The organism is Microbacterium sp. Leaf203 (assembly GCF_001421275.1).
GTDB lineage: Bacteria > Actinomycetota > Actinomycetes > Actinomycetales > Microbacteriaceae > Microbacterium > Microbacterium testaceum_A.
This window is the reverse complement of record NZ_LMKF01000022.1, coordinates 842,262-957,604: the sequence shown is the minus strand read 5'-3', so window position 1 is coordinate 957,604 and position 115,343 is coordinate 842,262. Positions and strand designations below refer to the sequence as shown.

Below are 115,343 nucleotides of genomic sequence, written 5' to 3'. Positions count from 1 at the left end.
ACCCGGGTGACGCGTGTCTCGACGGGCTCGGGGACCGGGCGCCCGTTCGTCCTCATCGCCGGTATCGGCGTCGCGTCGACCTACTTCGAGTTCCTCGCACCGCTGCTCGCCGAGAAGGGCGAGGTCTACGCCCTCGATCTCCCGGGTTTCGGCGGGGTCCCGGCATCCGGGGAATCCCCCACCGCCGCGTACTTCGCCGACCAGGTCGAGGGAGTGCTCGACCACTACGGTCTCGAGAATCCGGTACTCATCGGACACTCGATGGGGACGCAGGTGGTCACCGAGGTGCTGGCGCGGCGTCCCGACCTCTCGCACGCGGTGCTGGTGAGCCCCGTCGTCGACGAAGCGGAGTCCACCGCGATCATCCAGGGCGTGCGATTCGTCCAGTCGACGGTGCGGGAGTCGCTGCACATCGCCCTCCTGGCGGTCTCGGCATACCTCCTGTGCGGTTTCCTCTACTTCTTCGAAGCCCTGCCCCATATGTTGCGCTACCGCATCTCCGACCGCATCGGTGAGGGCCGGGCGACTCTGCTGCTCATCCGCGGCGAGTTCGATCGCCCCTCACCGCGCCGCCTGCACTCCCGCCTCGTCGCCCGCGCGCATCGCGCACGCCGGTGGGAGATCGAGGGAGCCGCGCACTGCGTCGTGAACAGCCACGCCGTGGGGGTGGCGCGTCTCGCCCTCCGGCACGCCGACGACGAGCTCCCCCCGAAAGGACGGATGTCGGCGGCCGAGGCCGCCGTGCCGCCCGCCGCGCACTCCGACCTGCGAATGGTGCTCGGCGCCATGTTGAGTCGTCTGGCGGAATGGATCAGCGCGGCCCGCCACGACGAGGACGGCGTCGAGCGGGCGAAAGCGCGTCATGCCCGCGTGCTGTGGGACGCCTACCGTCCGGGCCGCTGAGACGGCGCTAACCCGGGGAGTCCCCCGGGGCAACCCCCGCGACGACGGCGAGGCCGACGCGGAGCATGGAAGGGTGTCGACTCGCCCGCGCACCACCCGCTCATGACCGTTCCCTCCTCCCTCGACCCGCGCCGATGGTGGTCCGACGCTGTCACCGCCGATCGCCTGCTGCTCGCCGCCAAGACGGCCGCTGCCGCCGCTCTGGCGTGGTACCTCGCCCCTCTCGTGCCCTTCGCGCAGAGCGAGTACTCGTACTACGCCCCGCTCGGGGTGCTCGTGAGCATGTATCCGACGGTCGCGCGTTCCGCGTCGAGCGGCGCGCAGGCCGTGATCGGTCTCGCGCTCGGCATCGGGTTGGGACTGGGCAGCCTCGCCGTCGTGGGCACGGGTCTGCCCCGTATCGTCGCCGTCGCCCTCGTCATCTTGATCGGAGTACTGCTCGCGGGCGTGCGGGCCCTGGGCGTCGGGCGGGACTGGGTGGCGATCGCCGGTCTCTTCGTCCTGCTGCTCGGCGGCGCCGATCCCGACGGATACTCGGTGTCGTATCTGGTGACGATGGCTTTCGGTGTCGTGGTCGGCGTCGTGGTCAACCTCGTCGTGGTCCCGCCGCTGCGCGTCAAGAAGGCCGACGACCGGCTGAGCCGGCTGCGGGACGCGCTCGGCGAGGTCCTCCGTGCCATGTCGTCGTCGCTCGCGGGACGCTCCTTCGACCCCGAGGCCGCGGACCGGGCCGCCGCCGACCTCGAGGGGACCCTCGTCGAGGTGCGGGAGGAGGTCGATCTCGCCGACGAGAGTCGCCGATACAACCCGCGCGGGCGACGGTTGAAGACGCCGCGCGACCTGGGTCGGCGACGACTCGACGCCTTGACGGGCACGGCCGACGCGACCCGCGAGCTCGCAGCCGCTCTGGCGCGGCTCACCGCGGGCCCCGACGTCGACACCCGCCTGCCCGGCGACGCGCGACGCCTCCTCGCCGATGCGATCGAGACGGTGTCCCGCCTGGTCACCACGCCGCCCGAGCCGCAGGCGACCGCCGGCGAGCTGCGCGCGGCGGAGACCGCCCTGACCCGCTACACCGAGAGCCTGCGCTCCCTCGACGCGCAGGACGAACCGCTCGACGCGTGGGAGGCCGCCGTGAGTCTGCGCCGCGTCATCGCGGCGTGCGGACCGTTCTCGGATCCGGATGCCGACACCGCGGCGCGGTGACGTCCATCTCCGTCCGGATCAGCCCACGCGTCCGGTCACCGCATCCAGCGCGCGGTCGAGGGCGACGGCTGTCGCACGGCGCGCAGCCGCGGGGACCGCGGCGAGGAACCCGCCGACGAAGGTGTCCCCCAGACCGATCGTGGTGGGCTGCGCGGTGTCGACGACGTAGGCCGCAATCCCGACCGCTCCGCTGCGCTGCCGCGCGGCTTCGACGACCGCCGCACCGCCCGCATGACGGGGCGACCGGGCGGTGACCTCGAGATCGGCGGCGGTACAGGAGTCGCCGAGCCGGTAGCGCGTCGCCGCGGTGCGCACGGCGCTCTCGAGTCCCGCCGCGTGCCGGGCCGCCGAGGGGCCGACCGCGATCGCCCAGAAGGTCGTGTGCACGACTAGCGTCCGCGCCGGAATGAGCGCGTGCACCTCGACGAGGGCGGCGACGACATCGTCGGGCGAGAGCAGGTCGACGGGTCGCCCCAGGTACTCCTGCAGCTCGTCCTCGTTCATGCCGTACACGTCGATGCGCTCGAGGAGCCGCGCGCGCACCCGGGCGGCGAGCTCGCGGTGGTAGAAGCCCGCGTCCTCGTAATAGACGAGAGCATCGGCGGGCAGGCGTCTCATCGCCGAGACGAGATCGTCGAGCCGGGCCTCGAGCAGGTCGGCGTCCTGCATCGTGTTGAACCCCGAGACGAGGAACGCCGCAGCCCCCTCGAGGGCGTCGCCCAGATCGGGGGCGATGGCCATCTCGCGGTTGGGGGCGTCGTTGGCGAAGATCAGGCGGTTCGACGCCTGCGCCGTCACCGCCCCGTCGACGAGGCGCACCGTGGTGCCCGCGGGATACTGCACGATGAGGTGCGGATCGAGGGTGTCTCGCGTGGCCGACGAGACGATGCTCATCGAGGCCGGAAGCAGGCGCCGCACGGTGTCGTCGATGCTCACGAGGTGCTGCACGGTGGGCACGCCGATGCGATCGAGGGCGATGCCCGCCCGCACCCCGGTCCCGCCGAGGGTGATGGTCTTGTCGAAGTGCGCCGCGAAGGTCTCGACGATCTCCGATGACAGCACGAAGCGCTCGCCTCCCCCGCCCGTGGCGAGGAAGGCGAGCACCGTGACGACGAGCGCGCGCTCGTCGATGATCGGCGTCGTGGTGGTCAACTCGTCGAGACGGATGCCGTGCTGCGCAGCCAGGGCCGTGAGCACCTCGGCATCCCACCGGATCTCGTAGTCGACGGTGCCGCCGAGTCCGAGGACGAGGTCTTCCGCCATGTCGTCGATCACCGTCCGATCAGTAGAGGTCGGCCTTGCCGGCGGCGCCGAACAGGTCGATCTTCTCAGCGGCCGTGACCTTCATCGCCGCGATGCACTCGGGCTGGATGGCGTTGGGCTCGCGCAGACGACGATCGGTGCCGAGCACCTCGCGCATGCGGTCGTGGTACGCCACCTTGATGTCGCTCGAGATGTTGATCTTGTTGATGCCGAGCGACACCGCGCGGGCGAGCTCGGCGTCGGGGTTGCTCGAGCCGCCGTGCAGCACGAGCGGGATGCCGACGGCCGCCTTGATCTGCTCGAGCAGGTCGTGGCGCAGCTCGGGGTTCTTCTCGGCCGGGTAGAGCCCGTGCGAGGTGCCGATGGCGATGGCGAGGCTGTCGACCCCGGTCTGCTCGACGAAGCGCACCGCGTCGTCGACGTTGGTGTAGATGATCTCGGCCGCGCCCGACTCTCCGTAGCTGTCGTTCGCGCCGATGGTTCCGAGCTCCCCCTCGACCTGCACGCCGACGGCGTGGGCGGCCTCGACGACCTTGCGGGTGAGCGCCACGTTCTGCTCGAACGGCTCGAGCGAGGCGTCGATCATGACCGAGGTGAAGCCGGCCTTGATCGCGGTGATGATCTGCTCGTACGTTCCGCCGTGGTCCCAGTGGATGGCCACGGGCACGCTCGAGCGGTGCGCGCGGGCGTGCATCGCCGGGATCAGGTCGGTGGTGATGTGCGAGACCTCGTCGGGGTGGATGGCGATGATGACCGGAGCGTTCTTCTCCTCGCTGATGTCCATGATCCCGGTGAACATCGCCCAGTCGCTGATGTTGAAGGCCGGGATGGCGAAGCTGTGGGCGTTGGCGACGTCGAGGATGGACTTGCCGGTGTAAAGCACGGATGACTCCTTGTTCGGGGTTGGGTAGGCGGCGGTCAGCTCTTCACCGAGCCGGCCGTGAGGCCGCTGATGAAGAAGCGTTGGAAGAAGAGGAAGAGCACCAGCACCGGGATCGAGCCGAGGATGCTCATCGCCATGATCTGGTTCCACTCGTAGGAGTGCTGGCCCATGAGCAACTGGATGCCGATGGGCACCGTGCGCATGTCGATGGTGCGCGTGAGGGTCAGGGCGAAGAGGAACTCGTTCCACGCGATCATGAACGTGTAGATGCCCACCGAGACGATGCCCGGGATCGAGATCGGCACGAGCACGCGCCACAGGGCCGTGAAGGAGCCGGCGCCGTCGACGCGCACCGCCTCGTCGAGCTCCTTCGGGAGGGTGTTGAAGTACCCGGTCATCATGATGATCGCGTAGGGCAGCGTGAACACCATGTACGTGAAGATCAGGCCCGGATAGGTGTTGTAGAGGCCGAGCCCGACCATCAGGCCGAAGTACGGGATGAGCAGCGTGATGGGCGGGACCGCCTGGACGCTGACGATGATGACGTTGACGATCCGCTTGCCGCGGAACTCGAAGCGGCTGAACGCGTAGGCGGCCTGGATCGCGACCAGCAGCGTCAGGATCGTCACCGCCCCCGCCACGACGTAGCTGTTGATGAAGAACCGCACCGTCTCGGGGTTGGTGAAGATCGAGATGTAGGCGTCGAACGAGAACGTGTCGGTGATCAGCCGCGGCGGCAGCTCGAAGATCTGCGTGTTCGACTTGAACGAGCTCGACAGCATCCACAGCACGGGACCTGCGGCGAACACCGCGCCGATGAGCAGGCCGACGAGCACGCCGGCTTGGGCGAAGCGACGGCGCGTGGCCGTGCGGGTGGCGCGCGGGCGCGCGGGGGTGGTCAGGGCCATGGTCAGTCCCTCGCCTTCTGGTGGCGGACGTAGAGCACCGCGACGATCATCGACATCGCCAGGACCAGCACCGCCGACGTGGAGGCCATCGAGAAGTCGTACTTCGCGAACGCGAGCTTGTAGGTGAAAGTGCTGAGCATCTCGGTGACGTCGATCGGACCGCCGCCCGTGGTCAGCCAGATGAGCGCGAACTGCTGGGAGGTCCAGATCAGGTCGAGCAGCACGAGGCTGACGATGATCGGGCGCAGCTGCGGAACGGTGACGTTCCAGAACCGTTGGACGGGGCTGGCGCCGTCGACGGTGGCGGCCTCGTACAGATCGCTCGGAATGCCCTGGAGACCCGCGAGCAGGCTCACCATGAAGAAGGGGTAGCCGGCCCAGATGTTGATGAAGGTGACGGTGCCGAGAGCGAGCTGCGGCGAGGCGAGCCACTCGATGTTCGTGTTCAGCAGGAAGTTGACGATGCCGTTGGGGGCGAGCAGCATGCGCCACAGCACCGCGATCACGGCCACCGTGAACAGCCACGGCAGGACGTAGAGGCCGCGGAAGATCGCCCGGGGGACGGCGCCGATCAGTCGGCTGTTCAGCAGCAGGGCGAACGACAGCCCGAGCACGAGGTGCGCGGCGACGCTCGTGAGGGTGAAGAAGAGGGTGTTGCCGGTGGCCTTCCAGAAGCCCGGGTCGGTGAGGATCGCGACGTAGTTGTCGACCCCCACCAGGTCGGGGCTCTTGTTCAGGATCACGTTGTCCTGGAAGGAGTACCCGATCACCATGACGATCGGGACGATCATCAGGACGAAGAGAAGGATGAGGGTCGGCGAGAGGAAGACGTATGCCTCGCCGGCCTTGCGGAGCTGCCGGGTGCGGCGCGAGGCGGGCCGTCCGGTGACGATCAGCTCGGTATCGGGGGGTGTGAGGGTGCGCATGGTCATGAGGTGCGGCTTTCGCTGAGCGGGATGCCGCACCGCGAGCGGTGGCGGTGCGGCATCCCGGTTCGGGGTCGGATCAGAACTCCGACGTCCATTCGTCCTGCGTCTTCTTGAGGGCGTCGCCCATCGACTCCTGGCCGTCGAGCGCCGACTGGAACTCCGTGCCGAACTGGCGCATCAGTTCCTCTGCGACGGGCAGACCGGTGAACTCGTTCGCCGGGTAGCCCTTCTTGTAGATGTCGAAGGCGGTCTTGAACAACGCGTCGTCTTCGACGAAGGTCGGCACGCTCTCGGTGTTGCCCGGGAAGGCCTTAGCCATGGTCGACAGCTCGCTGTTGACGTCCTTGCCCATCAGGAACTGCACCAGCTTGAAAGCGGCGTCCTTGTGCTCGGAGTTCTCGGCGACGCCAATGCCCCACGAGGCGTAGGGGATCCCGCGCTCGCCGGTGAACCCGTCCTTGGCGGGGATCGCCGAGATCGAGAAGGTGAGATCCGGGTTGGACTGACGGATGAGGTTGATGTGCGCGAGCGAGTCGATCATCATGCCGACGCGACCGTTGGTGAACTCCTCGACCTTGTCCTGCTCCTTCATCGTGAAGGAACCCGGGGCGATGACCTTGTCATCCCACATCTGCTGGATGAAGTCGGTGGCCGAGGACACGTCACTGTTGGTCAGGTCGGGCTGGCCGTCCTTGAGCATCGAGCCGCCCGAGGCCCAGACCCACGACATGACGTCGTTCTGCACGCCGTTGGGGGCTTCGAGCGACAACGGGAGCACCCAGCCCGACACGTCGCCGCCGAGGGCCGTGATCTTCTTGGCCGCGTCGGCGAACTCGGTCCGCGTCGACGGCGGCGCCGACACTCCGGCCTGGGCGAGCAGGCCGTCGTTCGTGAACATGGGGTAGACGAAATTGACCACCGGGATCATGTACGTGCTGCCGTCGACCTTGATCTGGCTGGCGAGCTGGCTCTCGTCGTAGCCGGAGTCGCTCATGAGCTTCGAGAGGTCGGCGATGACGCCCTGCTTGGCGAAGTCGCTGACCCATGCGCCGTCGAGGCCGACGACGTCGGGCATCGTGCCCGATGCCGCCCCGGCGAACAGCTGTTCCTTGGTCGAGGCGTAGGGTCCGCTCACCAAGTCGACCTTGATGCCCGGGTTCTCTTTTTCGAACTGATCCATGAGCCCGCGGAACTGTCCGTCTCCCAGCTCGGGCTCCCACCACTGGGCGAACTCGATCGTGACGTTCCCGTCGGAGGACGTGCCCGAGCTGTTCGACGAGCACCCCGCCATCGCCAGGAGGGTCGTGGCCGCTGCTGCGACACCGACGAGCTTGATGGCGTTCCGACGCCGGCGCCCGCTGTTGTCCATCGTTTCTCCTCGTTGAGATCTGCCGCATTTCGCGCCGTTCTGCGCGTTCTTGCGTCTTTCAGCACGAGTATGCGCTTCGTTGCCGGGTCTCGCAAGAGTTCGATGCACATTCGTGATTATTCGAGCGCATAGCGGCGCGGCTGGCAGCAAAAAGCGCGGAACCCGTGCCGTTCTTTGCGGCTTTTCCACAAAATCTGAGGACGGGCGAACGCCGCTGTGCTAGAGATGACGGCATGGACGCATCCACAGCCACGGTCAAGCGGCGCCTCCCGGCCGGGCGCAAGGCCGAGCTCGCGGCGTACGTCGCCGAATCAGGTCAGGTGACCGTCGTCGACCTCGCCTCGCACTTCGGCGTCTCGATCGACACCGTCCGCCGCGACCTCGACCAGCTCGATCGCGAGGGGATCGTCGTCCGCACCCACGGCGGCGCCGTGAGCGCGATGTCGGTACCCGGTCGCGATCGCGGACTCGACGTGCGGCTGCAGATGCAGATCTCCGAGAAGGAGCGCATCGCCGCCCTGGCCGCCGACCTCGTCGAAGACGGATCGGTGCTGATGCTCAACGCCGGGACCACGACGCTCGCGGTCGCCCGTGCCCTGCGCAACCACCGCAACCTGACGATCGCGACGAACAACCTGCGCATCCCCGCCGAGATCTCGCCCAGCGTCTTCCGCGATCTCTACATCTTCGGCGGCGCCGTCCGCACCATCACCCAGGCGACCACGGGGCCGGTGACCCTGGCGATGAACTCTCACACACCCGAAGTCGATATCCGCTGCGACTACGCGCTCATCGCCGTCGGCGCCGTCGACGGATCGGGCTTCTCGACGAGCAACCTCGGCGACGCCACCATGATGAGCGAGATGATCCAGCGTGCGGATCGCACCGCCATCCTCGCCGACTCCTCGAAGCTCGACCGCCGCCTCTTCGCGCAGGTCGCCCCGCTCGAGAAAGCCGACTACCTCATCACCGACGCCGAGCCCTCACCCGAGCTGGCGGCCGCCCTCGCCGACGCCGGAGTGACCGTCCTGACCCCCTGATCAGGACGCGTGCAGGGGTTACGCGAAGGAGCTCGTCGGACCCCGACGCGGTCTGCGCGGCGTTCACCTCGCAACAGGGGGCGAGGCCGCACCCGGCCTCGCCCCCTCCCGTCAGGCGACCACGCGCTCCGGCGCGGGTGCCTCGTCGTCGAACTCCACCTCGGGCGGGCGGCGGCGGAACCCACGGGTCAGCACCGCGAGCCACACGATGCCCACGCCGATCCACACGAGACCGACCGTGAGCGCCAGCGCCGACAGGCTGAACCACAACCAGGCGGTGAGCGCGAAGCCGAGGGCGGGCAGCACGCCGAAGCGCAGCACGGCCGCTGCTCCCCGACGACGCTCGTCGACGAGGAAGTGCTTGATCACCGACAGGTTGACGAGCGAGAACGCGGCGAGGGCCCCGAAGCTGATGAGGGATGCCACCGTGTTCAGGTCGGCGAAGAGCGCGGCCAGCGAGACCACGCCGACGAAGATCGCCGCACCGATCGGCGTCTGATAGCGCCGGCTCAGTCGGGCGAAGAAGCGCGGCAGCACGCCGTCGCGCCCCATCGCGAAGAGGATGCGCGAGACGCTCGCCTGCGAGGCGAGGGCCGCCGCGATGCACCCGGCGATGTACGCGACGAGGAAGAAGACCTCGAGCCAGCGCCCGGCGGCGACCTCCATGATCTGGTTGGCCGCGGCATCCGGATTCTCGATGTCGGCCACGTTCGGGATCACCAGAGTGGACACGTAGGCGATCACGGTGAAGATGAGTCCGCCGATGACCGTGGTGAGGATGATCGCGCGGGGCACGGTGCGCTCGGCGTCGCGGGCCTCTTCGGAGAGGGTCGAGATCGCGTCGAAACCGAGGAACGACAGGGCGAGCATCGCGGCTCCCGCGAGCAGGCCCGGGAAGGTGAGGCCCGCGTCGTAGAGCGGCTGCAGCAGCGAGACGCCGGGGTTCTGCGCGACGTGCAGCACGGCGCACAGGACGAAGACGGCCGCGAACACCAGCTGCAGGCCGACCAGGACGAGGTTGGCGTTCCGCACGACCGTGATGCCGACGATGTTGAGACCCGTGATGAGCAGCACACCGGCGAGGGCGAACACCCACGGCGGGATGCCGGGGAACTGCGCGTTGAGGTAGATGCCCATCAGCACGTAGTTGATGAGCGGGAGCAGCAGGTAGTCGATCATGAGCGACCAGCCGGTGAGGAAGCCGACGGTGCCGCCGAACGCGCGCCGGGCGTACGTGTAGGCGCTGCCCGCGCGCGGGAACGCCTTGACGAGGGCGGCGTAGCTGAACGCGGTGAACAGCATCGCCACGAGGGTGACGAGGTAGGCCGTCGGCACGTGACCGCCGGTCGTGACGGCGACGAGGCCGTAGGTGGTGAACACGGTGAGGGGCACCATGTACGCCAAGCCGAAGACGACGAGGGAGGGGACTCCCATGACTCGCCGCAGCGAGGTGTCGGATGAGGACATGCGGTTTCCTGTTCGGGGTCGGAAAGAGCGGTTCAGAAGGTGCGGATGCCACGCCGCCAGGTGCCCCGGATTCGGGCATCGGCGATGCGGTCGGCGGGGCCGCGGCGCACGTCGCGGTCGAGCCAGACGAGGTCGGCGCGCATGCCGGGACGCAGAGTCCCGCGGGTGGCGTGATCGCCGGCCTGGTGGGCCACGCCGCTCGTGGCGGCGTCGATGGCTTCGGAGACGGTGAGACGTTCGTCGGGCTGCCAGCCCCCGGCCGGCTGACCGTCGGGGTCTTGACGAGTGACGGCGGTGCGCAGGCCGAGCAGCACGTCGGGTGAGGTGACGGGCCAGTCGCTGCCGAAACTGAGACGGGCTCCCGCGGCGCGTGCCGCGCGCATGCGGTACTGCCGCTCGCGGTGAAGACCGAGGCGCGGCAGCGTCAACTCGGTCATGACCGCGTCGGCCATCGCCCACTGCGGTTGGAAGCAGAACGTCACGTCGAGGTCGGCGAGCCGCGGCAGGTCGACGGGGTCGATCACCTGCGCGTGCGCGATGGTGAACCGCCGACCGCGGCGCAAGCTCTCGCGGATCCCCTCGGCGGCGTCGAGCGCGGCGCGGACGGCCGCGTCGCCGATCGCGTGCAGGTGCACATCGAAACCGGCGGCGTCGCACGCGGCGACCGCGTCGACGAGCTGATCGGGATCCCAGTTGGGAAGTCCCCGTGTTCGAGCGTCGTGGTAGCACTCGAGCAGGTGGGCCGTACGGTTCTCGACGATGCCGTCGACGAAGAACTTCACCGTGCGGCAGGTGAGCCCGGGCTCGCCCCGGACGATCGCCGCGACCCGAACGAGCTCGTCGAGATGGTCGGGCCACCGTGCCGGATCGGCCCGCAGGGCCAGATCGACGTCGACCCGTAGGCGACCGGACCGCGCCGCGGCGATCCAGGCCGGAACGTCGTGCGTCTCGGTCCACGCTTCCTGCACCCACGCGATTCCGTGCGCGGCGAGGACCTCGGTGGCCGCGGCGAGCGCCTCGACGTCGTCGCGCATCGACGGGCGGGGGGCGCGGTTGAGGACCAGGTCGATCGCCGGACGCTCGACGAGGGTTCCCGACGGGGATCCGTCGGCTCGACGCACGAGTCGTCCGAGCTCGGGGTCGGGAGTGTCGGCATCCACTCCCGCTTCTCGCAGCGCGGCGGTGTTCACCCAGGCGGTGTGGTAATCCCACGCGTGCAGCACGACCGGGCGGTCGGGAACGGCCGCGTCGAGCCAGCGCGCGTCGAACATCCCGCCGGGGGCGACGGTGGCGTCGTAGCTTCCGCCGATGAGCCAGGGGGCGTCGCTGCGTGCGCCCCACGCGCGGACGCGCTCGACGATCTCGTCGACGCTGCCGGCGTCGCGCAGGGCGGGGCCGGTGCGCTCTCGACCGGCGAGCAGCGGGTGCGCGTGACCATCGCCGAAAGCGGGCAGCAGCAGCCCGCCCTCGAGGTCGATGTGCTCGGCGTCGTCGGGCAGCGGATGCCGAGCCTCGGCCACCGCACCGTCGACGACGACGAGTCGATCGACGTCGGCTTCGTGCCCGTCGATTCGAATCGTTCCGCCCGTGAAGACGATCGCCATGGAGACTCCCTCGTGTCCTGCGCTGCGAGAAACATACAGCGTAGGTTTAAAGAACGCTACGGCTTCACCGTCATCGGCCGGACGACTTTCGTCAGGTCGTCACCGAGGTCTTACACGCCCGAAACACGCACCATCGCGTAGCGTGGGCAGACCCGACCGAAAGGCTCCGCCGTGGCCCGGCCGTCCCAGCCCAAGCTCTCGCGCGAGGCGATCGCCCGCGCCGCCCTCGCCCTCGTCGACCGCGACGGGACCGACGGCGCGAGCATCCGCCGGGTCGCCGACCGCCTCAAGGTGCACCCGACCTCGCTCTACAACCACGTCCCCAACCTCGCCGCGCTCATCGAGGACGTGCGAGCGCTGGTCTCCTCGCGCATCGACTCGTCGTTCCTGCGGGAGCGCGAATGGGAGGAGGGGCTGGCGCTGTGGGCCCGGTCGTACCGCGACGCCTTCCGCCGGCATCCGAAGACGATCCCCCTGCTCATGTCGCACAGCTCGTCGACGCCGCTGCTGATGTCGCAGTACGAGGACTTCGCCATCGCCGCGGAGCGTGTGGGGTGGACGAGCGACGACATCCTGCCCCTGCTCACGGCGTTCGAATCGTTCATCCTCGGCAGCGTGCTCGACATGAGCGGCCCGTCGGTGATGTTCGATCCCACCGGGCAGGAGGCGGACGTGCCGCGCTTCGCCGCGGCCTACGCCACTCTCGAGCACCACGACCCGGCCGATCCGGTCGCCACGCGGGCATTCGAACTCGGCCTCTCGCTGCTGATCGCGGGAGCGCGCCCCCGCCCTGCCGCGTGAGCCCGACTCACATGCGCGCGTAGCGCGCGCGAGCGAAGCAGAACAGGCCGTACACGACGAGCCCGGCGCCCACGAGCCAGAGCACGATCTGACCGAAGGGCAGCCCCGCCAGCGAGCGCAGCGCCGCGTCGAGCCCGCCGGCCGCGTTCGGGTCGTGCGCGAACGCCGCGACCAGGAACAGGATCCCCGCGACGCCCACCGCGATGCCCTTGGCGATGTAGCCCACCATGCCGAAGGTCCGGATGCCGCGTCCCGCCGTCCCGCCGGGGCTCGAGATGTTCTTCATGAACGCCTTGGTGACGCCGCGGACGACGAAGGCGACACCGATGACGGCCACCGCCAAGCCGATGATCACGAGGAGCACGACTCCGGCGGGCGTCGCCATCAGCTGGGCGCTCAGGGTGCGCGTCTGCTCCCCCGAGTCGGAGCGGCCGCCCGAGACGACGGTGAAAGCGGTGACGGCGATCGCGCCGTAGGCGACGGCGGTCCCCACGTCCTTGGCGCGGTGCGCCCAGCGCTTCTTGGCGTCGGGGTCGCGCTCGGCGACGGCTTCGGCGACCTGCCAGACGGCGAGGGCGGCGAGGCCGATCACGATGACCCACAGCAGCAGCATCCCCGCGGGAGCCTGCGCGACCTGCCCCAGCGCCCCGCTCTGGTCGGCGCTCTCACCGCCGCTGCCGGTCGCGATCGAGATCGCGATCACCCCGATGAGCAGGTGCAGCAGGCCCAGCACCACGTAGCCGATGCGCGCCGCCACGCGGAACGCGGTGGAGTCCTGCGCTTTGTCGGCGGCGGCGGAAGCGGAGGCGGAGGCGGAAGTCATCCGGGCACGATAGCGCTCACGCGGCCGCGTCGACCACCCGTTGCGCGCGACGCACTCGCCACACTTCGACGAGAGCCCACACCAACGTCGACACGGCCACGCCCTCCAGGAACCCCGCGGTCACATCGGAGAGCCAGTGCGCGTGGAGGTACGTGCGACTCCACATCATCAGCAGCACCCACACCGCACCGGCCGCCCAGACCCACCCGCGGCGCAGGATGAGAGCCAGGGTGATCGCGATGGTGGTCGCCACGGCGGTGTGCCCCGAGGGGAACGAGGTCGCTTGGGTCTCGGCGAGAGAATCGGACGGTCGGGCGCGGGCGATCACGGACGCCAGCGGAGCGCCGATGAGCACGACGAGCGCGATCGCCCCCGCGACATTGAGGGCATCCCACGGCCGCTTGACCAGGAGGAAGACGATCGTGGTCGAGATGCCGATCACGATCATGCCGATCGTGCCGCCGACGGTGGCCGGGATCCACGCGACGATCACCGCCACGGGGTTCGCCAGCGCGGCCATCGCGTCGTCCCACCACTGGTCGAAGGCCAACGGAGCGCCGCCGTCGAGGTCCACGGCCACGCGCAGCGCCACGAACAGCACCGTCGCGACCAGGCCCACGATCAGGGCGACGGGGCGACGCGCGTCGACCCTCGGTCGATCGGGCAGGATCGCTGGTTGGTCGGTGGTGGCATCCATTCGGGAATCGTGTCAGGTCGGGACACTCGAACGGTAGCCATTGCCGACCGGGCCGAGAGCACTCCGCTGGACGCCCCGACCCGTCGACGGGTTCGCCCGTCAGGCCCCGCGTTCCTCGTTGATGGAGTTCGCCCCGTCGACGACGAGCAGCTGGCCCGTGATGTACGACGCCTCGCGGCTCGCGAGGAACGCCACGGCCGCGGCGACTTCGGTCGGGGTTCCCGATCGGCCGACCGGAGTGGCGGCTCCCATCGCGATCTCGTGCGCGCTCGACGACGACGTCGCGATCCATCCGGGCGCCACCGCGTTGACGGTGATGCCCGCCGCCGCGACATCGACGGCCGCGCCACGGGTCAGCCCGAGCATGCCGGCTTTGGCCGCGTGGTAGGCGACATCGCCGGTGTAGGCCATGACGGGACCCGAGATGGATGCAACGTTGACCACGCGACCGTATCCGGCGGCCCGCATGCCGGGCACGACCGCCCGGGTCATGCGCAGAGCCGTGGTGAGGTTGCGGTCCAGGGACATGGCCCACTGGTCGAGGGTGATGTCGTCGATCGCAGCCGGCGAATCGGCCGTCGACACCGAGGTCATGCCGGCGTTGTTGACGAGGACGGTCGGTTCGCCGAACGCCTGACGCGCCGCATCGAGGACCACCTCCACTCCGCGCGGATCCGTCAGGTCGGCCGCGGCGCCGCGGGCGTCGACCCCGGCGCCGCGCAGCTCGGCCACGCGCTCCTGGATGCGGTCGGTGGTGGACGTCACGATCACCCGCATGCCGACGCGCCCGAGGGCGAGCGCGGTCGCCGCGCCGATCCCCTCGGCGCTTCCGGCCCCGGTCACGATGGCGATGTCTGTCGGTTCGGGCATGGCGCTTCTGCCTCCGGGTGAGGGCGAGGCGGTCCGACGAGAGGGCGGCCTCGCGACATCTTTTCACGAATATAGTGAATGCGGTTCACTATCTCGCGTGCGGCTCAGTGGGGCCGCGCCGAGGCGATGAGCATGTCGAGCCCCCGCTCGAAGGCCCGGGTGGCCACGGGGTCGTCGGGGTCTTCGTCGGCCAGGGTCGCGAAGGCGGCGGAGAAGCGCGGGAACGCCTCCTCCTGCCCCGTGGGGTCGAAGACGACGGAGGGACCCGACATGTCGAGGACGCTGCCGAGGATGAACGACTCGAAGGCGGTCAGCAGCGGGATCACGTCTCGCGGCGCCCAGCCGGCGGCCTCTGCCGCGGCCGCGAAGTCCTCGTACTGCGAAAGGAGCACGGGCGCGGACGCGCGTTCCGTCATCAGCAGGGGCACCACGCGCGCGTGCCGCGCGAAGGCCCGCCGATACGAACGACCCCAGGCCCGCAGCGCCTCCTCCCAGGGAAGTTCCCGCAGCGGCTTCGAGTCGATGTGCGCCGAGACGAGCGCGCGGACGTCTTCGACCATGGCCGCACGGTTGGGGACGTGGTTGTACAGCGAGGCGGGATTGACACCGAGGCGCGCGGCGACACGGCGGACGCTGGCGCCGTCGGGGCCGTGTCGGTCGACGAGCGCGAGGGCCGTCCGCGCGATGAGGTCACGGCTCAGCAGTGGCGTATGCGGTCTGGCGATGACGGCCTCCCCCTTCGGTGCGAGCCGTGGGTCCACGGTCTCACGAACTCACTCTCGCACACCTAAAACAAACGGTGTATGTTTACCGTCATGACCACCGAGGCCCTCACCGTCGTCGACGCCGACATCGACCGCCTGCGTGCAGCACTCGAAGCCGGCGAGCTCACCAGCGTCGAGCTCGTGGCCCGCTACCTCAACCGCATCGCGGCGTACGACCGCGCCGGCATCCGGCTCAACAGCGTGCCCGTGCTCGACCCCCGCGCGTTCGCCGCGGCCCGCGCCTCCGACCTGCGTCGCGCACAGGGGCGCACGCTCGGCCCCCTCGACGGCATCCCCTTCACCGCAAAGGACAGCTACCGCGTCGAGGGCCTGCCCGTGGCATCCGGGTCTCCGGCCTTCCGCCACCTGATCGCCGGCGACGACGCCTTCGCCGTCGAGCGCCTGCGCGCAGCGGGCGCCGTATTCCTGGGGCTCACCAACATGCCGCCCATGGCGGCCGGCGGCATGCAGCGCGGGGTGTACGGCCGGGCCGAGTCCCCCTACAACGGCGACTACCTGGCATCCGCCTTCGGCTCGGGCTCGTCCAACGGATCGGGCACCGCCACCGCGGCGAGCTTCTGCGCGTTCGGGCTCGGCGAAGAGACGTGGTCGTCGGGCCGCGCCCCCGCCTCGCACAACGCCCTCGTGGCCTACACGCCCTCGCGCGGGGTGATCTCGGTACGCGGCAACTGGCCACTCGTCCCGACGATGGACGTCGTCGTCCCCCACACGCGGTCGGTCGGCGACCTGCAGCACGTACTCGACGCGGTCGTCGCCGACGACGCCGAGACCGAGGGCGACCTCTGGCGCACGCAGCCGTTCATCGACCTCCCGCGCCCGTCCGAGGTGCGTCCCGCATCGTTCGCCGCGCTCGAGCCGCTGCCGCTCGCGGGGCTGCGCCTCGCCGTACCGCGCATCTACGTCAACGGCGACCCCGACAACGCCTCGCCCATCGTCACGCGCGACAGCGTGATCGCGCTCTGGAACGACCTGCGCGCCGACCTCGAGGCCGCCGGCGCCGAGGTCGTCGAGACGGACTTCCCCGCGGTCGACCGCTACGAGAAGCTGCACGCGGGCGACGAGGACTTCCTCGACCGCGGGTTCGTCACGCGTGCCTTCCTCGACGACGAGGTCGGCGACCTGGCGGTCTGGGCGATGGACACCTTCCTGCGCACCAACGGCGACGCGAACCTGCCCCGCCTCGCCGACGCCGAGGCGGCCCTGATCTTCCCGCACCCGCCGGGTGCGCTCCCCGACCGCTACGGCATCTGGCACTACGACATCTCGTACGACATCGGCGAGTACGTCGCCCGCGCGCAGGAGGGGGAGCCCGACTGGCGCGACGTCGCCAGCCTCGAGCACGGCCTGCGCGGTCTCGAGCACACGCGCCGCGTCGACTTCGAAGAGTGGATGGATGCCGAGGGCCTCGACGCCGTGATCTTCCCCACGCAGTCCGACGTCGGTCCCGCCGACGCCGACGTGAACCCGGCCTCGGCCGACATCGCGTGGCGCAACGGCGTGTGGGTCTCCAACGGCAACCTTGTTCCCCGCCACCTCGGCATCCCCACCGTGACCGTGCCGATGGGGACGATGGCCGACACCGGGATGCCGGTGGGCCTGACGCTCGCGGGGCCCGCCTACAGCGACACGCGCCTCGTGCAGCTGGCCCAGGCGATCACCGCCCTCGGCGAGCGCCGCACGACGCCTCCGCGCACCCCCGCCCTGCCGGATGAGGCGGCCTTCGCCGAGCCCCGCCCCGCGGCCGAGGGCGAGCTGTCGGTCACCGTCGACGAGGTCTCGCGCGACGGCGAGCGCGTGACCGTCTCGGCCACCGTCAGCGGAGGCGTCGCGGTCGATCACGCCCTCTTCGTCGACGGCGTGCGCGTTCCCGCGCGACTCGAGAACGGCCGGGTCACCGCCGAGGTCGCCCCCGCGCCATCCGGCGAGCCCGTGAGCGAGTGGATCGCCCCCTACGGCCCGCTGGTCGTCATCGTCGTGCGCGATGCCGCGGGTGCCGTCGCGGGCGCCGTCGCCACGGCATCCGACTCTCCCCTGTGACACCCGAATCACCCGAGGAACACACCGTGACCGAGACCGCTCCGACCCCCGTCTTCGACTACTTCAGCCAGGTCGACCTGCCCACCCCGACGCTCTCCGACGACGAGGTGCAGCGTCTGTTCGCCGACACGTTCGGCGTCGAGATCGACGTGCAGGCGCTCGGCAGCCAGCAGGACCAGAACTTCCGCGTCTTCGCCCGGGGCTCCACCGAGCCCCTCGGAGTGCTCAAGCTCAGCAACCCCGTCTTCAGCGAGGCCGAGATCGAGATGCAGGATGCCGCGGCGGCTCTCGTCGCCGAGCGGAGCCCCCACGTGCGCATCCCGCGCATCGTCGAGGGGCCGCGCGGCGCGATGTCGACGTGGTGGGAGTCGAGCCAGGGCCGCATCCACGCGCGCGTGATCGAGAACATCGCCGGGCGCACGCTCATGGGCTCGGGCTACCTCTCCCCCGCCGTCGTCGAGGGGATGGGCGCCCTGTCGGGGGCGGTGAGCCTGTCGCTCGCCGACTTCACCCACCCCGCGAGCGGCCGGGTGCTGCAATGGGACCTTCGCCACGCCGGGCGCGTCATCGACACCCTGCTCCCCCTCGAACCGGATGCCGAGGTGCGAGACGTCGTGCAGCGCGCCGCCGACGCCGCCCGCGCGGCCCTCGCCCCCGTGCAGGACGCGCTGCCCGTGCAGGCCGGACACTTCGACGTCACCGACGACAACGTGCTGCGCGCCCCCGGCGAGACGGTGCCCGACGCGGTCATCGACTTCGGCGACGTGTGCGCGTCGTGGCGCGTGGGCGAGATCGCCGTGACCGTGTCGTCGGTGCTGCACCACGACGGCGCGACCCCCGAGAGCGCCTTCCCCGCCATCGCTGCGTTCGACCGCCTCCGCGACCTGAGCGACGACGAGCTCACGGCGCTCTGGCCGCTCGTCATCCTCCGCGGCGCGGTGCTCGTGCTCAGCGGACGCGCGCAGGTGCGCCTCGACGACGAGAACGAATACGCTACCGTCGCGCTCGACCGCGAATTCCGGATCCTGGCGCAAGCGGCATCCGTTCCGATCCCCGTGATCACCGCCGCGACCCGGGCGGCGCTCGGGCGTTCTCGCGCCGAAGAGCCCGCGTGGACCGGCACCCCAGTGCTGTCGCTCGGCCGCCACGTCGAGCTCGACGCCTCGACGGAGTCACCGCTGAACGACGGGGGCGCCTGGCTCGACGCCGCCACCCTCGACGAGGCGGCCCTCGCCGCCCTCGACGCGGGCGCCGACGTCGTGACCGTACCCGCGTGGCGCGCGCGCCTGACCGGAACGACGGACCCGCTTCCCTCGACGCCCGAGACCGTGCCGCCCGACGTGCTGGTGTGGCTCGCCCGACCGGCCACCCTCGATCGGAGCGAGCGCGACGAGCACGGGTCGCAGATCGTGACGACGGATGCCGGGACCCTGACGATCGGCGGAGTGCCCGCCGACGCGGCATCCGGAACCCTTCCGGCGCGCACCCGTCTGTCGATGCGCCGCTCGCTCGACGGACTCGTCCCGCCGTCGCGGACCACCCGAGCCCTCGCCGACGCCTGGCGGGAGGTCGCCGGCGATCCCGGCGCCGCTCTCGGCCTGCCCTCCCCCACGACCGAGACCGACGACGTGCTCGAGCGTCGCCACGAGGTGCTCGCCGAGGTGCAGGAGCACTACTACGCGGCCCCTCCCCGCATCGAGCGCGGGTGGCGCGAACACCTGATCGACGTGAACGGCCGGGTCTACCTCGACATGGTCAACAACGTCGCCTCGGTCGGCCACGCGCACCCCCGAGTGGTCGAGGCCGGCTCCCGCCAGATGCACCTGCTGAACACGAACTCGCGCTTCCACTACCGCGCGATCGCCGACTTCGCCGACCGGATCGCGGCGACGCTCCCCGACGGCTTCGACACCGTGTTCTTCGTCAACTCCGGCTCCGAGGCCACCGACCTCGCGATCCGCCTCGCGATGGCGGCGACCGGTCGCCCCGACATCGTCGCGATGCGCGAGGCGTACCACGGATGGACCTACGCGAGCGATGCCGTCTCCACCTCGATCGCCGACAACCCCTTCGCCCTCGAGACGCGTCCCGACTGGGTGCACACCGTCGACGCGGCGAACTCCTATCGGGGGAAGCACCGGGGGGCGGATGCCGGGAAGTACGCGCCCGAAGCCGTCGCGGTCATCGACGAGCTCGCGGCATCCGGTCGCCCTCCGGCGGGGATGATCGCCGAGACCTACTTCGGCAACGCGGGCGGGGTCGCTCTGCCGGACGGCTACCTGACCGAGGTGTACGCCGCGATCCGCCGCCACGGCGGGCTCGCGATCGCCGACGAGGTGCAGGTCGGCTACGGCCGCCTCGGCGAGTGGTTCTGGGGCTTCCAGCAGCAGGAAGCCGTGCCCGACATCGTCGCGGTCGCCAAGTCCATCGGCGGCGGTCACCCGCTCGGCGCGGTGATCACGCGGCGCGAGATCGCCGACCGCTACCGCACGCAGGGGTACTTCTTCTCCTCCACCGGCGGGTCGCCCGTGTCGTCGGCGATCGGCATGGCCGTGCTCGACGTGATCGAACAGGAGGGCTTGCAAGAGAACGCGCGGATCGTCGGCGGCCACCTCAAGCGGCGTCTCGAAGAGCTCGGCGAGAAGCACGACCTCATCGGCACCGTGCACGGCTCGGGGCTGTACCTCGGGGTGGAGTTCGTCCGCGACCGCGAGACCCTCGAACCGGCGACCGCCGAGACCGCGGCGATCTGCGACCGCCTGCTCGAGCTCGGCGTGATCATGCAGCCCACCGGCGATTTCCAGAACGTCCTCAAGATCAAACCGCCCCTGGTGGTCACGCGGGCCTCGGTCGACGTCTTCGTCGACGCGCTCGACCGCGTCCTCACCACCGGCTACTGACCCGACCGACCCGAGAAGGAGCACGCCATGTGGCGCATGCCCGCTGAATCCGCCCCGCACGAGCGCACGTGGATGGCGTTCCCACGCGAGGGCATCACCCTCGGCGAGGGCGCGGAGTTCCGCGAACAGGGCTACCAGGCCTGGACCGACGTCGCGCACGCCGTGCGGGAGTTCGAGCCGGTCACGATGGTCGTCGACCCCACCGAGATGACCCGCGCTCGCCGCATGCTCTCTTCCGAGATCGAGATCGTCGAGGCCCCTCTCGACGAGTTCTGGATGCGCGACATGGGCCCCACCTTCGTCGTCGACCCCGACCGCCCGGGCATCCTCGGTGCGGTCGACTGGATCTTCAACGGCTGGGGCGCCCCCGACTGGGCCGAGTGGCAGAAGTCGGCGGGGATCGCCCGCATCGTCGCCGAACACCTGGGCGCCGAGCGCATCGATTCGCTGCTCGTCGCCGAGGGCGGCGGTCTGCACGTCGACGGCACCGGCACGGTGCTGCTCACCGAGACCGTGCAGCTCGACCCCCGCCGCAACCCCTTCGCCGACCGCGCCCGCGTCGAGGCCGAGATGGCCCGCACGATCGGAGCGACGGATGCCATCTGGCTCTCCCGCGGCCTGACCCGCGACTACGACGATCTCGGTACCAACGGGCACGTCGACATCGTGGCCACGTTCGCCTCGCCCGAGCACGTCCTCATCCACGAGCAGACGGATGCCACCCACCCCGACTTCGAGGTGTCACGTCTGGTGCGTCGCGAGCTCTCGGACGCGTTCGCCGCCCGCGGCCGCGAGGTGCGCATCACCGGCATCCCCGCCCCGACAGCGCTGCGCGACGACGAGGGCTGGCTCGACTGGAGCTACATCAACCACCTCGTCACCAACGACGGTGTCGTGCTGTGCGGCTTCGGCGACGAGATCGCCGACGCGCGCGCTCGAGAGGTCGTGGCCGATGCCTACCCGGGTCGCCGGGTGGTCACGGTCGACTCGCGCCCGATCTTCGACCGCGGCGGCGGCATCCACTGCATCACGCAGCAGCAGCCCGCCCTCGGCTGAGCCGGGGCGCCTTCGTCGTTCAGACGGCGGCTGCGACCGTGGCCAGGGCGTCGAGGTACATCTCGAGCTGCTTGGCGAACACCTCGCGGTAGTTCACCAGCGCCAGCTCCGCTTTCGCCGCCTCGGCGTGCGGATACTGCGAGGGGTCGGTGGGGGCGTAGACCTGGATCCACCCGTCCGCCACCTCCCGAGTGGCGCCGGCGGCCAGGCGCGCGCCGTACGCCGAGGCGGCGCCGAGCACGGTCTGCGCGTACACCTGGTATTGCACGACCGCCTCGCGTCCGTGCAGACCCGCAACCGCCATCGCGCGCAGGGTCCATTCGACGGCCCGCAGTCCGTTGATGCTGTTGGCCACCGTCAACAGGGTGAGGGCGGCGGCCGCGGGGTGCGCCTCGGCGGTGCGCCAGGCGCGCCACGCGAGATCCTCGAGGTCGGCGCGCCATTCGTCGGTGGGTTCGTAGCCCTCGAGCGAGATGCCGTCGAGATGGTCGGCCAGGGCTTCGAGCAGTTCGTCGCGGCTGGCGAAGTGCCGATAGACCGCCGTCGGGGACGACTTGAGCTCAGCCCCCAGCCGCGAGAACGTGAGCGCCGACTCGCCCTCGCCGTCCATCAGTCGAAGGGCCGCCTCGACGATCTCCACGCGACTGAGCGATCCGCGCTTGCGCCGGGTCCTCGCCTCTTCGGTCATGACGCCCCCGATCTCACCCCGGCGAGCGTCGATCGGCCCGACCGGGGTTAGTGAATGGTCATGATCATCTCAATCACTATGGAGTCAAGCAAGCGACACCACGGGAACGAGCCTACCGATCGACGCCGACCGCCGGCGACGTTCGAGGAGCGGCGGGCGGCGCCGGCGAGCCCGGTGTTACCGCCGTCGTCGGCGGATTTCACGAGTTAGTGAATGCTGTTGACTACAGCATCCACTATGAGGATACTCAGGACACGCGCAATGAAGCGCCGCCCACCCGCCTCGGAGGCCCTGATGAATCCCGCTCCATCGCTCCGCCCCTGCTTCACCGTCGTCGCCCGCCTCGGCCCCGCGCGCGAGCGTCGCGGCGGTGAGGCGTCGCGTGCAGTACATCCCGCAGGACCCGTTCTCGTCCCTCGACCCGCGACGCACGATCGGGCAGACCCTCGCCGAGGCGATCGATCCCGTCGGCGCACGCCAGCGGCGCCACCATGCGCGGATCGTCGAAGCCCTGGCATCCGTCGCTCTGGGAGAGGATGCCGTCGACCGCTACCCGCACGAGTTCTCGGGTGGTCAGCGCCAGCGCATCGCGATCGCGCGGGCTCTGGTCGTGGACCCCGACGTCATCGTCGCCGACGAGATCACCTCGGCCCTCGACGTGTCGACGCAGGCCGAGATCCTGCAGCTGCTCGAGAGACTGCAGCGCGAGCGGAACCTGACGATGCTCTTCATCTCGCACAACCTCGCCGTGGTGGAGGAGCTGTGCGACGAGGTGGTCGTACTGTTGCACGGGCGCATCGTCGAGCAGGGGGCGATCGCCGAGGTGTTCGCCGATCCGCGCGAGGCGTACACGCGGCGGCTGCTCGAGTCGGTGCCCGGCGGAGCGGCGTTCGATGTCACCGCCCCGGTCGTCACCGCGGCGGTGCGGACGGTGCCGGTCCGGGGACGCCGGCGATTGTTCGGGTGAGGCTCGGGGCCCTCAGTTCTTCGTCACCCCTCCGTGCCGCGCACCCCGCAACGGCGAGAAGGCGATGACGAGGGCTGCGAGGACGAAGAACCCGGCGCCCGCGCCGAGCGTCGCGGGCAGACCGATCACGGTCATCAACAGCCCCGCCAGGAGCGCTCCGACGAAGAACACCGTGCGGTTCACGGTGCGGATGGTGGAGTTCATCCGCCCCTGGATGCCATCGGGTGCGACGGACTGACGGTAGGAGATGTCGTTGGTGTCCTCGATCCCCATCGCCAGTCCGTATACGAACTGGGCGGCGGCGACGACGCCGAGGGTGACCCCGATACCGCTGTCGGGGCCGAGCGGCACGAGTGCGAGGGCGGCCCAGGGCAGCACGACCAGAACGCGGCCCAGCAGGATCGCGCGTCCCGCCCCGAGGCGGGCGCCGAGGCGCGGGGCGATGACCGCTCCCACGAAACCGCCCACTCCCCCGAGCGCGAGGGCCACCCCGTAGGCCCAGGGCGGCAGGGCGAGTTCTCGCAGCGCGAAGACGACGAACGCCGTCGCCACGATGCTGTTGCCGAGGAACCACACGTGGATCGACAGGGCGAGGGGCCGGAGCGTCGGATGCCGGTAGGTGTAGCGCATGCCCTGGGCGATCTCGTGCCCGACGTGTCGACCGGCGGCTCGCGGCGCGGCCCTCTTCTCGGACACGACGATGCGCGACTGCAGAAGGGCGGCGACGGCCGCGATGACGGCGTCGATCACGAACAGGATCGGCGCACCCACGATCGCGAGCAGCGCACCGCCGATCGCGGGCCCCGCCGTCTGGGCGACGGTCTGACTCTGGCCGAGTCGGGCGTTGGCCGCGGGAAGCGACGCCCGCGGCACGAGTCGCGGCAGGAGCGGTTGCGCCGCGGAGTCCCCGAACAGGGTGAGAACCCCGAGCGCCAGGGTGACCGCCGCGAGCGACCAGAAATCGAGCGCCCCCGTCACCACAAGGACGGGGACGATCGCGAGCACCACCGCCCGGCCGATCGTGGTCACCACCAGAGCCCGTTGTCGTCGCCAGCGATCCATCCACGCGCCGACGACCAAACCGAGGAACAGGTACGGAACGACGCTGAGGGCATTCAGGATGCCGACCTGCCCGGGCGTCGCGCCGATCACCGTCACGATCAGAACCTGGAAGGCGACCCCGGCGATCGTGGAACCGAAGGCACGCAGCGTGGTCGCGGTCCAGAAGAAGGCGAACGCCGGGTGGCGGAGGACCTCGCGCGGCGGCGCCGACGACGGCGAGTCCTCGTCCATGCGTCGAGCGTATCCAGGCCGGCGGCGGACCGCCCGACGGCAGGGTCACCCCGCGGCGTCAGTGCCCGTGTGGATGCGGAACTCGTCGACCGTCCCGCGGTGGCCGCAGCCGCCCCGGCCTTCGTGGCACTGGATGGGGTCGCCGTTCGAGAATCCGCTCCGCGGGTCGATGACGCGCGCGGGGAAGTGCTCCGCCGACGGTTGCCCCGCTGCGGCCGAATCCACGCCGTCGTCGAGCATGACGACGTTCAACGTGACTTGAATGACGAACGCCCGCTCGTGCGCGCATCGCGGGCAGCGGATCCCGGCGAGACGCCCGGTGTTGGAGCCTGCCTCCGCCGCCGCCGCGGGAACGACAGGAACGGGCGCGGGTCGGCGATGGACCGCGAGCTCGTCCGCGCAGTCGTACGTGAAGTGGGTGATCTGCCCGTCCGGATGCCGCTCAGTGAGACGACGGGTCCACGGGTTCTCCGCCTCGATCCCGATGATCTCGGAGTCGGTGCCGACCACGACATCCCCCGTCCGCAGATCGAACACGGGAAGGGTCAGCACCGGGTACGTCCGGTGCTCACGGGTGGTGGGGGCGGTCATGCGGCGGCTCCGATCGGAACGAGGGCGTGGACGTCGCGGGTCAGCGTCTTCACGCGCGCACCTCGTGCAAGCCCGGAAGAGTCCAGCCCTACTATCGGGTCACTGGAGCAGCTCCGTAACGAGCCGATGCGCTTGTTCCGAGGTGGGGTCGTCGGTGCGGCGGGGCGGGCGCCTTCGCGCAGGTATCGACGCGGCGACCGAGCCCCGTGTCCCGGCTCGCTACTAGCCCTGCTCAGCGCACGGCGGCGAGCACGAGCGGGTCGGAGCATCCTTTCGCGAAGCCGCGGATGCGCCGATCCATGTCGTACTGCAGGACGACGGCGCCGATCCGTTCGGCGAGCGGTGCCAGCCAGCGGGGGCGGCAGGCGAAGTTGTACCGCCAGACGGCGAGAGTGCTGCCGGGGTCGTCGGCGACGGGGGTGAACTTCCACCCGCCGGCGAGACGCTCGAAGAACCAGGACCCCTTCGTCATCTTCATGCCGACGTTCGACGGCGGGTTGTAGGAGACGTACTCACTCTCCATCCGGAAGCCGAAACGCTGCACGGTGTAGGTCCGCACACCCTTCGCCGGAGCGGTCGCACCATCGACGAAGTACTGGCGCCGGATGAACGGATCCCATCGCTTGCGGGTCTCGCCGGTGGTCTGCGACACGGCGAACGCGACGCTCACGTCGACCGGGACGACGCAGCGGGACTCGATGACGGGCATGAAGTCATCGTGTCAGAGCGACGCGCTCGACGCATCGCGAGGAGACAAGACGAAGGCCCCGAATCCGTGAGGATTCGGGGCCTTCGTGGTGGCGGTGACGGTGGGATTTGAACCCACGGTAGGGGTGAACCTACACAACATTTCGAGTGTTGCACCTTCGGCCGCTCGGACACGTCACCGCCGAATAGCTTACGACAGACTTGCGGATGCCGCGAATCGGCGCCTCGCGCCGGGCCCCGGCATCCGTTCATCCACCGTCGAACGACCCCACTGGTTGCCGCCCTCGCCCACTGCCAGGATCGAGCCATGAGCGTGATCGAGAACTCGAAACTGACGGTCGTGGGAGCAGGCAGCGTGGGCGCGAGTGTCGCGTACGCCGCTCTCATCCGCGGGTCCGCGCGACACGTCGCGCTCTACGACATCGCCGCCGAGAAGGTCGAGGCCGAGGTGCTCGACCTCGCGCACGGGACCCAGTTCACCGGGTCGAGCGACATCACCGGCGGCAGCGACGTCGCGGTCGCCGAGGGCTCGCACGTGGTCGTGATCACCGCGGGCGCAAAGCAGAATCCCGGCCAGACGCGCACCGAGCTGGCCGCCACCAACGCCGCGATCATCCGCGACATGATGCCGAAGCTCCTCGAGGTCGCCCCGAACGCGATCTACGTGATCGTCACGAATCCCTGCGACGTTCTCACGGTCCTCGCGCAAGAGGCGACGGGGCTGCCCAGCCGCCGCATCTTCGCCTCCGGCACGGTCCTCGACACCTCGCGTCTGCGCTGGAAGCTCGCCCAGCGCGCGGGGGTCGCCACCTCGAGCGTGCACGCGTGGATCGTCGGCGAGCACGGCGACACGGAGTTCCCACTGTGGTCGACCGCGACGATCGGCTCCGTGCCGATCACCGAGTTCGAGCTCCCCGGCGGCACGCGCTTCGACCGCGAACAGCTCGATGCCATCGCCGTCGACGTCCGCGACGCCGCGTACAAGGTCATCAAGGGCAAGGGCGCGACCAATTACGCGATCGGCCTGTCGAGTGCCCGCATCGTCGAGGCGATCCTGCGCGACGAGCACGCGATCCTCCCGGTCAGCACCGTCCTCGAGGACTTCCACGGCATCAGCGGCATGGCCCTGTCGGTCCCCTCGATCGTCAGCGCGAAGGGCGCCGTCCCCCTGACGGGCACCCCGTTCTCCGACCCGGAGCTGGCGCTTCTGCGCCGCTCCGCCGACGCGCTGACGACCGTCGCCGACTCGCTGCGCGGCTGATCCGCGTCGGTAGCATCGGCGTATGAGCNGCTCAAGCGACACGGGTTCCGCAAGAAGAGATACGTCTGGACGCGCGTCGGCGACGGTGTCGCACACACGGTCGACGTGCAGCGCAGCCACGGCAACACCGCCACCGGCGTGCGGTTCTACGTCAACGCGTCGGCATACGTGGCGGAGCTCGACCGCGCGATCGGACGCTCCGTCCCCGACGATCTCACCCGCGCGACAGCGCAGTACTCGACACGGTTCGAGGCCATCAGCGACTGGCCGAGCGATCGTGTCGACGTGGAGCGGGATGCCGATGCCCTCGGCACCGCGCTCCCGGCGGCGATCGAGCAGGTGGTGGCGCACCTCGACGCGATCACCGACGCGCCATCTCTCGCGCGCACTCTTCTCGACAACGGGTACGTCCTCGATGACGACCTCTTCGCCTGGTTCTGTGCGACCGGTCGCACCGACGACGCCCGCGCACAGTTCGTGGCGGCCCGCGACCGCTTCGGCGCCGAGGACCGGTGGCCCCGCCTCGCCGCACGGTTCGAAGAGGCAGCCCTGAAGTTCGGCACCCCTCTCCCCTGATCCCGGATGCCGTGCCCCGACGGATCGATGTCGGAGGCCCCGCGTAGCCTGGGCACATGGCATCCCGACGTCCCGCTACCGCCCCTGCTCCGTACCGGTGCACCGAGTGCGGATGGACGACGCTGAAGTGGGTCGGCCGCTGCGGCGAGTGCCAGTCCTGGGGCACGGTCGTGGAGGCCGCCGAGCAGACGGGGATCGTGCGCTCGATCGTCCCGGTGGCGCCGGGTGCCGCGCGAGCGGCGCGGCGCATCACCGAGATCGACACGCAAGACGCCCCGCGTCGCACGAGCGGAGTGGGAGAGTTCGACCGTGTGCTGGGCGGGGGCATCGTCCCCGGGGCGGCGATCCTGCTCAGCGGCGAGCCCGGCGTCGGCAAGTCGACGCTGCTGCTCGAGGTCGCGGCGAAGAGCGCGCACGCTGGTCGACGCGTGCTCTACGCGAGCGGCGAAGAGTCCGCCGCCCAGGTGCGCCTGCGCGCCGAGCGCACGGGCGCGCTCCACGACGAGTTGTTCCTGGCCTCCGAGACCGACCTGGCCACGATCCTCGGCCACGTCGACCAGGTCGAGCCCGGCCTGCTGATCGTCGACTCGGTGCAGACGATCTCCTCGGCCCACAGCGATGGAGCGGCGGGCCAGCCCGCGCAGGTGCGGGAGGTGGCATCCGCCCTCATCCGTGTCGCGAAGGAGCGCGGACTGCCGATCATCCTGGTCGGCCACGTGACCAAAGACGGTTCGATCGCAGGTCCCCGCATCCTCGAACACCTCGTCGACGTCGTCTGCCACTTCGAGGGCGACCGCCAGACGTCGCTGCGCTTCGTGCGTGCGCTCAAGAACCGCTTCGGACCGACGGACGAGGTCGGGTGCTTCGACATGACCGGCACCGGCATCGCCGAGGTCGCCGATCCGAGCGCGCTGTTCCTCGGTCACGGCGAACCCGAACCCGGCACGTGCGTCACCATCGCGATGGAGGGCCGGCGCGCTCTGCCCGTGGAAATTCAAGCCCTGGCCGTGCGCCAGACGGCTCCTAACCCGCGGCGCATCGTCAACGGCGTCGATTCCTCGCGCGTCGCGATGGTGCTCGCGGTGCTCGAGAGCCGCATGGGGCTCACGCTCTCCGACCGCGACGTCTACGTCTCCACCGTCGGCGGGGTGCGGTTGGTCGAACCCGCCGCCGACTTGGCGATCGCGATCGCCGTCGCCAACGCGGTGAAGAACCGCAAGGTCTCGAAGCGTCTCGCCGCCATCGGCGAACTCACCCTCACGGGCGAGATCCGTAACGTCACGCAGGCCGCCCAGCGCGCGTCCGAGGCCAAGCGCCTCGGGTACCACACGGTGCTCGACTCCTCGTCGCGCAAACTCGCGCAGGCGCTCAACGAGCTGCAGGTGCGCGGCATGCCGCGCGACGACAGCGAACCGGGGTTCTAACGGCGCGACCGGCGAGGGAGACGAACCTCAGGGATTCATCAACGGGTTCACGCGGGCGCGGACGGACGGGGCCGGCGGGGCGACTCGCCCTGCCCGGTCAGCGACCGGGAGGCGCCGACCGGCGACGGCGGTGCGGGGAGGTCATTCCCAGCACGGCGGGGATGACAAGTCCGGCGGCGCACACGGCACCGGCGATCAGGTACTCCATGGCTCCGAGTCTTACACGCGCCGCCCTCGCGCGCGAGTTCGCAGCGCCCGCTCTTGAACCGGCCCGCTGTTCAGGCGTCGAGGGCAGCGATCAGGTCGACGGGCGAAGCCTGGATTGGGTGCGGTCCCGCGATGTCGATGAACACGGTGGTGATGGCATCCTGATGCGTTCCGAGGAACGTGCGCAGCCACTGCGGTGACTGCAGGGCCACGTGCGGCGGCAGCGTCTCGGGCTTGTGCGCCGCGTCGCTGAAGAGCAACAGCGCCAGCTGGCCGGTATTCGGGTCGCGGTAGGTCCACACCTCGCCGACGCTGAGCGGGTTGTCGGCGTCGCCGGGGGTCATCAGCGGCACGACCGTCGGCCCGTGCCGCAGGGCGAAAGCGATCGCGGCCATGTCCTGCGTCTGCAGGGCGTCGACGAGCGCGGTGTTCCTGAAGTCCACGTCGAGCTTCTTCCCCTTGCGCTTCTTGCCTGCGGCCATCCTCCGAGCCTAATCGCGCGGGGCGCCGGGGCCGCATCGACGGTTCGGGCGGATCTCGCCGTTCGGGGCGCACGATCCTCGCCCCACAGCGCAGGACCCGCCCCGAACGCAGCCAGCGCGGCGCCAAGACCCCTGGTCCGCGCGGCCCCACGCGACCCCCTACGCCAGGAACCCCCGCAGCAACGCCTCGGATCCGGCGAGGTGGTCGCGCATCGCCGCGTGGGCGGCATCCGGTCTTCCGGCGAGGATCGCCGACACGATCGCCGCATGCTGCGAGGTCGAGTGTTCGATGTTGCGCGGCAGCAGCGGAAAGGTGTCGAGCCAGGCGTTCACCCGCGCGCGGTTGTCGGCCACGAGCGGAACGAGCGAGGGGATGCCGGCGAACTCCGCGATCGTGAGGTGCAGCAGGGTGTCGAGTCGGCGGTAGTCCTCCCCCTCGGCGAGCGCGGCCGCTTCGTGCCGCGCCCAGAGCACGTCGCGCTCCTCGGCCGACAGGGAGCGTCCCGCCGCAGCCCACGCCGCTCCGGGTTCGAGGACGCCGCGCAGGGCGATGACGTCCGACAGTTCGGCGGGTGAGACGACCGCCGGTTCCGACGGCCGCGGCACCGGGTCGACGACGAATGTGCCGCCGTAGCGACCGCGCCGGGTCTCGAGCCATCCGGCATCCGACAATTCCCGCAGAGCCTCGCGCACGGTGTCGCGGCTCACGCCGTACAGGGCGGCGAGTTCGCGTTCCGCGGGCAGCGACTCCCCCGGGGCGACGAGCCCGAGCCGAACGGTCTGCACGATGCGCGCGGTGGTGTCTTCGAGCGCGTTGCCGGTGCGCACGGGACGGTACACGGCCCGGCGCAGGTCGTCGAGCGGCGCGTCTGTCACCCTCTCAGCCTGTCACGTCACCGGTTCACAGGGGCGTGACGTACGCGTTGGTGATGCCCCCGTCGACCACGAAGGCCGTCGCGGTGATGAAGGACGCATCGTCGGATGCCAAGAAGGCCACGGCCGCGGCCATCTCTTCCGGCTCCGCGAACCGGCCCATCGGCACGTGCACGAGGCGGCGCTGCGCGCGCTCGGGGTCTTTCGCGAAGAGCTCCTGCAGGAGCGGGGTGTTGACGGGTCCCGGGCACAGCGCGTTGACGCGGATGCCCTGTCGCGCGAACTGCACGCCGAGCTCGCGGGTCATCGCGAGCACGCCGCCCTTCGATGCGGTGTACGAGATCTGCGAGGTCGCCGAGCCGAGCAGCGCGACGAACGAGGCGGTGTTGATGATCGACCCGCGACCGGCCGGCACCATGTGCCGCAGCGCCGCGCGCGAGCAGAGGTAGACGCTCTTCAGGTTGACGTCCTGCACCTTGTCCCACGCGGGGAGCTCGGTGGTCTCGATCGAGTCGTCGTCCGCGGGCGAGATGCCGGCGTTGTTGAAGGCGATGTCGACACTGCCGAGGTCGGCGGCGACGCCGTCGAAGAGGGCGTTCACGGAGTCCTCGTCGGCGACGTTCACCCGACGGAAGACACCGCCCACCTCGGCGGCGGCCGCCGTACCGGTGGTCTCGTCGAGGTCGGCGATCACGACGCGGGCGCCTTCGGCGGCGAAGCGGCGGGCGGTGGCGAGCCCGATGCCGCTGGCTCCTCCGGTGACGATGGCGACGCGGTCGCGCAGGCGCTGGGTGAGGTCGATGGTCATGGTGCGGTGGTTCCTTTCGAGCCGAACCTCGTCCCACTTATGGCTGGTTCAGAGCCTCTCGGGGAGCCATAAGTGGGACAAGGACCGTCATAAGTGGGACGAGGGGGTCGGGCGGCGGGCAGTCGGGAGAGGCGCGGTCACTCGGTCGCGTAGAAGACGTTCTTCGTCTCGGTGAAGTGCTCGGCGGCATCCGGTCCCAGTTCGCGGCCGAGACCCGAGGCCTTCATGCCGCCGAACGGGGTGGAGTACCGCACCGACGAGTGCGAGTTCACCGACAGCACCCCGCTGCGCACACCACGCGAGACACGGATGCCGCGACCCAGGTTCTCGGTCCAGATCGAGCCCGCGAGGCCGTACGCGGTGTCGTTCGCGAGGCGGATGGCATCCGCTTCATCGTCGAACGGCATGACCGCCAGGACGGGGCCGAACACCTCGTCGCGGGCGATCCGGTCGCCCGGCTGGGCGAGGACGACGGCGGGGGCGAACCAGAATCCGTCGCCCTCGGGAGCCGACCCGCGGAAGGCCACGTCGGCCCCGTCGAGGAATCCCTGGACGGAGGAGCGGTGGGATGCCGAGATCAGGGGCCCCATCTGGGTGTCCTCGTTCGTCGGGTCGCCGACCTTCCAGGCCGCGACCGCCGGTTCGAGCATCTCGAGGAAACGGTCGAAGACGCGACGCTCCACAAGGAGGCGGCTGCGCGCGCAGCAGTCCTGACCGGCGTTGTCGAACACCGAACCGGGGACGCCCGCGGCGGCCTTCTCGAGGTCGGCGTCGGCGAAGACGATGTTGGCGCTCTTGCCACCGAGCTCGAGGGTCACGGGTTTCAGCATGCGCGCGCACCCGGCGGCCACCTCGGTGCCCACCTCGGTCGACCCGGTGAAGACGACCTTGTGCACGTCGGGGTGCGAGACGAAGCGCTGACCCACGACCGATCCCGAGCCGACGACGACGGTGAAGAGCCCCTCCGGGAGCCCCGCCTCGAGCGCGAGCTCGCCGAGGCGGATCGCCGTCAGCGGCGTCAGTTCTGCGGGTTTGAGCACCACGGCGTTGCCCGCGGCGAGCGCGGGGGCGAAGCCCCACGCGGCGATCGTCATGGGGAAGTTCCACGGCACGATGATCCCGACCACGCCGTAGGGCTCGTGGGAGGTCACATCGAGTCCGCCGGCCACCGGGATCTGCGACCCGATCAGACGCTCGGGCGCACCGGCGTAGTAGTTGAGCACCTGGGCGACGTGCTGGGCCTCCCACCGGGCAGAGCCGATCGGGTGCCCGGAGTTCTTCACCTCGAGCGCGGCGAGCTCGTCGACGTGCGCCTCGACCACCCGGGCGAAGGCGCGCAGCGCGTCGGCTCGCGCGACGGGAGCCAGGGCCGCCCACGCGCGCTGCGCGCGGACGGCGCTCGCGACCGCCGCGTCCACGTGGTCGATCTCGGCGCGCTCGAGGGTCGTGATCGGCGATCCGGTCGAGGGGTCGATGACGGTGAAGGTGCTCATGCGGGAACTCCGTGGTGCTCGGGGGATTCAGGGACGCCGGGCCGGGACGCCCGGTATCGCGCCGCCGCGGCGACGAGTCCGAGGAAGAGCCGCCGGTCCTCGGCGTTCTCTTCCGGATGCCACTGCACGGCGACCAGGTAGTCGTCGCCGTCCACCTCGACGGCCTGCACGAGCCCGTCGTCGGTGCGCGCGGTGACGTGCAGGCCGTCGGCGACCCGGTCGACGCCCTGGTGGTGGTAGCTGTGGACGGTGAGCGCCCCGGCCCCGACAAGCCCGGCGAGCCGGGTGTCGGCATCCACTTCCACGACGTTCTCGGCGAAGACGCCGCCGCCGATGCGATACTTCTCGGTGCCGAGCGCCTCGGGCAGGTGCTGGTGCAGCGTGCCGCCCATCGCGACGTTGATCAGCTGTAGCCCCCGGCAGATCCCGAAGACCGGGATGCCGCGCTCCCGCGCCCCCGCCAGCAGCGCGATCTCCCACGCGTCGCGGTCGGCGCGAGCGGGGTCGGTCAGCGGGTGGCGTTCGGCACCGTACAGCTCGGGCTGCACGTCGAGGCCGCCGGTGAGGATGAGCCCGTCGAGCCCGTCGAGCACCGCGGCGGCCGCCTGCTCGGGCCGTGGCTGCGGCGGCAGCAGCACCGCGGTGGCGCCCGAGGCGGTCACAGCGTCGAAGTACTGCTGTGGGAGGAACGAGGCGCGCACGTCCCACACGCCCTGCTTCGCGCGCTCGAGGTAGGTGGTGAGCCCCACGACGGGGGTCCGTCTCGGATCAGAGGCGCTCGAAACCACGCACCCGCTCCCAATCGGTCACGGCGGCGTCGTAGGCCTCGACCTCGATGCGCGCCTGGTTCAGGTAGTGCTCCACGACCTCGTCGCCGAAGGCGGCGCGGGCGACCGTCGACTCCGAGAAGAGGCGCGCGGCCTCGCGCAGCGTCGTCGGCAGAGTGTCGACCCCGGCCGCGTAGGCGTTGCCGGTGAGGGGCGCCGGCAGCTCGAGCTCGTTCTCGATGCCGTGCAGGCCGCCCGCGATGATGGCCGAGATCGCGAGGTAGGGGTTCACGTCTCCCCCGGGCACGCGGTTCTCGACGCGCAGTGACGAACCATGACCGACCACGCGCAGGGCGCACGTGCGGTTGTCGACGCCCCAGGCCACCCCCGTCGGGGCGAACGAGCCCTTCGCGTAGCGCTTGTACGAGTTGATCGTGGGGGCGTAGAGCAGCGTGAACTCGCGCAGAGTCGACAGGATGCCGGCGATCCAGTGCCCCATGAGCGGGCTGAACCCGTGCTCGCCGTCACCCGCCATGACCGCCGCTCCGCCGTCGCCGCGAACGGAGAGGTGGATGTGGCAGCTGTTGCCCTCGCGCTCGTTGAACTTCGCCATGAACGTCAGCGACTTGCCGTGCCGGTCGGCGATCTCCTTGGCACCGTTCTTGTACAGGGTGTGATTGTCCGCGGTCTCGAGGGCCTCGGCGTAGCGGAAGGCGATCTCCTGCTGGCCGAAGTTGCACTCGCCCTTCACGCCCTCGCAGTACATGCCCGCTCCGTCCATGCCGAGGCGGATGTCGCGCAGCAGCGGCTCGAGCCGGGTGGTGGCGAGCAGGTTGTAGTCGACGTTGTAGTCGGTCGAGGGCGTGAGATTCGTGTATTCCTTCGCCCAGGCGTCGCGGAACGAGTCGTCGAAGACGATGAACTCGAGTTCCGTCCCGGCGTAGGCGGTGAGGCCGCGCTCCGCCAGGCGGGCACGCTGGGCGTTCAGGATGCCGCGGGGCGACTGACTGACATGCGCGCGGTCCTCCCACGCGAGGTCAGCGAAGACGAGAGCCGTCCCGGGCTGCCAGGGGATGCGGCGGAGCGTGTCGAGGTCGGGGACGAGCAGCATGTCGCCGTAGCCCTTCTCCCAGCTCGACATGGCGTACCCGTCGACGGTGTTGAGGTCGACGTCGACCGAGAGCAGGTAGTTGCAGGCCTCCGCGCCGTGGCCCCGTACCTCGTCGCGCCAGAATCGCGCGGCCACGCGCTTGCCGACGAGTCGACCCTGAGCGTCGGGGAAGGCCACGACGACGGTGTCGATCTCGCCCGCCTCGATCGCGGCATCCAATTCTTCGCTGCTGAGATTGCCCGCCATGGTCTCCCTCTCGCGGTGTCGACGCCCTCGCGTGCGGAGGACGTAACGAGGAACTTACACGGCAAAGGTAGACAGGTCGACCAATAGGAGGCCATGATTTCCCGCAAGGCGACCCCGAAGCCTGCCCGCATCCGTCTGGAGGTCCCATGTCCACCTCGAGCAACTCCCGTAAAAAGGTCGCCGGAGCCACCTATACGGCCACCGATGCCTCGTACTTCGAGAAACGCACCCTGAAACGCTCGGCCGGCGTCTGGGGCCTCTGGGGCCTCGCCGTCGCCGCGGTCATCTCGGGCGACTTCTCGGGCTGGAACTTCGGCATCGGCTTCGCCGGCTTCGGCGGCATGCTCATCGCCTTCGTCATCCTCGTGGTGATGTACTACGGGCTCACCTTTTCGATCGGCGAGATGGCGGCCGCCATGCCGCACACCGGTGGCGCCTACTCCTTCGCCCGATCGGCCATGGGGCCGTGGGGCGGCCTCGCGACCGGCCTCGCCGAGACGATCGAGTACGTCGCCACCACCGCGGTGGTGGTCTACTTCTCCGGCCAGTACGCCGACTCGGCCCTCGAGCTGCTGACGGGGGTGAGCCTGCCCGCTTTCGCCTGGTGGATCATCCTCTACGCGCTGTTCATCGCCCTCAACGCCGCGGGCGCGAACATCTCTTTCGGCTTCGCCATCGTGGTCTCGATCATCTCGATCGGCATCATCGTGATCTTCGGCGCGATGTCGCTCATGACGGGAGCCTTCGACGGGGGCTCACTGTGGAACATCGCCCCCACCGACGGCAACACCGAGTTCCTCCCCTTCGGCGTGGGATCGATCCTGCTGGCACTCCCCTTCGCGATGTGGTTCTTCCTCGGCATCGAGGAGCTCCCGCTCGCCGCCGAGGAGTCGCACGATCCCGCCCGCGACATCCCCCGCGCGGGGCTCTGGGCCCGCGGCACGCTCATCGTCACCGGTCTCATCGTGCTGTTCCTCAACACCGGAGTGCTCGGCGCCGACGCCACCGGCAGCTCGCTCGAGCCCCTCCTCGACGGTTTCCGCGCGATGGTCGGCGACCAGGCCGCGGCCCTCCTGTCGCTCCTCGCCCTCGTCGGGCTCCTGGCCTCGCTGATGGGCATCATGTTCGCCTACGGCCGCAACATGTACTCGCTCTCGCGCGCCGGGTACTACCCCCGCTGGCTCTCGCTCACCGGCGCGCGCAAGACCCCGTGGGTCGCCCTCGTCTTCGGCGCCGTGCTCGGCTTCGTCGCCCTCGTGGTGGTGCAGGCCGCGGGCGGCGACGCGAGCCCGGCCGGAGCGATCGTGCTCAACATCGCCGTGTGGGGCGCGGTGCTGGCGTACTTCCTGCAGATGGTGTCGTTCATCGTGCTCCGTCGGAAGTTCCCGAACGCCGTCCGCCCGTACAAGAGCCCGTGGGGGCTGTTCGGGGCGTACTCAGCGGCCATCATCGCCGCCGTGGTGTTCTTCGGCCTGCTGCTGAACCCCGCCTACCTGCTCGCGATCGTCGCGATCATCGTGGTCTACGCGGTGATCTTCGTGGCCTTCGCCGTCTACGGTCGTCACCGCCTCGTCCTCTCGCCCGAAGAGGAGTACGCCCTGTCCGGCGGGCTGCACGGCGACCCGCAGCAGGAGGGCTACGACGCCATGGAGGGCGAGGTGTTCGGCACGAAGCCCGGCTCCTGAGTCCGGGAACGACGAGGGGCGGATGCCACCGGCATCCGCCCCTCGTGATGTTCAGCGCAGGATGAACGACGCCGTCCCCGACGACGGGATGCCGCCGATCGAGACGCTCAGGTGATAGGTCGCTCCCCCGCCGGGGGCGTACGGCCGCTCCCCGCCGCAGGAGTTCACCGAGGAACGCGTACGGTCCCAGGTGAGCGGCGCGGAGCTCGTGACGACCTGGCCGGCGGCCAGCGTCACCTCCATGTCGCTCGGCTCGGCCTGGCAGTCCGTCGATCGCCACCACACGTCGGAGCCGCTCGTCACGGTGAACGACTGCGCGCTCGTACCGACGTTCATCGTGCACGGGGTCGCGCTGGTGTTGGTGAGCTTGATCGACAGCTGCGGATTCTCACCCTGCCCGTACTCGCTCTTGTCCGACAGCGCCGCCACGGTGATGTCGGACGCCGTGCATTCGACGGGCCCGGCGGGAGCGGTCGCCGTCGGCGACGCGGACGGAACGGCGGAGGGGGTCTCGGATGCCGCCGGCGCGGACGCGGACGCAGCGGCGGCAGGAGTGCTCGCAGCGGGAGCGGGGGGCGCCTCGGCGGTGGGGGCGGCACGCCACGGAGGAGCCGCCACGAGCCACACGACGAGGCCGATCACCAGCAGAGCCAGAAGCCCTGCGGCGAGACGACGACGACGGTAGACCGCCGGGGACTGCCTCCGCCTACGGGGGGCATCGGTCATACATCCAGGGTAGGCGGCGCGGCTGTGCGCTCGCGCCACGGCACGCTCAGGAGCGCGGGCTCACAGCTGCTTCAGCATCCGGGTGTTGCCCAGCGTGTTCGGCTTCACGTGCGCGAGATCGAGGAACTCGGCGACGCCCTCGTCGGGGCTGCGCACGAGCTGGGAGTACACGTCGGGATCGACGACCTGCTCGCCGATCTCGGAGAAGCCCCGGCGCGTGAAGAAGTCCACTTCGAAAGTCAGGCAGAACAGGCGCGAGACGCCGACCTCCCGCGCGCGCTCCTCAAGGGTCTCGACGATGGCCCGCCCGACGCCGTGGTGCAGCCAGTCATCGTGGACGATCAGGGTGCGGATCTCGCCCAGGTCCTCCCACATCACGTGCAGGGCCCCGCACCCGATGACCACGCCATCGGCCTCGGCGACGACGAACTGCTGCACCGATCCGTACAGCACGACCAGGTCCTTGCCCAGCAGGATGCGCTTCTGCACGTAGGGCTCGAGCAGTTCGTGGATGCGGCGGACGTCGGCGGTTCCGGCGGGGCGGACGACGAACGGCGCGGATGAGGTCATTCGACAAGCGTACGCCGCAACGACGAAGGGCCCGGATGCCGTGGCATCCGGGCCCTTCGTTCGCTATGCGATCAGTGGCCCGCGAGCGTGTCGGGGGTGGCGGCGATCTCGCCGGCCGTTCCGACACCGATCGCGACCTTCTCACCGCGCGGGCTGGTCTCGAACGAGAACTGGCCGTTCTCGACGCCGACCTTGACGTGGTCACCCGACTCGAGCTCGCCGTGCAGGATCTTCTCGCTGAGACGGTCCTCGACCTCGCGCTGCATGGCGCGGCGCAGGGGGCGCGCTCCGAGCGTCGGGTCGAACCCGATCTCGATGAGCTTGTCCTTCGCGTCGTCCGACAGTTCGACGGTCATGTCGCGATCCAGCAGGCGGTCGGCCAGACGCTTCACGAACAGGCCGACGATCTGACGGAGCTCGTCCTTGTTCAGCTGCGGGAAGACGATGACGTCGTCGACGCGATTGAGGAACTCGGGCTTGAAGTGACGCTTCAGCTCTTCGTCGACCTTGCCCTTCATCCGCTCGTACGAGGTCTGGGCGCTGCCCTCGACCTGGAAGCCGACGGGACCACCGGCGATCGCCGACGAACCGAGGTTCGTGGTCATGATGATGACCGTGTTCTTGAAGTCGATGACGCGACCCTGACCATCGGTCAGGCGACCCTCTTCGAGGATCTGCAGCAGCGAGTTGAAGATGTCGGGGTGGGCCTTCTCGATCTCGTCGAAGAGCACGACCGAGAACGGCTTGCGGCGCACCTTCTCGGTGAGCTGGCCGCCCTCTTCGAACCCGACGAATCCGGGAGGGGCACCGAACAGACGCGAGACGGTGTGCTTCTCACCGAACTCCGACATGTCGAGCGAGATCAGCGCGCCCTCGTCGTCGAAGAGGAACTCGGCGAGCGCCTTGGCGAGCTCGGTCTTTCCCACACCGGTCGGGCCGGCGAAGATGAACGAGCCCGAGGGACGCTTGGGGTCCTTGAGGCCCGCGCGCTGACGACGGATCGTGCGCGAGAGGGCCGCGATCGCCTCTTCCTGGCCGATGACCCGCTGGTGCAGGGCCTTCTCCATGAACATGAGGCGGCTGGACTCCTCCTCGGTGAGCTTGAACACCGGGATGCCGGTCGCCTGGGCGAGCACCTCGGCGATCAGACCCTCGTCGACGACCGCGTGGGAGGCGACGTCGCCCGAGCGCCACTGCTTCTCGAGGCGCAGACGCTCGGCGAGGAGCGACTTCTCCTCATCACGCAGGGCGGCGGCCTTCTCGAAGTCCTGCTCCTCGGAGGCCTGCTCCTTCTGCTCGCGGACCTTCGCGATCTTCTCGTCGAACTCGCGCAGCTCCGGCGGGCTCGACAGGATCGACAGGCGCAGGCGGGCGCCGGCCTCGTCGATCAGGTCGATGGCCTTGTCGGGCAGGAACCGGTCGCTGATGTAGCGGTCGGCGAGGTTCGCCGCGGCCACGATCGCGCCGTCGGTGATCTGCACCTTGTGGTGCGCCTCGTAGCGGTCGCGCAGGCCCTTCAGGATGTTGATCGCGTGGGGGAGGCTCGGCTCGGCCACCTGGATCGGCTGGAAGCGGCGCTCGAGAGCGGCGTCCTTCTCGAAGTGCTTGCGGTACTCGTCGAGCGTGGTGGCACCGATGGTCTGGAGCTCACCGCGGGCGAGGAGGGGCTTGAGGATCGACGCGGCGTCGATCGCACCCTCGGCGGCACCCGCACCCACGAGAGTGTGGATCTCGTCGATGAAGACGATGATGTCGCCGCGCGTGCGGATCTCTTTCGTGACCTTCTTCAGACGCTCTTCGAAGTCACCGCGGTAGCGGGATCCGGCGATGAGCGAACCGAGGTCGAGCGAGTAGACCTGCTTGTCCTTCAGCGTCTCGGGCACATCGCCCTTGACGATGGCCTGGGCGAGGCCCTCGACGACAGCGGTCTTGCCGACGCCGGGCTCGCCGATGAGGACGGGGTTGTTCTTCGAGCGGCGCGAAAGGATCTGCATCACGCGCTCGATCTCTTTCTCGCGCCCGATGACGGGGTCGAGCTTGTTGTCTCGCGCGGCTTGCGTGAGGTTGCGCCCGAACTGGTCGAGCACGGCCGATCCACCCTGGGCAGCGCCCTGGGTCTGCTCGCCGGCACCCGAGGCGACGCCCGCGGGCTCCTTGCCCTGGTAGCCCGAGAGCAACTGGATGACCTGCTGGCGGACCTTGTTGAGGTCGGCGCCGAGCTTGACGAGCACCTGGGCGGCAACGCCCTCACCCTCGCGGATGAGGCCGAGCAGGATGTGCTCGGTGCCGATGTAGTTGTGACCGAGCTGCAGCGCCTCGCGCAGAGACAGCTCGAGGACCTTCTTCGCACGCGGCGTGAAGGGGATGTGGCCGGTCGGCTGCTGCTGCCCCTGGCCGATGATGTCCTGCACCTGCTCGCGGACGGCATCGAGGGAGATGCCCAGCGACTCGAGCGCCTTGGCAGCCACGCCCTCACCCTCGTGGATGAGGCCCAGAAGGATGTGCTCGGTGCCGATGTAGTTGTGGTTCAGCATCTTCGCCTCTTCTTGGGCGAGCACCACCACACGACGAGCACGATCGGTGAATCTTTCGAACATCCTCAGTCCCTCCAAAAATGGGCTGACAGGCACGCCTCCGCGCGCCGTACATCGAGAGTAACCAGCGGCCGGATGCCAGAGCCCCGTGTTCGCCGTGGGCATACCGTCTGCGCGCTCGACCTTGCGGAACACATCGACAGTCGTTACCTTATCGACAACCGATAACAACGATCATCGATAAGGAGCGATCATGGCTTCCCCCCGACCTCCCCGCGTCCTCTCCCGCGGCGACACGATCGGCTTCGTGCTTTTCCTCATCGGAGGAGTGGCGATCGCCGTCGCCGCAGTGGTGCAGTCCGTCGTCGCCATCGCGCAGGTCCTACCCAACCGCGACATCACCCTTCTCGCGCCCTTCGTCGCCACCGAGGCGCAGGCGCCGCTCGGGCCCGACGGAGCACCGGTCGCCGTGCAGCTCGATTCCGCGTCGGTGACGGTGGCCTCACTTCAACCCGCGGCGCTCGGCGCGCTCGTCATCAGCCACGTGTTGGTCGCGGTCGCGATGGTGACGGTGGTGACCCTGCTCCTCATCCTGTGCTTCGGCATCCTGCGGGGGCGGATCTTCTCGCGTGCCCACACGGCGCTCGTCACGGCGGCGGGCCTCGTCGCCATCGCCGGCATGTACTTCGTTCCGTTCTTCCACAACATGGCCGTGAACGGCGCCCTGGCGCTGTTGTCCGACGGGACGTACGATCGCGCCGTCGTCGGAACGGTCGATCTCTTGTCCATCTTCGGCGTCGCCTTCGTCGTCGCGCTCGCGGGCACCGCCTTCGCGGTCGGTGACCGCCTGCAGCGCGACACCGAGGGTCTCGTATGACCCCGGCGGCGACGGATGACGGGCCCACCGGCATCCACTGTCGTCTCGACGAGCTTCTGGAAGCGCGCGGCATGACGCTGACCCGCCTGAGCGAACTCGTCGGAGTCTCGGTGGTCAACCTGTCGGTGCTGAAGAACGATCGTGCCCGGGCGATCCGCTATTCGACGCTGTCCGCGATCTGCCGCGTGCTCGAGTGCGAGGTGGGCGAGCTTCTCGTCGCCGAGCGCTGACCACGTTCGCCCCCCCCGCCCCACGAGCGGGGGTGCGGCCGTCAGCGGGAGCCGAGCACGGGGATGGGGTCGCCGGCGTCGACGTTCCCGCCGGTGAGGACGAGCGACACCGCGCCCGACCCGGCCTCTCGACCGATGTCGGCGAGAGTGACGCGGGGCGCGAGATCCATCGTGCAGACCTGGTCGGACGGCGGCGTCGCGAACTGGATCTCGACGTTCGGGCCGGCCGCGGTGACCGCCTCGACCGAGGGCACGCAGGTCGAGCTGCCGTACGTGATGATGGCGACCAGGGAGTCGTTCACCCAGCCCGCCGACGGGGTGAATTCCGCGGGGGCGGCGGGAACGGAGCCCAGCCCGGCGAGCATCACCTTGCCCCGGGCGACACCCGTCACCGTGAGGGCGAGGCCCGCACTCGGGTCGACGCCCGCGGGCACGTTCATGAGTGTCGCGCGCGGAGCCAGGTCGCGCGTGCAGTCCTGTCGTGGCGACTCGGCGAGGTCGACCGTCACCGTGGATCCGCTGACGGTCGGCTCGCCGCTCAGCACCGGCGGGCACGAAGAGCTGCCGGTGGTGACCAGGGCGATGGCACGGCCGCCGCTGACCCACGCGGCGCCGAGTTCGCTCGCGGGCGCGGAGGCGGTGGCATCCGGAGTCGGAGCCATCCCCTCGGGAGCCGGGGCACCGGTGGCGCAGCCGGTGAGGGCTCCAGCGGCGATGAGGGACGCGCCGATCATTCCGATGACGGCGAGACGGTGACGTGACATGCGGACCTCCGGGGGCGAGTTGAGCCCATGATGTCGGAGATACCTGGATGCCGGCGGCGAGGGCCGCGGCGCGTCACTGCAACGCGGAGGTGAGGCGCGCCAGGTTGTCGAGGATCGTCGAGCGCAGGGGCTGCCGACGCCACTCCTCGATCGTGAGCTGGCGGCTCAGGGTGCGGTACGCGCCCTCGACTTCGCGCATGTCGCGGACGAACTCTTCGCCGCGGACCAAGAGCGACACCTCGAGGTTCAGACCGAAGGAGCGCATGTCCATGTTGCTCGAGCCGATGACCGCGACCTCGTCGTCGATCGTGACGCTCTTGCTGTGCAGGATGTACGGCTTGCGGTACATCCAGATCGTGACGCCCGCGTGCAGGAGAGCCTCGTAATAGCTCCGCTGCGCGTGGTAGACCATCGCCTGGTCGCCCTCTTCCGAGACGAAGAGCTCGACGTGCACGCCGCGCTGGCAGGCGGTGGTGATCGCGAGCAGCAGAGCCTCGTCGGGCACGAAGTAGGGGCTGACGATGATGATGCGCTCTTTGGCCGCGAAGAGCAGGCCCAGGAAGAGCTTGAGGTTGTTCTGGAAATCGAAGCCGGGGCCGGAGGGCACCACCTGGCAGTCGAGGTCTCCCGGACCCGACGTCACGCTGAACAGATCGATCTCGTCACGCAGGGTCTCGTCGGTCTCGCTGTACCAGTCCGACAGGAAGACGGCGTTGATGCTCGCGACGACCGGGCCCTCGACGCGCACCATCAGATCGACCCAGTGCAGGCCGCGGCGGATGTTCTTGCGGAGGTTGTACGACGAGTCGGTGACGTTCTGCGATCCCATGTACGCCACGTCGCCGTCGATCACGAGCAGCTTGCGGTGGTTGCGGAGATCGGGTCGCTGGTAGCGCCCTCGCAGCGGCTGCACGGGGAGCATGAGGTGCCAGTGCGCCCCCATCGCGTCGAGCCGGCGCAGCGTCTGCTTGTAGAAGGGCTTTCCGCGGTTGGCCCAGTGGTCGAGGAGCACGCGGACCACGACGCCGCGCTCCGCGGCCTCTTCGAGGGCGCGGAAGAAGTTGTCCGTCGAGTCGTCGGACTGCAGGATGTAGAACTCGACGTGGATGTAGCGCTGAGCCCGACGGATCGCCTCGGCCATGGCATCCAGGCTCTGCTGGTAATCGGCGATGAGGGTCGCGGCGTTGTCTCCCGCGATCGGCATGGCACCGAGGTTGCGGTTGAGCTGCACGAGGGCGCGGAACCACTGCGGAGCGTTGGGCCGGAGTGTGCCGAACTCGAGCGACGCGCTCGTGTCGTGGATGTACTCGTTGATCGCGGCCTGCTTGCGCCGGCGCTTGCGGGGCAGCCGCGGATTGCCGATGAGCAGGAACAGGAAGACCCCGACGAAGGGGATGAAGTAGATCGCGAGCAACCACGCCATCGCCGCGGTCGGGCGACGGTTTCGCGGAACGATGATGATCGCGGCGATGCGCACGACCAGGTCGACGATGAAGAGCGTGATGACGAGCCAGCTCGCGTCGAACGTGGCGTTGATCACGGGTCCTCCTGGGCGGGTTGTGGACCCAGCGTAGCGACGGCCTCCGACAGAGGCCGTGCGATCGTCAGTTCGCGGGACCGTCGCCGGTGCGGACGACCGGCGGGAGGCCGCGCTTTGCGCGCTCCTCGGCCTCGATACGGGCGTAGGCCTTGCGCTCGGTCCGGTCCATCCGGATGACGTTGCGGAGGATGAAGAAGAACACCACGGACACCACGAGGGTCGGCAGGATCGCCCACAGCATCGCGGTCCAGGTTTCGTCCATGCTCCGAGAATACCCGCGCTGCCTGGGCGCGCGGTTCGCGCGGGCTCCTCCACAAGCAGTGGATATGCGGATTCATCCACCGTCGAGCTATTCCGCCCGGCGCGAGCCCCGCCCGCCCGGCCACTCTCGAGGCATGACACCCACCGTCGTCTCCGCCACCTCGTCCTCCGCGTTCCTCGCTCTCGTCCCGCATCTGCTCGAATGCACCCCGCGCGAGAGTCTCGTGCTCGTCCCGTTCGCCGAGTCGCGTTCCCTCGGCGCCATGCGCGTCGACCTCCCGGCCGCCGACGACGCCTCCGCGAACGAGAGCGTCGCCTCGACCGTGATCGGTATGGCCTGCAAGGTCGCCCGGACCGATGCCGTGGCGATCGTCGTCTATGCCGACGAGGTCCTCGCCGACCTTCCGGCGGCGCCCCACCGCGCGCTCGTCGATGCGGCGATGGGGCGAGCGGAGATCTGCGGCCTCCGCGTCGTCGACGCCCTCGTCGTCGGTTCGGACGGATGGGACAGCTACGTGTCCCCCTCGTCGTCGATGCCGCACCCGTTGAGCGACATCGCGGCGCACACGCTCGCGGAGCCGACCGGCCCGGTCGTCGACGACCAGTTCGCCGCCGCCGAGCTTCCGCCGCTCGACGCCGCCGTCTCTCGGCGGGTGATCACCGACCTCCGCGCGATCGAGCGCGTGCTCGGAGGCCCGCAGGAACGCCGTAAGCTTCCCCCGCTGAAGCGTGCGGCGACCGGAGATCCGGCCACCGTGGCGCTCGCGGATCCGCCGGTCCTGATCGAGGACGCCCTGGCAACGCCGCCCGAAGAACTCGACCCCGCGCAGCTCGCCGCCCTCGCCTTCTGCCTCGCCCGACCGTCGCTACGCGATGTCGCGTTGATGCAGTGGGTGGCGGATCTCGCCACGGGTGATGCGGTTCTGCAGGCGCAGACCGCTTTCCACCGTGGCAAGCCGTTCCCCGACGACCTCGCCCGGCCGATGTGGGGAGAAGGCGCCCTCCCCGACCCCGACCGCCTTCGACGAGCGCTCGAACTGTGCCGCCGAGTCGCGTCCGTCCTCCCCCGGGAGCGTCGCCCTGGCCCGCTGTCGGCGTGCGCGTGGCTCGCGTGGGCGACCGGTCGCTCCTCTCACGCCGTCCTGTACGCCGAGACGGCTCTCGAGATCGACCCCGACCACGGGCTCAGCGCCCTCATGCTCGACGTCATCGACGCCGGGCGCCTCCCGGAGTGGGTGTTCGAGCGGTCTACTTCACGAGCGGGAACAGGATCGTCTCGCGAATACCCAGGCCCGTGATGGCCATGAGCAGACGGTCGATTCCCATCCCCATGCCACCGGTGGGCGGCATCCCGTGCTCGAGCGCGCGCAGGAACTCCTCGTCGATCGGCATGGCCTCGACGTCTCCGCGCGCGGCGAGCTTCGCCTGCTCGGTGAAGCGGTGACGCTGGATCACGGGGTCGACCAGCTCGGAGTAGCCCGTGGCGAGCTCGAATCCGCGCACGTACAGATCCCACTTCTCGACGACGCCCGGGATCGAGCGATGCTCGCGCACGAGCGGGCTGGTGTCGACGGGGAAGTCCATGACGAAGGTGGGGCGGGTGAGACGGCCCTTCACGAAGTGCTCCCACAGCTCCTCGACCCACTTGCCGTGGGTCTCCTGGGGCGGGGCGTCGACTCCCTCTTCTGCTCCGAGCGCGCGGAGGTCCTCGACCGAGGTGTCGGGGGTGATGGACCGGCCGCAGGCGGCGGACAGAGAGTCGTACATCGAGATGCGGTCCCACTCGCCGCCGAGGTCGTACTCGGTGCCGTCCGCCCACGTGACCGTGGTCGACCCGGCCACCGCGACGGCGGCGTCCTGGATGAGGGTCTGCGTGAGGTCGGCGATGCCGTTGTAGTCGGTGTAGGCCTGGTAGGCCTCGAGCATCGCGAACTCGGGGCTGTGGGTGGTGTCCGCGCCCTCGTTGCGGAAGTTGCGGTTGATCTCGTAGACCCGGTCGATACCGCCGACCACGGCGCGCTTCAGGTACAGCTCGGGCGCGATGCGCAGGAAGAGCTCGGTGTCGAAGGCGTTCGAGTGCGTGGTGAAGGGGCGGGCGCTCGCGCCGCCGTGCTGCACCTGCAGCATCGGCGTCTCGACCTCGACGAAGTCGCGCTCGGTGAAGGTGCGGCGCAGGCTCGCGTTGACCTTCGCGCGGGCCAGCACGGTCTCGCGGGCGCGATCGCGCACGATGAGGTCGAGGAAGCGGCTGCGGACGCGACTCTCTTCGCTGAGCTCGGTGTGGAGGTTGGGGAGGGGCAGGACGGCCTTCGCCGCGATGGTCCACTCGGCGACCATGATCGACAGCTCGCCGCGGCGGCTCGAGATGACCTCACCTGAGACGAAGACGTGGTCGCCCAGGTCGACGAGCTCCTTCCACGCCTGGAGCGACTCCTCGCCGACGCTCGCGAGCGAGACCATGGCCTGGATGCGGCTTCCGTCGCCGGACTGCAGCGACGCGAAGCAGAGCTTGCCGGTGTTGCGGCTGAACACCACGCGCCCGGCGACCCCGGCCGTCTCACCGGTCTCGGCCCCGGCTTCGAGATCGCCGAAGCGCGCGCGCAGCTCGGGGATCGTCGTCGTGATGGGCACGGCCACCGGGTAGGGACCGCCGGCGGCGTCGGAGCGTTCCGCGAGCAGACGCTCGCGCTTGGCCAGGCGCACCGCCTTCTGTTCGAAGACCTCGTCTTCGGTCGGTTCGGCGGCGTCGTTCGCGGGCGCGTCGGTCATCAGGAAGGCTCCTCGGGGTCTCCCCCAGTCTATTCGTCGTCCTCGGCCGCCCCGGAGTCACCGGCCGCCCGAGGGCCCTCAGCGCAGCGAGATCTCGGCGTTGTCGATGAAGCGGTGACCGCCGACCGTGGCGGCGATGAGCGCGAACGCGCGCCCGCGGTGCCCGTCGTCGACCGGCAGGAACGTCTCGGGATCGACGACGCTCAGGTACTCCAGCGTGATGCGCTGCTCGCCCATCAACGCCGACTGCGCAGCGGCGATGCAGGCATCGACCCCCAGATCGGCGTTCGAGGCCGCCGCCTCGAGGGCTCGCGGAAGGGCCGCGGCGGCGCGGCGATCGGCATCGTCGAGCAGCGCGACGCGGCTCGACACGGGCAGCCCGTCGTCGGTGCGCACCGTCGGAACCGTCGCGACGTCGATGCCGAAGTCGAGGTCTCGCACCATGCGGCGCACGAGGAAGATGCGCTGCCGATCGCGCTCCCCGTAGACGGCAACGTCGGGTCGAACGAGGTGGAAGAGCTTCGCCTCGACGGTCAGCACCCCGTCGAAGTAGAAGGGGCGCACACGCCCCTCGTAGCGGAGACCCACATCGCCCGCCGAGACGCGGGTCGTCGCCGTTCCCGCCGGGAGGAACTCCGCCGCCGACGGCGCGAAGACGACGTCGACGCCCAGCTCACCGAGCACGCGCGCGTCGGACTCGGGCGACCGGGGATAGGCCCCGGTGTCGTCGGCGGAGCGGAAGCGCAGCGGGTTGACGAAGGTCGACACCACCACGACGTCCGCTCGTTCGCGCGCCTCGCGGATGAGGTCGACGTGGCCGTCGTGCAGAGCGCCGAGGGTGGACACGAGGGCGACGCGCGGGCCGGCGTCCGATCGATCTGCGCCTCGGATCTCGCCGAGTCGGGTGCGCAGATCCTCGAGGGAGCGGATCATCCGTCGATCGTAGCGGTGCCGTCGAGGTCGTCACGGCGCCCGCCCTCGACGAGCGCCTGGTCGACACTCGAACGCACGAGGGCCGAGAGGTATGCGCCGGGGTTGTCGATACCGATGCGCTCGAGCAGCGCCGACGACTGCCGGACGATCGAACGAGAGAACTCCGTGGCCGTCGCGATGGCTTCGGCGTACGTCGCCCGGTCGTCCTCGGCGACCACGAGAGGCTCGCACCCCAGCTCGACCGCGAGAGCCTGGGCGATGGGGAGGACAGGGGCCGGTGCGGTCACGGCGGCATACGACTGGGCCAATTGGCGCAGGTCGATCGACGACACCCCTGTGAAGGCCATCGCGGGGTGGATGGCGAGCGGGATGGCGCCGCTCCTCGCGGCGGGATCCAGGACGCGCGATCCGTACGCGGCGTCGGTGTGCAGCACCAGCTGGCCGGGCTGCCACGCTCCGACCTCGGCGAGGCCCGAGACGAGACCCGGGAGCTGGTCGTGCGGAACCGCGACGACCACGAGCTCGCTGCGTCGAGCGACCTCGTCGGCCGTCAGGACCGGCAGGCCCGGCAGGATCGCCTCCACGCGATCGTCGTCCGAGCCGGAGGTGATCCCGGTCAGGGCGTGGCCCGCACCGGCGAGCGCCGCCGCGACGACCGGGCCGACACGTCCCGCGCCGATCACCCCGACGCCGAGGCGCCCGTCGCGACCGGCGCTCATCCGGCCCACCGGTGCGTGCGGTCGATCGCCGCCGCATCGACGCCGGCTCGCGCGGTCCGCTCGAACAGCCCGAGGGCGTCGTCGCGGCCGAGGACGCCGATCGAGGTCTGGACGGTGCCCGCGATCACGTGGGCCACCAGGGTCGCCGTCCCCGTCGCGCGTGCCAACGGGCCCTGATGCAGGCCGATCGACTGCAAGCGGGCGAGCGGAACCACGCTCAAGGACCGCCACACCCACCCGCGGCGCAAAAGCAGGGCGTCCGAGGTCAGAAGCGCGCCGTTCCGCCGCCACGACAGCGGGCGGAGCCACCGGGCGCTCTTCGGGGTCGTCACGTAGGGGTCGTTCTCCACCGGACCCAGGATGCCGTCGCGGAACACGAGTGTCCATTCGTCGCTCGACAGGTCGGGGACGAGGATCCGCAGGACGCGCTCGACATCGGCTCGTGTCCCGATCGGCAGCACCGCGGCCAACTGATCGTTGCTCGTGTCGGTGGAGGACCGCCCCGAGAGTCGGTTCACGGAGACGGTCCACCATCCGAACGGACGCCACATCAGAGGCTGGCGCACCTCGATCGCGTGCACGCGACCCGGCGGCACCACCTCCGACACCGTCGTGAACAAGCCGAAGGTCACGCGCACCCCGTCGGCCGTCGGGGCGATCGAGTACCGCAGTCCCTGGGCGATCGAGCGCACGTAGTACGCGCCGAAGGCGAGGAACATCGGGACCACGGTGAACAGCAGCCACAGTGTCGACAGCGACGCCGCGACGACGATCCCCACGACCAGAGCGACGAGGACGAGGCTCGATCCGCTCAGGACACGGGATGCCACGAGCCGACCGATCGGGATGCGCACGATGCTCTCCGGCTCGGCGTCGGAGAAGTCCTCCCCGTCGACGATGCCCTGCAGCCCCGACCCCACGGCCTCCGCCGCCTGCCGGGCGAGCGAGGCGCGGGCGCCCGGTTCGGTCCGCCCCTCGGCGAGACGCCGGCCCGAGGCGAGACGGAGGATGTCGCCGCGGATGGCCTCGGCGTCCTTCCCCGACAGGTACTCGAGTTTGACGTTGGCATCCAGTCCCGCTCCGACCACCTCGAGCTTCGCGAGCCCCAGCAGGCGGGCGATCATCGGACGAGTCAGGTTGACGCCCTGGACCCGGTCGAGGGGAGCACGACGATGAGTGCGGAACAGCACGCCCGAACGCACCTCGACGTCGTCATCGCTGATGCGCAGGGTGTGGAAACGCCAGGACAGGCGGAAGAGGACCAGCAGCACGATGAGGACGACGAGGGTCGCTCCCCCCGCCACGAGGATCAGGTTGTTCGCGAAGAGGAAGTCGACCGGGTCGGGCGGGAGCTCCCCCGGGGGGATCTCGGTGAAGACCGGGAAGACCCACTCGACGAGACGCTCCCGCAGGTTCGCGACGATCACGCCGATGATCACGAGGAGGGTCAGTCCGCCGCGCAGGAGCGGCGTCAGGGGGTGCAGGCGATGCCACTCGCCGTCGCTGTAGGGCGAACGGACGACCGCTCGCTGCGGCCGGGGCTGCGGGTCGAGGGGCGGTCCCGCCGCGTGCGGGTCGGTCACAGCCCTGTCCGACGGGTCTCGGCGACGGCCACGAGCGTGTCGCGCAGGTGTTCGGCCGCCTCCTGCGTCAATCCCGGGATGGTCACTCCGGTGGAGGCCGCGGCGGTCACGAGCTTGAGCTGGGCGATGCCGAAGCCCCGGTCGAGGGGGCCGTGGGTGATGTCCACGAGCTGCATCCGGCCGTAGGGAACCGCCACGACCCGCTGCCACAGGATGCCCCGGCGGAACACGAGGTCATCGCGACGCAACTGGTACCCGAAGGACCGCGCTTGCCGCGGGGTGATGAAGAGGCCGACGGCGGTGATCAGCAGGATGATCCCGGCCGGGATCCACTGCCACTGCACGCCCGTGATGATCTGGGCGATCACGGCGGCCGCGAGCACGAGCACGAAGACCGCCCCCTGCGAAATCAGCTGCACGCGGACGTACGCGCGGGCGAGCTGATGCCAGGTGCCGTCGCCGAGGGGGAGCCGACGTGACGAGCGCGGTTCAAGGATGCGGTCGTAGGTGGCGTCGTCGAGCACCGTCCGGTCGGCGTCGTCGACGTTGCGGGCCTCAGATTCCGACGGGTCCTGCGGGGGTGTTCCCTGGGGCGTCGTCATCGTCGTCCTTCCGGAGGGTGCAGAGCTGCTCGGCCACGAGTCCCGCGACGACGAGGACGACCGCGCAGACGAGCGTCGCGATGATCGATCCCATCGAGCCTACCGAGGGCACCACCGGCCGGCTCAACAGGAAGGCGAGCAGTCCGCCCGCGAACCCCGCCGCAGCGGCCCCGAGGATCGACGACGCTCTCGCCAGCATCGCGATGCGCACAGCACGGAACGGATCGATCCGTCGCGGGCTCCGCCCGCGCGTCGCCCGGTAGATCGGGATGGCGAGCGCCACCACCACGGCCCCCAGCAGAGCGAGGATCGTCGGCAGACTCGCCGCGGGCGCGAACGTCGGTCGGCCCATCGCGGTGAGGACGGTGTCCAGGAGGAACCCGATCACCAGGCCCGCGACGACGGCGATCGTGAGGATGCCCGCGCCCGTGCGCCTCACGAGAGTCCTCCCCGCAGCGCGACGAGCAGGTCGGCCACGCGGCCCACCCCGGGGATCACGGCATCCGGATCCATGTCGAGCCACGGCGCCAAGACGAACTCCCGCTCGTGCGCGCGGGGGTGCGGGACGACGAGGTCGTCGCGATCGATGCGCTCGTCGCCGTAGGCGATCAGGTCGAGATCGAGGGTGCGGTCACCCCACCGTTCCCGGCGCACGCGCCCGTGTCGGGCTTCGATGCGGTGGAGCGAGGCGAGCAGCTCCCCCGGCGCCAGGCGCGTCTCGAGAACAGCGACGGCGTTCAGATAGCGCGGCGCTTCCTCGTCCTCACCCTGAAGCGTCACGGCCACCGTCTCGATCGGAGCGGACACCCGGACCCCGCTGGTGAGCGGGAGCCGCCGCAGTTCGTCGACCGCGGCGGCGAGGGTCTCGAAACGCTCGCCGAGGTTGGCTCCCAGGGCCACGACCGCGTGGACGGGCGTGGCGCGCGGAGCAGCGTCCATCCCGTGCGCCAGCCGCACGTTCACGGGCGCGACCTCGAGATGGTCACGGCGACATCGCCGAAGGGAACGGGGATGGGAGCCTGCGGCTTGTGCACGGTGATCGTCACCGCGTCCACGCGGCTGTCGGCGAGCACGGCGTCGGCCAGTCGCTGCGCGAGGGTCTCGAGCAGGTCGACCGCCTCGCCCTCGACGATCCGTACGAGGCGCTCGGCGAGTTCGCCGTAGTGCACGGTGTCGACCACGTCGTCGGTCTCGGCCGCGCGCCGCAGTGAGAGCGAGAGGGTCGCGTCGACCACGAATTCCTGCCCGTCGCGCTTCTCGTCGGGGTAGACCCCGTGGTGACCCACGGCACGCACCCCCGTCAGAGTGATCGTGTCGGCATCCATCAGGTCTCCCAAGCGCGGGCGACGGCGAGTGCGTCGCGGGTGGACGGTACGTCGTGCACGCGCACGGCCCACGCGCCGGCGCGGGCGGACAGGGCGCTCGTGACGGCCGTCGCCAGGTCACGGCGAGCCAGGTCGGCGTCTTCGCCGATCGCCTCCGCGAGGAACCTCTTGCGGCTCGTGCCCACGAGCACCCGGAGTCCGAGTGCCGAGATCTCGGGGAGCGCGCTCAACGTCTGCCAGTTCTGCGCTCCGCGCTTGCCGAAACCGATGCCCGGGTCGACGACGAGGCGCGACCGATCGATGCCCGCGGAGAGGGCGGACTCGACCCTTTCAGCGAGCTCGGCGGACACCTCGCGCCCCACGTCGACGTAGTCGGCGCGGGCGTACATCTCCGTCGACGGACCGCGCCAGTGCCCGAGGGCGATGTCGGCATCGGTCTCGGCGACGGCGGCGAGCATGTCGGGGTCGGCCAGCCCACCGGAGACGTCGTTCACGAGCCGTGCGCCCGCGCGGACGGCGGCGACCGCCGTGGCGGCGTTCATGGTGTCGATGCTCACGAAGGAGCCTTCGGATGCCAGGGCCTCGACGACCGGCAGCACGCGCTGCTGCTCGACGCGGGGCGCCACACGCTGGGCTCCGGGCCGGGTGGACTCGCCGCCGACGTCGAGGATCTCCGCCCCCTGGGCGCGGAGGTGGCGAGCGTGGGCGAGTGCGACGTCGGGGTCGAGGTACCGGCCGCCGTCGCTGAACGAATCGGGGGTGACGTTGACGATCCCCATGATGAGGGTCACGCGCGTGCTCCGATCAGCGCCACGAGCTCGGCACGCGCGACGGGGTCGCCGTAGACGCCGCGCGCGGCGATCGTCACGGTCGAGGCGTCGGGCTGTCGGCCCCCGCGCATGGTCACGCACTCGTGCACCGCATCGAGGACGACGAGCACGCCCCGCGCGTCCAGGGCCGAGGCGATGGTGTCGGCCACCTGTTCGCCGAGACGCTCCTGCACCTGCGGGCGGGCGGCGAGGATGTCGATCACCCGCGGCAGGGCGCCGAGTCCGACGACCTCCTCACCCGGGAGGTACGCCACGTGCGCCCGACCGCGGAAGGGGAGCAGGTGATGCTCGCACATCGACCGGAACGCGATGTCGCGCAGCATCACGGCACCCGAGGGGAGGGTGTCCGGCGCCGGGCCGCGCGACACCGAGATGGTGTGCTGCAGCGGGGCGCCGGCATCCTGATTCACTCCCCCGAAGAACTCGGCCCAGGAGTCTGCCACGCGCGTCGGGGTCTGGCGGAGCCCGGGGCGATCGGGGTCTTCCCCGATCGCCTCCAGGAGCTCGCGCACCAGGACGGCGACGCGTTCACGATCGACGGCCACGGCGCCTCAGGCGGTGGCCGGGCGCGTCTGTCCGCTCGGACGGGGCTGCGCCTTGGCGGCGGCCTGCGACTCCGCTTCGGTGGATGCCGCGATGCCGGCGGGCTGCTGACGACGCGGGACCTCGACGGGCGGCTGGGTCGACACGGGGCGGTCCCCCGACGACAGCCACTGCGGGCGCGGCGTCAGACGCTTGACGTCGGTGAAGATCTCGGCCAGCTCGTTGTGGTCGAGGGTCTCCTTCTCGAGCAGCGCCAGCGCGAGGCGGTCGAGCACCTCGCGGTTGTCGTTGATGACCTGGTAGGCCTCGTTGTGCGCCTGCTCGATGAGCGCGCGCACCTGGGCGTCGACGCGCTCGGCGATGCGCTCCGAGAAGTCACGGCCGTGGCCCATGTCGCGGCCCATGAAGACCTCGCCCGACGATCCGCCGAGCTTGACCGGACCGACCTCGTTGGTCATGCCGTACTCGGTGACCATCTTGCGGGCGATGCTCGTGGCCTTCTCGATGTCGTTCGAGGCGCCGGTGGTGGGGTCGTGGAAGACGATCTCTTCGGCGACGCGTCCGCCCATCGCGTACGTCAGCTGGTCCTGCAGCTCGTTGCGGGTGACGGAGTACTTGTCGTCGAGCGGGAGAACCATCGTGTAGCCGAGGGCCTTGCCGCGCGGGAGGATCGTGACCTTGGTGACGGGGTCGGTGTGGTTCATCGCCGCGGCAGCGAGGGCGTGGCCGCCCTCGTGGTACGCGGTGATGAGCTTCTCTTTGTCCTTCATCACGCGGGTGCGGCGCTGGGGGCCCGCGATCACGCGGTCGATGGCCTCGTCGAGGGCGCGGTTGTCGATGAGCTGGGCGTTCGAGCGCGCGGTCAGCAGAGCGGCCTCGTTGAGCACGTTCGCCAGGTCGGCACCGGTGAAGCCGGGCGTCTTGCGCGCGACGACCTCGAGGTCGACCGAGTCCGACAGCGGCTTGCCGCGCCCGTGCACCTCGAGAATGCGCTGGCGACCCTTGAGGTCGGGGGCGTCGACGCCGATCTGGCGGTCGAAGCGGCCCGGGCGCAGCAGGGCGGGGTCGAGGATGTCGGGACGGTTGGTCGCCGCGATCACGATCACGTTGACCTTGGGGTCGAAGCCGTCCATCTCGACGAGCATCTGGTTCAGCGTCTGCTCGCGCTCGTCGTGACCGCCGCCCATGCCGGCGCCGCGGTGGCGTCCGACGGCGTCGATCTCGTCGATGAAGATGATGGCCGGGGAGCTCTCTTTGGCCTGGTTGAACAGGTCGCGCACGCGGCTCGCACCGACACCCACGAACATCTCGACGAAGTCCGAACCCGAGATGGAGTAGAACGGAACACCGGCCTCGCCGGCGACAGCGCGGGCGAGCAGGGTCTTACCGGTTCCGGGAGGGCCGTACAGCAGCACGCCCTTCGGGATGCGGGCGCCGACCTCTTCAAACTTCTTCGGGTCCTTGAGGAATTCCTTGATCTCGTCGAGCTCTTCGATCGCCTCGTCGGAGCCCGCGACGTCCTGGAACGTGACGGTGGGCGTCTCTTTGGTCACGAGCTTGGCGCGCGACTTGCCGAACTGCATGACCTTGCTGCCGCCGCCCTGGGCGCTCGAGAGCAGCCACCAGAAGAGCAGGCCGAGCAGCACGAGCGGGAGCAGGAGTCCGAGAAGACCGTCGAACCAGCTGGGCTTGGGCACGACGTCGTTGAAGCCGTCGGAGGGGTTCGCGGAGTCGATCGCGGTGGCCACCTCGTTCGCACGGGCCTGGCTGAAGTAGAACTGCACGTCGTTGGCACCCTCGAAGGGCTGCGACAGCTTCAGGTCCACGCGCTGATCGGGGTCGTTGGTGACCACCTGCGTCACGGTGCCGCCCTTGAGCAGGTCGAGACCCTCTTTGGTGGAGACCTGGCGGGCACCGCTCAGGTTCGTGATGAGGGAGAAACCGATGACGAGAAGCAGACCGACCAGCAGAACGTAGATGATCGGATTTCGCGTGATCTTCTTGAAATTCATGGTGGGCGAGCCCAGCCCTTTCGTGATCCTCCGCAGAAATGCGGTCGCATCAGGCTAACGCCCACGGACTATGCCGGGCCTGTGCGTTCGTCATGGGCGTACAAGGCTCCGGATGCCACCGGCCCCTCCGCCGTGGAGACGGCGTGTCGTCAGGAGTAGACGTGGGGTGCGAGCACCGCGACGTCGCGCAGGTTGCGGTAGCGCTCTGCGTAGTCGAGGCCGTATCCGATGACGAAGTCGTTGGGGATGTCGAAGCCCACGTAGCGGCAGTCGACCTCGACCTTCATCGCGTCGGGCTTGCGCAGCAGCGCGAGCACCTCGACCGACTCCGCTCCGCGCGAGGCGAAGTTCTCGAGCAACCAGCTGAGGGTCAGGCCGGAGTCGATGATGTCCTCGACGATCAGCACGTGCTTTCCGGTGATGTCGGTGTCGAGGTCTTTGCGGATCTGCACGACGCCGCTCGAGCGGGTCGACGCGCCGTAGGACGAAACGGCCATCCAGTCCATCGACACGTGCATCGGCAAGTGCCGGGCGAAATCGGCCATGACCATGACCGCGCCCTTCAGCACGCCCACGAGGACGACGTCGCGTCCCTCGTAGTCGGCGGCCACCCGCGTCGCCAGTTCGGCGAGCTTTTCGTGGATCTGCTCCTCGGTGAGGAGGACTTCGCTGATGTCGTCGGAGATGTCGGCCGCGCGCATTCGGAAAGTCTACGTCGGCGGATCAGGATGCCGTACGCGCGACGACCTCGATCCGGGCGCCGACGCGTCGGGCGAGGCACCCGGGCAGGTCGATGGGCCCCTGACCCGTCCAGTCGGTCGCCAGACGGGCGACCTCGAGGGTCTGGGTGCGCGAGAGCGAGACGCCGAACTCGCTGTCGACGACATAGCGGATGATCCGGTTGCGCAGAGCGGCGGGGTTCGCGGCGAGGGCGGCGACCGAGATCGAGATCCCCGCCTCAGCGTGCTCGACGATGTCTTCGATCGTCTCGTCGATCATGTCCTGGAAGGCGTCGGCGTCTTCGCGCAGCTGCTCGGCGGTGCGCGCGAGCGCCTCGGCGACGCCCGGTCCGAGCTCGGCCTCGAGCACCGGCAGCACGCGATCGCGTACCCGCACGCGCGCGAACCCCGGGTCGGCGTTGTGGGGGTCGGTCCAGGGGTCGAGCCCCGCGGCCGCGCACGCCGCGACCGTGGTGCGCCGGCGAACCGTCAGCAGGGGGCGCACCCACACCGGGCCCGTGGCATCCCTCCGCTGCGCGGGCATGCCCGCCAGGCTGAGCGCGCCGGAGCCGCGCGCGAGCCCGAGGAGGACGGTCTCGGCCTGGTCGTCGAGGGTGTGTCCGAGCAGGACGAGCTCGGCGCCGAGGTCGGCCGCCGCTTCGGCCAAGCCGGCGTATCGAGCCGCACGCGCCGCGGCCTCGGGCCCGTCGACCGAGCCCACCTCGACCCGCACGACCCGCGCCTCGAGACCGAGACCACGCGCCGCGTTCGCGGCGGCCTCCGCGATGGCATCCGATCCCGCTTGCAGGCCGTGGTCAATCACGATCGCGACGGCACGGATGCCGGCACGCGGCGCCTCGAAAGCGGTCGCCGCCGCCAGCGCCAGCGAATCCGGGCCGCCCGAGAGGGCGATGACGACGGGGCCACCGGCCCGCGGGAGCGCGGCGCGGACGGCGCGGCGCACCTCGGCGACGGAGGGGTCCAGGCCGGGGCGGTGATCCATGCCTCCACGCTATCGCCGGGCCGCGACGCCGCCGCCTGCGCGCCCCCGGACACGACGCAGGAGTTTCCCGCGGCGACGCCTCGCCGCTGCGCCTCGTCACCGCCCGCCGACCGCGAACTCCTGCCGTGTGGCTCCGCGTGGGCGTCACGCGCCCGCCGGACTAGGCTGGGCCGCGGAAATCCACAGATCTAAGGAGCACGAGTATGGGCGCTTTCGACGCCGTCATCGAGATCCCCCGCGGAAGCCGCGTGAAGTACGAAGTCGACCACGGCACCGGCCGTGTCTACCTCGACCGCATCCTCTACACGGTGTTCGGCTACCCCGCCAACTACGGCTTCTTCGAGAACACCCTCGGCGAAGACGGCGACCCGCTCGACGTGCTCGTGCTGCTCGACCGCGACCTGCACCCCGGCATCCTCGCCAAGGTGCGCCCGGTCGGCGTGCTCAAGATGAGCGACGAGGCCGGCGGCGACGACAAGGTCGTGGCCGTGCTCGCGAAGGACCCGCGTTGGGACCACATCCAGGACGTCGGCGACATCGACGAGTGGACCAAGAAGGAGATCTCGCACTTCTTCGAGCACTACAAGGACCTCGAGCCCAACAAGTGGGTCAAGGTCGACGAGTGGGCGGATGCCGCTGAGGCCGAGCGTCTCGTGGCCGAGGCCTTCACGCGTTTCGACGAGCACGACGCTCAGACCAAGACGCAGGGATCCGGCGAGGCGCCGAACACCCTCTGATCTTCTGCAGACGAGAAAACCCCCGGTCCATCGACCGGGGGTTTTCTCGTGGGCTCGGTCAGACCGAGACGCCGCGGGCGCGCAACCAGGGCGCGGGGTCGGTGGTGCCGCCTCCGGGAGGGTAGACCTCGAAGTGCAGGTGGCAGCCGAAGGAGTTGCCGGTCTGACCGGTCGCGGCGATCTGCTGACCGGCCGAGACGCGCTGACCGTACGAGACGTAGATGCCGCCGTTGACGATGTGGCCGTAGCCCGTTCCCGAGCCGTCGTCGTGCTGGATGCGGATGTAGTTTCCGAAACCACCGTTGACACCGGCGTAGGTCACTCGACCCGAGGCCGCGGCGTAGATGGGCGACCAGCAGCTGGCGCCGAAGTCCAGTCCGAGGTGCCACGTGCTGGCGCAGTAGCTGGAGTTGCACTGGCCGGAGCGGGGGCCGTAGCCCGACGACGTGTAGGCCGACGAGGGACGAGCCCAGCCGGATCCGCCGACGCTTCCGCCGCCACCGCCACCGCCACCTCCGCCACCGCCGCCTCCGCCGCCACCACCGCTGTTCTGGTTGTTGCGGGCTTCCTGCTCACGGCGGGCACGCTCGGCCGCGTCACGGGCTGCGGCCTCTTCGCGGGCCTTGCGCTCGCGCTCTTCGCGTGCCTTGCGCTCGGCTTCGACGCCGGCCTGGTAATCAGCCACGGTCTTGGCGGTCGTGTCCTGGAGGGCGGCGAGCTGCGCCTCGAGCACGGCCTGGTTGGCCTGCTGCGCGGCGAGGGCCTCCTGGGCCGCCTGGGCCGCCTGCTGAGCGGCGGCCATCTTCTCTTCGGCGATCTTCTGCAGACGGTCGCGCTCGGCCCGGGCGTCGTTGGCCTGGTTGCTGAGGTTCTTCGCGTTGTCGCGCGCCGAGACGGCCGCGGCGTACACCGACTTGTTCCGCTCGAGCAGCTTGTCCATCGTGCCGAGCTTGGCGAGCAGGTCGTCCGCGGATGCGGCCGAGCCCGAGAAGAAGAGGTCGAGCGAGGTGTCGTCGCCGCCGGAGCGGTACAGCTGCGCGGCGACCTTCCCGGCCTTGCTGGCGGCATCCGTCGCCTTCGCCGCTTCGGCATCGGCCTGCTGCTGAATCAGCTGGGCCCGGTAGTCGGCATCCTGGAAGGCCTGCTGTGCGGCGTAGTACTCGTCGGAGCGGGCCTGAACCTCGGCCTGCGTGCGGGCGACCTCGGACTGCAAGCCCTGGATCAGCCCCTGGATGCGCGAGATCTCGCCGGCCTTCGCTGTTTCGTTGGCCTTGGCCGCCTGCACGTCATCCCACGAGGGGTAGTCGGCGGCGACGGCGGGAGAGGCGAAGCCGGACGTCGCGGCGCCGAAGGCACCCAGAGCGACAGCGCCGAGGGCGCCGTACTTCAGCGCACTGCGCCGGTCGAAGGTGGGCCACAAACGCCGCTGTTCGCTCGCCGTGGGGGCGCAGCCGCAGTCGTCAGTCTTATCAGGGGGCACGAGCGTCACGGGACTACCTCATCTCACCGGGTCGCAACTCGGCTAACAGTAGCAACACGAGTCACACGCACAACAGGGCGAGTTCCCGCTGCCGCGGCCCATCCTGCGCCCTCGACACGCGCGGGAGCCGCACGCCACGCCCCGAATTGGCAATCTCCGAAGATGTGAAGTAGGCTCGGTCGTCGGCAAGCGAGGATGAAATCGCAAGGTTTCAGGCTCATCCGGCCCCATCGTTTAGCGGCCTAGGACGCCGCCCTTTCACGGCGGTAGCACGGGTTCGAATCCCGTTGGGGTCACTTTCCGGTGAAGTACAATTGAAAATGCATGGCCCTGTAGCGCAGTTGGTTAGCGTGCCGCCCTGTCACGGCGGAGGTCGCGGGTTCAAGTCCCGTCAGGGTCGCTCCACAGCGACGGGCCTTCTTTCGAGGAGGCCTTTCGTCTAGGAAGCGGCAGACATGCCGCTCGGCTCTGTAGCTCAGTTGGTAGAGCGCACGACTGAAAATCGTGAGGTCACGGGATCGACGCCCGTCGGAGCCACACGGATGATCATTACAGTCATCCCAGAAACCCTCGCCTAGCTTCTACATGGCGGGGGTTTTGCTTTGCCCGGATGCCGCTCTGCGTCGGCCTCCCTCACTCGCTTCCGCCTCGCGAGCCGGCGTCTCATGCCGCCCCGAGAACAGGGCACGCGTCGAGAGCAGGCCGTTCTCCGCGATGACGCCCTGTTCCCTTGGCATCCCGTGCTCTCGTGACGGCCCCGCTCCCCGCAACCGGCCCCGGCGCCGCACCCGCGGCGTGCCGCGCCGCGCCGCCCGCATAGCGTCCCCACAGCCGCGAGTGGTTCCGGACGCCGTCAGACAGCGCTACTATTTGTTGACTTTTAGCAAACACCTGGCGCTCGACTGAGCTTTCCCGAGCCGTCCGCCAGGCCTTCTCACGAAGAGGCCCCGATGTCAGACATCACCACTCGAACCAGGCGCGCCCACACTCCGCCCCCCGCCACGGGCGGCACGAACACCGTCATGACCCACCGCATGATCATGTTCGTGATCTTCGGCCTCATGGCCGGCATGTTCCTCTCCGCCCTCGACCAGACCGTGGTCGGCACCTCGATCCGCACGATCGGCGACGACCTGCAGGGCCTGAGTCTTCAGGCCTGGGTCACGACGGCCTACCTGATCGTGTCGACCATCTCGACGCCGATCTACGGCAAGCTCTCCGACATCTTCGGTCGGCGCCCGCTGTTCCTCATCGCCATCCTCATCTTCATCATCGGATCGGTGCTCGCGAGCTTCTCGACCTCGATGGTCGAGCTCGCCGCCTTCCGCGCCATCCAGGGCCTCGGCGCCGGTGGACTGATGTCGATGCCGCTGGCGATCATGGGTGACATCCTCGCCCCGCGCGAACGCGCGAAATACCAGGGCTACTTCCTCGCCGTCTTCGGCATCTCCAGCGTCATCGGCCCGCTCGTGGGCGGCCTGTTCGCCGGAGCCAGCCAGATCCTCTTCATCACCGGATGGCGCTGGGTCTTCCTCATCAACGTGCCGATCGGCATCGTCGCGCTCGCGATCGTCTGGCGCTTCCTCCACATCCCCAAGCAGCCGCGGCACTCGGTGCGCATCGACTGGTGGGGCGCCACGACGGTCATCGTCGCGCTCGTCCCGCTTCTCCTCGTGGCCGAGCAGGGTCGCGAGTGGGGCTGGGGCTCGCCGATCGCGATCGCCTGCTACGTCATCGGCGCGCTCGGCATCCTGGCCTTCGTCATCGCCGAGACCGCGATGAAGGACGACGCGCTCATCCCGCTGAAGCTCTTCCGCTCGCCGACGTTCTCGATGGCGACCATCATCGGCGTGCTCGTCGGCTTCGGCATGTTCGGAGCGATGCTGACCCTGCCGCTGTACCTGCAGCTCGTGCTCGGCTCCTCGCCGACGCAGAGCGGGTTCGAGATGCTGCCGATGATCCTCGGCCTGATGATCGCCTCGATCGCGAGCGGTCAGATCATCGCGCGCACCGGTCGCTACCGCATGTTCCCGATCCTGGGCACGGCGCTGATGTCGGTCGGCTTCTTCCTGCTGACGTTCCTGAAGTACGACAGCCCCTACTGGCACGTCGCGATCGCGATGCTCGTCATCGGCCTCGGCCTCGGCCAGCTGATGCAGACGCTGACCATCGCCAGCCAGAACTCGGTGGGCCTGCGCGACATGGGCGTGGCCACGAGCGGATCGACGTTCTTCCGCCAGATCGGTGGAACGCTCGGCACCGCGGTGCTGCTGTCGCTGCTGTTCACGCTCATGCCGACGAACATCATCGGTTCCTTCGCCGACCGCGCGACGCTCACCGATGCTCTCGACGCGGCCCTCGACCCCACCGTGGCCTCGGCCCCCGCGAACGAGAAGATCATGTCGGGCATTTACACCCCGATCGTGTCGAAGATCGTCGAGGGGACCACGACGCAGCTGCAGGCCGGGGTGAAGCAGGCTCAGGATGCCGCGACCCAGGCCGTCACGGAGCAGGTCGCGGCAGGTCGCATCCCGGCGTCGGCGCAGGCCGCCGCCACGCAGACGGCCGTCGCCCAGGCCATCACCGCGGCCACGACGCAGATCCAGCAGCAGGTGCCGGTCGCGCGCGTCTCGTCCGACGGCACGGTCAGCCTGGACTTCTCGGATGCCGCGCAGCGTGCGGCCTTCGTGGACACCGCGGCCACGACGATCGAGGACCAGTTCACCGCGGGTGACGAGAACACCTCGATCGGCGGTTCGACGCTCGACGACACCTCGTTCCTCGTGGGAGCCGACGCGCGACTGACCAAGCCGTTCCTCGTCGGCTTCAACTCCTCGGCGACGACGGTGTACTGGACCGCGATGGGCGTCGTGCTGCTGGCCTTCGTGCTGTCGCTGTTCTTCCGCACCCCGCCGCTGCGGTCGAAGTCGGCCCTGCAGGAGGCCGCCGACGAGCGCCGCGGCAAGGACAAAGAGGACGAGCGCGCCGAGGAGGCCGCCGCCCAGACCGGCGCGTTGATCGCTCCCTGAGCGGCAATCACTCCGAAGAAGAAGGGCGGGGTCGTCGTGAGACGCCCCGCCCTTCTCGCGCCCGCCACGGGACGAGGTGACCTCACACGGTCTCGCGGGCCCGCAGGTCCTTGCGCAGGATCTTCCCCGAGGTCGACTTGGGGATGACGTCGATGAACTCGACGCGGCGCACCTTCTTGTGCGGGGCCACCTCGCCGGCGACGAAGGCCATCACGTCGTCGGCGCTCAGACCGGCCTCGGGGGCGGCCACCACGAACGCCTTCGGGATCTCCTCGCCGTCGTCGCCGCGAACGCCGATGACGGCGGCATCCTGGATCTTCGGGTGCGACAGCAGCAGGGCCTCGAGCTCTGCCGGGGCGATCTGGTACCCGTGGTATTTGATGAGCTCCTTGAGCCGGTCGACGATCGTGAAGTACCCGTCGACGTGGTGGACGCCGATGTCTCCGGTGTGCAGGAAGCCGTCGGCATCCAGTGTCTCGGCGGTGGCGTCCGGACGGTTGAGGTAACCGAGCATGACGTTGGGGCCGCGCACCCAGATCTCTCCGGGTGCCGTGAGGCCGTCGTCGCCGTGCTCCTCGAGGTCGGCTCCGGTCTCCGGATCGACGAGCCGCCCCTCGCAGTTCGGGATGAGCACGCCCACCGAGCTGACCGGCATGTCGGTACCCGCCGGGATGGCATGCGACACCGGGCTCAACTCGCTCATGCCGTAGCCCTGATAGAAACGCGCGCCGATGCGCCGCCCGGCGGTCTCGGCGGTCTCGCCGTCGAGCGGAGCCGCTCCCGAGAAGACGCTGTGCACGCTCGAGAGGTCGAACTGGTCGACGGCGGGGTGTTTGGCCAGGGCGACGGCGATCGGCGGGGCGATGAAGAGGAACGTGCACCGGTGATCCTGCACGGTGCGCAGGAACTCCATCAGGTCGAACCTCGGCATGGTGACGAGCGTCGCGCGCTGGCGCAGCGCGAGGTTCAACAGCACCGTCATCCCGTAGATGTGGAAGAAGGGCAGCACGGCGAGCACCCGATCGTCGCGGGCGATCTCGATGACGGCCCGGCACTGGTGCACGTTCGCGACGAGGTTGCGGTGCGAGAGCATGACGCCCTTGGGGACCCCGGTGGTGCCGGACGAGTACGGCAGCACCGCGATGTGGGTCGCGGGGTCGAAGCTCACCTCGGGCGGGGTGCGGCCCTCGCCCACCAGCGAGCGCAGATCGGGGTGCCCCTCCGCGCCGTCGAGCACGATGACGCGCTCGTCCGGGATGCCGACGGCGCGCGCGGCCTGATGCGCCTGCGGCAGCAACGGCGACACGGTCACGAGCCAGGTGGCCGCGGCATCCCTCAGCTGTTTCTCGATCTCGTTCGCCGTGTACAGGGAGTTGATCGTGGTGATGATCGACCCCGCACGCAGGATGCCGTGGAACACCGTCGCGAACGCGGGGACGTTCGGGCACAGCATCGCGACGACGGTCTCGGTGTCGGCACCACGGGCGGCCAGGGCGCCGGCGAACGCGTCGACCTGGGCGCGGAGGGCGCGGTAGGTGGTCTCGGCACCCCCGGCGGGGTCCACCAGCGCGACGCGATCGAGATCGGACTCCTCGAGCGATGCGAAGAGATAGTCGTAGATGCTCTGGTCCGGGATCTCGATGCTCGGGTACGGGCTCTGGAACACGGTTCTCTCCCTCGAAAACTGCCGCGGCGACGGTGCCGTTCGCTCATCCTGGCATCCGTGGGACGCGGTGTCATCCCGGACGGGACCGGCTCTCGGCGCCCGCTCAGGTGAAGCCAAGCACCACGCCCCCGACGGCCCCGACGATGACGACCGCCCACGCCGGAACGCGGAACGCGGTGAGCAACACGAATCCGACCACCGCGAGCAGAAACGATCCCGCACCGGTGACGGCGGTCGTGAAGACGGGAGCGTAGAGAGCGGCACCGAGGATGCCGACCACGGCCGCGTTGGCCCCGCGCATCGCGGCGCGCACGCGGGGCTTGGACCGCACCGCATCCCAGAACGGCAGGACGCCGGTGAGCACGAGGAAGCCCGGCACGAAGATCGCGGCGAGCGCGAGGGCCGCGCCCGCGATCCCCCCGGGACCGACGGAGGACACCGCACCGAGATAGGCGGAGAACGTGAAGAGCGGGCCGGGCACCGCCTGGGCGGCGCCGTACCCCGAAAGGAACGCCTCGGGCGAGACCCACCCGGTCTCGACCACCCCCGCCTGCAGCAGGGGCAGCACCACGTGGCCGCCGCCGAATACCAGGGCACCCGAACGGAAGAACGCGTCGATCAGGGCGGCCACCCCCGACCCGGTAGCCGCCGCGAGCACGGGAAGGCCCACCAGCCCGCCCACGAAGAGGACGAGACAGGTCACGGCGACGACGCGGGGCACGCCGAAAGACGGCAGCGCCGGCGCAGAGGGCTCGACGACACCGCGCAGGAGCGCGAGCCCACCGAGCACCCCGACGGCGAGAGCCCCCAGCTGCCCCGGAGCCCCCGGAAGGAGCAGCGCGAGGGCGAGGCCGACGACGGCGATACCCGCCCGCGCGGCGTCGGGCGCGAGCGTGCGGGTCATCCCCCACACGGCCTGGGCGACGATCGCCACCGCCACGACCTGCAGACCCGAGATCACGCCGGCGGCGACGGGGCCGCCGAGCACGGCGGCTCCCCCGGCGAACGCGACGAGAAGGACGGCGGAGGGAAGGGTGAAAGCGAGGAATGCGGCGAGCGCGCCGAACACTCCGGCCCGCTGGAGCCCCATCGCGAAGCCCACCTGGCTCGAGGCCGGACCGGGGAGGAACTGGCAGAGCGCCACGAGATCGGCGTACGCCCGGTCGTCCATCCACTTGCGGCGAACGACGAGGTCGTCGCGGAAGTACCCGAGGTGCGCGACGGGCCCACCGAACGAGGTGAGGCCGAGACGAAGGAAGGCGAGGAACACCTCGCGGACGGAACCGGACCGCTGCACCGACCCATCCTGGCGCAGCGGGGGAAACGACGGGTGAATCGTCACACCAGACGAGGACGGAGCAGCGCGTCCACCAGCGCCAGGGTGACGCCGGTCACGCGCTGATCATCGGCGACGTCGGCCCCCGCCACCGCGTCGCGGAAACGTTCGACCTCTCCGACCATCGGGTTGGCCGGAGCGTCCACCTCGATGACCTCGGCCGGCCCCGAGCGCGGAGTCAGCACCAACCGGCGAGGAGCGTCGATCGCGTCGATCGAGAGCGACGCGTCCTCCCCCTGGATCTCGCTGGGCAGGGCGCTATCGGTGATCTTCGACCAGGCGACGTCGGCGACGAACCCGTCGTATGCGGCGATCGCGCTCCCGAGCCCGTCCGTCCCCGAGGCGATCCCGACGCGCACGCCGTCGATCGAGCGGGGCGCGCCGAAGAGCCGCACGAGCGCGTGGAGCGGGTACACCCCCAGGTCGCGCAGGGCGCTCCCACCCAGCGCCGGATCGAAGATGTTCGTCTGCTCGCCCGCGAGTACGTGGTCGTACCGCGCCGAGCGCTTCTCGTATCGCAGCGAGACGCGGCGTACCACGCCTAACCGCGGCAGCAGCGCGCGGACCGCGTCGAGTCCCGGGTCGTACCCCGAGCGCATCGCCTCGAGCAGGACGACGCCGCGCTCGCGAGCGTGCGACACCGCGGCATCCCACTCCTCCGCCGACAGCACCGCGGGCTTCTCGACGAGCACCGGGATGCCGGCATCCACCGCCTCGCGCACCTGCTCCGCGTGCACCGCGTTGGGGCTGGCGAGATAGACGGCGTCGACGTCGGGGGCCGCGAGGAGGTCCGCGAGGCCAACCGCGGTGCGTGGCGCCCCGATCGCGTCGGCGAAGGCCCGGGCGCGCTCGGCGTCTCGAGACGCCACCCGCGAGACCTCGACGCCCGCGACGACGGCGACGGCGTCCGCGAAGCGTTCGGAGATGGAACTGGTCCCGACGATGCCGATGCGAATCATGCCCTCATCCTCCCGCGAACGCCGCGCCGCACGGTCCCCTCGTTCACGGGTGTGGCTTTTCACGTCGATAGGATCGCGCCGAATCACCCGTCCGAAGCCCGAGGCACCATGAACACCACCCGAGCCGAGCATCGTCGCCGCGCCCGCCGTACCCGTCGGCGCCGCACGATCAGCGCCGTCATCGCCGTCGCCCTGATCGGCGCGGGCGTCGTCGCGATCGCCCTGACCCGCGCCCCAGAGGCTCCCCTCGTCGCCGACGACACCTCCGTGAGCGCCACACCCGCAGAGACGCCGACCCCGACGGCGACGCCCCTGACGCCCGCGCAAGCGCTGCTCGCCGGCTCGACCGACCCGCACGCCTGCGCCGTCTCGTTCGCCGGGGACGGCATCGCCCTCGATCCGCAGCTGCAGACGCAGGGCGCTCGTTACCAGAACCTGCCCATCCCGCGCGCCGACGGCCGCGTCTTCGCCGGGTGGTACGACGACGCGACCGCGGCCTCGGCGATGACGCAGACCGCGCGCCTGAACGGCGCCGACCTCGTCGCCTGCACCGACCGGCAGCGGACGCTCCACGCCGGGTGGACGACCCCCGAGGCGAACGCAGCCGAGGCCGCCGGCATCCCCATCCTCATGTACCACCAGTTCACGCGGAACCCGAACGGCGAAGACAACTGGCTGCGGCTGAACTACACCTACGTCGGCGACTTCGACGCGCAGATGGCCCACATCCAGCAGTCCGCCTTCTACCTGCCCACCTGGGACGAGCTGAGCGCGTTCATCGACGGCACGCTCTTCCTGCCGAAGCACTCCGTGGTCATCACCGACGACGACGCCGACAGCACCTGGCTCGAGATGGCCGCCCCGATCGTCGGCGACCGGAAGCTCCTGACCACCTCGTTCGTCATCACCTCGGCACGTACGGAAGGCACACCCAACCCCTTCGTCTTGCAACGGTCGCACACCCACGACATGCACCGCGCCGGAGCGAACGGCAAGGGGCGCATGGTCAACGAGGACGCCGACACGATCGCCGCCGATCTGGAACGGTCGGCGCAGATCCTCGGAGCGAAAGAGGTCGTCGCCTACCCCTTCGGGCACTACAACGACACGACGAAGGAGGGACTGCGTCGCGCCGGCTTCGAGCTGGGTCGCACGATCGAACACGGATACGTGCGCATCGGAACCGATAAACTCGCCCTGCCCGTCATCCGCATGAATTACGGAATGACGGCCGACGATCTCAAGAAGGAGATCGGCTGACCCTCCCCCTGCCGGAGAGAATCGGCGGGAACACCCGCTCACGAGCAGTCGCTCATGGCCCACCGAGGTGGGCATCCGTGATCTCTCAGGTAAGTACGCCAGACTTTCAGACCGGGCACGCGCCGACCGCTCTGCGCTGTTCACTTCTGTCTTACCGAGAAAACGCGAGCTTCTATGGACCTTTCCGTCATCGTTCCGACCTTCAACGAAGGTCCGAACGTCGCCGAGCTCGTCCGACGGACGACACACGCGCTGCTCGGTCGTACGGTCGAAGTGATCTTCGTCGACGACTCCACCGACGACACCCCTGACATCATCCGGGCCGTCGCCGCGGCATCCGAGATCCCCGTCCGCCTCATCCACCGCGACAACCCGGTGGGCGGTCTCGGCGGCGCCGTGGTCGAGGGCATCCGTGCCGCGGAGTCCGACCGCTGCGTCGTCATGGACGGCGATCTGCAGCACCCGCCCGAGGTCATCGCCGACATGCTCGCGCGCGCCGAGGTCGGCGACGCCGACGTCGTCGTCGCCTCGCGTTACGTCGCCGGCGGTACCTCCGACGGTCTCGCCAATGCGGTGCGCACCACCGTGTCGCGCGCGTCGACGCTGCTGACCAAGGCGATGTTCCCCAAGAAGCTCAACAACTGCACCGACCCGATGACGGGCTTCTTCCTCGTCGACCGCCGCACGCTCGAGATCGAGACCCTGCAGCCGCGCGGCTTCAAGATCCTGCTCGAGATCCTCGCGCGCAAGCAGATGCGCGTGGCCGAGGTGCCGTTCTCGTTCGCCCCCCGCTTCGCCGGTGAGTCCAAGGCGACCTTCAGCCAGGGCATGCGCTTCCTCACCCAGCTGACCATGCTCCGCTTCGGACGCATGTCGGCGTTTGCCCTCGTCGGCGGGCTGGGAGCCGTGGCCAACCTCGCGATCATGTGGGCCCTGCAGGCCTTCGGCGTTCAGTACCTCGTCGCCGCGGTCATCGCCAGCATCGTCACGATCGTCGCGAACTTCATCGCGCTCGAGTACCTCGTGTTCGCCGACATGCGCGCCGAGTCCGGCCTCATGCGGCATCGCTTCATCAAGTCGTTCACGTTCAACGGCGTCGAGGCCATCGTGCGCATTCCGGTGATCTGGGTTCTCGTGAGCCAGGCCCACATGCCCAGCGTCATCGCCGCGGCCCTCACGCTCATCGCCGCCTTCGTGGTGCGCTTCGTCTTCCACGCCCTCGTGGTCTACGCGCCCAAGAAGAGCCGTGTCGGCAAGGCCGTCCGTGCGATCGAGCCCCTCGAGGACGAAGTCACCGCCTGACCCCCGGCGCTCACCGTCGCGCTGCGGCGTACGCTGGAGGCATGTCCTCCGACGCAACCATCCGTATGTTCGGCGCCGACTGGTGCCGCGATTGCATCCGCACCAAGAAGCAGCTCGACGAGCTCGGCATCGACTACGAGTACATCGACCTCGTGGCCGACCCCGCCGCGGCCGACGTCGCCAAAGAGATCTCCGGGCGCACCAGCATCCCGGTGGTCGTCTACCCCGACTCCAGCCACCACGTCGAGCCGTCGAACGCCGACGTTGAGAGCAAGCTCCGCGAGCTGTCGCTGATCTGATCGCGACGGCGTGATCCTCTCCGCCGCGTGGCCCGTGCGGCGCGCGCTCACCGCTGAAACGGGAAGCGCGCTGCCCGCGCTCGTCGATCACCACGTGCACCTGCACCTGATCGATCCCGCGGCCCTCGGGCGTCGAGGGATCGCCGCCGTCGTCGACCTCGGCGGTGATCCCTTCGCCCTCGCGCGGCGGCCGTCCGGCCTGCCGCGGACCGCGTTCGCCGGGGCCTTCCTCACCGTCCCCGGCGGGTACCCCGACGGTCGCTCGTGGGCTCCGCCGTCGATCGTCCGGTTCGTCACCGATCCTTCGCGTCATCCGGGAGTCGAGGGCGGAGCCCGCACCGCGGTGGATGAGCAGGCGGATGCCGGAGCGTCACTCATCAAGGTCGCGCTCCACGCCGACGCCGGTCCGGTGCTGTCCGACGCCGCCCTCGCCGCCGTGGTCGCCTCGGCGTCCGAGCGGGGCCTCCCCGTCGTCGCCCACGCCCAAGGCCCCGGTCAGGTCGACCGGGCGATCGATGCGGGCGTCGCCGCCCTCGCTCACGCCCCCTTCGACGCCGCCGTCTCTCGACGCCAGGTGGCGCGCGCCGTCGCCGCGGGCCAAGCGTGGATCTCGACGCTCGACATCCACCGCGGGGCCGATCGCGAGCGCGCGATCTCGAATCTCCGCGCGTTCGCCGCGCGCGGCGGCCGCGTGCTCTACGGCACGGACCTCGGCAACGGCTCGTTGCCCGTGGGCGTCAATCGGCGCGAGCTGCTCGCCCTGACCGAGGCGGGCGTGCGCGGCGACGCTCTCGTGACCGCCCTCACCGACCCCTGGCCCCGCGCCCGGCCCCTCGACGCCGTCTCGACCTTCGTCGCCGGCGCCGCCCCCACCGACGACGACGAGGTCGCGAGCTGGCTCAGCCGGGCGACCGTCGTTCCGACCGAGGAGCTCACCCGTGTCGACTGACCCCTCCCCCGACTTCGGCTCCGTGGACCGGCTCGAGGCCCCGGCCCACTCCTTCGCCGCCGAGGCGCGGCGCCTCGACGAGGCCGATCCCCTCGCGCACCACCGCGACGCCTTCGTCGGCAGCGAGACGTCGCTGATCTACTTCGACGGCAACTCGCTCGGGCGGCCTCCCCGCGCCACCGCCGATCGGCTCGCACGCTTCGTCACCGACGAGTGGGGTGGACGTCTCATCCGCGGGTGGGACGAGACGTGGATGGAACTGCCCTTCGTGATCGGCGACCGGATCGGTGCCCTGGCGCTGGGCGCGGCATCCGGTCAGACGGTGATCGGCGACTCGACCACCGTCTTGCTCTACAAGATGCTGCGCGCCGCCCTCGACGCCCAGACGGCACGCGATCCCGAACGCGTCGAGATCGTCGTCGGGCGTGACGACTTCCCCACCGACCGTTACCTCGTCGAGGGGATCGCGGCAGAACGGGGAGCGCGCGTGGTCTGGGTCGAGGTCGACACCGCACGCGGAGTGGATGCCGACTCCCTCCGCGCCGCGGTCGGACCGCGCACCGCAGTGGTGCTCTTGAGCCACGTCTCGTACCGGTCGGGCTTCCTCGCCGACGGACCCGAGCTGACCGCGATCGCGCACCGAGCCGGAGCGCTCGTGCTATGGGACCTGTGCCACTCGGCCGGGTCCGTGCCGGTCGAGCTCGACGCGTGGAACGCCGACCTCGCGGTCGGCTGCACCTACAAGTACCTCAACGGCGGGCCCGGCTCCCCCGCGTTCGCGTACGTCGCGTCTCGTCATCACGCGACCCTGACCCAGCCGGTCCAGGGATGGATGGGGGCCGCCGACGTCTTCTCGATGGGGCCGCAGTACCGCCCCGCCGAGGGTATGCGCCGCTTCCTCTCCGGCACACCCCCGGTGCTGGCCATGGTCGCCATGCAGGACACCCTCGACCTTCTCGACGTTGCCGGCATCGAGGCGGTGCGGGCGAAATCGATCGCTCTCACCGAGTTCGCGGTGCGGGTGGCCGACGGCATCCTGAGTCCGCTCGGCGTGCGGCTCGCCTCTCCGCGCGACCCGGCGGAACGCGGCGGACACGTGACGCTCTCGCACCCCGCGATGAGGGCGGTGACGGCCCGCCTGTGGAGCGACGACGTCATCCCCGACTACCGCGACCCGCACGGGCTGCGCATCGGACTCTCGCCCCTGTCGACGAGCTTCGCCGAGACCCTGGCGGGACTGCAGGCCGTGGCCGCCGCCGTGCGCGCGGAGAGCTGAGGACCCGGCGGCATCGAGAACCCCGCTCATCTCGTCGCCCGGTGCCGCTCCGCCGAGCGAAGCCCGAGGGATAGCCTCGAAGGGTGATCGATCCCCTCCTCCTCGTCCTCGCCGGAGTGGTGGTCGTCGCTCTCGCCACGGTGATCGGGCCGCGCTTCAACGTCGCCGGCCCGCTCGTCCTTCTGGCGGTCGGCGCGGGAGTGAGCCTGCTCCCCTTCGTCGAACCGTTCTCGGTGAACCCCGAGGTCATCCTCGTGGGGGTTCTGCCCCCGCTGCTCTATTCGGCGGCCGTGCAGCTTCCGGCCATCGAGTTCCGTCGCGACTTCGCCCCCATCGCGGGGCTCTCCGTGCTTCTCGTCGTCTTCAGCTCGCTCGTTCTCGGTCTGTTCTTCTGGGCCGTCATCCCCGGTCTCGGCCTCGCTCTCGCCATCGCCCTGGGCGCGATCCTCAGCCCCACGGATGCCGTGGCCACCTCGATCGCCAAACGCTTGGGGATCTCGCCGCGCGTGGTGACGATGCTCGAGGGCGAGAGCCTGCTCAACGACGCCACCGCTCTCGTGCTCCTGCGCACGGCCGTGGCGGCCGTGGCTTCGGGATTCGCGTTCGGCGACGCCCTCGCCGACTTCGCGTGGGCCGTCGCGATCGCCCTCGTGTTCGGCGCGGTCGTCGGCTGGGCCAACCTGCGCGTGCGCGAGCGCGTCTCGAACTCCGCCGCGAACACCGCGCTGAGTTTCACCATCCCCTTCCTCGCCTACCTCCCGACCGAGCACCTCGGCGGATCCGGTCTGGTCGCCGCGGTGGTCGCGGGCATCGTCACCGGCCAGGGCGCGGCGCGGCGCTTCACCCCGGAGCAGCGCATCAGCGACCGGCTCAACTGGCGCACGGTCGAGCTGATCCTCGAGGGCGGGGTCTTCCTCGTCTTCGGCCTCGAGCTGAAGGACATCGTCGTCGCCAACCTCAGGGAGCACGAGGGGCTCTGGCACGGAACGTGGCTCGCCCTCTCCGCGCTCGGGATCGTGCTGCTCGTGCGGGCGCTGTACGTGACTGGGCTGATCGCGGTGCAGGCTCGGCGCAGCCGACGGCACGTTCGCCACCAGGACCGGATCGAGGGCGCGCAGCAGCGCCTCGACCGCTTCGAAGAGGCGTACCGGGAGGCACCCGAGCAGTTCGGCGAGGGGCGTGCCGACCCCGCCCGCACCGAGCGCCGCATCGGGTGGATGCGCGCGAGGATCTCGCGCACGATGGCCGATCTCGACTACTACCGCGACTCGCCCTTGACCGCCCGTCACGGGACCGTGATCGTCTGGGCGGGGATGCGCGGGGTCGTGACCCTCGCGGCGGCTCAGACGCTCCCGGTGGACACCCCGCAACGTCCGCTGCTGATCTTCGTCGCCTTCCTCGTCGCGCTGTTCAGCCTGGTCCTGCAGGGACTGACGCTGTCGCCGGTCGTGCGCGGCGTGGGCCTGAGCGGCGACGGCGGCGAAGGACCTACGCGCGACGAGCAGCGAGCCCTGAGTTCGGAGCTTCGGGATGCCGCGATCACGGCCGTTCAGTCGGGCTCGCTCGCGCGGCGCGACGGCGAGCCCTTCCCCGCCGACCTGGTCGAGCGCGCCGGCGCCCGGCTCGTGCAGCCGCCGGACGACGACGATGAAGCGAACGCACGGGTGCGCGACCTGCTGGAGCTGCGTCTGGCCTCCATCGAGGCGATGCGCAAGCGCCTGGGCGAGCTGAGCCGCGACGGGCGTTTCAGCACGGCGGCGCTGCGCCACGCCCTCGCCGAGCTGGACGCCGACCAGCTGAGTCTCGAGCTGCGCATCGACGACGGCGCGGACGACTGACGAGGAATACCAGGACCGGGGTTTCGGTTTCTCCTCGCGCGCATGCGGTCACCGCGAGAGTCGGGGTGACTCGACGGCGGGAGAGAAGTACCCCATGAGCAGGTTCGCCCGGAAAGTCGCCCTCGTCACCGGCGGAGGAAGCGGAATCGGAGCCGCCATTGCGCGGCAGCTCGGCAAAGAAGGCGCATCGGTGATCGTCACCGACATCAACCTCGAGGCCGCCGAACGCGTCGCCCAGGAGATCACCGTCGTCGGCGGCACCGCCACCGCGTTCGCCCAGAACACCGCGAAGTGGCAGGACTCCGAGTCGGCCGTCGAATTCGCGAAGAAGACCTACGGCGGACTCCACCTGGCGGTGAACAACGCCGGCATCGGCGGTCAGGCCGCGACCATCGGCGACTACGACATCGAGTCGTGGGACCGCGTGCGCGCGATCAACCTCGACGGGGTGTTCTACGGGCTGAAGTTCCAGCTCCCCGCCATCGTCGCCTCCGGTGGCGGAGCGATCGTGAACATGGCATCCGTCCTCGGCTCGGTGGGCATCGCCCAGAGCTCCGCCTATGTGGCGGCCAAGCACGCCCTCGTCGGGCTGACCAAGGTCGCTGCGCTGGAGTACACCGCCCAGGGCGTGCGCACGAACGCCGTCGGCCCCGGATTCATCGACACTCCCCTGGTGCGCGCGAGCCTGTCGCCCGAGGCGCTGACCCACCTCGAGAACGAGCACGCCGCCGGCCGCCTCGGCACGGACGACGAAGTCGCCGCCCTCACGCTGTTCCTGCTGAGCGACGACGCGTCGTTCATCTCGGGGAGCTACCACCTCGTCGACGGCGGATACTCCGCCCACTGAGGCGAACCCACCGGGCCCGCCGCGGCGGGTCCGGTGCTGCCTGCCGGGGCCGCGCGGGTGTGGCCAGGAGGCTGCTTGAGCGGTGCGGGGCGCCAGACAGCGCTTTCTGGGACATGCCCCGACGCGAAGTGGGACCAGGGTCGATGGCCGCCGGGCCATGTCCCACTTTTGGCTGCCTGAGGGGGCAGCAGACAGCACTTTCTGGGACATGTCCCGACACTTTCCGGGACATGGGTAGATGCGAGCGGGCCGCGGGTCGCTGGCGGCCCCGACCATGTCCCACTTTTGGCTGCCTGGGGCCATGGCGGACAGCGTTTTCTGGGACATGCCCCGACACTTTCTGGGACACGGATTGATGCGAGGGGAGATGCGGGTCGCTCGCCCTCAGACCATGTCCCACTTTTGGCTGCTTGAGGGGGCAGTAGACAGCACTTTCTGGGACGCGCCTCGACACAGGGGGGACGCCGGGCCGCGCGCGGAACGGGGCGTTTCGCAGGGTCGTGCGGCAGAATGGTTGCGGAGGTTTCCATGAGCGATCCGATCCCGACGATGCCGTCATCTGCGGATGCCGCCGGGACCAGCCCCGTGCCACTTGTGCACGCGGCGGCCGAGTGTCCGAAGTGCTTCACCGAACTGCAGAGCGATCGCGACTGGTGGCGTGCGCGCCCCGCCGGATCGCGGCTGGTCGGCCTCGTGGTCTCACGCCCCGACATGGAGACCGTCAAGCAACAGCGCGACGATCTCACGCGCTTCGGCGTGCCGATCGAGGGCTTCCGTCACCCGGCGCCCGAGACCCTCGAGGGATGGTCGAACAGACTCGACCGGTTCTTCGGAACGCTGACGCGCGGTGACGTGCTCGTCGTCGCGAGCGTGCACGCTCTCGGGCTGACGCGCGAGGACGAGACCCGCGCCGTTGCGGACCTTCGTCGACGCGGCGTGATGGTCAAAGTCCTCTCTCACGGCGATCGCCACCTGCACGACGCGACCCTTCCGTCACGCGGCTGAGGCACTCCTGCCGGCAGTCGGTGAGAGGCGAAGACGGGCGCGGTGACCGCGCTCGCGACGCGTTGAACCACGGCCCGGCGCGAGCGCGGCGACCCGACCAGGCCCGGGGGCGACAACTGCCCTCGTGCCGCGCGACGGCCTCGGCCCCATAACGGGACCGTGCCCGTGCGCCTGACCGCGGAGTCGCCGGTCAGACCCCGACGTATCGGGCGAGGTGCTCGCCGGTGAGCGTCTCCCGCTTCGCGACGAGAGCGGCCGGCGTCCCCTCGAAGACGATCGCGCCGCCGTCGCGGCCCGCACCCGGCCCGAGATCGATGATCCAATCGGCGTGCGCCATCACCGCCTGGTGGTGCTCGATCACGACGACCGTGTTGCCGGCATCCACCAACTGATCCAGCAGTCGCAAGAGGGTGTCGACGTCCGCCAGGTGCAGCCCCGTCGTGGGCTCGTCGAGGACGTACACGGCCCCCGTCTTGGCCATCGAGATCGCGAGCTTGAGCCGTTGGCGTTCTCCACCCGACAGGGTGTTGAGGGACTGGCCGAGCGTCAGATACCCGAGTCCGACATCGCGGAGGCGCCCCAGGACGGCCGCCGCCGGGCCTTTGACCAGGAACTCCGCCGCCTCATCGACCGACATGGCGAGAACCTCGGCGATGTTCTTTCCGTCGAGCGTGTACTCGAGCACGTCGTCCGAGAAGCCGGTGCCACCGCACAGCTCGCACACCGTCTCGACCGTCGACTGGAAACCCAGCTGGGTGACGATGACACCGAGCCCCTTGCAGGCCGGACACGCCCCCTCGCTGTTGGCGCTGAACAGGGCCGGCTTCACTCCGTTCGCCTTGGCGAAGGCGGCGCGCACCGCATCGAGGATGCCGGTGTAGGTCGCCGGGCTGCTGCGCCGCGACCCCTTGATGGCGGTCTGGTCGACGACGACCACATCGTCGAACGCGGGCAGATTGCCGTGGATGAGCGACGACTTTCCCGATCCCGCGACGCCCGTCACGACGGTGAGGACCCCCGTGGGCACGTCGACGTCGACGTCACGCAGGTTGTGCTGGGAGGCGCCGCGGATCGGCAGGACCCCGGTCGCCGTCCGGACGGCGTCCTTCAGCCGGGCTCGATGGTCGAGGAAGCGTCCCGTCAACGTCGCGGAGGCCCGAAGGCCGGCGACGTCGCCCTCGAACTGGATGGTCCCGCCGCCGCGCCCCGCGCGCGGACCGAGGTCGACGACGTGGTCGGCGATCTCGATCACCTCGGGTTTGTGTTCCACGACGAGCACCGTGTTGCCCTTGTCGCGCAGCTGCAGCAGGGTCTCGTTCATGCGCTGGATGTCGTGCGGGTGCAGCCCCGCCGTGGGCTCGTCGAACACGTAGGTGATGTCGCTCAGGCTCGAGCCGAGGTGCCGGATCATCTTCGTCCGTTGCGCCTCGCCGCCCGACAGGGTGCCGCTCGCGCGATCCAAGGACAGATACCCGAGCCCGATGTGCACGAAGGCGTCGAGGGTCTCGCGCAGACCCTGGATGAGGGGAGCGACCATCGGGTCGTCGATCGTGCGCACCCAGGCAGCGAGATCGGTGATCTGCATGGCCGCGGCATCCGCGATGTTGACCTCGCCGATCCGCGATGAGCGAGCGCCCTCGTTGAGGCGGGTCCCCCCGCACGCCGGGCACGCCACGAAGGTGACGGCCCGATCGACGAAAGCGCGGATGTGCGGCTGCAGGGCGTCGCGATCCTTCTGCAGCATGCTCTTGGTGACCTTGGGCACGAGGCCTTCGTAGGTCATGTTCGTGTTGGCGATGCGGACCTTGGTCTGCTCTTTATAGAGGAAGTCCTGGCGTTCCTGCTCGCTGAACTCGCCCACCGGCTTGTCGGCGTCGACGAAGCCCGACTCGCTGTAGACGCGCACCATCCACCCGTCGGCGGTGTAACCCGGCACCAGGATCGCCCCGGCGTTGAGCGAGAGCTTCGGATCAATCAGCTGGTCGAGGTCGATGTCGCTGACCTGGCCGAGACCCTCGCAGTCGGGGCACATTCCGCCCGTGATCTCAAACGATCGGCGCTCCTTCTGCCCCTTCTTGGCGCCGGTCGCGATGGTCACGGCACCCGCGCCCGAAATGGACGGGACGTTGAAAGAGAAGGCTTGAGACGACCCGACGTGCGGCTGACCGAGCCTGCTGAAGAGCACACGCAGCATGGCGTGCACGTCGGTCGCCGTGCCGACGGTGGAGCGCGCGTTGGCGGCCATCCGCTCCTGATCGACCCGGATGGTGGCGCTGAGGTTCTCGAGCGCGTCGACGTCGGGACGGGACAGCTCACCCATGAACTGCTGCACGAACGTCGGATACGTCTCGTTGATCAGCCGCTGCGACTCCGCCGCGATCGTCCCGAAGACGAGCGATGACTTGCCCGACCCGCTGACCCCCGTGAAAACCGTCAGCCGACGTTTGGGCACGTCGAGGTCGACGTCCTTCAGGTTGTTCTCGCGTGCACCGCGAACGCGGATGACGTCGTGGGTGTCGGGACCGTTCATGCGCTGCTCCTCGGGTCGCCCCCTAGTGTGGCGGACACCTCCGACATCCGCGAGACGTGCCCGCGCGAGGACGCTCGACCCCCGACCTGCCCGCCTCGACGGCAGACGACTCCGCGAAACGACGAGGCCCCCGCAGACGGATCTGCGGGGGCCTCGTGACGTGGATCAGCCCTGGGCGCGACGGTTCGTGCGGGGGCTGCGAGCGCCGACGACCATACCGGTCGTGGGGGTTCCGGATGCCGAGCGGCCCGCGCCCTGCGAACGCGAGGCGCCCGCTCCGGCGCGCTGTCCGCCACCGGTGCCCTGGCCGCGACCGGCACCGGAGCGCTGGCCCTGGCTGCGGCCGCCCTGGGGCGCGTGGCCCGCGGCGGCGGGGGCATCGGCCGAGGGGCCGCCGGCGCCACGGCCACGGCGACGACGTCCGCCGCCGGCGGATGCGGCGTCCGCACCCTGGGCACGCTCGGCGCGCTTGCGCTGGGCGTTCGCGCCCTGCGAGCGTCCGCCGCCCTGGGGCTGCGCGACGATCGGCTCGGGCTTGACGTACGGAGCGACCTCGCCGACCAGGGCGACGACCTCGGGAGAGGTCGGCGTCACGGCCGTGGGCGTGGCCGAGATTTTGGCCTTTCGCAGGATGTCGAGGGTGTCGCGACGCTGCTCGGGGAGCATGATCGTGACGACGTCACCGGCGGTGCCGGCACGGGCGGTACGGCCCGAGCGGTGCAGGTACGCCTTGTGCTCGACGGGCGGGTCGACGTGAACGACCAGCTCGACCCCGTCGACGTGGACGCCGCGGGCGGCGACGTCGGTCGCGACGAGCACCTTGGCGCGGCCGTCGCCGAAGGCGGCGAGGTTGCGGTCGCGCTGCGGCTGCGACAGGTTTCCGTGCAGGTCGACCGAGGGGATGCCCGCGGCCGTCAGGGCCTTGGCCAGCTTCTTGGCCTGGTGCTTGGTGCGCATGAACAGGATGCGGCGCGCGGTGCCCGAGGCGAGCGTCTGCACGAGCTCCTTCTTGGCGTCGGCATCGGCGGGGGCGAACACGTGGTGGGTCATCGCGGCGACGTGCGAGTGCGCCTCGTCGACCGAGTGCAGCACCTCGTTGCGCAGGAAGCGCTTGACGAGCTTGTCCACACCGTTGTCGAGGGTGGCCGAGAACAGCATGCGCTGGCCGTTGGCGGGCGTGCGCGACAGCAGACGCGTGACACCGGGGAGGAAGCCGAGGTCGGCCATGTGATCGGCCTCGTCGAGCACGGTGATCTCGACGTCGTCGAGGCTCGCGTGGCCCTGACCGATGAGGTCTTCGAGGCGACCGGGGCACGCGACGAGGATGTCGACGCCGCCGTTGAACGCGTCGACCTGACGCTTCTGGTTCACGCCGCCGTACACGGTGGTGGTGACCAGGCCGTAGGCCGCGGCGAGGGGCTTGATGACCTCGTCGATCTGGTTGGCGAGCTCGCGGGTGGGAGCGAGCACGAGGGCGCGGGGCTTGCGGCCGCGACGGCGGTCGTTCTTGCCGGCGAGGCGCGCGACGAGGGGAAGAGAGAAGGCGAGGGTCTTGCCCGAGCCGGTCTTGCCGCGGCCGAGCACGTCACGTCCGGCGAGGGTGTCGGGCAGGGTGTCTGCCTGGATGGGGAACGCGTCGTTCTTGCCCTGCGAGGCGAGAACGTCGACGAGGGGGGCGGGCACGCCGAGGTCGGCGAAAGTCTGGGACGTCATGAATACTCCAGCCGCGGCGCACGCGCGCACGGCGGTTCGGGATGCCGCGATGCTGCGGCTGCAGGGGGCGAAGGCGCCGGGTGGCGCATCCGTTCGCCGTGAAGGTCAAAGGCCCAATGAAAGGGGGCCGGTGCGTTCGACGACGCAGGGAGCGAAGGCTCCCGATGAGTCCAGTCTAGCGGTGCGTCACGCGGCCGCGCGCCAGCAGCCCGCCACGTGGTCGTCGACCATGCCCGACGACTGCATGAGCGCGTACATCGTGGTGGGGCCGACGAAGCGGAAACCGCGGCGGCGGAGCTCCTTGCTGAGGGCTGTCGATTCGGGGGTGACGGCGGGGACGTCGGCGAACACGCGAGGCGGGGTGTGCGCGGCCGGCGTGAACGACCACATGAGCATGTCGAGCTCGCTCTCGGCCATCTCGGCGACGATGCCGGCGTTCCCGATCACGGCCTCGATCTTCGCGCGGTTGCGGACGATGCCGGCATCCTGCATCAATCGCTCGACGTCGTCGGGGCCGAACGCCGCCACCGCGGCGGGATCGAACCCGTCGAACACCTCACGGAAGCGCGGACGCTTGCGCAGGATCGTGATCCACGACAGCCCCGCTTGGAAGCCCTCGAGGCTCATCTTCTCGAACAACGGACGGTCGCCGTGCAGAGCGGTACCCCACTCCTCGTCGTGATACCGCTGGTACTCGGCGTCGGCGCCGGCCCACGCGCAGCGGGCGGTGCCGTCGAGACCGATGAGGACGTCGCTCATCACCTCAGGCTAGAGCCGACCACCGACATGGCACGGCAGCGCGAAGAGACGCGAAGCGGACGGCGGCGCCCCCCTTCCGACCGCCGTCCGCTTCGCGCGTCACTTGGCGGGCTTCTTCTCCGGGATCGGAGCGGTGCCCGCGGCCTTCTGCGCCGCGTAGTACGACGCGGCTTCGTTCTGACGGTCGTCTTCGACGCCCGACGCGATCGAGGCACGGATGTGCTCGGGGCCGTAGCCGAAAGCGTCGACGAGGTCCTGCGCGTGCGGACGGAGCCGCGTGCAGAGGCGGTCGATGTAGCTCGATACGGCCGCGCCGCGCTGCGTCGACAGGCGTCCGTTGATCAGGTACCAGGCGAGGTGCTTCTCGATGAGCTGCAGGCCGAACAGGTCGCGCAGCCAGGTGAGCACCGTCAGGGTGTCGCGGTCCGTGATGCGGTTGATCGCATCGGTGAACGCCTCCCACTGGAGCAGCTCGCCGTGAGCTCGCGCGGCCTCGATCAGCTGCGCCTGGTTCTCGTTGAAGAGCGCGGCGGCATCTTCACGGGAGAGCTTGGATGCCGGACGGAGACGCCCGGCGATGTCGGCGATCATCTGCTGAACGCGTCCCGCCAGCAGCTCGTGCTGCTGCTCGGCGCGGAGCCCCTTCTCGACGGAGCGCGCCGTCGACCCGAAGTCGCTGACCGCCTGCCCGAGCTGACGCATCCCGGCACCGTGGAACAGCTTGCCGGCGGTCTGACCGACGGCGAAGGCGGCGAGCTGCTTGGCATCCTTGCCCTTGAACTGCTTGGCGTAGTCGGCGAGAAGTCGCTTGCCGACCAGCTGCAGCAGGATGTTGTTGTCACCCTCGAAGGTGACGTAGATGTCGAGGTCGGCGCGCAGGCCCACGAGGCGGTTCTCGAAAAGGAAGCCCTGCCCGCCGCATGCCTCGCGCGACTCCTGCAGGGTGTCGAGGGCGTGCCAGGTCGACAGCGGCTTGAGCGCGGCGGCGAGGGTCTCGAGGTCTTCGCGGTCGGCATCCGTGTCGAGGCGGCCGCTGAAGACGCCGTCGAACTTCTGCAAGAACTCGTCGTGCGCGAAGATCTGCGCGTACGTGGTCGCCAGACGCGGGAGCAGACGACGCTGGTGCTTTCCGTAGTCGAGAAGGGTCACCTCGGGGGTGCCGTTGCCGGAGTCGAACTGGCGCCGCTGATTGCCGTACGTGATCGCGATGATGAGGCCGATGGCCGAGGCCCACGCGGCGGCGCCGTCGAGCGAGACGCGACCCTGCACGAGGGTGCCGAGCATGGTGAAGAAGCGACGACCCGGGCTCGCGATGTCGCTCGAGTACGTGCCATCGGCGGCGACGTCGCCGTAGCGGTTGAGCAGGTTCGTGCGGGGCACGCGCACCTGGTCGAAGTGCAGGCGTCCGTTGTCGATGCCGTTCAGGCCACCCTTGAGGCCGTCGTCTTCTCCGCCGATACCGGGAAGGAAGTTGCCGTCGTCGTCGCGGAGGGGCACGTAGAAGCAGTGCACTCCGTGGTTCACGCCCTGGGTGATGAGCTGGGCGAACACCGTCGCCGCCTTGCCGTGCACGGCGGCGTTGCCGAGGTAGTCCTTCCAGGCGCCGCGGAACGGCGTGTGGATGACGAATTCCTCGGTCTCGGGGTCGTAGGTCGCCGTCGTGCCGATCGCCGAGACGTCGGATCCGTGGCCGGTCTCGGTCATCGCGAAGGCGCCGGGGATCTCGAGGCTCATGATGCCCGGCAGCCACTTGTCGTGGTGCTCCCGGGTTCCGAGCTGGAGGACCGCCGAGCCGAACAGGCCCCACTGCACCCCCGACTTGATCTGGAGGCTCGGGTCGGCGGCGACGAGCTCCTCGAAGCCGGCGATGTTGGCACCGTTGTTCTCTTCGCCGCCCAGACGCTTGGGGAACGCGCGGTGCACGGCCTTGTTCTGGACGAGCAGGTGCAGCTGGCTGAGGGTGCGCTCGCGGTGCGCGTCCATCCCGAGGCTGTCGTCGCGCCACAGGGCAGGATCCTTGATCATCTCGCGCGCCTGGCGACGGGTGTCACCCCAGGTGCCGAGAAGCAGGTCGGTGACACGCTCGGTGTCGATGCGCGCTTCGGAGGCCTCCGCGGCACTGTGCGGTGCGGTCGGGGCACCCCCGACGGGCGTACGCGTGCTCGTGGCGGGCGTGGTGGGACGGACGGCGGCGTCGGTCATTTCGGCACCTTTCGACGTTGCAAAGGACGTGAACCACGGTAGGTGTCCCACAACGCGAGCCCAAACACCCTGTGCGATACCGACAACAACGCCGCGTCTCGTCTCGACGGGTCGTTGTGGGTGGTCAACATTCCCGTGTGTGCGCTGAGCGTCGAGTGGATGCCGTGGGTGCCGGCGCGTGCGAGCGCAGTGCGTCCTGCCTTTTGGCGCGCGGCGGGTCGCGTCAGTTCGCGGCGACGACGGTGAGGATCCCGTCGCCGTAAGCCTCTCGCTTCTTCGCGCCGATGCCGGTGATCCCGTCGAGGTCGCCGACCGAGCTCGGGCGCGCGGCCGCGATCGCTCGCAGCGTCGCGTCGCCGAACACGATGTAGGCCGGTACGCCCTGCTCGCGAGCCTTCTCGGCGCGCCACGCGCGGAGCGCCTCGAACAGGTCGCGGTCGCCGGCAGCGACGTCGTCGGCGCTGGACTTGCGCTGACGGCTGCCGCCCCCGCCTCCCCCGGTGCGTCCGAGAGCGTCGCGGCGCAACGGCACGGGCGTCTCGCCGCGCAGGACGCCGGCCGAGGCCTCGCTGAGGGCGAGCGTGCCGTAGTCGCCTTGCGCGACGATGATGCCGCGAGCGAGGAGCTGGCGGATGACGCTGCGCCAGTCCTGGTCGGACAGATCGGCGCCGAGGCCGTAGGTGCTGAGCCGGTCGTGGCCCTGCTGCGCGATGCGTTCAGTCTTCGCTCCGCGCAGGATGTCGATGAGGTGACCCGCGCCGAAGGCCTGGCCACGCTCGCGCTGCAGCCGCACGATCGTGGAGAGAAGCTTCTGCGCCGCGACGAGGCCGTCCCAGGTGTCGGGCGGCGTCAGACACGTGTCGCAGTTGCCGCACGGCTCGGATCGCTGCCCGAAGTAGTCGAGGAGGTTCTGCCGACGGCATCCGACCGTCTCGCAGAGGGCGAGCATCGCGTCGAGGTGCTGGCCGAGACGCATCTTGTACGACCGATCGCCCGGCGACTGGTCGATCATTCGACGCTGCTGGACCACGTCGCCCAGACCGTACGCCATCCATACGGTCGAGGGATCGCCGTCGCGCCCGGCGCGGCCGGTCTCTTGGTAGTACCCCTCGACGGATTTGGGCAGGTCGATGTGCGCGACGAAACGCACGTCGGGCTTGTCGATCCCCATGCCGAAGGCGATCGTGGCGACCATGATCACGCCGTCGTCGCGGAGGAAACGCGACTGGTTGGCTGCGCGCACGGAGGCGTCGAGACCCGCGTGGTACGGCAGAGCGTCGAGGCCCTGAGCGCTGAGGTAAGCGGCCGTCTGCTCCACACTCTTGCGACTCAACGCGTAGACGATGCCGGCGGAGCCCTCGGGCTGCGAGCGGATGAACTGCACGAGCTGCCGCCGCGGGTCGACCTTGGCGTCGATGCGGTATTGGATGTTGGGGCGGTCGAAGCTCGCGACGAACCCGCGCGCGTCGCGCAGGCGTAGCCGCTCGATGATCTCCTGCGCGGTCGCGGGGGTGGCCGTGGCGGTGAGGGCCATGCGTGGGACATCGGGGAACCGGTCGGCGAGGTCGCCGAGGGCGAGGTAGTCGGGCCGGAAGTCGTGGCCCCATTGCGACACGCAGTGCGCCTCGTCGATGGCGATGACGCTGAGCCGACCGCGTGCGAGGAAAGCCAGGGTCTGCGCGCCGTTGAGCCGCTCGGGCGCGACGTAGAGAAGATCGAGTTCACCCGCGAGATACGCCTGCTCGACGGCCTGCCGCTCGGCGGGCGCCTGTGTGGAGTTGAGGTAGCCCGCGCGCACACCGTTGGCGATGAGCGCCTCGACCTGGTCGTGCATCAGGGCGATCAGGGGGCTGACGACGAGACCCGTGCCCGGGCGTACGAGCGCGGGCACTTGGTAGGTGACGCTCTTTCCGCCGCCGGTGGGCATGAGCACGACGGCGTCTCCGCCGTTCACGACGTGCTGCACGATCTCGGCTTGATCGCCGCGGAAGGCGTCGTACCCGTACACCTCGTGCAGGACCTCGCGCGGATCCCGGCCCGTGAAGTCGCGAACGGCCGGGAGCTCTCGCGCGGTGCCGGTGACGGCCACCGCGCGCGCGAACGGGGACGACGGGTCGACCGGCGGCGGCGGCGCGTCGAAGTCCTCGGGCGGAGCGAACTGGTCGGGGTCCCAGTCGGCCCCGGCGTAGGGGTCGTCGGGGAGGTCGTACGGCTCGGGCGGCGCGTCGGCGTACGACTCGGATGCGGCGCCGGGATAAGTCACCCCCCAACGGTAACCCGGGCCACCGACACGCACACCGCCCCGGCATCCATCGGGAGATGCCGGGGCGGAAGACGCTCCTGTGGAGGATCGTCGGATCAGTGCGTGGGCGGCGCGAACACCAGCTGCGAGGCGAGGAGCCCCTGCTCGCGGCTGACGATCTGCGCACGGCCGGGGGCCGCTCGCTCCGGCTTCACTCGACCGATGAGCGCCCCCTCCTCGGGGTTTCCACCGAGCAGGATGCCGGTGACGCCCAGGTCGGTGAAGCGCTGGATGATCGGGTCGTAAGCGGCACGGCTGGCCCCGCCCGAACGGCGGGTCAGGATGACGTGCAGACCGAGGTCGCCGGCCTGGGCCAGCAAGGGCTGCAGCACCGCGATCGGGTTGCCCTGGCTCGTGGCGACCAGGTCGTAGTCGTCGATGAGGATGAACCCCTCGGCGCCCTTCCACCAGCTGCGTTCCCGCAGCTGGGTCGGTGTGACGTCGGGCCCGGGGATGCGCGTCGAGAAATACTGCGACAGGTCGTTCATCCCACCCGTGGCCAGATCGTGCGAGGTGAGATACGCACCGAGGTACTCGTCGGGGATCTCGCCGAGGAGCGCACGGCGGTAGTCGACGACGAAGATCTTCGCCTCGGCGGGCGTGTACAGCCGCTGGATCTCTTTGGCCACGCCGCGCAGGAACGACGACTTGCCCATCCCCGAGTCGCCGTAGACGAACAGGTGCGGTTCGACGCGGGGGTCGATGCCGAAGGGCGACAGCTGCGCTTCTTCGATGCCGAGCAGCATCCGGCGATCGCCCGGCTCGGCGAGGGCGCGCACCGCGTCGAGCGAGATGTTCTCGGGCAGAAGGCGGAGCTTCGGCCCCGGCTCCCCGTGCCAGGCGTTCGTGATCCTGCCGATCATGTCGGCGACACCGTCGGCGATCGTCGAGGGGTCGTCCGAACCGTCGATGCGCGGGACGGACGTGAGCATCTGCAACTTCGACACGGCGAGACCGCGGCCGGGCTGACCGACCGGGACGTTGGCCGCCTGCTTGCGGTCGACGTCCGAGTCGGTGGGGTCGCCCAAGCGCAGCTCGAGGCGCGTCTGAATGAGGTCCTTGAGGTTCGCGCGGATCTCGAGCCACCGATTCGCGGTGACGACGACGTGCACGCCGAAGCTGAGGCCGCGAGCGGCGATCGTCTGCACTCGCGCCTCGAGCGGTTCGAACTCCGACCGGAGCGTCGACCAGCCGTCGATGATGAGGAACACGTCGCCGAACCCGTCGTCGAGACGCCCGTCGCGCCGCCGCGAGCGATAGGTCTCGATCGAGTCGACGGCGTTGCGGCGGAAGTACTGCTCGCGCGCGTCGAGCACGGCCTCGACCTCGGCGATCGCACGGCGGACGGCCTCGGGCTCGGTGCGGGTGGCCACGCCCGAGATGTGCGGGTGCTTCTGCATCGCGGTGAAGCCACCGCCGCCGAAGTCGAGTATGAAGAACTGGAACTCCTGCGGGGTTCCGGTCAGTGCCAGGGCCGAGACGAGGGTGCGCGCGAGGGTCGACTTTCCGCTCAGCGGGGAGCCGACGATCGCCACGTGACCGGCGGCGCCTCCCAGCGACACCGTGAGGTGATCGCGACGCTGTTCGAGGGGGATGTCGACGACGCCGATCGGCACGGTAAGCGCTCCCGCTTCGCGCCAACGACGCGAGACGAGTCCAAGGGCCGGGTCCTCCGCGAGGTCGGGCATGAGCTCGTCGAGCGGGGCGGGATCGGCCAGCGGCGGCAGCCACACCTGGTGCGCCTCGGGTCCGCGGTCCTTCATGCGGTCGACGGCGATCTGGAAGGTCGAGCGCTTGTCGGTGGCCGGGGTGGCGAGCGCCGCGGGCGTGGCATCCGTGTTCTCTTCGACCGGCTCGTCGTCGGGCTGGGCGAGGGCGGTGAACACCTCGACGCGGGCCGGGCCCGTCGACCCGGACTCCAGGTCGTCCACGTTCAGACGGGCGTTGCCCTTCGGGCGGCCCGAGACGTACGCCGCGCGGAACTGGACGAGGTTCTCGGTGTCGCTCTTGAGGAATCCGACTCCGGGCTCCTGCGGCAACGTGTACGCGTCGGGGGTTCCGATGATCGTGCGGGACTCGGCGGCCGAGAAGGTGCGCAGACCGATCCGGTACGACAGGTACGTGTCGAGACCGCGCAGCTTTCCCTCTTCGAGCCGCTGGGATGCCAGCAGAAGGTGCACGTGCAGGGATCGACCGACGCGACCGATGTTGAGGAAGCTGTCGACGAATTCGGGCTTGGCCGTCAGCAGCTCCGAGAACTCATCGACGACGACCAGGAGAGCCGGCAACGGGGCCAGGTCGGACCGACCGCCGAGGCGCGCGGTCTCGTACTCGCCGACGTTCGCGAAGTTGCCCGCGGCGCGCAGCAGCTCCTGGCGCCGCACGACCTCTCCCTGCAGGGCGTCCTGGAAGCGGTCGACGAGCGCGAGCTCGCTGCCGAGGTTGGTGATGACCGCCGACACGTGCGGCATCTCGGCCATGCCGGCGAACGTCGCGCCACCCTTGAAGTCGACGAGCACGAAGTTCAGCTGCTCGGGCGAGTGCGTCATCGCCAGCGCGAGCACGAGCGTGCGCAACACCTCGGACTTACCCGAACCGGTCGCGCCGACCATGACGCCGTGGGGGCCCATGCCCTGCGACGCGGACTCCTTGAGGTCGAGGATGAGCGGGGTACCCGAGGGCTCCTGACCGATCGGCACACGCAGGCGGTCGCGCTCGAGGCGGCGCGTCCACGCCTGATCGAAGTTCACCGTGCGAACGTCCGGCAGTCCGAGCAGCTCGGTGAGCTCCAGCTGCCCCTGCGTGGTCGGCGCGTCGACGACGACCATGGGCGCCGGCCGCAGGGGCATGAGCCGACGGGCGGTCGCCTCCGCTTCGGCGATGGTCATGGCATCCGGAATGAAGGTCTGGGCCCGACCCGCTCCGTCGATGAACTCGGCGGGGGCGACGACCGGCTTCGACTCGGCGCGACGGCCCCGCGCAACGACGGGCGCCTCTGCGAGCGCGACGCGCGCGACGTGGGGGTCGTCGAGTTCGTCCCAGCGCGGGGGCAGGTCGATCACGGTCACGCCCTGCGCACCCTCGAGGCCGACGAGCGGGCTGTTCGTGGGGGTCTCGACGCCGTCCACGATGAGCACCACGTGCGGGGTCACTCCCCCGCCCGGGGTGAAGCGGGGACGAGTGGAGAGCTGCGGGGGCAGCATGTCGACGAGCTCGTCGAGCGATGCCGAGATCATGCGCGCGGGGCCGAGCCGGTCCTGCACACGCGACGACATCGCGTGCGGGAGCCACTTGGCCCAGTCCCACGCGGGCATCTGCGCGGGACCGGCGAGGATCGCGATGATGACGTCCTCGGGGTCGTGCAGGGTCGCGGCGGAGGCCACCAGCGAGCGCGCGAGACTGCGGACGGCGTCTTCGTCGGAGCCCACGAGCTCGATGCGCGAGTAGTCGCCGAGGGGGAATCCCAGCGGCAGATCGCGCTGCATCTCGTGGGTCAGCATGAAGCGGTGCGCGGCCGAGGCGGCCACCGGGTCGAGCTGGGCCAGGGGCGGGAGCTCGGGCGCCTCGAGCGTGAGGCTGAGCGGCTGGTCGGTGACGCCGATGCGGGCGAGGAGGAACGTCTCGTCGCCGGGCTGGCGCTCCCACACGCGCGAGCGCTCCTCGGCGATGAACGGCAGAGCGGCCGGGGCCGGCATGATCCACCCGCCGTGGCGGCGCTGCTTGCGAGCCGCGACGCGCACGGTGTCACGCAGGTCGGACAGGTAGGCGAGGTACTCGCGGCGATTGCCGAGCACCTGCGCATTGCGCTGGGCGCGCTGACGCCACCCGTTGACCGCCACGAAGCCGAGGGACGACAGCAGGAACATGCCACCGATGAGGAAGCCCGTCGGTCCGCTGTTCGAGATGGTCACCATCACGATGGCGCCCACGCTGCCGAGCATCGGCAGGAGGGAGGTCAGGATGCCGCTACCCCCCTCGTTCGGCACGAGTTCGGGTGGCGGCTGGAGCACGATCCGCCCATTGGGCAAGGACGGCGGGGCGATGCGCGGACCCGTGCTCACACCGGACCTCCGATCAGACGACTCAGGGTGAAGACGCGTTCGCTGAGGCGCACGCGGGTGCCCTCCTCGAGCAGGGTGCGGGAACCGGGGCGCAGCACGTGGACGGTGCCGTCGTCGTCGATCAGCTCCGATCCGTTCGTGGATCCGGCGTCGGTGACCCACGCGGTCTCGCCGTCGTGCTCGAGACGCAGGTGGGTCTTCGAGATGAGGCGGTCGGGGTCGTCGACCGAGATGAGCACGTCGTTCGGCTGATCCGCGACGGGAGCGCGACCGAAGTTGACGGCGGCGGGGAGGTCGAACTGTTCGCGCTGGCCGGTGTCGAAGACGACGAGCAGTTGCGCGCGGCCGACGCCCGGGGTGCGCGTGGGAGCGGCCGGCGACGGGGCGACGGGCTCGGGGGCGATGGTCGCGGGACGCTCACCCGCGACGCTCGGCGCCTCGATCGCGATGATGGGGGCGTCCCACGCCTGCGCGAGCGGAAGGGCCGCCGCCGACGAATCCATGCGCAGCGGCTCGCGGGCTGCACCGGTGCGCTGGACGGTGGGCTCCGACAGACTGCGGGGCTCGTCGGCATCCGGAGTCTGCTTTCCGCGGGGCACGGACAGCAGAACCGTTCCCGCGGCGCGATCGGCCCAGGAGCGCCGACGGCCCGAGGTGTCGAACGCCGCCGAGGCGACGACGACCCACGCGCCGGCGAGGAGGACGAGGCCGCCCAACACCACGAGAAGGCCACGGACGAAGGCGCGACCGGCACCCGGCACGACGGGCTCCTCGGCGCGCGCGGTGCGCAGCCCGAACAGCAGGGCCCCCGGCGTGACGCCACGTCGCGCCTGGAGGATCCACAGGCCGAGCAGGGCCTCGGCGGCGATCACCGCTCCCAGCACGGGAGAAGCGAGAAGGGATGCCACGCCCGAGGCGATGACCACGAGGGCCGCGTCGACACTGAAGGCTCCTACGCGCACCCCCACCGTCGCGGGCGCGCCGAACGGCGTCAGCTGCGTCATGTCGCCATCATCGCACGCGCGATCTCCACCGCTCCGGCGGCGAGCATGCCCGCCGGAAGAGACAGCGCCGTCGCCAGCGCCTCGAAGATGTCGCCGGTACGCGACCAGCCTAGAGAGCGCAATCCGCGACCGACGGGCACGACCAGCAGAGCCGACCCCAGACCGACCACCAGGAGGATGCCGGCGAAGACGACCAGCGTGTCGGGAGAGACCCTCGGCAGCAACGCCATCAGTACGGCGACCACCACGGCGGCCGCCCCCAGCCGCTCCACCCACCGCAGGAACGGCACCGTGCTGCGGCGGGAGCTGAGCAGGAGGGCGAGGACGACGGTCGCCGCCAGAGCGATGCGCCCACCGAGGACGACCGGATTGTCGGTGTCGAAGGTCGGCAGGGCGGTGAACGCGCTGGCCGCGCCGGCGGCGATCAGCAAGACCACACCGATCGTGAGGCGGGCGGTGGAGCGTTCGACCAGCGCGTCGGCGTCATCGGCTTCGATGGTGCGGACCTCGTCGGGGAGGTTCTGGCGCACCGTCCACCGCGTGCTCTGGAAGCGGCCGTAGTCGATGAAGGTACCGGGAGCCACGTCGACGAGGCTCGACTGCAGCACGCGCTGCGCCACCGGGACCAGACCGAGGGTCACGGCGGCCGGCGCCGACGGGTCGAGGTGCATCAGCAGCGAGAGGCCCCAGACGGCGGCCAGAACGGCGAGCACGATCGTCGCCGTGCGACTCTGCGCCCGTAAGGTCTCGGTGGCGCCGAGCACCCCGACGACGCCGGCGACGACGGCCCCCGACAGAAGACCCGTGAAGATCGCGACGAGCGGGGCGGAGGCGGGGAGGCCGGGGACCACCGCGACACCGCCGCCGAAAGCCAGACCGATCACCCCCACCACGGGAGCGAGGATCGGCGTGCGCGAACGGGCGCGCAGCGCGAACACCGCGCCCGCGGACAGAGCGGCGAGGAGCGCCAGCACCGCGACGGGCCCGCGCACAGAGACCGGAAGGCCATCGCCTCCGACAAGACGGAGGAGGGCCAGGATGCCACCGCCCGCGGCGAGTACCCACCACGCGGCCGAGACGCGCATCGCGCTCGGCGCCGCAGCGGCGCGGGCGACAGCGTCGGGAAGAGAGGCGCCGGGGTCGACCAGCACGAGGACCACTCCGTCTTCCAGAGAGGTCATCGCCGTCGACCGGTCGATCTCGCGGCCCGAGATTCCTACGACGCGGGTGCCGCGGGCGGTGTCGGAACCGGCCGCGCGGAGGACGTCGTCGACGCGGGCGCGAAGAGGAACGACCAGGTCGAACCGGGATTCGCCATCGATGAGCGCCACACGACGCCCCTGCATCACCTCTGCGCTCAACGGTCCCCCTCGTTCTCGCGCTCTCCGACCCGCAGGCCGCAACCGCACCAGCGTATCCGTCCCGCGCGGACCCGTGTTCGCCTTTCCACCGTTCACCGGGGATAAAGATGAGAGTTTTGTCATCTTTTAAATTGCGCAAGAGGCTTGAACCGGGGGGATGCTTTACGTAAGTTCGAAGTCCGGTGGGGGGCTCCGGTTCCTCCATCGACGCCGTGCGCGGGTCATCTATCCCCGTGCGCGTATTCGATCCGCAACGCCCGGGCGCGCCCGGAGGAACATCGAGGAGACACAGTGGCAGATCTCATCGCAGCCCAGGAGGGTGCGCTTCGTCGAGGGGCCGAGGCGGTCAACACCGCGAAGTCGGGCATCGACGAGCAGGTGCGCAAGGTTCGCACCGAGCTCGACCAGGTGGCCGGTTTCTGGACCGGCGCCGCAGCCGGCTCGTACACGCAGCTCATGCAGCGGTGGAACGAAGAGACCACCAAGCTCAACAACGTGCTCGTCACGCTCGAGGATGCCCTCCGCGGCACCGAGCGCGACCAGGCCGCGTCCGAAGAGTCGCACCAGCAGACCATCGGCAACCTGGGCTCCCTGCTCGGCTGACCCCGCTCGACACGAAAGAAGGAACTCTCATGCAGTCCATGTCCGTTCGTCCCGAGCAGGTCATCGCGCTCTCGGGTCAGATCCGCAACGGTGCCTCCGGCATCCGCACCCGCCTCGACGAGCTCGAGTCGCAGGTCAACGCCCTTCGCTCCTCGTGGGATGGTGAGGCGCAGACCGCTTACGACCAGGCTCAGGCCCAGTGGACCCAGTCCATCACCCGCCTGAACGAGCTCCTGCAGCAGATCGCCGGCAAGACCGACGAGATCGCCCAGGGCTACACCTCGACTGACAAGTCCGCCGCCGGCCGCTTCGTCTGAGTCGCCTCGAGCCGGCGGTCGCTGAGGCGGCCGCCGGCTCTTGCGGCCCGTTCGGGCCGCCCCACATCTTTTTCGGCGGCGTCAGCCGTCTGACCGCACCCTCTCGATCGCGAAGAAACGAGTGATCCTCATGGCCAACGTGATCCGTCTCGACGGCGACCTTGCCAACTACAACGCGCAGTTAGTCACCTCAGTGGCGAGCGAGCTGCCGCCTCAGGCGAGCGTGAGCCAGGTCGAGGGCCCGTCCCAGGGTGCGACGGCGGCTGATTTCATGGGCCACCTCCGGACACGGGCACAGCAGTTGGCTGCTGAAGTAGGACGCGTTCAGCAGTACGTGCACGAGAATGCGCAGGCCCTTTCCGCAGCCGTCAACACGCTCCGTGAACGAGATGAGTTGAGCGCGTCCGAGGCTGCGCAGACGACGTCGCTCATTGAGACCGCCGCAACAGCACCTTCCCTGGCCGGATCCGCCGGCACTTCCGGTGGCGCCGCAGGCGTCCGCGGGGTGCTTCCTGGGGCACCTCAGTGAGGACTATGCGCGTAATCAAGCTCTGCGCCGCAGTCTTAGCCTCAGCCGCCATGTTCACCGGCACGGTCGCGCCCGCGGCGGCCGCAACGGCATACGAGTCGACCGCCCAGGCGAATCTCGACTACTGGTGGGGCGCATACGGAGTCGACAATGCCCATCAACAAGGCCTAACTGGGAAGGGCGTAAAGGTCGCAGTCCTAGAGAAGCAAATCAATCCCGATCTTCCGGTGTTCGAAGGTCGGAGCCTGAAGGTCTTCGATCAGCCTCTATGCGTCAACAAGACAACCGTGGCCACCACGGAAGCGACGAGCGCCTCCGTCCACGGAACCACAATGGCTGCGTACGTTATCGGCAATGGGACGGGGGCAGGGGGCGTCCGAGGGATTGCTCCCGACGCCGACGTGACGTTCTACGGATACGGCGAAGATGACGGGCCCTCATGTAACACGGCTGACGGTGCACAGATCACGGAGTTTGCTGCGGGTGTCAAGCAAGCGACCGATGACGGCGCGAAGATCATCTTCACGAGCATCGGGGGAACAGCGCGTGTAGACGACGCTCCCGCCGTGGCCTATGCGATCTCCCACGGCGCAGTGGTCATCGCAGCCTCAATCAACCCGGGCGTGCTGGGGGCGAGATATGACGACCTCGGGTCTTTCAACGGCGTTGTGTCGGCAACCGGAATCGACCGAGACGGCAACCTGCAAACAGAGGACGGCGAACCGTTCGTCATTCCACAGACGACCGTCGTCGCCGCCGGCGTCGACATGCCGGCAGTAGGAAGCACGGGCGATTGGAGCACGTCCGTGGGAGCCACAGGCTCTTCGTTCGCTCCCCCAATCATCGCGGGCATGCTCGCATTGGCCGCACAGAGGTCGCCACAAGCTACAGGCAATCAGCTGGTCCAGGCACTCGTCGCAACAACGAACGGCGCACAGCACACACCGACACGCACGGAAGACGGGTACGGGTACGGAGCGGCATGGCTTCCTTCCCTGCTCACCGTCGACCCCACAACGTTGCCGGACGAGACTCCCCTCATGGGAAAGCCTGCGGGTTTCCCGACGGAAGAGCAGATCGCGCAGGCGAAAGCGAATGGGTACTCGCCCGACGAGAGATCGAGTTCGATCGATAAATACCGTGAGCAGAACGGGGCTTCTCAATCCGATGCGGCCCCCATCGCGCTGTGGGTAGCTATTGGACTCAGCCTTCTCGTCGTCGCGGCAATCGTCATTACCGTCATTATCGTCGTCAGTCAGCGCCGCAAGGCGGGTAAGGAGCGGGCAGCATGACCGGACCTTGGGAAGAAAGTCTTCGAGAATTGGCCGAGCCCACCGTTCCGTGGGGGCTGCCGAGCTACGAGGAACTAAACAGCGCGCTAGCAACGCTCAAGCAGGTCGTCAGTCGAGTGGCCAACGAGCCCGGTATTGCAGGCTTGGCGGGCGATGCTGCCGTATCCAAATTTCAGTACGCCGCAGGGGAGATCCAGCAACAGATCGATTACCTCAGCGGTCCACTCAAAGAGCAGATCGACGAAGCAAACCGGATTCGTGAACAAGCCCGCGAGGCGCTCGCGGCCCTGCCCGCCGGAAGCTTGTCAGGGCAGCAGGAGGGACTCGTGCGCGGGGCGGCGATCGGCACGACGATCTTGCTTGGCCCCATTTCCTTCCTTGCCGGCGAAGGCGCCGTCAGTCTCGCAAACTCCTGGATGTCTCAGCAGCGCGAGGCCGCGGCTGAGAACGCTCTGACCACGGCTTCGGACAAGCTGGACCAAGTCGAGATTGCCAGTCCGCCAAAGTTCGACGCCCCGTCTTTCGAAGAGCCGAAGCCCCCCAAAGAGGAAGTCAAAGGCGGCGGCGAGGGCGGCAGCACCGGGGGCGGCGGTGGTCGCTCCGGTGGCCGCAGCATCGAGCAGTACCCCCAATGGAACCCAAACCCCACCGTGACGAACCCCGGTGGCAACGACAGCGGAGAGCCGCAGCCCGAGTACCACACGCTGCCGCTGCCGACCGAGATCGGGCCGCGACCGCATGGCCCGATCCACAGCGACCTCCCCATCGTCGACCTCGACAACATCAAGCCCGAGCCCACTCCGGACGGCTCGATCATCGGCAATCCAACCCTGCCCGGGGCCATCCCCTCGGCGCCCGGAGGAGGACTTCTCGGGGGTTCCGGCGGCGCGGGAGCGGGCATCGGCTCGGGTCTCGGCGCGGGTCTGATCGCCGGCGGTGGCGGTGCGGCCGCACTCGGCAGCATTGCGCGTGGCGCGGGCGCTCCGGGCGGCAGCCTGTTCAGCGGTGCCGGCGGAACGGCGACTTCCGGTGCCGCAGGTCGCTCCGGTGGCCTGCTCGGTAAGACCGCCGCGGCCGGATCAGGTCTCGGTACTCGCGGCGTCGGCGGAATGGGCGGTGCTGCCGGAGGCGGCGCGCCCGCACAATCGACGGCGAAGGGTGCCGGCATGCGAGCCGGCGGCGTCGGCGGCGGAGGCTCGGCGGGCGGCGCAGCCGCTGGCGGCGGGGCTCGCGGCGCCGGTGCCGGCAGCCGTGGCGTCGGCGGAATGGGCGGGCCCGGCTCTCGCTCCGACCGTCGCGACGAAGCATCCCGTGGGCTCGGCGGTCCCATCGCTCCTCGCATGGAGGACGATGAAGAGATCGGCCCCCGCTCCGAGAACGCCCAGGCTGGCGGACGCGACGAGTGATCCCAGCTCACGTCATGGCCCGCGGCAAAGACACGCGGACAGAAGGTGACAGAAGACGGCGTCTCCGGGTCGGGCTCTTAGTCGCGGTGGCGATCGCCACCGCGCTGCCTGCTGCCGCCGTGTCCTCCACGGCCCAAGCTGCGGGCGAGGACACTTTGGGGCGTTGGTGGGCGCAATACGGAGTCGACACTGCCCACGCGGCCGGCATCACGGGGGCCGGGGTGAAGGTCGCGGTCATCGACGAGCAGATAAACCCGGATCTCCCTGTCTTCGCTGGTCGCGATCTCAAGGTTTCCACCACGCAGCTCTGCAAAGTTCCGACGAACCCCGTGTCGAACGACGCCACGAAGAGTTCTCTCCACGGGACCGCCATGGCCGCGCTCATCATCGGCAACGGTACGGGTGGCGGGTCGGTCCGAGGTATTGCCCCCGACGCAGATGTAACATTCTACGGCTATGGTCCCGATGACGGGGGCCCGATATGCGATCCGAACACCACGGACGACATTTCGGTCTTCGGATACGCAGTCAAGACAGCGGTCGATGACGGTGCCAAAATCATCACGACATCCGTAGGCGCGACTGCGTATGCGAACGACGGCCCGGTCATCGCTTACGCTCTAGCTCGCGGAGTCGCCATCGTCGCAGCGACGCCCAATCCGAGCCAAGGGCTCGTCGATTACAAAAAGGGCTACGACGCGATGAATGGGGTCGTCGGTGTGACTGCCATCGACGAGAACGGCAATCTCCAGTCCGAGGCAGGGCAACCCCTCGCGTTGCCGCAGACCACAGTGGTCGCCGCGGGATTCGACCTTCCATCAGTAGGCGTCCTCGGCGACTGGAACGGCACGGCCGCCCGCACGGGGTCTTCGAACTCGGCGCCGATCGTCGCCGCCATGCTCGCACTGGCCGCACAGAAGTACCCCGAGGCCACGGGCAATCAGCTCGTGCACTCCCTGATCGCAACGACCAACGGTGAAGTAAAGGAGCGTGTGCAGTCGAGCGACGGCTACGGTTACGGCGCGGCCTGGTTGCCCACTCTTCTCGAAAATGACCCATCGTCCTACCCCGATGAGACGCCGCTGATGGAAAAAGCCGCCGGCTTCCCCACGGCCGAGCAGATCTCGACGGCGCGGACGGACGGCTTCGTCCCCGCCACGCGAGGGCGGAGTTTCGACAAGACCCTGGATGACGTGCCGCAGCAGGGATTCGACATCTCTTCGGTGGTCCCCTGGATCGTCGTCGGAATCGTCGCCCTTGTTTTGTTCGCCGCCGCTATCACCATCGCAGTCATCGTCCTTCAGCGGCGCAAGGACAAGAAGGGGGTCGTGTCGTGACCAGATCACGAGCACGCCGCTTCGTCGGTCGCTCACGGGTTCGGCCTGGCCCGCACGCGCGAACGACTCCGCTCCCTGCCAGGGAAGACGTGAACTGTTGACAAAATCCACCTTGAATTCGACGACCGAACATAGAACGGTTTAGATGTCACCCTCAGCTACGTCCCGTGCAGCGAAATGCTGTCCGGCGCCCACACCAAACTGTTCCGACAGGAGAAGACGACATGTCTGACCGCATTTCCGCGGAAGAGGGAGCCCTTGCCCGGGGTTCCGAGGTGGTGAACGGCGCTCACGCCGACATCGCCGACAGCACCAGGCGGGTGCTCGCGGAACTCGACGAGTTGCGCGGCAACTGGTCGGGCGACGCAGCAAGCTCCTACGGCGTCCTCGTCGAGGAGTGGACGGCGGGGGCGCGGAAGCTGAACGACGTGCTCATCACTCTCAGCGCCGCGCTTCAGGCCACGGCCCGCGACCAAGAAGCCGTCGAAGAAGAACACCGCACGACCATCCATGGTCTCGGAACGATGCTGGGAGGCCAATCATGAGCGACTTCCGCGTCACCCCTGAGTCGCTGCACGCTGCGGCTGCTCGACTCCGCTCCGAGAGTGCGCGAATCGACTCGACCCTGAGCGGTCTCGACAGCGAGGTCACTCGTCTGCGGGGACAGTGGGAGGGCGCGGCGCAGGCGGCGTACAACAACGCCCAGCAGCAGTGGAGCGCCACGCTCGAGCAGATGCGCGACGTGCTCCAGCGCATCTCGAACGCCACCGACTCGATCGCGGACGACTACGTTTCCGCCGATCGCGCGTCGGCGGCGCGTTTCCACTGACATCCGACCCCTGACCCACCGATAGGATTTCGGGGTCTGACCGCAGGGGGCTTCGGTCCGGAAAGAGGGGGCCGCAGATGGCTGACGTCATGAATGCGACACGAGCGTTGCTGCGGTTGTCGGTGCAGAGCGAGGGACGCCGACTCGACATCGCGATTCCCGCGCAGGTGCCGGTCATCGAGTTCCTACCGGGCTTCGCACGGTCCCTCGGTGTGCTCGACCCGTCGATGACCTCGGCGGGTTACGCGCTCCAGCGCTCCGACGGAACCAGCGTCGACCCCTCGCGCGGGGCCGCCGCGCAGGGCATCGTCGACGGCGAAGTCCTCACCCTCGTCCGCGGCGGGCTTGTCGCGCAACCGCGCGTCTACGACGACATCGTCGAGGCCGTGATCGACGCCACCACCCAGCAGAATCGCCCGTGGACCACGCGCGACAACGCGCGCACGGCCCTCGCGGTCAGCCTGGCGCTCCTCGGCGTCTGCGCGGTCCTCCTCCTCGCCGCCGGCCGCGCCCTTCCCTTCGGCGCCCTCGTCGCGGGCGGCGGGGCCGTCGTCCTGCTCGTCGTCTCGGCCGTCGTGTCGCGACTCGGCCAGCGTGAAGCCGGTCAGGGGCTGGGGATGGCGGCATCCATCTTCGCTGCCGTCGCGGGCTTCATCGCCGTCCCGGCCTCGCTCACCATGTGGGGATGGCCGATGGCCGCGGCAGGCGGTGGCGCATTCCTCATCGCGGGCGTCTCGCTCGCCCTCACCCGCGACCGCGCCGAGCTCCAGCTCGCGCCCCTCGTCGCAGGAGGCGCGATCGGGGTCACCGGAACCCTCGCCGCGTTCTTCCCGGCGGCCGCCGTCTGGACGCTCATGGTCGGCGTCATCGCCACCCTCGGCGGCGCGCTGCCATGGCTCGCTCTGGGAACGACCCGACTGCGGGTCGTCTCCCCCCAGAGCGACGCCGAGATGTTCGCCGACCCCCAGCCGATCGACGCCGACGACATCGCCGCCCGCGTCGCCCAGGGCAAGCGCATCCTGATCGGCCTGCGCCTCGCCCTCGCCGCGGCGGTCCTCGTGGCGACGCCTCTCGTCGCAGCGCAGAACGCGACCGGCGCCCTCGTGTGCGCTCTCGCCTTCGCGGGCATGATGTTCCCCTCGCGCCAGACCTTCGCTCGTTCCGGAGTACTGACCGTTATGGCGACCGGCATCATCGGGCTCGTCGTCGCCGGGGTCGTGGCCTCGCTCGCGCAGCCGGGCCTGCGCGTCGGCATCCTGGTCGTGCTCGCGGTGGCCACCGTCTGCGTCGTCACCGTCACGCTGCTCGCCCCCAAGACGCGGCTGCGGCTGATCCGTCTCGCCGACACGGCCGAGCTCCTCGTGCTGGCCGCTCTCCTGCCCCTCGCGGTCATCTCGTCCGGTCTGGCCTGACGCATGGCCACCAAAGGCGATCTGATCGAGGCGCAGAACTTCTCGCGCCGACGCCTCCTAACCGCGTTCGTCAGCGGCGCCCCGGGAGGAAAAGAGCTTCAGCCGAGTTCGCCCCTGCGGGCGGTCATCGCCGCGATCGCGCTCACGATCATCGTGGTGCTCGTCGGCGTCTTCTACGGCCTCATCCGCCCCGGCCTGCCCACCGGCTGGGAGAACGGCAAGCTCGTCCTCGTCTCCGACACGGGCGCCCGCTTCGTCACGGTCGACGGCGTGCTCCACCCCGTGATCAACACCGCCAGCGCCCGGCTGTTGCTTCCGGCGAACGAGTACGGCGTGATCTCGACCGACTCGTCCACCCTCGGCGGAACCCCCGTCGGCGACACCCTCGGTATCACCGGCGCGCCCGACGAGCTGCCCCCGGTGTCGGGCCTCATCAACACCGGCTGGAGCGCCTGCGTGTCCGACGACGCCGGTCTCGATGTGCGCATCTCGTCCGCCGCGGGCCCGACCCCCGCCACCGACCGCGCCGTCGTCGTGTCGGTGGACGGCATCCTCCACGTCGTGCAGGGCGGCCGCAGCTTCGCCGTGTCGAGCGAGGTCGCCGACGCGGTGCTGCGCGCAGCCGGGATCTCTTCGCTGTCGCCCGTGACCGTCCCGGCATCCTGGCTCGATCTCTTCACCGCCGGCACGGCGCTCACCCCGATCACTCTGAAGAACTTCGGCCAGCCCGTGGCGAACACGTCCCTGCGCGTCGGCCAGGTCATCCGTCAGGCGGGCGCCCCCGAAGACGAGCGCTTCCTCGTGCAGACCGGCGGAGTGCTCGAATCGCTCTCGCCCCTCGCCTGGCAGCTCTACCAGCTCGGCAGCGGCGAAGCGCTGAAGGGCAAGGTCACCGAGGTGACGGCCGACGAGATCCGCGGGCTCGCCACAGCCAAGCAGGGTCTCGGCGACGAGTGGCCCCCCGTCGGCTTCGAAACCGTCGCCGCCGGCCAGCGCCCCTGTGCCGTGCTCACCGGCGGCGAGGGCCAGGCCACGACGACCCTCGCCACGCAACCGTCGTCCACGGCCGTCACCGCGGGCGTGCGCGTCGACCCCAGTCACGGGGCACTCGTGCGAGCGGGAGGCCGCGGTGACGACAACACGAGCATCCTGACGCTGGTGGATGCCACGGGCACGGCCTTCCCGCTCCCGGGAGCGACCGACGACACCATCGCCCGCCTCGGCTACTCGACGAACGACGTCGGCTCGATCCCCGACGGGTGGACCGCGCTCCTGCGTACCGGTCCCTCGCTGAGCGAGGGCGCCGCGCAGCAGACGCCGGAGACGAAGTGACCCTGCGCTCACGCGCCGCGCGAGTGGCCGCCGTCGCGGCTGCCGCGGGGATCCTGCTGATCGGAATCCCCTCCCCCGCGTCCGCCGCCGGACCCTCGAAAACCGTCGTGGCGGCGACCACGCAGAGCCAGTGCACGGCCTCCACGCGGGTCCCCGAGACCCCGGCGGCTCTCTCCTCGCTGCAGAGCTCGTCGGCCTGGCCGCTCACCAAGGGGGCGGGTGTCACTGTCGCCATCGTCGACTCGGGTGTCGCCGCGAATCCCCACCTCGACGGGATCGTGCTCCCGGGCGTCAACCTCGTGCCCGACGGCACCGATGGGGCGGGGCGCACCGACAACTACGCGCACGGCACGGTGATCGCGGGCCAGATCGCAGCCCAGCTGATCTCCGGCTCAGGCGTCGAAGGCCTGGCCCCCGACGCGAAGATCCTGCCCGTTCGTGTCTACGCCGGTGTCGAGAAGCAGCTCGTCGAGGCGGGCTTCGGGCCGAACACCGCACGGTTGGCTGAGGGAATTCGTTACGCCGCCGACCAGGGCGCGCAGATCATCAACGTCTCGATCAGCACGAGCGAGAAGAACGCCACCCTCGCGGATGCCGTGGCCTATGCGCAGCAGCGCGGCAGTCTGGTCGTCGCCAGCGCCGGCAACCGGACGAACAACGACTCCCCCGAGCAGGATGACAAGGACGGAGCGCGCTACCCGGCGGGCTTCTCCGGAGTCATCGGCGTCGCCGCGGTCGGGTCGGAGGGAGTCGTCACCACGGCGAGCATCCACGGCCCCCACGTGAGCCTGTCCGCGCCCGGCCAGGCCATCGCCTCGTCGTGGCCGCTCGGAGGCGACTGCGTCGTCGGCGCTGACGAGCCGGCGACCAGCTGGGCGACGGCGTACGTCTCTGCGGCCGCGGCGCTCGTGGCATCCGCTCATCCCTCCGAAACCCCCGCGCAGTGGGCATACCGGCTCGAGGCGACCGCCGTCCGCGCGCAGCCCGACACCCGCTCCAACGTCTCGGGGTGGGGCGTCGTGCAGCCCTACGACGCGATCGTGATGGTTCCGGGTACCGGCCTGCGCGGTCCGAAGAGCCCCTTCGTGGCCGCGAGCCCCTCCGCCTCGCCGAGCGCCACGCCCGAGGCCGTCGCCGTGGTCATCGGACCCGGACCGGATGCCGCGGCCATCACGACCGCGACCGGGATCGGCGTCGCCGGGTTGATCGCCCTCGGCGCGATCGGGGCTCTGGCGATCTACGTCAGCCGTCGCCGCGAAGAGACAGCTCCCCGGCGCGCAGCCCCCACGGGCCGTGGCCTCTACGGGCCCGAAGAGCAGGAGTAGCCAGCGCCCGCGCCGCGCCGGTAGCCCGTCAGCGCGGAGATCCGGCGCCGGCCGTCAGCGCGAACAGCGCGACGGCTCAGCGAACTGCGACACCGTCGCGGACCGAGCGCTCAGGCCACCGATGCCGGCCGCAGCTCGATGTGCGCGTCACCGAGGCGGAAGCGCGAGGTCGCGATCGCGGTCGCCCCGCCACCGACCCGCTCGGTACGCCCGTCGTCGTGGATCAGTGTCACGCCGTTCGTCGAGTCGAGGTCGGTGATGCTCCAGCCGGTGACGGTCCACTCGAGGCGCGCATGCTGCTTCGACATCGTGCGCGTGTCGTCGACGACCGCGACGTACTGCACCGCGTCTTCTCCGCTGCCGGGCTTGCGTCCGAGGATCACGGTGCGGCTGGTCAACGCGATCTGGTTGCCGTCGGGGAGGGCCAGGGTCCATTCCCCCCGTCGCCGCGAGCGCGGGCGCGCTGTCTGCGTCAGCTCGTCGATGGGGGCAGCGGGGGCGGCGTCACCGTCTGTTCGGGGAGCCGCCGTGGCATCCGTCGTCTCGCCCACCCGGTCGACGCCGGTGTCGTCGACGGCGGGGGTCGTATCCGGAGCCGAGGAAGCCCGCTGTCCGGCCTCGGCGGGCGGCACGGCGGCCTCGGGGGACGGCGAAGCCGCCACCGTCGACGCGGGGGCCGCGTCCGGCTCGGGAGCAGGGGTCTCCGCCGGAGCGCCCTGCGCTACCTCCGCCGACGCGCTCACGGGCGCCGAGGCCCGCGAGGCGGCGGGAGGAACCACCCCGGCAGCGCCGGTGTCGAGGGCCGCGGCTGCGATCGGCGTCGCGGGGGCGCGCGTCAGCGGCGGCTCGCCGCCCGGAGCAGCCGCGGGCACCTGAGGCCCCGCGGGCGCGACACCCGACTCCGCGGCGTCCACGGCGGCCGCCTCCGCAGCGGCCCGCCGCGACGGGTGAAGGGACGTGTGCTCGACCTCGTCATCGATGTCGACCGGACCGGGCAGCACCGGCACCGCGACCGACTCAGCCGCGACGGCGGTCGAACGTCGCCGTCCCGCGGTCGCGACCTCGGCCGCGCTCGTACCGGGGATGGTGGTGATCGGACCGGATGCCGTCTCGCTCAGGACAATCGGGCTCTCGTCGGCGACGTCGCCGGCAGGCGCGGCATCCGTCCGCGGGCGTGCCGAGAGGATCGTCGCCCACACGGGCGGGAAGATCACCGCGAGGGCGGTCGTACCGGCGCCGCGCCCCGCGGTCTGGCCGAGGCGGTGAGCGGCGGTGGCCTTGAGCACGAGACCGTAGATGTTGACGCCGGGGACCACGAGCAGGACGGCGCGGACCGGGTCCAGCCGCCCCAGGCGGAACAGCTCGGCCTCGTTGACCAGCGGGATCCAGGCGCGCCAGGGCTCTCCCCCGTGCGTGGCGAAGACACGCGACAGCCCGATGGCGTACCAGACGTGCAGCGCGATCGCCGGCACGAGGATCGCGCCCGCGATCGCCGCGATGAGGCTCAGAACAAGCATGCGTCCCCCGTCAGCAGTCTGCTTCGACGCTACCGTGCGGCGCGGTGTGCCGTCAGCCGATTTCACGCGTCAGTGCGGTCGGGGGAACGACCGCGGCCGCGTCGACGTCGACGCGTCGCACGGAACATCCGGCACAGAGCACGTACCGCACGCGCCCGTCGCTGGTGAGGTGGACCGACTCCGTGACCCACGCGTGTTCGTGGACGGATGCCGAGGGGGCCAGGGGGATCGTGTGCGGGGCGGTCATGGATCCAGCGTGATGTAATGCCGTTATGCATCTCAACCCTTACGGGGAGTACGCCGTCCTGCTCGCCGCGTCCCTCGCCAACGAGTGGCCCGCCGATCGGGACGGCATCGAGGCGCGCACCCGAGAGATGGGGATGACGATGACCTTCCCCCCGGCATCCGACGATCATCCGCTCACCCGCGCCGTCATCGACGAGTGGCTCCGCGTGGTCGACGAGACGAACCCCGACGCGCGCGCGGCTCTCCTCAACGCGCAGATGGCGGCCGTGACGGCCTACCCCCGCCTCACCGACCACGACGGGGAGGGGTGGCACCTGCATTACCGCGACAGCGACGAGGCGCTCCCCCGCGTGCTCGCCGCCGTCATCTCGGTCGGCACCTCTCTGCACCTCGTCACGCGCGGGATGACCCGGCTCGGCCGGTGCGCCGCCGAACCGTGCACGAACGTCGTCGTCGACGTCACGCGCAACGGTCGGCAGCGGTACTGCTCGGTGCGCTGCGCCAACCGCGCCGCCGTGCGCCGCCATCGAGCGCGCGAGGCGTCCTAGCAAACGACGGCAGAGGCGCCGCGGGGATGGCGGAACACCCGCCCCCACACGTACGTTGCTGTCGTTACCGACGACAGGAGACCCCATGGCCGACGAACTGACCGTGACCCGCAACGACGACGCCCGCCGCTACGAGATCCACGTGGGCGACGAGCTCGGCGGCTTCCTCGAGTTCCGCGCGATCGACGACGACCGCACCGTGCTCCCCCACACCGAGATCGACCCCTCGTTCAAGTGGCGCGGGCTCGGCTCCGCTCTGGCGAGCGAGGCGCTCTCCGACCTGGCTCGTCGTGGTGGCAGCGTCATTCCCTCCTGCCCCTTCGTCGCGCACTACCTGCGCGAGCACGACGTGCCCGGCCTGGTCGTGGAGTGGCCGAACGACGACGACGCCGCCGACTCGGCGGGCCCCGGCGAACCCTCGTGACGCGACTCGACGTCGAGCCTCCCGAGGCCGACGGTCCGGTCGCGTGCGACGGCCCGCGCGCGCTCATCGTGGCAGCGCGCGAGGTGCCGTTGGGAGGCGTCCGCGGCATGGAGGTCCACCGCACCCTCCCCCACCGTGCTCTGCCGATGGTCGGCGCGTGGTGCTTCCTCGACCGCTTCGGCCCGCAGGACACGCTCATGCGCGTCGAACCGCACCCGCACATCGGGCTGCAGACGGTGACGTGGCCGATCATCGGTGAGGTCAGACACCGGGATGCCGTGGGCAGCGACGTCATCGTGCGTCCCGGCGCCCTGAACCTCATGACGAGTGGTGCCGGCATCGCGCACTCCGAGTACTCGGTCGGCGAGGGGCCCATCCCCCTCGACGCCCTGCAGCTCTGGGTGGCGCTGCCCGAGACCCGGCGGCACGGAGCTCCGGCCTTCGAGCGCCACGAGGACCTCCCCGTCCTCGATCTGGGCCACGGGGCCGACGCGATCGTGGTGATGGGCGAGCTCGACGGAGTCGCCTCGCCCGCGACCGTCCACACGCCCATCGTCGGGGCCGAGCTGCGCCTCGCGCCGGGTGTCACGGTGCGCATCCCTCTGCACCCCGACTGGGAGTACGCGGTCTCCGGCATGACGGGCACCGTCGAGGCGGTGACGGGGATGGATGCCACCGATGCCGACGCCGCGCGACGCCCGGGGTCCGCGCCCGAGGCCGGGCCCACGGCATCCGTGGATCCTTCGCGGCTGGTCTACCTCGGCAAGGGACGCGACCACCTGGAGCTGCGGAGTGCAGAGGGCGCCCGTGTGTTCTTGCTGGGCGGGGAGCCGTTCGAGGCCGACATCGTCATGTGGTGGAACTTCGTGGGCCGTTCGCACGACGAGATCGTCGAGGCCCGCGAGGCGTGGGAAGCGCAGGCGCCGCGCTTCGGGGCCGTGATCGACCACGGCCCCGAGCGGATTCCCGCCCCTCCCCTCCCGGCGGTGCGGCTCACGCCGCGGAAGCGGCGGGGCTGACAAGACGACTCGCGGCGCCCGGGCCGAAGCCCGAGCGCCGCGATGGTCCGACGACGACTAACGCAACACGATGAACGCGCTGCTGGCGCGCGAGGCCTCCACCGTCGCGCTGCCGCCGTAGACGGCCTTGACCAGCTTCACGCCGCGCGTCTGCGGGTCGAGGGTGATGGTGGCCCTCCCGTCCTGCAGGGTGGCGACGTACTCCTTGCCCGCCACCGTGACGGTCACGTCGCCCTGGGGCGCGGGTCCGCTCAGCGGCCGCACCTTGACGGTGAGCGTGTACGCGTCACCGGTGCGACCGACCCACGGGTCGACGCTCACCGTCGTGAACGAGCCCACGACGACCGGCACGCCGGCGCTGTCGGCGGTGCCCGTCAGACCGTTGGCGGGTGCCGTCGCCGTCACGCGCACGCTGAGCACCCGGCCCAGGTCGGCGCGCTGCACGCGATACGTCGCCGAGGTGGCGCCGTTCACGGGCTCTCCGTCCCGCAGCCACTGGTACGCGGTGGTCACATCGGCCGGGTTCCACGTGCCGGGAGTCGCGGTCAGGGTGCGACCGAGCTTGGCCGTGCCCGACACCGTCGGAGCCTCGACCACGGCCGGAGCGGCCTCGCCCGAGTCGACGGTCAGCACCGTCTGCACGTCCGAGTCGCCGTACCGCACGACACCGAGGTAGCGCGTCTGAGGCGCGAGCCCCTGCCACGACAGGTCGTACGAGACGGCGGCGCCCTGCTGCACGGGGATCGGGTTCGGCGTTGCCGTCAGCTGTCCCTCGCCGCCGGGGGTGACGTTCGCGTAGGTCATGTCCCACGTGAACGGTCCGGTCGAGGAGTAGAGGTTCGCCTCGATCAGGTACGTGCCGGCGGTGGGGTTCGTCAGTGTCACCCGCTCGTCGGCCGAGGCCGTCGCGGAGGTGAACCGCTCGTAGTACCGCAGGTCGTCGGGGCTGACCACGCGCGACACGAACAGGTCGAGGTCGCTGCCGGTGTCGTCCGACGAGTCCAGGTCGAAGCGCGAGAGGGTCGTACCCTCGGGCACCTGGACGGTCCACCGCACGTATCCGTCGGCGTCGCCCGAGTCCTGGTTACCGCTGTGACCGGCGACCGGGTTGTCCGGATCGGCCAGCAGCGTCTGGGCCACGAGACCCGACACGCTCAGCGGCAGCTCGCCGCCCACGCCCGGAAGGATCTCGACCGCCGTGGATCCCGACAGGCCGGTGCCCGAGACCTCGGCCGGAGCCTCGGCGGTGGCCGGACGGATCGCGATCGGCGAGCGCACCTGCGTACCGTCGCCGGTCCAGGTGAGGAACCCGCTCGTCCACTGCTCCGCAGCCGCGTCCGTCCGCGAGAAGGTCACGGTGAACGTCTTCTGCTCGCCCGCCGCGGCGAACTCGAGCGTGGCCGGCTCGACCGTGGCATCCACTCCGGGGACGTCGATGGATGCCGAGAACGTCCCGGCCCTCGTCGAGGTGACCGTGCGCGTGATGGTCTGCGGCTTCGCGAGCGAGCCGATCGAGATCGACGCGAGGTTCAGGTCGCTGCCGTCGATCGGGGCGACGCCGAAGTCCTCGAGGCCCTTGCCCTGGAGGAACGCCGCCCAGTCCGCCGGACCGTTCAGGTACAACAGACCCGGATCGAAGTACTTCGTCGGATCGACGTGGCCCGCGCCCTGCGCGAACGGGTCCTGAGCCGGAGCGCCCTCGACGTCGACGGTGTCGTACGCGGTGGTCATCATCGCGGACTTCACCTCGGCCGGAGCCGCCAGCGGGCGCTCGCCCAGGTAGAGGGCCCCGAGGCCCGCCACGTGCGGCGACGACATCGACGTGCCCGAGAGGAACTCGAACGTCGGGGTGGCGCCGGGCGCGTTGGCCGCCGCCGCGAGGATCGCGACACCCGGAGCCGACACGTCGGGCTTCAGGATGTCGCTGCCGTCGGCGAGCATCGGTCCGCGGCTCGAGAAGCCCGCGACCTGGGGCGTCGGTGTCGTCTCGCCCGTGACGTTCTCGCCGACGAGGGTCGCGGTGGCGTCCGCCGTCCCGCGCACGTAGGCGAGCAGAGCGTCGCGGTAGCGCGCGTCGATGTGCACGGTGGGCACCGAGTGGAAGTCGTTGTCGACCGAGGCCGGCGTGACGTTGACGAGGATCATGCCCACGCCACCGGCATCCTTCACCGCCTGCGACTTCTCGATGCGCGCGTTCTGACCGCGATCGCACACGACGATCTTTCCGGCAGCCTTCGCGGGATCGAGCGATCCGATCAGGCACAGCGCCGCGTTCGCGGGATCGGCTCCGGATGCCGCGATGTCGCCGGCGTAGACGACGGGTGCCGTCACATCCTGACCTTCGCGCACCGACACCGATGCTCCCGCGGCCTGGAACCCGTCGGGCAGCTTCACGGTTCCCTCGTATGTCGGGATCGTGGATGCCGCGACGGTGGTGTACCACGGCGAGGCGTGGTCGGCGGTCGAAGCGCCGGGCCCGGAGTTGCCGGCCGAGACCGAGACGAAGACGCCGGCCGCGGCGGCGTTGAAGAACGCCTGGTCCTCGAGGGAAAGCGTGGTGGTGGCCGCGCCTCCGCCGATCGAATAGTTGATGACGTCGACGCCGTCGGACACCGCGGCGTTGATCGCGCCGAGCAGGTCGCTCAGAGCGCAGACGTCGTCGGTGGTGACGAGCGGGTCGGGACCCGCCCAGCACGCCTTGTACGCGGCGACCTTGGCCGCCGGGGCGACACCCGAGATCGCATCGAAGTCGATGCCCTCGACGCTCGCGTCGACTCCGTTGTTGCCCGCCGCGGTGCTGGCGGTGTGGGAGCCGTGCGCGTCGCCGTCGCGGGGCGAGCGGTAGTCCGCCTCGAAGGTGAAGCCCGTGGCGGCGGCACCCTGGTCGAAGTACCGGGCGCCGACGAGCTTGGTCGAGTAGTCCGAGAGCGACCACCCGTTGCCCTCGGCCACGCGCGGGGAGCGGAAGTCGGTGCCGTCGCCCTTGCGGAAGACGACGTCGTTGCCGTCGAGGTACGGCTCTGAACCGGCGGTGGTGCCCAGCGGCTCGCCCGCGAAGGCGGGGTTCTCGGGCGCGATGCCGGTGTCGACGACACCGACGACGACGCCCTCGCCGGCCGAACCGATGCCGCCGATCTTCTGCCAGACACCGTTGTCGCCCTCGAGGCCGAGGAACTCGGTCGAGGGGACGGCGACCGGGTGGCGGATCTCGTCGGGGACGACCTTCTGCACGCCCTTGGTCGCGGCGAGCTTGGCGGCCTGGTTCGGGTCCATGCTCGCGCTGAAGCCGTTGACGGCGATCGTGTAGGTGGCATCGGGGCGGACGCCCGCCTCGTCGGCGACGTTCTGCTGACGCTCCTCGAGGAAGGCGGAGTACTTCCGCGCCTGCGGGGAGTCGGCATCGAGCCGCGCCTCGTCGGACTTCGTGGCGTCGAGGCCCGGCTCGCCGCCCTCGTACGTGGCGACGGGGGCCTCGTCGAGGACCACGATGTACCGGCCCGTCGCGGATTCGATGGGTGTGGGAGGCGTCACCTCCTCGCCCACGTCGGCAGCCTGAACGGCTGTGGCTCCGGCAACGGTGAACAGTCCGGCCAGGGAAATGGCCGCGACCGAACGCAGGGTTCGACCCATCGTGCGCTCCAAACGGGGGGATGAATTGAGCGATCTGCGCGGCATCGGTGGCGCGCGTTGCACAAACATAACTCAGAGAGGTTTCATCACCAACGTTCAGTTTGGACGGGGTCCGAAAACGGCGACCCTCGCTTCGCCCCCCCTGTCGTCGCGCCGGGGTCCCGGCATCCGGTCCCCCTAGACTCGACGAAACCCGAGGAGGAGCCATGCCCCGGCGCCGTCGCACCGTCGCGCAGCACGCCCGCTTGCCTTCGCCGAACCCGTTCGGCCAGCTCGCGAAGCTCCTCGCCGTCGCCGCGGTGGTCGGCGCCGTCGCGGTGATCGGAGTCGTGTCGTACACGGCGTACGACCTCACCGCCGACTTCGTCGAAGAAGCCGTGGTCGTCGAGAATCAGCCGGCCGTCCCGCCCGACCTCGGGGCGCTCTCGGGCGGCGTGAACATGATGCTCGTCGGCATCGACGAGTGCGAAGAAGAGCTCATCGCCCTCCTGGGTGACCGCTGCGAGGGTGCGGACGCGGGCGGACGCCTGAACGACGTGAACATCCTCGTGCACATCTCGGAGGAACCCCGGAAGGTCACGGTCGTCTCGTTCCCGCGCGACCTCATCTTCGACGCCCCCGCGTGCGACACCGCCGACGGGGGCCGCTTCGGCGGCGGCACCCTGCAGATCAACGAGCTCTACACGTACGGCGGACTCTCGTGCGTGATCACCGCCATCGCCGATATGAGCGGCCAGCAGATCCAATTCGGCGCGATGGTCACCTTCGGCGGCGTCATCGAGATCACCAACGCGATCGGCGGCGTCGAGATCTGCCTCGCGAGCGACATGCGCGATGCGAACACGGGCATCGACTGGCAAGCGGGACCGCGGACCATCCAGGGCCTCGAGGCGCTGCAGTTCCTGCGCACCCGATACGGAGTGGGCGGCAGCGACCTGGCCCGCGTGAGCAACCAGCAGCAGTACATGTCCCGCCTCGCGCGCAAGCTCGTCAGCGAAGAGGTGCTGTCGAACCCCTCGACGGTGCTGCGCTTGGCCTCGACCGGCCTTCGGAACGTCACGCCGACGCAGAGCCTCACGAACCCCCTGACCCTCGTCCAGGTCGCCTCCGCGGTGAAGGACGTGCCCTTCGAAGACATCGTCTTCGTGCAGTACCCGACCGTCGAGGCCCGCTCGGATGCCAACCGCGTGGCGCCCAACTACGCCGCGGCCGAGGTGCTCTGGGACGCATTGCGCGAGAACCGGTCGATCGAGGTGACCGGAGGAGTGGCGGTCAACGACGGCACGGTGATCGCCGAGCCGGCCCCCGGAGAACAGCCGGCGCCGACGGAGGGCCCCGCGCCGGAGCCCGGCGAGGTCGATCCGAACACGGGAGCAGTCGCCCTCCCGCCCGCCATCACCGGATCGAGCGCCGCGCAGCAGACCTGCAGCGGCGGCGTCGTGAACTGAGTCAGTAGGTCGGCGCCGCAGGCAGCCCGAAGAACTCCTCGAGGGTCGTGAAACCGCCCTCGTGGTAGGCCCGGGCGAGCTCGGGACCGATGTAGCGCAGGTGCCACGCTTCGGGCTCGTACCCGCTGACGCTCTCGCGCCCTTCGGCGTACCGCGTGATGAAGCCGAACTCCCATGCGTGATCGCGCACCCACGCGCCCTGCGGAGACGCCGCCACGTCGTCGAGCGTCTTGCACGAACCGTTGCAGGGGACGATGTCGACGGCCATCCCCGACTGGTGCTCGCTGAAGCCGGGCCGCGCGCTCTCGCGATCGGCCTCGGCGACGCCCCCGACCGCCACGCGCCCGGCGTAGGTCGACTTCTGCGTCGTGTACGAGCGGTAGGCGCTGAGGTAGCCGATCTCACCGACGCCGGCGGCGGATGCGGCCTTCACGAGCGAGGTGAGCGCGCGCGCGGCGGGGGCGCGCAGAGCGGAATCCTCGAGGGCGCGGACGTCTGCGGGCATGACCAGGTCGCCGGGCTGGTAGTCGACCGGGTCGTACGGACGCTGCTTGTTGACCACGAGCCACTCGCGGTTCGGGTCGGAGAGCGAGACGCAGGGAGCGATCCCGGATGCCACCGCTGCGCGGAACGCCTGCCCGCCCCCCGCCGCGTCGATGACTGCGGCGTCGTCTCCCGCGGCCAGCGCGGAGGTGAAGGCGGGGTCGTCGCACGGGGTCGCCGTGGCGGCGACGGCCGCGAGCTGCGGCACGGGGATTCCGTCGTCGGCGACCGCCGGGGGGCCGGCGATCTGCGCGACGGCGTCGGTGGACCCGTCGGGCCCGCCTCCCGAGGCGGCGGCCCCGATCGCCACCACGCAACCGGCGACCACGACGGCGGCCGCGGCGACCACCGCCAGGCGGCGGCGCAGGAGGACGGGGGCGAGTCGACGGATGCCGCGGGGCTCGGACTCCCCCGCCTCGGGGGCGTCGTCGTCTCGCCGCAGAGCCCGACGGGTCGGAGGCGCTGCGGCGGAGTCGTCGCCACCGGGAACGACGGGAAGGGTGAGGGCCGCGGTCGCGAGTCGCTCGGCCTCCGCGCGCGCGGCGCGGCGGGGCGAGGTCTCGGGGTCGTGGCTGGTCACGCTTCCATTCTCGCGGGTGCATCCTGAACGGTCGACCCGGGTGGAGGCGGGGTCGCGGGTGCTCGACCCTCTCCGCGAACGACTCGGGCGCCGTGTTGCCGATTCGTCGAACATGTGTTCGACTGTTCGCATGAGATGGCAGGGACAGCAGCTGGGGGTGGAGGACACCGCGGCACTCCCGGGCATGGAGCGCATGGACGGCCTCGTGCGGTCGGTGACCACGCCGGAATTCGCCGGCATGACATTCCACGAGGTGCTGTGCAAGAGCGCGTTGAACCGCGTGCCCGGCGTCTCGGCCATGCCGTTCGACTGGACGGTGAATCCCTACCGGGGGTGCAGCCATGCGTGCTCGTACTGCCTCTCCCCGGACACCCTCATCCTGAAAGCGGACGGCCGCCAGGTCCCGCTGTCGGAGATCCGCGTCGGAGACGAGATCATCGGCACCGAGCAGGGAGCGCGATATCGCCACTATGTCCGAACGACCGTTCGCGCGAAGTGGACCACTCGCAAACGGCTCCATCGCGTCACCCTCGCTGATGGAACCGAGATCGAGGGCAGCGCAGACCACCGGTTCCTGACGGAACGCGGGTGGAAGCATGTCACCGACTCGCCCCTCGCGGGCGAACAGCGCCCTCACCTCACGGTGTCGAACCGTCTGCAAGGTTTCGGAACGGGCGCCCGCCCCTACGCACAGGCGATGGGTCCCGACTGGCGCCAGGGGTATCTGACGGGCATGGTGCGCGGTGACGCGATGATCCTTCACAAGACCTACGACGACGGAAACCGAGTCCGCGCGATTCACCGGTTCCGACTCGCCCTCGCCGATCGCGAAGCGCTCGACCTCTCGAAGGAGCTTCTCGAGCAGATCGGCATCGTCACGATGGTCCGGCCCTTCCCCGTGCCCGCGCATCGCCGACCCATGACGGCTCTGCACACGGCCAAGATGCGGGATGTTGCGCGCATCGAGGACTACACCGCGATACCGAGCACACGAAGTCGGGATTGGATGGCGGGCTTCCTCGGGGGCATCTTCGACGCGGAGGGCTCGAGTTCGCGCGGGATCGTGCGAATCAGCAATGCGAATGAGGAGCTCCTCTCGCTGACGGAAGAGGCTCTCGCCGCGTTCCACTTCGATGCTGTTCGCGAACCCGCCCGCCCGAACGGCGTGTCCTACATCCGTCTTCGCGGGGGGCTAGCCTCGCGGCAGCGCTTCTTCGATATCGCCCGGCCGTCCATCACCCGCAAGGTCGACGTCTCAGGGACAGCGGTGAAGACCAGCTCGGACCTGAGGGTCGTCAAAGTCGAAGACATCGGCTACGACATCGACATGATCGACATAACGACGGGTACCGAAGACTTCATCGCGAACGGGGTCATCAGCCACAACTGCTTCGCTCGGAAAACGCACGAGTACCTCGACCTGGATTACGGGGCCGACTTCGACTCGCAGATTGTGGTGAAGGTGAATGTCGCCGAGGTACTGCGCACCGAGCTGCGCCGGGGGTCATGGGCGCGCGAACCCGTGATGCTCGGGACGAACACCGACCCCTACCAACGCGCCGAGGGGCGGTACCGCCTCATGCCCGACATCGTCGGGGCTCTCACCGACAACGGCACACCGTTCTCGATCCTCACCAAAGGGACGTTGCTGCGGCGCGACCTCCCGCTGCTGACCGAGGCCGCACAACAGGTCACGGTGTCGTTGGCCATGTCGATCGCGGTCTTCGACGACGCGCTCCAGCGTTCGATCGAGCCCGGGACCCCGAGTGCCGAGGCGAGGCTCGAGACCGTGCGCGCGGCTACCGCCGCGGGCTTCCGCGTGACGGTGTTCCTCATGCCCGTCATGCCGCACCTCACCGACTCGGTCGCGGCGCTCGACGACGCCCTGGCCCGCATTCGAGCCGCCGGCGCGGCGCGCGTCGTCTACGGCGCACTCCACCTGCGGCCCGGCGCGAAGCAGTGGTTCTTCGAGTGGCTCGAGCGCGAGCATCCGCACCTGGTCTCCTCGTACCGGGGGCTGTACCCGGGTGTCTCGACCTCGGCACCGAAGGCGTACCGCACGTGGCTCGGCAAACGCATGCGCCCCCTCCTGCGCATGCACCGGTTGGACGGGTGGGACGAGGACGACAACCCGCGCGGCCGGCCCCAGCCCGGCCTCGCGGCACGCACCGCGCCGGCGAGCAGCCTCGGACCCGTGCGAACGGTCGGGGTCTCGGCATCCACTCGTCCGCGCGTCGCGCCCGCGAGCGAGCCGACGCTCTTCTGAGGGCCTCGCTCCCCGACATCTCACGCAGGAGCAGCCCGCTCAGCATCGTGCCCGCTCGGCTCGCGCGAGCGTCGCGTCTCCGCGCCCGCGATGCACGAAACCCCCGCCGCGGTCGCGACGGGGGTTTCGAGAGGCGGGTTACGCGTCGACGTTCGACAGCTGACGACCCGAGAGCTCCTCGAGCACGTCGTCGCCGAGCGCGGTCTCTTCGAAGGGAGCCTGGATCTCGGCCCGGTCGAGCAGCTCGGTCATGCGACGACGACGCTGGCGCGTGATCAGGGTGACCACGGTGCCGGCGCGACCGGCGCGGCCGGTGCGGCCCGAGCGGTGCAGGTACGTCTTGTACTCGTCGGGGGCATCGGCCTGGATGACCAGGTCGATGTCGTCGACGTGGATGCCGCGGGCGGCGACGTCGGTGGCGACGAGCACGTTGACGCGACCCGAGGTGAGCTTCTCGAGGTTGCGCGTGCGCTTCTGCTGGTTCAGGTCGCCGTGCAGCGCCACCGCCGCGATACCGGCGTCGTCGAACTGCTCGGCGAGCATCTCGGCGTACGCGCGGGTGCGGGCGAAGACGAGGGTCTTGCCTTCGCGGTCGACGAGCGAGTCGAGGATCTGCGCCTTGTCACGGTGCTCGATGACGAGAACGCGGTGCTCGATGGTGCTCGAGTCCTGATCCTCGCCGGCGACCTCGTAGACGGCCGGCTCGACGAGGAACTCGTCGACGAGGGCAGCGACCTCGCGGTCGAGCGTGGCCGAGAAGAGGAGCTTCTGGCTGGCCTTCTTGGTCGCGCGGAGGATGCGCTGCACGGGCTCGAGGAAGCCGAGCTCGCACATGTGGTCGGCCTCATCGAGGACGGCGACCTGCACCTGCGAGAGGTCGAGCTTGCCCTGGTTCAGCAGGTCTTCGATGCGTCCGGGGGTGCCGATGACGATGTCGACGCCCTTCTTGAGCGCACCGACCTGGCGCGCCTGGGGCACGCCGCCGTAGACCTGGGTGGTGAACAGGCCCACGCTGCGCGCGAGCACCTGTACCGTGCGGTCGATCTGCAGGGCGAGCTCGCGCGTGGGGGCGAGGATGATCGCTTTGGGGGCGCGACCGAACTCGCGGCGCTGACCCGCCTGCGAGCGCAGGATGCTCTCGACCAGCGGCGCACCGAAAGCGATGGTCTTGCCCGAGCCGGTGCGGCCGCGGGCGAGGACGTCGCGTCCCTCGAGGATCGGGGCGACCGTGGCCGCCTGGATCGGGAACGGGCTGGCCGCGCCCAGACCGGCCAGCGCGCGGACGAGGTTGTCGCCCAGGCCCAGCTCGGCGAAGCCTGCACCGGTCACGGTCGCGGCGTCCACGGCCTCGGCCTGCAGGCGCTCGTGCACGACGTCGACGCGCTGCTCGTGCTCGGCGGAGCGCTGCGGGGTGTTGTTCCAATCGCTACGGCTCGGGCCGTCGTTGCGGCGCGGGCGGTCGTCGAAGGAACGGGCCGGGCGATCACTGCGGTCGAAGGACCGGGCGGGGCGCTCGCCGGCATCGCGACGGGGACGCTCGTCACGATCGAACGAACGCGCGGGA

97 protein-coding genes, 4 tRNA genes and 1 pseudogene (1 of these 102 only partly in view) are annotated in these 115,343 nt (G+C 70.0%); 44 read left to right on the top strand and 58 right to left on the bottom strand.

The features are described 5' to 3' along the window. Nucleotides 1–903, top strand: partial view of an alpha/beta fold hydrolase gene (locus tag ASE56_RS05625; protein ID WP_056226087.1) — the 3' portion only. The gene continues 63 nt to the left of window position 1, outside the view; only the last 903 of its 966 coding nucleotides appear in the window; its start codon lies off the left edge, out of view; it ends in the stop codon at nt 901–903. Nucleotides 904–1,005: 102 nt separating this feature from the next. Then, on the top strand, nt 1,006–2,109 hold the full coding sequence (locus tag ASE56_RS05620; protein ID WP_056226085.1) for an FUSC family protein: 1,104 nt from the start codon (nt 1,006–1,008) through the stop codon (nt 2,107–2,109). Nucleotides 2,110–2,127: 18 nt separating this feature from the next. Here the strand turns inward: ASE56_RS05620 and ASE56_RS05615 are convergent, their stop codons facing one another. From ASE56_RS05615 to ASE56_RS05595, 5 genes are all read right to left on the bottom strand, one after another. Further along, entirely contained in the window at nt 2,128–3,384 is a 1,257-nt protein-coding gene (locus tag ASE56_RS05615; protein WP_235556934.1) for an ADP-dependent glucokinase/phosphofructokinase, read from the bottom strand. Between the two features lie 7 nt (nt 3,385–3,391). Continuing rightward, entirely contained in the window at nt 3,392–4,255 is an 864-nt protein-coding gene (locus tag ASE56_RS05610) for a ketose-bisphosphate aldolase (RefSeq protein ID WP_056226082.1), read from the bottom strand. A gap of 35 nt (nt 4,256–4,290) precedes the next feature. Further along, nucleotides 4,291–5,163: a carbohydrate ABC transporter permease gene (locus ASE56_RS05605; protein ID WP_056226079.1), complete on the bottom strand. Its 873-nt coding sequence runs from the start codon at nt 5,161–5,163 to the stop codon at nt 4,291–4,293. Nucleotides 5,164–5,165: 2 nt separating this feature from the next. Continuing rightward, nucleotides 5,166–6,095: a carbohydrate ABC transporter permease gene (locus tag ASE56_RS05600; RefSeq protein ID WP_056226076.1), complete on the bottom strand. Its 930-nt coding sequence runs from the start codon at nt 6,093–6,095 to the stop codon at nt 5,166–5,168. A gap of 73 nt (nt 6,096–6,168) precedes the next feature. Continuing rightward, nucleotides 6,169–7,461, bottom strand: coding sequence for a sugar ABC transporter substrate-binding protein (locus ASE56_RS05595; protein WP_056226073.1), 1,293 nt, complete (start codon nt 7,459–7,461; stop codon nt 6,169–6,171). Nucleotides 7,462–7,694: 233 nt separating this feature from the next. Between ASE56_RS05595 and ASE56_RS05590 the strand changes: the two genes are divergently transcribed. Next, nucleotides 7,695–8,501: a DeoR/GlpR family DNA-binding transcription regulator gene (locus ASE56_RS05590; protein ID WP_056226070.1), complete on the top strand. Its 807-nt coding sequence runs from the start codon at nt 7,695–7,697 to the stop codon at nt 8,499–8,501. Nucleotides 8,502–8,612: 111 nt separating this feature from the next. Here the strand turns inward: ASE56_RS05590 and ASE56_RS05585 are convergent, their stop codons facing one another. Then, nucleotides 8,613–9,968, bottom strand: a complete 1,356-nt coding sequence (locus ASE56_RS05585; RefSeq protein WP_056226067.1) for an APC family permease — start codon at nt 9,966–9,968, stop codon at nt 8,613–8,615. 32 nt (nt 9,969–10,000) lie between these two features. Then, on the bottom strand, nt 10,001–11,572 hold the full coding sequence (locus ASE56_RS05580; RefSeq protein WP_056226065.1) for an amidohydrolase: 1,572 nt from the start codon (nt 11,570–11,572) through the stop codon (nt 10,001–10,003). Nucleotides 11,573–11,743: 171 nt separating this feature from the next. Here ASE56_RS05580 and ASE56_RS05575 point away from each other — a divergent pair, with 171 nt between their 5' ends. Then, entirely contained in the window at nt 11,744–12,373 is a 630-nt protein-coding gene (locus ASE56_RS05575) for a TetR/AcrR family transcriptional regulator (RefSeq protein WP_056226062.1), read from the top strand. 7 nt (nt 12,374–12,380) lie between these two features. Here the strand turns inward: ASE56_RS05575 and ASE56_RS05570 are convergent, their stop codons facing one another. The 4 genes from ASE56_RS05570 to ASE56_RS05555 form a co-directional block, all read right to left on the bottom strand. Further along, nucleotides 12,381–13,196, bottom strand: a complete 816-nt coding sequence (locus ASE56_RS05570) for a DUF1206 domain-containing protein (RefSeq protein ID WP_056226060.1) — start codon at nt 13,194–13,196, stop codon at nt 12,381–12,383. A gap of 16 nt (nt 13,197–13,212) precedes the next feature. Further along, on the bottom strand, nt 13,213–13,893 hold the full coding sequence (locus ASE56_RS05565; RefSeq protein ID WP_056226056.1) for a phosphatase PAP2 family protein: 681 nt from the start codon (nt 13,891–13,893) through the stop codon (nt 13,213–13,215). Nucleotides 13,894–13,992: 99 nt separating this feature from the next. Beyond that, complete coding sequence (locus ASE56_RS05560) at nt 13,993–14,763, bottom strand: SDR family NAD(P)-dependent oxidoreductase (protein WP_056226053.1); 771 nt, start codon at nt 14,761–14,763, stop codon at nt 13,993–13,995. 104 nt (nt 14,764–14,867) lie between these two features. After that, entirely contained in the window at nt 14,868–15,524 is a 657-nt protein-coding gene (locus ASE56_RS05555; RefSeq protein ID WP_082450326.1) for a TetR/AcrR family transcriptional regulator, read from the bottom strand. 54 nt (nt 15,525–15,578) lie between these two features. On the opposite strand from ASE56_RS05555, the pseudogene ASE56_RS05550 reads away from it, so the two are divergent. The 3 genes and pseudogenes from ASE56_RS05550 to ASE56_RS05540 form a co-directional block, all read left to right on the top strand. Next, nucleotides 15,579–17,252, top strand: a pseudogene (locus ASE56_RS05550) (amidase); the annotation flags it as partial. A 359-nt stretch (nt 17,253–17,611) separates the two neighbouring features. Continuing rightward, nucleotides 17,612–20,485 (top strand): aminotransferase, encoded by a 2,874-nt coding sequence (locus ASE56_RS05545; protein ID WP_056226051.1) that lies wholly within the window; start codon nt 17,612–17,614, stop codon nt 20,483–20,485. Between the two features lie 27 nt (nt 20,486–20,512). Further along, nucleotides 20,513–21,541 (top strand): agmatine/peptidylarginine deiminase, encoded by a 1,029-nt coding sequence (locus tag ASE56_RS05540; RefSeq protein WP_056226049.1) that lies wholly within the window; start codon nt 20,513–20,515, stop codon nt 21,539–21,541. 19 nt (nt 21,542–21,560) lie between these two features. On the opposite strand, the gene ASE56_RS05535 is transcribed toward ASE56_RS05540, so the two are convergent. After that, nucleotides 21,561–22,229, bottom strand: a complete 669-nt coding sequence (locus tag ASE56_RS05535; RefSeq protein WP_056226045.1) for a TetR/AcrR family transcriptional regulator — start codon at nt 22,227–22,229, stop codon at nt 21,561–21,563. A 370-nt stretch (nt 22,230–22,599) separates the two neighbouring features. Here ASE56_RS05535 and ASE56_RS05530 point away from each other — a divergent pair, with 370 nt between their 5' ends. Then, complete coding sequence (locus ASE56_RS05530; protein WP_235556933.1) at nt 22,600–23,196, top strand: ATP-binding cassette domain-containing protein; 597 nt, start codon at nt 22,600–22,602, stop codon at nt 23,194–23,196. Nucleotides 23,197–23,208: 12 nt separating this feature from the next. On the opposite strand, the gene ASE56_RS05525 is transcribed toward ASE56_RS05530, so the two are convergent. The 4 genes from ASE56_RS05525 to ASE56_RS05510 form a co-directional block, all read right to left on the bottom strand. Then, nucleotides 23,209–24,489 (bottom strand): MFS transporter, encoded by a 1,281-nt coding sequence (locus ASE56_RS05525; RefSeq protein ID WP_056226042.1) that lies wholly within the window; start codon nt 24,487–24,489, stop codon nt 23,209–23,211. Nucleotides 24,490–24,534: 45 nt separating this feature from the next. After that, nucleotides 24,535–25,080, bottom strand: coding sequence for a hypothetical protein (locus ASE56_RS05520; RefSeq protein ID WP_056226039.1), 546 nt, complete (start codon nt 25,078–25,080; stop codon nt 24,535–24,537). A 232-nt stretch (nt 25,081–25,312) separates the two neighbouring features. Beyond that, the gene (locus ASE56_RS05515) at nt 25,313–25,789 is read right to left on the bottom strand and encodes an SRPBCC family protein (protein ID WP_056226037.1); all 477 of its coding nucleotides are present in this window, start codon (nt 25,787–25,789) and stop codon (nt 25,313–25,315) included. 89 nt (nt 25,790–25,878) lie between these two features. Beyond that, nucleotides 25,879–25,968, bottom strand: a tRNA-Ser gene (locus ASE56_RS05510). Between the two features lie 127 nt (nt 25,969–26,095). Here ASE56_RS05510 and ASE56_RS05505 point away from each other — a divergent pair. From ASE56_RS05505 to radA, 3 genes are all read left to right on the top strand, one after another. Beyond that, on the top strand, nt 26,096–27,049 hold the full coding sequence (locus tag ASE56_RS05505; RefSeq protein WP_056226035.1) for an L-lactate dehydrogenase: 954 nt from the start codon (nt 26,096–26,098) through the stop codon (nt 27,047–27,049). A 29-nt stretch (nt 27,050–27,078) separates the two neighbouring features. After that, on the top strand, nt 27,079–27,625 hold a 547-nt coding region (locus tag ASE56_RS18030; RefSeq protein WP_369110951.1), incomplete at its 5' end, for a DUF4304 domain-containing protein. A gap of 56 nt (nt 27,626–27,681) precedes the next feature. Then, nucleotides 27,682–29,049 carry a DNA repair protein RadA gene (gene radA / locus ASE56_RS05495; RefSeq protein WP_056226029.1) on the top strand — a complete coding sequence of 456 codons (1,368 nt, stop codon included), beginning with the start codon at nt 27,682–27,684 and terminating at the stop codon, nt 29,047–29,049. A 278-nt stretch (nt 29,050–29,327) separates the two neighbouring features. Here the strand turns inward: radA and ASE56_RS05490 are convergent, their stop codons facing one another. The 6 genes from ASE56_RS05490 to ASE56_RS05465 form a co-directional block, all read right to left on the bottom strand. Continuing rightward, nucleotides 29,328–29,738, bottom strand: coding sequence for a hypothetical protein (locus ASE56_RS05490; protein ID WP_056226026.1), 411 nt, complete (start codon nt 29,736–29,738; stop codon nt 29,328–29,330). A 159-nt stretch (nt 29,739–29,897) separates the two neighbouring features. Beyond that, nucleotides 29,898–30,614: a FadR/GntR family transcriptional regulator gene (locus tag ASE56_RS05485; RefSeq protein ID WP_056226024.1), complete on the bottom strand. Its 717-nt coding sequence runs from the start codon at nt 30,612–30,614 to the stop codon at nt 29,898–29,900. A 25-nt stretch (nt 30,615–30,639) separates the two neighbouring features. Continuing rightward, nucleotides 30,640–31,419 (bottom strand): 3-oxoacyl-ACP reductase, encoded by a 780-nt coding sequence (locus ASE56_RS05480; RefSeq protein WP_056226022.1) that lies wholly within the window; start codon nt 31,417–31,419, stop codon nt 30,640–30,642. 137 nt (nt 31,420–31,556) lie between these two features. Beyond that, nucleotides 31,557–32,912, bottom strand: a complete 1,356-nt coding sequence (locus ASE56_RS05475) for an aldehyde dehydrogenase (RefSeq protein WP_056226019.1) — start codon at nt 32,910–32,912, stop codon at nt 31,557–31,559. Beyond that, a complete protein-coding gene (locus tag ASE56_RS05470) occupies nt 32,909–33,700 on the bottom strand; it encodes a gamma-glutamyl-gamma-aminobutyrate hydrolase family protein (RefSeq protein WP_056226016.1) in 792 nt (263 codons plus the stop codon). The genes ASE56_RS05475 and ASE56_RS05470 overlap by 4 nt, the downstream gene beginning before the upstream one ends. Beyond that, nucleotides 33,681–35,036 carry a glutamine synthetase family protein gene (locus ASE56_RS05465; RefSeq protein WP_056226014.1) on the bottom strand — a complete coding sequence of 452 codons (1,356 nt, stop codon included), beginning with the start codon at nt 35,034–35,036 and terminating at the stop codon, nt 33,681–33,683. Before ASE56_RS05465 ends, ASE56_RS05470 begins: the two co-directional genes overlap by 20 nt. 146 nt (nt 35,037–35,182) lie before the next feature. On the opposite strand from ASE56_RS05465, the gene ASE56_RS05460 reads away from it, so the two are divergent. After that, on the top strand, nt 35,183–36,721 hold the full coding sequence (locus ASE56_RS05460) for an amino acid permease (protein ID WP_056226010.1): 1,539 nt from the start codon (nt 35,183–35,185) through the stop codon (nt 36,719–36,721). Nucleotides 36,722–36,772: 51 nt separating this feature from the next. Here ASE56_RS05460 and ASE56_RS05455 read toward each other — a convergent pair whose 3' ends face one another. The 3 genes from ASE56_RS05455 to ASE56_RS05445 all read right to left on the bottom strand — a co-directional run bounded on the left by ASE56_RS05455 (nt 36,773) and on the right by ASE56_RS05445 (nt 40,614). Beyond that, nucleotides 36,773–37,447, bottom strand: coding sequence for a hypothetical protein (locus ASE56_RS05455; RefSeq protein ID WP_200914129.1), 675 nt, complete (start codon nt 37,445–37,447; stop codon nt 36,773–36,775). Nucleotides 37,448–37,507: 60 nt separating this feature from the next. Next, nucleotides 37,508–38,017 (bottom strand): amino-acid N-acetyltransferase, encoded by a 510-nt coding sequence (locus ASE56_RS05450; protein WP_056226007.1) that lies wholly within the window; start codon nt 38,015–38,017, stop codon nt 37,508–37,510. Between the two features lie 71 nt (nt 38,018–38,088). Continuing rightward, nucleotides 38,089–40,614: an ATP-dependent Clp protease ATP-binding subunit gene (locus ASE56_RS05445; RefSeq protein ID WP_056226003.1), complete on the bottom strand. Its 2,526-nt coding sequence runs from the start codon at nt 40,612–40,614 to the stop codon at nt 38,089–38,091. Nucleotides 40,615–40,804: 190 nt separating this feature from the next. On the opposite strand from ASE56_RS05445, the gene ASE56_RS05440 reads away from it, so the two are divergent. Beyond that, entirely contained in the window at nt 40,805–41,428 is a 624-nt protein-coding gene (locus tag ASE56_RS05440; protein ID WP_056225999.1) for a hypothetical protein, read from the top strand. Further along, nucleotides 41,425–41,658, top strand: coding sequence for a helix-turn-helix transcriptional regulator (locus ASE56_RS05435; RefSeq protein WP_056225996.1), 234 nt, complete (start codon nt 41,425–41,427; stop codon nt 41,656–41,658). The genes ASE56_RS05440 and ASE56_RS05435 overlap by 4 nt, the downstream gene beginning before the upstream one ends. A gap of 41 nt (nt 41,659–41,699) precedes the next feature. Here the strand turns inward: ASE56_RS05435 and ASE56_RS05430 are convergent, their stop codons facing one another. From ASE56_RS05430 to ASE56_RS05420, 3 genes are all read right to left on the bottom strand, one after another. Beyond that, nucleotides 41,700–42,422 carry a hypothetical protein gene (locus ASE56_RS05430; RefSeq protein WP_056225994.1) on the bottom strand — a complete coding sequence of 241 codons (723 nt, stop codon included), beginning with the start codon at nt 42,420–42,422 and terminating at the stop codon, nt 41,700–41,702. A 73-nt stretch (nt 42,423–42,495) separates the two neighbouring features. Beyond that, entirely contained in the window at nt 42,496–43,962 is a 1,467-nt protein-coding gene (gene cls, locus ASE56_RS05425; RefSeq protein ID WP_056225989.1) for a cardiolipin synthase, read from the bottom strand. A 64-nt stretch (nt 43,963–44,026) separates the two neighbouring features. After that, nucleotides 44,027–44,224, bottom strand: coding sequence for a hypothetical protein (locus ASE56_RS05420; RefSeq protein ID WP_056225986.1), 198 nt, complete (start codon nt 44,222–44,224; stop codon nt 44,027–44,029). Between the two features lie 133 nt (nt 44,225–44,357). Here ASE56_RS05420 and ASE56_RS05415 point away from each other — a divergent pair, with 133 nt between their 5' ends. Continuing rightward, complete coding sequence (locus ASE56_RS05415; RefSeq protein ID WP_056225984.1) at nt 44,358–45,521, top strand: DUF4192 family protein; 1,164 nt, start codon at nt 44,358–44,360, stop codon at nt 45,519–45,521. On the opposite strand, the gene lysS is transcribed toward ASE56_RS05415, so the two are convergent. The 13 genes from lysS to tilS all read right to left on the bottom strand — a co-directional run bounded on the left by lysS (nt 45,472) and on the right by tilS (nt 57,261). Then, nucleotides 45,472–46,992, bottom strand: a complete 1,521-nt coding sequence (gene lysS / locus ASE56_RS05410) for a lysine--tRNA ligase (protein ID WP_056225982.1) — start codon at nt 46,990–46,992, stop codon at nt 45,472–45,474. The genes ASE56_RS05415 and lysS overlap by 50 nt on opposite strands. A gap of 78 nt (nt 46,993–47,070) precedes the next feature. Next, nucleotides 47,071–47,925, bottom strand: coding sequence for a pantoate--beta-alanine ligase (gene panC, locus ASE56_RS05405; RefSeq protein ID WP_056225979.1), 855 nt, complete (start codon nt 47,923–47,925; stop codon nt 47,071–47,073). After that, entirely contained in the window at nt 47,922–48,644 is a 723-nt protein-coding gene (locus tag ASE56_RS05400; protein WP_056225974.1) for a DUF2520 domain-containing protein, read from the bottom strand. Before ASE56_RS05400 ends, panC begins: the two co-directional genes overlap by 4 nt. Further along, entirely contained in the window at nt 48,641–50,227 is a 1,587-nt protein-coding gene (locus ASE56_RS05395; RefSeq protein WP_056225970.1) for a PH domain-containing protein, read from the bottom strand. The genes ASE56_RS05400 and ASE56_RS05395 overlap by 4 nt, the downstream gene beginning before the upstream one ends. After that, the gene (locus ASE56_RS05390; RefSeq protein WP_081349806.1) at nt 50,224–50,829 is read right to left on the bottom strand and encodes a PH domain-containing protein; all 606 of its coding nucleotides are present in this window, start codon (nt 50,827–50,829) and stop codon (nt 50,224–50,226) included. Before ASE56_RS05390 ends, ASE56_RS05395 begins: the two co-directional genes overlap by 4 nt. Next, nucleotides 50,783–51,268, bottom strand: coding sequence for a DUF3180 family protein (locus ASE56_RS05385; RefSeq protein WP_056225966.1), 486 nt, complete (start codon nt 51,266–51,268; stop codon nt 50,783–50,785). Before ASE56_RS05385 ends, ASE56_RS05390 begins: the two co-directional genes overlap by 47 nt. Beyond that, entirely contained in the window at nt 51,265–51,792 is a 528-nt protein-coding gene (folK, locus tag ASE56_RS05380; protein ID WP_056225963.1) for a 2-amino-4-hydroxy-6-hydroxymethyldihydropteridine diphosphokinase, read from the bottom strand. The genes ASE56_RS05385 and folK overlap by 4 nt, the downstream gene beginning before the upstream one ends. Beyond that, nucleotides 51,789–52,154, bottom strand: coding sequence for a dihydroneopterin aldolase (gene folB / locus ASE56_RS05375; protein WP_056225960.1), 366 nt, complete (start codon nt 52,152–52,154; stop codon nt 51,789–51,791). The genes folK and folB overlap by 4 nt, the downstream gene beginning before the upstream one ends. Continuing rightward, nucleotides 52,154–52,945 (bottom strand): dihydropteroate synthase, encoded by a 792-nt coding sequence (gene folP, locus ASE56_RS05370; protein WP_056225957.1) that lies wholly within the window; start codon nt 52,943–52,945, stop codon nt 52,154–52,156. The genes folB and folP overlap by 1 nt, the downstream gene beginning before the upstream one ends. Then, nucleotides 52,942–53,529 (bottom strand): GTP cyclohydrolase I, encoded by a 588-nt coding sequence (gene folE, locus ASE56_RS05365; protein ID WP_056225954.1) that lies wholly within the window; start codon nt 53,527–53,529, stop codon nt 52,942–52,944. Before folE ends, folP begins: the two co-directional genes overlap by 4 nt. Nucleotides 53,530–53,535: 6 nt before the next feature. Next, nucleotides 53,536–55,539, bottom strand: coding sequence for an ATP-dependent zinc metalloprotease FtsH (ftsH, locus tag ASE56_RS05360; protein ID WP_056225950.1), 2,004 nt, complete (start codon nt 55,537–55,539; stop codon nt 53,536–53,538). A gap of 149 nt (nt 55,540–55,688) precedes the next feature. After that, nucleotides 55,689–56,240, bottom strand: coding sequence for a hypoxanthine phosphoribosyltransferase (hpt, locus tag ASE56_RS05355; RefSeq protein ID WP_056225947.1), 552 nt, complete (start codon nt 56,238–56,240; stop codon nt 55,689–55,691). Between the two features lie 22 nt (nt 56,241–56,262). Beyond that, entirely contained in the window at nt 56,263–57,261 is a 999-nt protein-coding gene (gene tilS / locus ASE56_RS05350) for a tRNA lysidine(34) synthetase TilS (protein ID WP_056225944.1), read from the bottom strand. Nucleotides 57,262–57,464: 203 nt separating this feature from the next. Here tilS and ASE56_RS05345 point away from each other — a divergent pair, with 203 nt between their 5' ends. Continuing rightward, entirely contained in the window at nt 57,465–57,998 is a 534-nt protein-coding gene (locus tag ASE56_RS05345) for an inorganic diphosphatase (RefSeq protein ID WP_056225941.1), read from the top strand. 58 nt (nt 57,999–58,056) lie between these two features. Here the strand turns inward: ASE56_RS05345 and ASE56_RS05340 are convergent, their stop codons facing one another. Further along, nucleotides 58,057–59,487 carry a peptidoglycan DD-metalloendopeptidase family protein gene (locus tag ASE56_RS05340; RefSeq protein WP_056225938.1) on the bottom strand — a complete coding sequence of 477 codons (1,431 nt, stop codon included), beginning with the start codon at nt 59,485–59,487 and terminating at the stop codon, nt 58,057–58,059. Between the two features lie 214 nt (nt 59,488–59,701). On the opposite strand from ASE56_RS05340, the gene ASE56_RS05335 reads away from it, so the two are divergent. The 4 genes from ASE56_RS05335 to ASE56_RS05320 all read left to right on the top strand — a co-directional run bounded on the left by ASE56_RS05335 (nt 59,702) and on the right by ASE56_RS05320 (nt 62,507). Beyond that, a tRNA-Glu gene (locus ASE56_RS05335) sits at nt 59,702–59,774 on the top strand. 30 nt (nt 59,775–59,804) lie between these two features. Then, a tRNA-Asp gene (locus tag ASE56_RS05330) sits at nt 59,805–59,878 on the top strand. Between the two features lie 64 nt (nt 59,879–59,942). Continuing rightward, nucleotides 59,943–60,015 (top strand) — tRNA-Phe (locus ASE56_RS05325). 485 nt (nt 60,016–60,500) lie between these two features. Then, nucleotides 60,501–62,507, top strand: a complete 2,007-nt coding sequence (locus ASE56_RS05320) for an MDR family MFS transporter (RefSeq protein WP_056228222.1) — start codon at nt 60,501–60,503, stop codon at nt 62,505–62,507. An 82-nt stretch (nt 62,508–62,589) separates the two neighbouring features. On the opposite strand, the gene ASE56_RS05315 is transcribed toward ASE56_RS05320, so the two are convergent. The 3 genes from ASE56_RS05315 to ASE56_RS05305 form a co-directional block, all read right to left on the bottom strand. Beyond that, on the bottom strand, nt 62,590–64,173 hold the full coding sequence (locus ASE56_RS05315) for an AMP-binding protein (RefSeq protein WP_056225934.1): 1,584 nt from the start codon (nt 64,171–64,173) through the stop codon (nt 62,590–62,592). A gap of 103 nt (nt 64,174–64,276) precedes the next feature. Beyond that, on the bottom strand, nt 64,277–65,470 hold the full coding sequence (chrA, locus tag ASE56_RS05310; protein ID WP_082450323.1) for a chromate efflux transporter: 1,194 nt from the start codon (nt 65,468–65,470) through the stop codon (nt 64,277–64,279). Between the two features lie 41 nt (nt 65,471–65,511). Then, complete coding sequence (locus tag ASE56_RS05305; RefSeq protein WP_056225931.1) at nt 65,512–66,468, bottom strand: Gfo/Idh/MocA family protein; 957 nt, start codon at nt 66,466–66,468, stop codon at nt 65,512–65,514. Nucleotides 66,469–66,576: 108 nt separating this feature from the next. Here ASE56_RS05305 and ASE56_RS05300 point away from each other — a divergent pair, with 108 nt between their 5' ends. The 8 genes from ASE56_RS05300 to ASE56_RS05265 all read left to right on the top strand — a co-directional run bounded on the left by ASE56_RS05300 (nt 66,577) and on the right by ASE56_RS05265 (nt 75,244). After that, the gene (locus ASE56_RS05300; RefSeq protein ID WP_056225928.1) at nt 66,577–67,728 is read left to right on the top strand and encodes a polysaccharide deacetylase family protein; all 1,152 of its coding nucleotides are present in this window, start codon (nt 66,577–66,579) and stop codon (nt 67,726–67,728) included. A 174-nt stretch (nt 67,729–67,902) separates the two neighbouring features. Then, nucleotides 67,903–69,030, top strand: a complete 1,128-nt coding sequence (locus tag ASE56_RS05295; protein ID WP_056225925.1) for a glycosyltransferase family 2 protein — start codon at nt 67,903–67,905, stop codon at nt 69,028–69,030. 41 nt (nt 69,031–69,071) lie between these two features. Continuing rightward, entirely contained in the window at nt 69,072–69,329 is a 258-nt protein-coding gene (locus ASE56_RS05290; protein WP_056225922.1) for a glutaredoxin domain-containing protein, read from the top strand. 10 nt (nt 69,330–69,339) lie between these two features. Next, nucleotides 69,340–70,278, top strand: a complete 939-nt coding sequence (locus tag ASE56_RS05285; protein ID WP_056225918.1) for a hypothetical protein — start codon at nt 69,340–69,342, stop codon at nt 70,276–70,278. Between the two features lie 22 nt (nt 70,279–70,300). After that, nucleotides 70,301–71,554, top strand: a complete 1,254-nt coding sequence (locus tag ASE56_RS05280; RefSeq protein WP_056228213.1) for a kynureninase — start codon at nt 70,301–70,303, stop codon at nt 71,552–71,554. Nucleotides 71,555–71,637: 83 nt separating this feature from the next. Further along, on the top strand, nt 71,638–73,392 hold the full coding sequence (locus ASE56_RS05275) for a sodium:proton antiporter (protein WP_082450322.1): 1,755 nt from the start codon (nt 71,638–71,640) through the stop codon (nt 73,390–73,392). A 94-nt stretch (nt 73,393–73,486) separates the two neighbouring features. Then, nucleotides 73,487–74,239, top strand: coding sequence for an SDR family NAD(P)-dependent oxidoreductase (locus tag ASE56_RS05270; protein WP_056225915.1), 753 nt, complete (start codon nt 73,487–73,489; stop codon nt 74,237–74,239). A gap of 528 nt (nt 74,240–74,767) precedes the next feature. Then, entirely contained in the window at nt 74,768–75,244 is a 477-nt protein-coding gene (locus ASE56_RS05265; RefSeq protein WP_056225912.1) for a hypothetical protein, read from the top strand. A gap of 190 nt (nt 75,245–75,434) precedes the next feature. Here ASE56_RS05265 and ASE56_RS05260 read toward each other — a convergent pair whose 3' ends face one another. The 8 genes from ASE56_RS05260 to ASE56_RS05225 all read right to left on the bottom strand — a co-directional run bounded on the left by ASE56_RS05260 (nt 75,435) and on the right by ASE56_RS05225 (nt 91,176). Continuing rightward, entirely contained in the window at nt 75,435–77,774 is a 2,340-nt protein-coding gene (locus tag ASE56_RS05260; RefSeq protein WP_056225909.1) for an excinuclease ABC subunit UvrA, read from the bottom strand. 165 nt (nt 77,775–77,939) lie between these two features. Beyond that, nucleotides 77,940–79,487 (bottom strand): DEAD/DEAH box helicase, encoded by a 1,548-nt coding sequence (locus tag ASE56_RS05255; RefSeq protein ID WP_056225904.1) that lies wholly within the window; start codon nt 79,485–79,487, stop codon nt 77,940–77,942. A 186-nt stretch (nt 79,488–79,673) separates the two neighbouring features. Beyond that, on the bottom strand, nt 79,674–80,246 hold the full coding sequence (locus ASE56_RS05250) for a DNA-3-methyladenine glycosylase I (RefSeq protein ID WP_056225901.1): 573 nt from the start codon (nt 80,244–80,246) through the stop codon (nt 79,674–79,676). A 99-nt stretch (nt 80,247–80,345) separates the two neighbouring features. Next, the gene (locus tag ASE56_RS05245) at nt 80,346–82,448 is read right to left on the bottom strand and encodes an acyl-CoA dehydrogenase (RefSeq protein ID WP_056225898.1); all 2,103 of its coding nucleotides are present in this window, start codon (nt 82,446–82,448) and stop codon (nt 80,346–80,348) included. 223 nt (nt 82,449–82,671) lie between these two features. After that, a complete protein-coding gene (recQ, locus tag ASE56_RS05240) occupies nt 82,672–84,711 on the bottom strand; it encodes a DNA helicase RecQ (RefSeq protein WP_056225895.1) in 2,040 nt (679 codons plus the stop codon). A gap of 95 nt (nt 84,712–84,806) precedes the next feature. Then, nucleotides 84,807–88,760: a type VII secretion protein EccCa gene (gene eccCa, locus ASE56_RS05235; RefSeq protein WP_235556932.1), complete on the bottom strand. Its 3,954-nt coding sequence runs from the start codon at nt 88,758–88,760 to the stop codon at nt 84,807–84,809. A gap of 47 nt (nt 88,761–88,807) precedes the next feature. Beyond that, the gene (locus ASE56_RS16860) at nt 88,808–89,815 is read right to left on the bottom strand and encodes an RDD family protein (protein ID WP_056225888.1); all 1,008 of its coding nucleotides are present in this window, start codon (nt 89,813–89,815) and stop codon (nt 88,808–88,810) included. Continuing rightward, on the bottom strand, nt 89,812–91,176 hold the full coding sequence (locus ASE56_RS05225) for a hypothetical protein (RefSeq protein ID WP_156371618.1): 1,365 nt from the start codon (nt 91,174–91,176) through the stop codon (nt 89,812–89,814). The genes ASE56_RS16860 and ASE56_RS05225 overlap by 4 nt, the downstream gene beginning before the upstream one ends. Before the next feature lie 291 nt (nt 91,177–91,467). Between ASE56_RS05225 and ASE56_RS05220 the strand changes: the two genes are divergently transcribed. The 11 genes from ASE56_RS05220 to ASE56_RS05170 all read left to right on the top strand — a co-directional run bounded on the left by ASE56_RS05220 (nt 91,468) and on the right by ASE56_RS05170 (nt 101,558). Beyond that, nucleotides 91,468–91,779 (top strand): WXG100 family type VII secretion target, encoded by a 312-nt coding sequence (locus tag ASE56_RS05220; protein ID WP_055831852.1) that lies wholly within the window; start codon nt 91,468–91,470, stop codon nt 91,777–91,779. A 38-nt stretch (nt 91,780–91,817) separates the two neighbouring features. Continuing rightward, complete coding sequence (locus ASE56_RS05215) at nt 91,818–92,096, top strand: WXG100 family type VII secretion target (RefSeq protein ID WP_056228207.1); 279 nt, start codon at nt 91,818–91,820, stop codon at nt 92,094–92,096. Nucleotides 92,097–92,226: 130 nt separating this feature from the next. After that, a complete protein-coding gene (locus ASE56_RS05210; RefSeq protein WP_143017937.1) occupies nt 92,227–92,625 on the top strand; it encodes a hypothetical protein in 399 nt (132 codons plus the stop codon). 50 nt (nt 92,626–92,675) lie between these two features. Next, on the top strand, nt 92,676–93,917 hold the full coding sequence (locus tag ASE56_RS05205) for a S8 family serine peptidase (RefSeq protein WP_162234490.1): 1,242 nt from the start codon (nt 92,676–92,678) through the stop codon (nt 93,915–93,917). Continuing rightward, nucleotides 93,914–95,323, top strand: a complete 1,410-nt coding sequence (locus ASE56_RS05200; protein ID WP_143017938.1) for a hypothetical protein — start codon at nt 93,914–93,916, stop codon at nt 95,321–95,323. The genes ASE56_RS05205 and ASE56_RS05200 overlap by 4 nt, the downstream gene beginning before the upstream one ends. 86 nt (nt 95,324–95,409) lie before the next feature. Then, nucleotides 95,410–96,660 (top strand): S8 family serine peptidase, encoded by a 1,251-nt coding sequence (locus tag ASE56_RS05195; RefSeq protein ID WP_162234489.1) that lies wholly within the window; start codon nt 95,410–95,412, stop codon nt 96,658–96,660. 224 nt (nt 96,661–96,884) lie between these two features. Next, nucleotides 96,885–97,205, top strand: coding sequence for a WXG100 family type VII secretion target (locus ASE56_RS05190; RefSeq protein WP_056225868.1), 321 nt, complete (start codon nt 96,885–96,887; stop codon nt 97,203–97,205). Beyond that, nucleotides 97,202–97,489 carry a WXG100 family type VII secretion target gene (locus ASE56_RS05185; RefSeq protein ID WP_056225865.1) on the top strand — a complete coding sequence of 96 codons (288 nt, stop codon included), beginning with the start codon at nt 97,202–97,204 and terminating at the stop codon, nt 97,487–97,489. The genes ASE56_RS05190 and ASE56_RS05185 overlap by 4 nt, the downstream gene beginning before the upstream one ends. Before the next feature lie 77 nt (nt 97,490–97,566). Further along, nucleotides 97,567–98,901, top strand: a complete 1,335-nt coding sequence (gene eccD, locus ASE56_RS05180) for a type VII secretion integral membrane protein EccD (protein ID WP_056225862.1) — start codon at nt 97,567–97,569, stop codon at nt 98,899–98,901. Nucleotides 98,902–98,904: 3 nt separating this feature from the next. Then, the gene (gene eccB, locus ASE56_RS05175) at nt 98,905–100,233 is read left to right on the top strand and encodes a type VII secretion protein EccB (protein WP_056225860.1); all 1,329 of its coding nucleotides are present in this window, start codon (nt 98,905–98,907) and stop codon (nt 100,231–100,233) included. Then, nucleotides 100,230–101,558, top strand: coding sequence for a S8 family serine peptidase (locus ASE56_RS05170; RefSeq protein ID WP_156371616.1), 1,329 nt, complete (start codon nt 100,230–100,232; stop codon nt 101,556–101,558). The genes eccB and ASE56_RS05170 overlap by 4 nt, the downstream gene beginning before the upstream one ends. 110 nt (nt 101,559–101,668) lie before the next feature. Here the strand turns inward: ASE56_RS05170 and ASE56_RS05165 are convergent, their stop codons facing one another. Together ASE56_RS05165 and ASE56_RS05160 are read right to left on the bottom strand one after the other, a co-directional pair. After that, the gene (locus ASE56_RS05165) at nt 101,669–103,075 is read right to left on the bottom strand and encodes a DUF5684 domain-containing protein (RefSeq protein ID WP_056225853.1); all 1,407 of its coding nucleotides are present in this window, start codon (nt 103,073–103,075) and stop codon (nt 101,669–101,671) included. 52 nt (nt 103,076–103,127) lie between these two features. After that, nucleotides 103,128–103,322: a hypothetical protein gene (locus ASE56_RS05160; protein ID WP_056225850.1), complete on the bottom strand. Its 195-nt coding sequence runs from the start codon at nt 103,320–103,322 to the stop codon at nt 103,128–103,130. A 25-nt stretch (nt 103,323–103,347) separates the two neighbouring features. Here ASE56_RS05160 and ASE56_RS05155 point away from each other — a divergent pair, with 25 nt between their 5' ends. The 3 genes from ASE56_RS05155 (at nt 103,348) to ASE56_RS05145 (ending at nt 105,312) form a co-directional block, all read left to right on the top strand. Beyond that, entirely contained in the window at nt 103,348–103,869 is a 522-nt protein-coding gene (locus tag ASE56_RS05155) for a CGNR zinc finger domain-containing protein (protein ID WP_056225846.1), read from the top strand. A gap of 85 nt (nt 103,870–103,954) precedes the next feature. Then, on the top strand, nt 103,955–104,293 hold the full coding sequence (locus ASE56_RS05150; protein WP_056225842.1) for a GNAT family N-acetyltransferase: 339 nt from the start codon (nt 103,955–103,957) through the stop codon (nt 104,291–104,293). Next, nucleotides 104,290–105,312, top strand: coding sequence for a pirin family protein (locus ASE56_RS05145; RefSeq protein ID WP_056225839.1), 1,023 nt, complete (start codon nt 104,290–104,292; stop codon nt 105,310–105,312). The genes ASE56_RS05150 and ASE56_RS05145 overlap by 4 nt, the downstream gene beginning before the upstream one ends. A 57-nt stretch (nt 105,313–105,369) precedes the next feature. Here the strand turns inward: ASE56_RS05145 and ASE56_RS05140 are convergent, their stop codons facing one another. After that, nucleotides 105,370–108,942, bottom strand: coding sequence for a S8 family serine peptidase (locus ASE56_RS05140; protein ID WP_056225835.1), 3,573 nt, complete (start codon nt 108,940–108,942; stop codon nt 105,370–105,372). A 206-nt stretch (nt 108,943–109,148) separates the two neighbouring features. Here ASE56_RS05140 and ASE56_RS05135 point away from each other — a divergent pair, with 206 nt between their 5' ends. Further along, complete coding sequence (locus ASE56_RS05135; RefSeq protein ID WP_056225832.1) at nt 109,149–110,390, top strand: LCP family protein; 1,242 nt, start codon at nt 109,149–109,151, stop codon at nt 110,388–110,390. Between the two features lies 1 nt (nt 110,391). Here the strand turns inward: ASE56_RS05135 and ASE56_RS05130 are convergent, their stop codons facing one another. Then, a complete protein-coding gene (locus ASE56_RS05130; protein ID WP_056225829.1) occupies nt 110,392–111,513 on the bottom strand; it encodes a M15 family metallopeptidase in 1,122 nt (373 codons plus the stop codon). 130 nt (nt 111,514–111,643) lie between these two features. On the opposite strand from ASE56_RS05130, the gene ASE56_RS05125 reads away from it, so the two are divergent. Continuing rightward, nucleotides 111,644–113,779 (top strand): intein-containing Rv2578c family radical SAM protein, encoded by a 2,136-nt coding sequence (locus ASE56_RS05125; RefSeq protein WP_200914126.1) that lies wholly within the window; start codon nt 111,644–111,646, stop codon nt 113,777–113,779. Nucleotides 113,780–113,917: 138 nt separating this feature from the next. Here the strand turns inward: ASE56_RS05125 and ASE56_RS16520 are convergent. Beyond that, nucleotides 113,918–115,343, bottom strand: a 1,426-nt coding sequence (locus ASE56_RS16520; protein WP_156371656.1) for a DEAD/DEAH box helicase, incomplete at its 5' end; no start/stop codon positions are given.

Coding starts and splice junctions, on each gene's coding strand:
- ASE56_RS05620 (WP_056226085.1), top strand. CDS start 1,006: ATGACCGTTCCCTCCTCCCTCGACCCGCGCCGATGGTGGTCCGACGCT.
- ASE56_RS05605 (WP_056226079.1), bottom strand. CDS start 5,163: ATGGCCCTGACCACCCCCGCGCGCCCGCGCGCCACCCGCACGGCCACG.
- ASE56_RS05600 (WP_056226076.1), bottom strand. CDS start 6,095: ATGACCATGCGCACCCTCACACCCCCCGATACCGAGCTGATCGTCACC.
- ASE56_RS05595 (WP_056226073.1), bottom strand. CDS start 7,461: ATGGACAACAGCGGGCGCCGGCGTCGGAACGCCATCAAGCTCGTCGGT.
- ASE56_RS05590 (WP_056226070.1), top strand. CDS start 7,695: ATGGACGCATCCACAGCCACGGTCAAGCGGCGCCTCCCGGCCGGGCGC.
- ASE56_RS05585 (WP_056226067.1), bottom strand. CDS start 9,968: ATGTCCTCATCCGACACCTCGCTGCGGCGAGTCATGGGAGTCCCCTCC.
- ASE56_RS05580 (WP_056226065.1), bottom strand. CDS start 11,572: ATGGCGATCGTCTTCACGGGCGGAACGATTCGAATCGACGGGCACGAA.
- ASE56_RS05570 (WP_056226060.1), bottom strand. CDS start 13,196: ATGACTTCCGCCTCCGCCTCCGCTTCCGCCGCCGCCGACAAAGCGCAG.
- ASE56_RS05565 (WP_056226056.1), bottom strand. CDS start 13,893: ATGGATGCCACCACCGACCAACCAGCGATCCTGCCCGATCGACCGAGG.
- ASE56_RS05560 (WP_056226053.1), bottom strand. CDS start 14,763: ATGCCCGAACCGACAGACATCGCCATCGTGACCGGGGCCGGAAGCGCC.
- ASE56_RS05540 (WP_056226049.1), top strand. CDS start 20,513: ATGTGGCGCATGCCCGCTGAATCCGCCCCGCACGAGCGCACGTGGATG.
- ASE56_RS05535 (WP_056226045.1), bottom strand. CDS start 22,229: ATGACCGAAGAGGCGAGGACCCGGCGCAAGCGCGGATCGCTCAGTCGC.
- ASE56_RS05525 (WP_056226042.1), bottom strand. CDS start 24,489: ATGGACGAGGACTCGCCGTCGTCGGCGCCGCCGCGCGAGGTCCTCCGC.
- ASE56_RS05520 (WP_056226039.1), bottom strand. CDS start 25,080: ATGACCGCCCCCACCACCCGTGAGCACCGGACGTACCCGGTGCTGACC.
- ASE56_RS05515 (WP_056226037.1), bottom strand. CDS start 25,789: ATGCCCGTCATCGAGTCCCGCTGCGTCGTCCCGGTCGACGTGAGCGTC.
- ASE56_RS05505 (WP_056226035.1), top strand. CDS start 26,096: ATGAGCGTGATCGAGAACTCGAAACTGACGGTCGTGGGAGCAGGCAGC.
- radA (WP_056226029.1), top strand. CDS start 27,682: ATGGCATCCCGACGTCCCGCTACCGCCCCTGCTCCGTACCGGTGCACC.
- ASE56_RS05490 (WP_056226026.1), bottom strand. CDS start 29,738: ATGGCCGCAGGCAAGAAGCGCAAGGGGAAGAAGCTCGACGTGGACTTC.
- ASE56_RS05480 (WP_056226022.1), bottom strand. CDS start 31,419: ATGACCATCGACCTCACCCAGCGCCTGCGCGACCGCGTCGCCATCGTC.
- ASE56_RS05475 (WP_056226019.1), bottom strand. CDS start 32,912: ATGAGCACCTTCACCGTCATCGACCCCTCGACCGGATCGCCGATCACG.
- ASE56_RS05465 (WP_056226014.1), bottom strand. CDS start 35,036: ATGGCGGGCAATCTCAGCAGCGAAGAATTGGATGCCGCGATCGAGGCG.
- ASE56_RS05460 (WP_056226010.1), top strand. CDS start 35,183: ATGTCCACCTCGAGCAACTCCCGTAAAAAGGTCGCCGGAGCCACCTAT.
- ASE56_RS05455 (WP_200914129.1), bottom strand. CDS start 37,447: ATGACCGATGCCCCCCGTAGGCGGAGGCAGTCCCCGGCGGTCTACCGT.
- ASE56_RS05450 (WP_056226007.1), bottom strand. CDS start 38,017: ATGACCTCATCCGCGCCGTTCGTCGTCCGCCCCGCCGGAACCGCCGAC.
- ASE56_RS05445 (WP_056226003.1), bottom strand. CDS start 40,614: ATGTTCGAAAGATTCACCGATCGTGCTCGTCGTGTGGTGGTGCTCGCC.
- ASE56_RS05440 (WP_056225999.1), top strand. CDS start 40,805: ATGGCTTCCCCCCGACCTCCCCGCGTCCTCTCCCGCGGCGACACGATC.
- ASE56_RS05435 (WP_056225996.1), top strand. CDS start 41,425: ATGACCCCGGCGGCGACGGATGACGGGCCCACCGGCATCCACTGTCGT.
- ASE56_RS05430 (WP_056225994.1), bottom strand. CDS start 42,422: ATGTCACGTCACCGTCTCGCCGTCATCGGAATGATCGGCGCGTCCCTC.
- ASE56_RS05420 (WP_056225986.1), bottom strand. CDS start 44,224: ATGGACGAAACCTGGACCGCGATGCTGTGGGCGATCCTGCCGACCCTC.
- ASE56_RS05415 (WP_056225984.1), top strand. CDS start 44,358: ATGACACCCACCGTCGTCTCCGCCACCTCGTCCTCCGCGTTCCTCGCT.
- lysS (WP_056225982.1), bottom strand. CDS start 46,992: ATGACCGACGCGCCCGCGAACGACGCCGCCGAACCGACCGAAGACGAG.
- panC (WP_056225979.1), bottom strand. CDS start 47,925: ATGATCCGCTCCCTCGAGGATCTGCGCACCCGACTCGGCGAGATCCGA.
- ASE56_RS05400 (WP_056225974.1), bottom strand. CDS start 48,644: ATGAGCGCCGGTCGCGACGGGCGCCTCGGCGTCGGGGTGATCGGCGCG.
- ASE56_RS05390 (WP_081349806.1), bottom strand. CDS start 50,829: ATGACGACGCCCCAGGGAACACCCCCGCAGGACCCGTCGGAATCTGAG.
- folB (WP_056225960.1), bottom strand. CDS start 52,154: ATGGATGCCGACACGATCACTCTGACGGGGGTGCGTGCCGTGGGTCAC.
- ftsH (WP_056225950.1), bottom strand. CDS start 55,539: ATGAATTTCAAGAAGATCACGCGAAATCCGATCATCTACGTTCTGCTG.
- hpt (WP_056225947.1), bottom strand. CDS start 56,240: ATGCGCGCGGCCGACATCTCCGACGACATCAGCGAAGTCCTCCTCACC.
- tilS (WP_056225944.1), bottom strand. CDS start 57,261: ATGGATCACCGCCCCGGCCTGGACCCCTCCGTCGCCGAGGTGCGCCGC.
- ASE56_RS05345 (WP_056225941.1), top strand. CDS start 57,465: ATGGGCGCTTTCGACGCCGTCATCGAGATCCCCCGCGGAAGCCGCGTG.
- ASE56_RS05320 (WP_056228222.1), top strand. CDS start 60,501: ATGACCCACCGCATGATCATGTTCGTGATCTTCGGCCTCATGGCCGGC.
- ASE56_RS05305 (WP_056225931.1), bottom strand. CDS start 66,468: ATGATTCGCATCGGCATCGTCGGGACCAGTTCCATCTCCGAACGCTTC.
- ASE56_RS05300 (WP_056225928.1), top strand. CDS start 66,577: ATGAACACCACCCGAGCCGAGCATCGTCGCCGCGCCCGCCGTACCCGT.
- ASE56_RS05295 (WP_056225925.1), top strand. CDS start 67,903: ATGGACCTTTCCGTCATCGTTCCGACCTTCAACGAAGGTCCGAACGTC.
- ASE56_RS05290 (WP_056225922.1), top strand. CDS start 69,072: ATGTCCTCCGACGCAACCATCCGTATGTTCGGCGCCGACTGGTGCCGC.
- ASE56_RS05270 (WP_056225915.1), top strand. CDS start 73,487: ATGAGCAGGTTCGCCCGGAAAGTCGCCCTCGTCACCGGCGGAGGAAGC.
- ASE56_RS05265 (WP_056225912.1), top strand. CDS start 74,768: ATGAGCGATCCGATCCCGACGATGCCGTCATCTGCGGATGCCGCCGGG.
- ASE56_RS05260 (WP_056225909.1), bottom strand. CDS start 77,774: ATGAACGGTCCCGACACCCACGACGTCATCCGCGTTCGCGGTGCACGC.
- ASE56_RS05255 (WP_056225904.1), bottom strand. CDS start 79,487: ATGACGTCCCAGACTTTCGCCGACCTCGGCGTGCCCGCCCCCCTCGTC.
- ASE56_RS05250 (WP_056225901.1), bottom strand. CDS start 80,246: ATGAGCGACGTCCTCATCGGTCTCGACGGCACCGCCCGCTGCGCGTGG.
- ASE56_RS05245 (WP_056225898.1), bottom strand. CDS start 82,448: ATGACCGACGCCGCCGTCCGTCCCACCACGCCCGCCACGAGCACGCGT.
- ASE56_RS16860 (WP_056225888.1), bottom strand. CDS start 89,815: ATGACGCAGCTGACGCCGTTCGGCGCGCCCGCGACGGTGGGGGTGCGC.
- ASE56_RS05215 (WP_056228207.1), top strand. CDS start 91,818: ATGTCCGTTCGTCCCGAGCAGGTCATCGCGCTCTCGGGTCAGATCCGC.
- ASE56_RS05210 (WP_143017937.1), top strand. CDS start 92,227: ATGGCCAACGTGATCCGTCTCGACGGCGACCTTGCCAACTACAACGCG.
- ASE56_RS05205 (WP_162234490.1), top strand. CDS start 92,676: ATGTTCACCGGCACGGTCGCGCCCGCGGCGGCCGCAACGGCATACGAG.
- ASE56_RS05200 (WP_143017938.1), top strand. CDS start 93,914: ATGACCGGACCTTGGGAAGAAAGTCTTCGAGAATTGGCCGAGCCCACC.
- ASE56_RS05190 (WP_056225868.1), top strand. CDS start 96,885: ATGTCTGACCGCATTTCCGCGGAAGAGGGAGCCCTTGCCCGGGGTTCC.
- ASE56_RS05185 (WP_056225865.1), top strand. CDS start 97,202: ATGAGCGACTTCCGCGTCACCCCTGAGTCGCTGCACGCTGCGGCTGCT.
- eccD (WP_056225862.1), top strand. CDS start 97,567: ATGGCTGACGTCATGAATGCGACACGAGCGTTGCTGCGGTTGTCGGTG.
- eccB (WP_056225860.1), top strand. CDS start 98,905: ATGGCCACCAAAGGCGATCTGATCGAGGCGCAGAACTTCTCGCGCCGA.
- ASE56_RS05165 (WP_056225853.1), bottom strand. CDS start 103,075: ATGCTTGTTCTGAGCCTCATCGCGGCGATCGCGGGCGCGATCCTCGTG.
- ASE56_RS05160 (WP_056225850.1), bottom strand. CDS start 103,322: ATGACCGCCCCGCACACGATCCCCCTGGCCCCCTCGGCATCCGTCCAC.
- ASE56_RS05155 (WP_056225846.1), top strand. CDS start 103,348: ATGCATCTCAACCCTTACGGGGAGTACGCCGTCCTGCTCGCCGCGTCC.
- ASE56_RS05150 (WP_056225842.1), top strand. CDS start 103,955: ATGGCCGACGAACTGACCGTGACCCGCAACGACGACGCCCGCCGCTAC.
- ASE56_RS05140 (WP_056225835.1), bottom strand. CDS start 108,942: ATGGGTCGAACCCTGCGTTCGGTCGCGGCCATTTCCCTGGCCGGACTG.
- ASE56_RS05135 (WP_056225832.1), top strand. CDS start 109,149: ATGCCCCGGCGCCGTCGCACCGTCGCGCAGCACGCCCGCTTGCCTTCG.
- ASE56_RS05125 (WP_200914126.1), top strand. CDS start 111,644: ATGAGATGGCAGGGACAGCAGCTGGGGGTGGAGGACACCGCGGCACTC.